At 60.5% G+C, this 115,343-nt stretch carries 99 protein-coding genes and 7 pseudogenes (1 of these 106 running past the window's edge); 62 read left to right on the plus strand and 44 right to left on the minus strand.

The window, feature by feature from the left end; genetic code table 11:
- Nucleotides 1–22 precede the first annotated feature (22 nt).
- Nucleotides 23–1,333, plus strand: a pseudogene (locus C484_RS08990) (lysine N(6)-hydroxylase/L-ornithine N(5)-oxygenase family protein); the annotation flags it as partial.
- A gap of 23 nt (nt 1,334–1,356) precedes the next feature.
- Nucleotides 1,357–3,189 (plus strand): IucA/IucC family protein, encoded by a 1,833-nt coding sequence (locus C484_RS08995; protein WP_006825620.1) that lies wholly within the window; start codon nt 1,357–1,359, stop codon nt 3,187–3,189.
- Between the two features lie 874 nt (nt 3,190–4,063).
- Here the strand turns inward: C484_RS08995 and C484_RS09005 are convergent.
- The 7 genes from C484_RS09005 to C484_RS09035 all read right to left on the minus strand — a co-directional run bounded on the left by C484_RS09005 (nt 4,064) and on the right by C484_RS09035 (nt 13,862).
- Nucleotides 4,064–5,002 (minus strand): dihydrodipicolinate synthase family protein, encoded by a 939-nt coding sequence (locus tag C484_RS09005; protein WP_049915208.1) that lies wholly within the window; start codon nt 5,000–5,002, stop codon nt 4,064–4,066.
- A gap of 205 nt (nt 5,003–5,207) precedes the next feature.
- On the minus strand, nt 5,208–7,526 hold the full coding sequence (locus C484_RS09010; protein WP_006825623.1) for an ABC transporter ATP-binding protein: 2,319 nt from the start codon (nt 7,524–7,526) through the stop codon (nt 5,208–5,210).
- Between the two features lies 1 nt (nt 7,527).
- A complete protein-coding gene (locus C484_RS09015; protein ID WP_006825624.1) occupies nt 7,528–8,670 on the minus strand; it encodes an ABC transporter permease in 1,143 nt (380 codons plus the stop codon).
- Nucleotides 8,667–9,659, minus strand: coding sequence for an ABC transporter permease (locus tag C484_RS09020; RefSeq protein ID WP_193364808.1), 993 nt, complete (start codon nt 9,657–9,659; stop codon nt 8,667–8,669). The genes C484_RS09015 and C484_RS09020 overlap by 4 nt, the downstream gene beginning before the upstream one ends.
- A gap of 138 nt (nt 9,660–9,797) precedes the next feature.
- Nucleotides 9,798–9,992 carry a hypothetical protein gene (locus tag C484_RS09025; RefSeq protein ID WP_006825626.1) on the minus strand — a complete coding sequence of 65 codons (195 nt, stop codon included), beginning with the start codon at nt 9,990–9,992 and terminating at the stop codon, nt 9,798–9,800.
- 89 nt (nt 9,993–10,081) lie between these two features.
- Nucleotides 10,082–11,896: an ABC transporter substrate-binding protein gene (locus tag C484_RS09030; RefSeq protein WP_049915213.1), complete on the minus strand. Its 1,815-nt coding sequence runs from the start codon at nt 11,894–11,896 to the stop codon at nt 10,082–10,084.
- A gap of 157 nt (nt 11,897–12,053) precedes the next feature.
- Entirely contained in the window at nt 12,054–13,862 is a 1,809-nt protein-coding gene (locus C484_RS09035; protein ID WP_006825628.1) for an ABC transporter substrate-binding protein, read from the minus strand.
- Nucleotides 13,863–14,091: 229 nt separating this feature from the next.
- On the opposite strand from C484_RS09035, the pseudogene C484_RS24615 reads away from it, so the two are divergent.
- Nucleotides 14,092–14,265, plus strand: a pseudogene (locus C484_RS24615) (SDR family NAD(P)-dependent oxidoreductase); the annotation flags it as partial.
- A 47-nt stretch (nt 14,266–14,312) separates the two neighbouring features.
- Here the strand turns inward: C484_RS24615 and C484_RS09040 are convergent.
- A complete protein-coding gene (locus C484_RS09040) occupies nt 14,313–15,251 on the minus strand; it encodes an LLM class flavin-dependent oxidoreductase (RefSeq protein WP_006825630.1) in 939 nt (312 codons plus the stop codon).
- 130 nt (nt 15,252–15,381) lie between these two features.
- Nucleotides 15,382–15,744, minus strand: coding sequence for a DUF4147 domain-containing protein (locus C484_RS09045; RefSeq protein WP_239640950.1), 363 nt, complete (start codon nt 15,742–15,744; stop codon nt 15,382–15,384).
- A gap of 140 nt (nt 15,745–15,884) precedes the next feature.
- Here C484_RS09045 and dgoD point away from each other — a divergent pair, with 140 nt between their 5' ends.
- On the plus strand, nt 15,885–17,063 hold the full coding sequence (gene dgoD / locus C484_RS09050) for a galactonate dehydratase (protein WP_049915214.1): 1,179 nt from the start codon (nt 15,885–15,887) through the stop codon (nt 17,061–17,063).
- Nucleotides 17,064–17,172: 109 nt separating this feature from the next.
- On the opposite strand, the gene C484_RS09055 is transcribed toward dgoD, so the two are convergent.
- The 4 genes from C484_RS09055 to C484_RS09070 all read right to left on the minus strand — a co-directional run bounded on the left by C484_RS09055 (nt 17,173) and on the right by C484_RS09070 (nt 22,086).
- The gene (locus C484_RS09055; protein WP_006825633.1) at nt 17,173–18,822 is read right to left on the minus strand and encodes an RICIN domain-containing protein; all 1,650 of its coding nucleotides are present in this window, start codon (nt 18,820–18,822) and stop codon (nt 17,173–17,175) included.
- A gap of 216 nt (nt 18,823–19,038) precedes the next feature.
- Nucleotides 19,039–19,761, minus strand: coding sequence for a ThuA domain-containing protein (locus C484_RS09060; protein WP_006825634.1), 723 nt, complete (start codon nt 19,759–19,761; stop codon nt 19,039–19,041).
- 54 nt (nt 19,762–19,815) lie between these two features.
- A complete protein-coding gene (locus tag C484_RS09065) occupies nt 19,816–20,937 on the minus strand; it encodes a pectinesterase family protein (RefSeq protein ID WP_006825635.1) in 1,122 nt (373 codons plus the stop codon).
- Between the two features lie 213 nt (nt 20,938–21,150).
- Nucleotides 21,151–22,086, minus strand: a complete 936-nt coding sequence (locus tag C484_RS09070; RefSeq protein ID WP_006825636.1) for a dihydrodipicolinate synthase family protein — start codon at nt 22,084–22,086, stop codon at nt 21,151–21,153.
- Nucleotides 22,087–22,702: 616 nt separating this feature from the next.
- On the opposite strand from C484_RS09070, the gene C484_RS09075 reads away from it, so the two are divergent.
- The 4 genes from C484_RS09075 (at nt 22,703) to C484_RS09090 (ending at nt 26,802) form a co-directional block, all read left to right on the plus strand.
- Nucleotides 22,703–23,953 carry a mandelate racemase/muconate lactonizing enzyme family protein gene (locus C484_RS09075; RefSeq protein ID WP_006825637.1) on the plus strand — a complete coding sequence of 417 codons (1,251 nt, stop codon included), beginning with the start codon at nt 22,703–22,705 and terminating at the stop codon, nt 23,951–23,953.
- 84 nt (nt 23,954–24,037) lie between these two features.
- Entirely contained in the window at nt 24,038–25,171 is a 1,134-nt protein-coding gene (locus C484_RS09080; RefSeq protein ID WP_006825638.1) for a mandelate racemase/muconate lactonizing enzyme family protein, read from the plus strand.
- A 215-nt stretch (nt 25,172–25,386) separates the two neighbouring features.
- Entirely contained in the window at nt 25,387–25,857 is a 471-nt protein-coding gene (locus tag C484_RS09085) for a universal stress protein (RefSeq protein WP_049915242.1), read from the plus strand.
- A gap of 84 nt (nt 25,858–25,941) precedes the next feature.
- Nucleotides 25,942–26,802 carry an NAD-dependent epimerase/dehydratase family protein gene (locus C484_RS09090; protein ID WP_006825640.1) on the plus strand — a complete coding sequence of 287 codons (861 nt, stop codon included), beginning with the start codon at nt 25,942–25,944 and terminating at the stop codon, nt 26,800–26,802.
- Here the strand turns inward: C484_RS09090 and xacF are convergent.
- Nucleotides 26,796–28,247: a 2,5-dioxovalerate dehydrogenase gene (gene xacF, locus C484_RS09095; protein WP_006825641.1), complete on the minus strand. Its 1,452-nt coding sequence runs from the start codon at nt 28,245–28,247 to the stop codon at nt 26,796–26,798. The two genes, C484_RS09090 and xacF, sit on opposite strands and share 7 nt — an antisense overlap.
- A 192-nt stretch (nt 28,248–28,439) precedes the next feature.
- Between xacF and C484_RS09100 the strand changes: the two genes are divergently transcribed.
- A complete protein-coding gene (locus C484_RS09100; protein WP_006825642.1) occupies nt 28,440–28,676 on the plus strand; it encodes a hypothetical protein in 237 nt (78 codons plus the stop codon).
- Between the two features lie 39 nt (nt 28,677–28,715).
- Here C484_RS09100 and C484_RS09105 read toward each other — a convergent pair whose 3' ends face one another.
- The 5 genes and pseudogenes from C484_RS09105 to C484_RS09125 all read right to left on the minus strand — a co-directional run bounded on the left by C484_RS09105 (nt 28,716) and on the right by C484_RS09125 (nt 34,624).
- A complete protein-coding gene (locus C484_RS09105; RefSeq protein WP_006825643.1) occupies nt 28,716–29,150 on the minus strand; it encodes a PPC domain-containing DNA-binding protein in 435 nt (144 codons plus the stop codon).
- A 95-nt stretch (nt 29,151–29,245) separates the two neighbouring features.
- Nucleotides 29,246–30,317 (minus strand): annotated as a pseudogene (locus C484_RS09110) (lactonase family protein).
- Between the two features lie 12 nt (nt 30,318–30,329).
- Nucleotides 30,330–31,397: a Gfo/Idh/MocA family protein gene (locus C484_RS09115; protein ID WP_006825646.1), complete on the minus strand. Its 1,068-nt coding sequence runs from the start codon at nt 31,395–31,397 to the stop codon at nt 30,330–30,332.
- A gap of 144 nt (nt 31,398–31,541) precedes the next feature.
- The gene (locus tag C484_RS09120; RefSeq protein WP_006825647.1) at nt 31,542–33,110 is read right to left on the minus strand and encodes a glycoside hydrolase family 28 protein; all 1,569 of its coding nucleotides are present in this window, start codon (nt 33,108–33,110) and stop codon (nt 31,542–31,544) included.
- Between the two features lie 92 nt (nt 33,111–33,202).
- Nucleotides 33,203–34,624, minus strand: a complete 1,422-nt coding sequence (locus C484_RS09125) for a family 4 glycosyl hydrolase (RefSeq protein WP_006825648.1) — start codon at nt 34,622–34,624, stop codon at nt 33,203–33,205.
- Between the two features lie 755 nt (nt 34,625–35,379).
- On the opposite strand from C484_RS09125, the gene C484_RS09130 reads away from it, so the two are divergent.
- The 5 genes from C484_RS09130 (at nt 35,380) to C484_RS09150 (ending at nt 39,649) form a co-directional block, all read left to right on the plus strand.
- Complete coding sequence (locus tag C484_RS09130) at nt 35,380–36,153, plus strand: IclR family transcriptional regulator (RefSeq protein ID WP_006825650.1); 774 nt, start codon at nt 35,380–35,382, stop codon at nt 36,151–36,153.
- 127 nt (nt 36,154–36,280) lie between these two features.
- Nucleotides 36,281–36,508 carry a hypothetical protein gene (locus C484_RS24295; protein ID WP_049915217.1) on the plus strand — a complete coding sequence of 76 codons (228 nt, stop codon included), beginning with the start codon at nt 36,281–36,283 and terminating at the stop codon, nt 36,506–36,508.
- Entirely contained in the window at nt 36,475–37,035 is a 561-nt protein-coding gene (locus C484_RS24300; protein WP_049915220.1) for a hypothetical protein, read from the plus strand. Before C484_RS24295 ends, C484_RS24300 begins: the two co-directional genes overlap by 34 nt.
- 237 nt (nt 37,036–37,272) lie before the next feature.
- The gene (locus tag C484_RS09145; protein ID WP_006825651.1) at nt 37,273–37,635 is read left to right on the plus strand and encodes a hypothetical protein; all 363 of its coding nucleotides are present in this window, start codon (nt 37,273–37,275) and stop codon (nt 37,633–37,635) included.
- Nucleotides 37,636–37,720: 85 nt separating this feature from the next.
- On the plus strand, nt 37,721–39,649 hold the full coding sequence (locus tag C484_RS09150; protein ID WP_006825652.1) for a hypothetical protein: 1,929 nt from the start codon (nt 37,721–37,723) through the stop codon (nt 39,647–39,649).
- A gap of 275 nt (nt 39,650–39,924) precedes the next feature.
- On the opposite strand, the gene C484_RS09155 is transcribed toward C484_RS09150, so the two are convergent.
- On the minus strand, nt 39,925–41,421 hold the full coding sequence (locus tag C484_RS09155; RefSeq protein ID WP_006825653.1) for an MATE family efflux transporter: 1,497 nt from the start codon (nt 41,419–41,421) through the stop codon (nt 39,925–39,927).
- Nucleotides 41,421–42,017, minus strand: a complete 597-nt coding sequence (locus C484_RS09160) for a TetR/AcrR family transcriptional regulator (RefSeq protein ID WP_006825654.1) — start codon at nt 42,015–42,017, stop codon at nt 41,421–41,423. Before C484_RS09160 ends, C484_RS09155 begins: the two co-directional genes overlap by 1 nt.
- Nucleotides 42,018–42,252: 235 nt before the next feature.
- On the opposite strand from C484_RS09160, the gene C484_RS09165 reads away from it, so the two are divergent.
- From C484_RS09165 to C484_RS09200, 8 genes are all read left to right on the plus strand, one after another.
- Complete coding sequence (locus C484_RS09165; RefSeq protein ID WP_006825655.1) at nt 42,253–44,685, plus strand: heavy metal translocating P-type ATPase; 2,433 nt, start codon at nt 42,253–42,255, stop codon at nt 44,683–44,685.
- A 111-nt stretch (nt 44,686–44,796) separates the two neighbouring features.
- Nucleotides 44,797–45,951: an MBL fold metallo-hydrolase gene (locus tag C484_RS09170; RefSeq protein WP_006825656.1), complete on the plus strand. Its 1,155-nt coding sequence runs from the start codon at nt 44,797–44,799 to the stop codon at nt 45,949–45,951.
- Nucleotides 45,952–46,227: 276 nt separating this feature from the next.
- Entirely contained in the window at nt 46,228–47,019 is a 792-nt protein-coding gene (locus tag C484_RS09175; RefSeq protein WP_006825657.1) for a class I SAM-dependent methyltransferase, read from the plus strand.
- 128 nt (nt 47,020–47,147) lie between these two features.
- A complete protein-coding gene (locus tag C484_RS09180; RefSeq protein WP_006825658.1) occupies nt 47,148–48,017 on the plus strand; it encodes a universal stress protein in 870 nt (289 codons plus the stop codon).
- 302 nt (nt 48,018–48,319) lie between these two features.
- The gene (locus C484_RS09185; RefSeq protein ID WP_006825659.1) at nt 48,320–49,333 is read left to right on the plus strand and encodes a thiamine pyrophosphate-dependent dehydrogenase E1 component subunit alpha; all 1,014 of its coding nucleotides are present in this window, start codon (nt 48,320–48,322) and stop codon (nt 49,331–49,333) included.
- On the plus strand, nt 49,333–50,367 hold the full coding sequence (locus tag C484_RS09190) for an alpha-ketoacid dehydrogenase subunit beta (RefSeq protein WP_006825660.1): 1,035 nt from the start codon (nt 49,333–49,335) through the stop codon (nt 50,365–50,367). The genes C484_RS09185 and C484_RS09190 overlap by 1 nt, the downstream gene beginning before the upstream one ends.
- Nucleotides 50,364–50,627 (plus strand): lipoyl domain-containing protein, encoded by a 264-nt coding sequence (locus tag C484_RS09195; protein ID WP_006825661.1) that lies wholly within the window; start codon nt 50,364–50,366, stop codon nt 50,625–50,627. Before C484_RS09190 ends, C484_RS09195 begins: the two co-directional genes overlap by 4 nt.
- A 35-nt stretch (nt 50,628–50,662) precedes the next feature.
- Nucleotides 50,663–51,499, plus strand: a complete 837-nt coding sequence (locus tag C484_RS09200; RefSeq protein WP_006825662.1) for a dihydrolipoamide acetyltransferase family protein — start codon at nt 50,663–50,665, stop codon at nt 51,497–51,499.
- Between the two features lie 79 nt (nt 51,500–51,578).
- Here C484_RS09200 and C484_RS09205 read toward each other — a convergent pair whose 3' ends face one another.
- Both C484_RS09205 and C484_RS09210 read right to left on the minus strand, forming a co-directional pair.
- On the minus strand, nt 51,579–52,040 hold the full coding sequence (locus C484_RS09205; protein ID WP_006825663.1) for a YqaA family protein: 462 nt from the start codon (nt 52,038–52,040) through the stop codon (nt 51,579–51,581).
- A 282-nt stretch (nt 52,041–52,322) separates the two neighbouring features.
- Nucleotides 52,323–52,661, minus strand: a complete 339-nt coding sequence (locus C484_RS09210; RefSeq protein ID WP_006825664.1) for a hypothetical protein — start codon at nt 52,659–52,661, stop codon at nt 52,323–52,325.
- Between the two features lie 419 nt (nt 52,662–53,080).
- Here C484_RS09210 and C484_RS09215 point away from each other — a divergent pair, with 419 nt between their 5' ends.
- From C484_RS09215 to C484_RS09230, 4 genes are all read left to right on the plus strand, one after another.
- Nucleotides 53,081–54,181 carry an MFS transporter gene (locus C484_RS09215; protein WP_006825665.1) on the plus strand — a complete coding sequence of 367 codons (1,101 nt, stop codon included), beginning with the start codon at nt 53,081–53,083 and terminating at the stop codon, nt 54,179–54,181.
- Between the two features lie 103 nt (nt 54,182–54,284).
- Complete coding sequence (locus tag C484_RS09220) at nt 54,285–55,763, plus strand: amidohydrolase family protein (protein WP_006825666.1); 1,479 nt, start codon at nt 54,285–54,287, stop codon at nt 55,761–55,763.
- A gap of 146 nt (nt 55,764–55,909) precedes the next feature.
- On the plus strand, nt 55,910–56,302 hold the full coding sequence (locus tag C484_RS09225) for a hypothetical protein (RefSeq protein WP_006825667.1): 393 nt from the start codon (nt 55,910–55,912) through the stop codon (nt 56,300–56,302).
- Between the two features lie 146 nt (nt 56,303–56,448).
- Nucleotides 56,449–57,411: a winged helix-turn-helix domain-containing protein gene (locus tag C484_RS09230; RefSeq protein ID WP_006825668.1), complete on the plus strand. Its 963-nt coding sequence runs from the start codon at nt 56,449–56,451 to the stop codon at nt 57,409–57,411.
- A 94-nt stretch (nt 57,412–57,505) separates the two neighbouring features.
- Here C484_RS09230 and sod read toward each other — a convergent pair whose 3' ends face one another.
- From sod to C484_RS09250, 4 genes are all read right to left on the minus strand, one after another.
- Nucleotides 57,506–58,108, minus strand: a complete 603-nt coding sequence (gene sod, locus C484_RS09235; protein ID WP_006825669.1) for a superoxide dismutase — start codon at nt 58,106–58,108, stop codon at nt 57,506–57,508.
- Nucleotides 58,109–58,451: 343 nt separating this feature from the next.
- Complete coding sequence (locus tag C484_RS09240) at nt 58,452–59,153, minus strand: DUF2270 domain-containing protein (protein ID WP_006825670.1); 702 nt, start codon at nt 59,151–59,153, stop codon at nt 58,452–58,454.
- Between the two features lie 24 nt (nt 59,154–59,177).
- On the minus strand, nt 59,178–59,825 hold the full coding sequence (locus tag C484_RS09245; protein ID WP_006825671.1) for a DsrE/DsrF/DrsH-like family protein: 648 nt from the start codon (nt 59,823–59,825) through the stop codon (nt 59,178–59,180).
- Between the two features lie 4 nt (nt 59,826–59,829).
- Nucleotides 59,830–60,072 carry a sulfurtransferase TusA family protein gene (locus C484_RS09250; protein ID WP_006825672.1) on the minus strand — a complete coding sequence of 81 codons (243 nt, stop codon included), beginning with the start codon at nt 60,070–60,072 and terminating at the stop codon, nt 59,830–59,832.
- Between the two features lie 291 nt (nt 60,073–60,363).
- On the opposite strand from C484_RS09250, the gene C484_RS09255 reads away from it, so the two are divergent.
- Together C484_RS09255 and C484_RS09260 are read left to right on the plus strand one after the other, a co-directional pair.
- Nucleotides 60,364–60,858, plus strand: coding sequence for a YeeE/YedE family protein (locus C484_RS09255; protein WP_006825673.1), 495 nt, complete (start codon nt 60,364–60,366; stop codon nt 60,856–60,858).
- A gap of 83 nt (nt 60,859–60,941) precedes the next feature.
- Nucleotides 60,942–61,388 carry a DUF6691 family protein gene (locus C484_RS09260; RefSeq protein ID WP_049915247.1) on the plus strand — a complete coding sequence of 149 codons (447 nt, stop codon included), beginning with the start codon at nt 60,942–60,944 and terminating at the stop codon, nt 61,386–61,388.
- Nucleotides 61,389–61,496: 108 nt separating this feature from the next.
- Here C484_RS09260 and C484_RS09265 read toward each other — a convergent pair whose 3' ends face one another.
- Nucleotides 61,497–62,303 carry a DUF1801 domain-containing protein gene (locus C484_RS09265; RefSeq protein ID WP_006825675.1) on the minus strand — a complete coding sequence of 269 codons (807 nt, stop codon included), beginning with the start codon at nt 62,301–62,303 and terminating at the stop codon, nt 61,497–61,499.
- A gap of 324 nt (nt 62,304–62,627) precedes the next feature.
- Between C484_RS09265 and C484_RS09270 the strand changes: the two genes are divergently transcribed.
- Nucleotides 62,628–63,080 carry a helix-turn-helix domain-containing protein gene (locus C484_RS09270; protein ID WP_049915223.1) on the plus strand — a complete coding sequence of 151 codons (453 nt, stop codon included), beginning with the start codon at nt 62,628–62,630 and terminating at the stop codon, nt 63,078–63,080.
- Nucleotides 63,081–63,238: 158 nt separating this feature from the next.
- Here the strand turns inward: C484_RS09270 and C484_RS09275 are convergent, their stop codons facing one another.
- Nucleotides 63,239–64,123 (minus strand): DNA adenine methylase, encoded by an 885-nt coding sequence (locus C484_RS09275; protein ID WP_006825677.1) that lies wholly within the window; start codon nt 64,121–64,123, stop codon nt 63,239–63,241.
- A 279-nt stretch (nt 64,124–64,402) separates the two neighbouring features.
- Between C484_RS09275 and C484_RS09280 the strand changes: the two genes are divergently transcribed.
- The 14 genes and pseudogenes from C484_RS09280 to C484_RS24305 form a co-directional block, all read left to right on the plus strand.
- The gene (locus C484_RS09280) at nt 64,403–65,683 is read left to right on the plus strand and encodes a cation:proton antiporter domain-containing protein (RefSeq protein WP_006825678.1); all 1,281 of its coding nucleotides are present in this window, start codon (nt 64,403–64,405) and stop codon (nt 65,681–65,683) included.
- Between the two features lie 19 nt (nt 65,684–65,702).
- Nucleotides 65,703–66,080: a hypothetical protein gene (locus tag C484_RS09285; protein WP_006825679.1), complete on the plus strand. Its 378-nt coding sequence runs from the start codon at nt 65,703–65,705 to the stop codon at nt 66,078–66,080.
- 208 nt (nt 66,081–66,288) lie between these two features.
- Complete coding sequence (locus tag C484_RS09290; RefSeq protein ID WP_338041832.1) at nt 66,289–66,747, plus strand: potassium transporter TrkG; 459 nt, start codon at nt 66,289–66,291, stop codon at nt 66,745–66,747.
- Nucleotides 66,720–67,181 carry a potassium transporter TrkG gene (locus C484_RS09295; protein ID WP_152422677.1) on the plus strand — a complete coding sequence of 154 codons (462 nt, stop codon included), beginning with the start codon at nt 66,720–66,722 and terminating at the stop codon, nt 67,179–67,181. Before C484_RS09290 ends, C484_RS09295 begins: the two co-directional genes overlap by 28 nt.
- Before the next feature lie 553 nt (nt 67,182–67,734).
- Nucleotides 67,735–69,042 (plus strand): M14-type cytosolic carboxypeptidase, encoded by a 1,308-nt coding sequence (locus C484_RS09300; RefSeq protein ID WP_239640952.1) that lies wholly within the window; start codon nt 67,735–67,737, stop codon nt 69,040–69,042.
- A 218-nt stretch (nt 69,043–69,260) separates the two neighbouring features.
- Nucleotides 69,261–70,634: an aspartate aminotransferase family protein gene (locus C484_RS09305; protein WP_006825683.1), complete on the plus strand. Its 1,374-nt coding sequence runs from the start codon at nt 69,261–69,263 to the stop codon at nt 70,632–70,634.
- Nucleotides 70,635–70,693: 59 nt separating this feature from the next.
- Entirely contained in the window at nt 70,694–71,452 is a 759-nt protein-coding gene (locus tag C484_RS09310; RefSeq protein ID WP_083867318.1) for an SDR family NAD(P)-dependent oxidoreductase, read from the plus strand.
- Between the two features lie 300 nt (nt 71,453–71,752).
- Nucleotides 71,753–76,807: a S8 family serine peptidase gene (locus C484_RS09315; RefSeq protein WP_239640953.1), complete on the plus strand. Its 5,055-nt coding sequence runs from the start codon at nt 71,753–71,755 to the stop codon at nt 76,805–76,807.
- Nucleotides 76,808–77,337: 530 nt separating this feature from the next.
- On the plus strand, nt 77,338–78,492 hold the full coding sequence (locus tag C484_RS09320) for a poly-gamma-glutamate biosynthesis protein PgsC/CapC (RefSeq protein WP_049915249.1): 1,155 nt from the start codon (nt 77,338–77,340) through the stop codon (nt 78,490–78,492).
- On the plus strand, nt 78,489–79,697 hold the full coding sequence (locus tag C484_RS09325; protein WP_006825687.1) for a Mur ligase family protein: 1,209 nt from the start codon (nt 78,489–78,491) through the stop codon (nt 79,695–79,697). The genes C484_RS09320 and C484_RS09325 overlap by 4 nt, the downstream gene beginning before the upstream one ends.
- Nucleotides 79,698–79,847: 150 nt before the next feature.
- Nucleotides 79,848–80,918 carry a poly-gamma-glutamate hydrolase family protein gene (locus C484_RS22240; RefSeq protein WP_006825688.1) on the plus strand — a complete coding sequence of 357 codons (1,071 nt, stop codon included), beginning with the start codon at nt 79,848–79,850 and terminating at the stop codon, nt 80,916–80,918.
- Nucleotides 80,919–81,197: 279 nt separating this feature from the next.
- Nucleotides 81,198–81,558: pseudogene (locus C484_RS22245) on the plus strand (IS4 family transposase); the annotation flags it as partial.
- Between the two features lie 254 nt (nt 81,559–81,812).
- Complete coding sequence (locus C484_RS09345; RefSeq protein WP_006825690.1) at nt 81,813–82,088, plus strand: muconolactone Delta-isomerase family protein; 276 nt, start codon at nt 81,813–81,815, stop codon at nt 82,086–82,088.
- Between the two features lie 128 nt (nt 82,089–82,216).
- Nucleotides 82,217–82,566 (plus strand): annotated as a pseudogene (locus C484_RS24305) (IS5/IS1182 family transposase); the annotation flags it as partial.
- Between the two features lie 62 nt (nt 82,567–82,628).
- Here the strand turns inward: C484_RS24305 and C484_RS23395 are convergent.
- On the minus strand, nt 82,629–83,288 hold the full coding sequence (locus C484_RS23395; RefSeq protein WP_006825691.1) for a hypothetical protein: 660 nt from the start codon (nt 83,286–83,288) through the stop codon (nt 82,629–82,631).
- Between the two features lie 70 nt (nt 83,289–83,358).
- On the opposite strand from C484_RS23395, the gene C484_RS09355 reads away from it, so the two are divergent.
- Both C484_RS09355 and C484_RS09360 read left to right on the plus strand, forming a co-directional pair.
- Nucleotides 83,359–84,579, plus strand: coding sequence for an MFS transporter (locus C484_RS09355; RefSeq protein ID WP_006825692.1), 1,221 nt, complete (start codon nt 83,359–83,361; stop codon nt 84,577–84,579).
- 605 nt (nt 84,580–85,184) lie between these two features.
- The gene (locus tag C484_RS09360; protein WP_239640954.1) at nt 85,185–85,496 is read left to right on the plus strand and encodes a winged helix-turn-helix transcriptional regulator; all 312 of its coding nucleotides are present in this window, start codon (nt 85,185–85,187) and stop codon (nt 85,494–85,496) included.
- A 77-nt stretch (nt 85,497–85,573) separates the two neighbouring features.
- Here C484_RS09360 and C484_RS09365 read toward each other — a convergent pair whose 3' ends face one another.
- Complete coding sequence (locus C484_RS09365; RefSeq protein ID WP_049915237.1) at nt 85,574–86,527, minus strand: aldo/keto reductase; 954 nt, start codon at nt 86,525–86,527, stop codon at nt 85,574–85,576.
- Between the two features lie 195 nt (nt 86,528–86,722).
- On the opposite strand from C484_RS09365, the gene C484_RS09370 reads away from it, so the two are divergent.
- The 5 genes and pseudogenes from C484_RS09370 (at nt 86,723) to C484_RS09390 (ending at nt 91,532) form a co-directional block, all read left to right on the plus strand.
- Nucleotides 86,723–86,968 (plus strand): hypothetical protein, encoded by a 246-nt coding sequence (locus C484_RS09370; RefSeq protein ID WP_049915239.1) that lies wholly within the window; start codon nt 86,723–86,725, stop codon nt 86,966–86,968.
- Nucleotides 86,969–87,275: 307 nt separating this feature from the next.
- Entirely contained in the window at nt 87,276–88,031 is a 756-nt protein-coding gene (locus tag C484_RS22255) for a recombinase family protein (RefSeq protein ID WP_006825696.1), read from the plus strand.
- A 303-nt stretch (nt 88,032–88,334) separates the two neighbouring features.
- A pseudogene (locus C484_RS09380) lies at nt 88,335–90,229 on the plus strand (transposase).
- Between the two features lie 188 nt (nt 90,230–90,417).
- Nucleotides 90,418–90,801: pseudogene (locus C484_RS09385) on the plus strand (transposase); the annotation flags it as partial.
- A gap of 116 nt (nt 90,802–90,917) precedes the next feature.
- Complete coding sequence (locus tag C484_RS09390; RefSeq protein WP_006825697.1) at nt 90,918–91,532, plus strand: methyltransferase domain-containing protein; 615 nt, start codon at nt 90,918–90,920, stop codon at nt 91,530–91,532.
- 1,088 nt (nt 91,533–92,620) lie between these two features.
- Here C484_RS09390 and C484_RS09395 read toward each other — a convergent pair.
- On the minus strand, nt 92,621–93,406 hold the full coding sequence (locus C484_RS09395) for an ABC transporter permease subunit (RefSeq protein WP_006825698.1): 786 nt from the start codon (nt 93,404–93,406) through the stop codon (nt 92,621–92,623).
- Nucleotides 93,399–94,316 (minus strand): ABC transporter ATP-binding protein, encoded by a 918-nt coding sequence (locus tag C484_RS09400; protein WP_006825699.1) that lies wholly within the window; start codon nt 94,314–94,316, stop codon nt 93,399–93,401. Before C484_RS09400 ends, C484_RS09395 begins: the two co-directional genes overlap by 8 nt.
- Before the next feature lie 97 nt (nt 94,317–94,413).
- On the opposite strand from C484_RS09400, the gene C484_RS09405 reads away from it, so the two are divergent.
- A complete protein-coding gene (locus C484_RS09405; protein ID WP_006825700.1) occupies nt 94,414–95,052 on the plus strand; it encodes a TetR/AcrR family transcriptional regulator in 639 nt (212 codons plus the stop codon).
- Nucleotides 95,053–95,131: 79 nt separating this feature from the next.
- On the opposite strand, the gene C484_RS09410 is transcribed toward C484_RS09405, so the two are convergent.
- Nucleotides 95,132–95,512 (minus strand): DUF5518 domain-containing protein, encoded by a 381-nt coding sequence (locus C484_RS09410; protein WP_006825701.1) that lies wholly within the window; start codon nt 95,510–95,512, stop codon nt 95,132–95,134.
- Between the two features lie 82 nt (nt 95,513–95,594).
- Nucleotides 95,595–96,224 carry a hypothetical protein gene (locus C484_RS09415; RefSeq protein ID WP_006825702.1) on the minus strand — a complete coding sequence of 210 codons (630 nt, stop codon included), beginning with the start codon at nt 96,222–96,224 and terminating at the stop codon, nt 95,595–95,597.
- Nucleotides 96,225–96,674: 450 nt separating this feature from the next.
- On the opposite strand from C484_RS09415, the gene C484_RS09420 reads away from it, so the two are divergent.
- Nucleotides 96,675–97,499, plus strand: a complete 825-nt coding sequence (locus C484_RS09420) for an IS5 family transposase (protein WP_006825703.1) — start codon at nt 96,675–96,677, stop codon at nt 97,497–97,499.
- A 205-nt stretch (nt 97,500–97,704) separates the two neighbouring features.
- Nucleotides 97,705–98,691 carry a medium chain dehydrogenase/reductase family protein gene (locus tag C484_RS09425; protein ID WP_006825704.1) on the plus strand — a complete coding sequence of 329 codons (987 nt, stop codon included), beginning with the start codon at nt 97,705–97,707 and terminating at the stop codon, nt 98,689–98,691.
- Nucleotides 98,692–98,732: 41 nt separating this feature from the next.
- On the opposite strand, the gene C484_RS09430 is transcribed toward C484_RS09425, so the two are convergent.
- Both C484_RS09430 and pdhA read right to left on the minus strand, forming a co-directional pair.
- Complete coding sequence (locus C484_RS09430) at nt 98,733–99,701, minus strand: alpha-ketoacid dehydrogenase subunit beta (RefSeq protein ID WP_006825705.1); 969 nt, start codon at nt 99,699–99,701, stop codon at nt 98,733–98,735.
- On the minus strand, nt 99,694–100,773 hold the full coding sequence (pdhA, locus tag C484_RS09435; protein ID WP_006825706.1) for a pyruvate dehydrogenase (acetyl-transferring) E1 component subunit alpha: 1,080 nt from the start codon (nt 100,771–100,773) through the stop codon (nt 99,694–99,696). The genes C484_RS09430 and pdhA overlap by 8 nt, the downstream gene beginning before the upstream one ends.
- Nucleotides 100,774–100,911: 138 nt before the next feature.
- Here pdhA and C484_RS09440 point away from each other — a divergent pair, with 138 nt between their 5' ends.
- On the plus strand, nt 100,912–101,361 hold the full coding sequence (locus tag C484_RS09440) for a DoxX family protein (RefSeq protein WP_006825707.1): 450 nt from the start codon (nt 100,912–100,914) through the stop codon (nt 101,359–101,361).
- On the opposite strand, the gene C484_RS09445 is transcribed toward C484_RS09440, so the two are convergent.
- From C484_RS09445 to C484_RS09475, 7 genes are all read right to left on the minus strand, one after another.
- Nucleotides 101,351–102,112 (minus strand): urease accessory protein UreF, encoded by a 762-nt coding sequence (locus C484_RS09445; RefSeq protein WP_006825708.1) that lies wholly within the window; start codon nt 102,110–102,112, stop codon nt 101,351–101,353. The two genes, C484_RS09440 and C484_RS09445, sit on opposite strands and share 11 nt — an antisense overlap.
- A 5-nt stretch (nt 102,113–102,117) precedes the next feature.
- A complete protein-coding gene (gene ureE / locus C484_RS09450; RefSeq protein WP_006825709.1) occupies nt 102,118–102,822 on the minus strand; it encodes an urease accessory protein UreE in 705 nt (234 codons plus the stop codon).
- Nucleotides 102,822–103,790 (minus strand): urease accessory protein UreD, encoded by a 969-nt coding sequence (locus C484_RS09455; RefSeq protein ID WP_006825710.1) that lies wholly within the window; start codon nt 103,788–103,790, stop codon nt 102,822–102,824. Before C484_RS09455 ends, ureE begins: the two co-directional genes overlap by 1 nt.
- A gap of 17 nt (nt 103,791–103,807) precedes the next feature.
- Entirely contained in the window at nt 103,808–104,428 is a 621-nt protein-coding gene (ureG, locus tag C484_RS09460; RefSeq protein ID WP_006107204.1) for an urease accessory protein UreG, read from the minus strand.
- The gene (locus tag C484_RS09465) at nt 104,428–104,862 is read right to left on the minus strand and encodes an urease subunit gamma (RefSeq protein WP_006825711.1); all 435 of its coding nucleotides are present in this window, start codon (nt 104,860–104,862) and stop codon (nt 104,428–104,430) included. The genes ureG and C484_RS09465 overlap by 1 nt, the downstream gene beginning before the upstream one ends.
- A gap of 174 nt (nt 104,863–105,036) precedes the next feature.
- Nucleotides 105,037–106,743, minus strand: coding sequence for an urease subunit alpha (gene ureC / locus C484_RS09470; RefSeq protein ID WP_006825712.1), 1,707 nt, complete (start codon nt 106,741–106,743; stop codon nt 105,037–105,039).
- Nucleotides 106,740–107,129 carry an urease subunit beta gene (locus C484_RS09475; protein WP_006825713.1) on the minus strand — a complete coding sequence of 130 codons (390 nt, stop codon included), beginning with the start codon at nt 107,127–107,129 and terminating at the stop codon, nt 106,740–106,742. The genes ureC and C484_RS09475 overlap by 4 nt, the downstream gene beginning before the upstream one ends.
- A gap of 543 nt (nt 107,130–107,672) precedes the next feature.
- Here C484_RS09475 and C484_RS09480 point away from each other — a divergent pair.
- The 8 genes from C484_RS09480 to C484_RS09510 all read left to right on the plus strand — a co-directional run.
- Nucleotides 107,673–108,938 carry an urea ABC transporter substrate-binding protein gene (locus C484_RS09480; protein ID WP_006825714.1) on the plus strand — a complete coding sequence of 422 codons (1,266 nt, stop codon included), beginning with the start codon at nt 107,673–107,675 and terminating at the stop codon, nt 108,936–108,938.
- A gap of 1 nt (nt 108,939) precedes the next feature.
- Nucleotides 108,940–109,830, plus strand: coding sequence for an urea ABC transporter, permease protein UrtB (gene urtB / locus C484_RS09485; protein ID WP_006825715.1), 891 nt, complete (start codon nt 108,940–108,942; stop codon nt 109,828–109,830).
- Nucleotides 109,827–110,921 (plus strand): ABC transporter permease subunit, encoded by a 1,095-nt coding sequence (locus C484_RS09490; protein ID WP_006825716.1) that lies wholly within the window; start codon nt 109,827–109,829, stop codon nt 110,919–110,921. Before urtB ends, C484_RS09490 begins: the two co-directional genes overlap by 4 nt.
- Nucleotides 110,921–111,700: an ABC transporter ATP-binding protein gene (locus C484_RS09495; RefSeq protein ID WP_006825717.1), complete on the plus strand. Its 780-nt coding sequence runs from the start codon at nt 110,921–110,923 to the stop codon at nt 111,698–111,700. Before C484_RS09490 ends, C484_RS09495 begins: the two co-directional genes overlap by 1 nt.
- Entirely contained in the window at nt 111,700–112,398 is a 699-nt protein-coding gene (locus tag C484_RS09500; RefSeq protein ID WP_006825718.1) for an ABC transporter ATP-binding protein, read from the plus strand. Before C484_RS09495 ends, C484_RS09500 begins: the two co-directional genes overlap by 1 nt.
- A 626-nt stretch (nt 112,399–113,024) precedes the next feature.
- Nucleotides 113,025–114,299, plus strand: a complete 1,275-nt coding sequence (locus C484_RS09505; protein ID WP_006825719.1) for a M24 family metallopeptidase — start codon at nt 113,025–113,027, stop codon at nt 114,297–114,299.
- Between the two features lie 184 nt (nt 114,300–114,483).
- Nucleotides 114,484–114,645, plus strand: a complete 162-nt coding sequence (locus tag C484_RS23400) for a hypothetical protein (RefSeq protein WP_160164231.1) — start codon at nt 114,484–114,486, stop codon at nt 114,643–114,645.
- Nucleotide 114,646: 1 nt separating this feature from the next.
- Nucleotides 114,647–115,343: the start of a glycosyl hydrolase family 28-related protein gene (locus C484_RS09510; protein ID WP_006825720.1), read on the plus strand. The gene runs 809 nt beyond the window's last position; only the first 697 of its 1,506 coding nucleotides appear in the window; it begins with the start codon at nt 114,647–114,649; its stop codon lies off the right edge, out of view.

The following is a 115,343-nucleotide window of genomic DNA, read 5'->3' on the forward strand; positions in this document are numbered from 1 at the left end:
TCTTCCGATCTGAGCAATCGTCTTTCTCGAGCGCGAGGCCGAGTTCAACTGGCATGAAGGGATGTTGCTCGAGGGGGCGACCCTCGAGGTGCCGTTCCTCGCGGACCTCGTCACGCTCGCGGACCCGACGAGCCCCTACAGTTACCTCAACTACCTGCGGGAGACGGGCCGACTCTACGAGTTCTACTTCTACGAGACGTTCCAGGTGCCCCGGCGGGAGTACAACGAGTACCTGCGCTGGGTCGTCGCTGAACTCGAGAGCTGTCGATTCGGACGCGATGTGACGGCGGTTCGGTGGGACGACGAGCACGGGCACTACGTCGTTACGGCGACGCATCCGGAGACGGGCGAGCGCTTCGAGTACCGGGGGGAGAACCTCGCGCTCGGCGTCGGGTCTCGACCGCAGATTCCGGACCATTTGCAGGGCCATCCCGAGCGCGACGTGTTCCACACGGCGACCTATCGCGGCAACCGAGAGCGGGTCTTGGAGGCCGACTCGGTCACCGTCGTCGGTTCCGGGCAGAGCGCCGCCGAGGTGTTCCAGGATCTGCTGGAGCGCCAGGCGGATCCCGACAACGACTACCGTCTCGACTGGCTGACCCGGTCGGATGGCTTTTTCCCGATGGAGTACTCGAAGCTCGGGCTGCAACACTTCACGCCCGAGTACGACCGCTACGTCTACGACCTTCCGCAGGACGTCAAAGACGAGTTCATCCCGGAGCAGGAACTGCTCTACAAGGGGATCGATCCGGGGACGAGCGCCGAGATATACGATCTGCTCTACCGGCGGTCGATCGGCGACCGGGACCCCGACGTCGGTCTCTTCGCGATGACCGAGGTTCGGGATATCGAGGCCGTCGGAGACGGGGCCCAGTACGCGCTCGACTGCCACCAGTGGCAGGCCGAGGAGTCGTTCGTTCACGAGAGCGAGGTGGTCGTCCTCGGTACGGGCTACGAACGGCCGATTCCGGACTTTCTCGATCCGCTCGCGGACGTTATTGGCTGGGACGAGCAGGGCCGATTCGAGGTGACGGCGGATCATCGCCTCGAGATCGACGCGGCGGGGGATATCTTCCTGCAGAACGCCGAGATGCACACCCACGGCGTCGGCGTGCCTGATCTCGGCCTCGGCTGTTATCGCAACACGCGGTTCGTCAATCGGCTGGTCGGTCGCGAGGCCTACCCCGAGGATGCGGACACCGTCTACCAGGATTTCGCCGTCGAACAGTTCGTCGAACGAGCACCGAATGCCTCCCGCCGGCACGGAAACGGGAGCGAATCGAGTTCAGGAGCGGACCCGAGTCGTCCGTCTCCGCCGACGCAGAACGACTAATGCGAGGTAATTGACACGACACTATGAATCCGAACGATCCGACGCTACAGCACGCACTCGAGCAGGATGTCTGGGAAACCGCCGAACGGCGGCTGCTGACGAAGATGCTCGCGGAGTTCGCGTACGAGGAGATCATCGCGCCGCGGGTGGTGGCGAGCGGCGACGACCGCAACACCTACCGATTCGACCTCGGCGACGCGGCGTATCGCTTCGAGGGAACCGAACGCCTGATGGACAGCCTTCACGTCGACGGCGAGACCGTCGAACGACGTGCGGACGACGAGTGGACACCCCTTTCGGACCCGCTTCGATTGCTTCGCGACCTCGGTGAGACGACGTCGCTGGACGGGCTGACGGAGGGAAATCTCGTCCGCGAGTACAAGCGGACGCTGCTCGCCGACGCCCACGTCGAGGCACGTCAACGGGAGCGAGACGAGTTCGATCCTCTCGAACTCGACTACGCTCACCTCGAAGGCGAGATGGACGGCCACCCCTGGATCACCTACAACAAGGGCCGCCTCGGCTGGGGGTACGACGACTACCGCCAGTACGCGCCCGAGCGCCAGACCCCGGTCACGCTCTCGTGGGTCGCCGTGCGCCGGGAGAAAGCGACCTTCGTCGCCACCGACGCGGTCGATCACGATTCGCTCGTCCGCACCGAACTGGGTGCTCGCTACGACGAGTTCCGCGATCGACTCGCCGCACAGGGGCTCGATCCGGACGCCTACTACTTCCTGCCGGTCCACGACTGGCAGTGGGACAACAGCATCGTGCCGCTGTTCCCCGACGACATCGCCGCCGACGATATCGTGCCACTCGGCGAGGGGCCTGACGCGTACCTCCCCCAGCAGTCCGTCCGGACCTTCGTCAACATCGACGACGCCGAGAAACACCACGTCAAGGTCCCGATGCGCATCCTCAACACGCTCGTCTGGCGCGGCCTCCCCGGCGAGCGAACCGAACTCGCGCCGACCGTCACCGAGTACATCAAGGGAATCTACGAAGACGACGCGTTCCTTCAGGAGCAGGGACTCATCCTGCCGGGCGAAATCGCCGGCATCAACTACGACCACGGCGACTTTACCGACATCGAGAACTCGCCGTACCAGTACCACGAACTGCTGGGTGCCGTCTGGCGCGAGTCCATCTACACCTTCCTCGAGGACGATGAGCGTGCAATCACGCTCTCGGCGCTGATGCACGTCGACGGCGACGGCGAACCCTACATCGCCCGCCTCGTCGAACAGTCCGGACTCACGACGGACGAGTGGCTCGAGACGTTCTTTGACACGGTCCTCCCGCCGCTGTTGCACTTCCTCTATCGCTACGGGACGGTGTTCTCCCCGCACGGTCAGAACACCATCCTCGTCGTCAAGGACGGCGTTCCGACCCGGCTGGCGGTCAAGGACTTCGTCGACGACGTGAACGTGAGCGACCAGCCGCTGCCGGAACTGGAGGCGCTCCCGGACGAGATGCACGAGGTCCTCCGGAAGGAACCGCCGGAGGGGCTCTGCCAGTTCATCTTCTCCGGCCTGTTCGTCTGCGTCCTCCGGTACGTCGCCGACATCCTCGAAACCCACGAGGACTACCCCGAGGAAGCGTTCTGGACCCACGCGAGAACGGCCATCCTCGACTACCAGGCGCAGTTCCCCGAACTCGAGGACCGATTCGAGCTGTTCGACCTACTGCAGCCGGAGTTCACGAAACTCACCCTCAACCGGAATCGCATCTTCGACTACGGCTACGACGACGCACCCGGGCGTCCCCACGCCTCAGAGCACGGAACCGTCACGAACGCGCTTTACGAGGTGGCTGCGGACGATTCCGTGCACGCCGTCGCCAAGTCCGACGACTGAGAACGCGCCACCCGTCGTCCCATAGCATTTCGGGCGGTCACTTTTCCGTGCTCTGCTCCAGCCACACCGCTCGGTAGCGCGACCCGTTTTACAACCGTATGGGTGTAATCGTTTGCTGGGTACGAGCGATCTATTCCCATCTCGGGAACGATACTGGCGCTTCACACGAGTTCAGATCGCTCGACTGACGAGGACGCTCTCATCTATATGCTTCCGGTACCGAACGCCGTCCGACTCCACCAATTGTCACCCGGAACCGCCCTGTCAACCACACTGTGCGCTTTTCGAGGCGGTCCGCGGATCGTGCGCTCGTCACTTGCTATTCGCCGCGCGGTCCGAACTCGTCGCGCCTTTCGACTGTTCCCGTACCGGGAACAGCTCGGCTACGTGGCCGTTGGCAACCACGACTCGCGGCTCCTCCGAACATCTCCTTCTCCACTCGAGTTCAGCGTTGCCAAATCCGCCGTTCCGACTCGGCTCGGCGCTTCGAGGGAGTCGTTCTGGTCTTGATCGTTCCCGACGACCGAATCGCTCTTTTTCTGCCCTCGGAGCCCCGATCCGTGATCCGATCACAAATCGGGGCCATCGATAGCTGGCGACGCGTGAGCGACCGAGCACGACAGCCTCTCAGGTCGCCGTATCGCCTAGAATCACGGAACGGTCGCTGTTCCCCGTCCGGGAACGTCCCGTCAGTATTCGTGAACTCGTCGGTGGGGCCGTCGTAGCTGAGCGACTCACGAGGTCGTTTCGTTCTCGCGGCATCGCAGGCGACCGCAACCGTTTCCACTGACTCGGTTGAGTCACCGTTCCAGAACCGTAGCTGGGCTGGAGCTATTGCACCGCTTTGTGGCGCTATCCGGTCGCGGCTGGCTGCTTACTGAACGAGCGATTCGATGTCGTCGTCGAGTTGGGCGTACAGTTGCTCGGCTTTGTCCGCTTCCTCGGGGGCGAGCGGTCGGATCGGTTCGCGAACGGTGCCGCCGTGGAGGCCAGCGAGGTCGAGTCCCTTTTTGACCGCGGAGACGCTGATCGCGCCGGGAATGGCGTTTTGCTGTCCGGTTTCGCTCCGGAAGTTCTGGTAGGGCAGGCAGACGTTTCGCAGTTGGCAGGCCCGTTCCCAGTCGCCGTCGGAGAGCGCTTCGAAGAGTTCGAGGCCGATTTCCGGGCGGAAGTTACTGACGCCGGCGGAAAAGCCCTCCGCGCCCTCCGCCCAGAAGGAGACCGCAAACGGCTCCGCGAGGCCGTCGACCCAGACGACATCGTCAGCACCGGCGGCGATGCCCGCGCCGAGTTTGACGGGGTCTTCGAGGGCGTATTTGATGCCGATGACGCCCTCGACGCGAGTGAGGGCGGCGAGGTATTCGACCGAGGGATCGAAGCCGCGGACGTACGGGACGAGCGGTGTTTCCGTGACTGACGCGAGGTCGCGGTAGTACTCGAGTAGTCCCTGTTCGTGAAGGTACGTGTGATCCGGCGGCATAACCATCAACGCGTCGACACCGACCCCGTCGTAGGCCCGGATCAGGTCCTGTGCCGCCGCCGTGCTGCCGCCGACGCCGGCGAGCACGCAGGCATCGGACGGAAGCGCGTCGACGCTCGTCTCGGCGACCGAGACGCGTTCGCTCTCCGAGAGCGAATGGTACTCGCTGATGTTCGCAACCGAGAGAAAGGTCCGAATCCCCTCTTGATAGAGATTCTGGGCGTTCTCTGCAAGTTTTTCGTGTTCGATTTCGAGATCGTCGTCGAACGGCGTCAGGAGTCCAACGGCGACGCCACGGAGGTGGCTCCGCACCTGCTGCGCTGACAATGACATAGCGTGTCGATGTATCGCGGATAGTATAAATCCATCGCCCGGCCGCCACGAGACGGTCGTTTCGGTTGTGTGATCTGGCAAACCAGAACGATGATGCCACGCCCTGCTGTACGACCGCCTCTGCAGACGTTTTTCGCGATCACGTGCGTCGGGTCCTTCATCTGATCGAGAGCAGCGGTATCCGAAACCGACCCCCGATCATCCCTCAGTCGTCCTTCGTGAGCGACTCAGACGCGCCACCGTTCGTGTCGTCACCGCCGTCCGTCGCTGCCGGTTCTTCGGCAGCCGCCGCTTTCCCGTTGCTTTCGTCGTCGGTGATCGACGCACTGGACCAGTATTCGTGGTCGTCCGTAACCCGGAAACACGCGGCGTTGTGGACATCCTCGTCCGGGACGCTGAACGACTCCGGTCGCTGCGTTTTGCAGACTTCGCGGGCGTTTGCACACCGGGTGTGATAGCGACAGCCGCTCGGTGGATCGGTGGGGTCCGGAATGTCGATCTTTCGAATCGGCGAGTCGGCTGCATCCGTGTCGACGCCGAGTTCAGGCGTGGCCCAGCAAAGGGCTTGCGTGTAGGGGTGTTGTGGGTTGTGGATGATCTGTTCCGGCGGACCGATTTCAACGAGTTCGCCGAGGTAGACGACGCCGATTCGGCCGCCGGTTTTCTCGGCGATGTACCGGGCGTTCGAGAGGTCGTGCGAGACGAACAGGTACGACGTGTCGAACGTCTGTTGGAGCTGGATCATGAGATCCATCATTTCGACGCGCAGCGAGACGTCGAGGGCGCTGACCGGCTCATCGGCCATGATGAGGTCGGGATTCATCAGCATTGCCCGAATGAGCGCGATGCGCTGTTGTTCGCCGCCACTGAGCTGGTGCGGGTAGCGCTCGATGTAGTCTTCGGGGGGCGTCATGCCGACGTGTTCGAGCAGGCTTAGAATCCGTTGTTTGCGGTCGTTGCCGTCGAGGTCGTCGTGCCACCGTTTGAGGGGGGCTTCGAGGCTCGCCTTGACGCGTCGGTGGGGGTTCAGTGCGCTGCCGGGGTCCTGATGGACGATCTGGAGCGATTGGCGGATCTCGCCCCAGGAGATGCCGTTCTCGTTGCCTTCCTTGACGTCCCAGATACTGTGCCCCCGGTACGTAATCTCTCCGCCGGTAGGCTCTTGCAGGCCGACCGTCGTTTTGCCGAGCGTCGTCTTGCCACAGCCCGACTCGCCGACGAGGACGACGACGTCCTGTTCGTAGATATCCAGCGAGACGCCATCGACGGCCTCGACCACGTCGGGTTCGGAGAAGATGTCGAGAAAGCCCTGCTCTTTCTCGAAGTGAACTTCGATGTTATCGAGCGAGACGACCGGCTCAGCCGACGTTGATGCGGGAGTGCCGGTCGACGGTGACATTGACGGTGACGTTGTTGAGGCAGTTTGGGCGATCGTCTCGGGCGTCTCCCTCGCCGTTTGTCCGTCGTCGAGTTCTGCGTCGTCGATCTCGTAACTCATCGGAATGTCTTTGCGCGCGTCTTCCCAGTGGTGACAGTGAACGTGATGGCTCGAATGGACCTCGTACGCCACGGGGTCCTCGGCGCGGCAGTGCTGGTCGGCGAGCGGACAGCGGGTGTGGAACGAGCAGCCGGCGGGGACGTTTACCGGGTCCGGCGCGCTGCCCTCGACCGGTTGCATCGTCTCGATCGGCGCGTTGAGATTCGGTGTCGACTTCAGGAGCAATCGCGTGTAGGGATGGGCCGCGTCTTCGAGGATTTCGTCGGTCGGCCCGAGTTCGACGAACTCGAAGGCGTACAACACGCCGATGCGGTCCGCGATGTCCGCGACGAGCGGGAGGTCGTGGGTGATGAAGACGATCGTCAGATCGTACTCCGCCTTGATCTCCTGGATGAGCGAGATGATCGATCGCTGCATCAGCAGGTCGAGCGCGGCGGTGGGCTCGTCCATCACCAGGACTTCCGGTTCGAGGACCAGACTGAGCGCGATCAGCGCGCGTTGTTTCATGCCGCCGGAGAGTTCATGCGGATAGGAATCGAGGACGCGCTCGGGGTCGAGATACAGGTCCTCGAGAATGGTCCACGTTCGTTCCATACCCTCGTCGATGTCGTAGTCGTGGGCGTCGAGGGTTTCGACGAAGTGGGTGCGGAGCTTGCGGATGGGGTTGAACGAGCTCATTGCGCCCTGGAACACCATCGAAATCTCCTCCCAGCGGAGTTCTTTGAGTCCCTGTTTGTCGAGGTCGAGGACGTTGACCGGCCCTCCGTCTGCGGGGTAGTACGTGATGTCGCCGTAGAGAACGCCGGGATCGACGATGGCATCGAGGAGCGCGGAGGCGAGCATCGATTTGCCGCTGCCGCTCTCGCCGACGACGCCGAGGATTTCGTTTCGCTGGATGTCCAGGTCGACGTCGTCGAGGACGCGGGATTCTCCGCGGTCCATGTCGAAGGTGACGGACGCGTTCCGGATTTCCAGGATCGAATCGGTTTGGTCCAGACCGTGGTGTGCGGTTTCTGAGACAGTCATGTTAGATACCTCCCATCATGTCGTTCGTGTTCGTCGTGTCGTCGGAGTCGCCCTCAGGGTCGGCCGGGGAAGTCGTCTTTTCGTGTCGGGCGCGAACGCGGGGGTTGAACACGCGGTCGAGCGACTGCCCGAGGAGGGTGAGTCCGATCGAAATGAAGACGATCGCGACCATGGGAACGAGGAACCAGTGCAGTGCGCCGGGCCGTGCGTGGGCGTTCGCTTCGTAGGCGAGGTTCAGGGTGCTCCCCCAGTTCAGGTTCTCGAACGGCAGGATGCCCAGGTAGTACAGGGCGACGGCCTCGAAGATAACCCGTCGACCGGCGTTGGTGAGGTTGATCACGACGTAGGGCATCAGGTGGGGGATGATCTCCTTGAAGACGATCGTGTGGGTACGCATTCCCATCGCCTGCGATGCTTCGACGAACGATTCTTCTCGGAGCGTGAGCATCTGGGATCTGATGGCGCGAGCGAGTCCGCCCCACGCCGCGACGCTCAACAGCACGCCGACTGCGTACGGATTCCCGAGAATGGCATCGGAGAACATGAGTCCGAGGACCATCACGAGCGGGAAGCCGGGGATGTTGATGAAGACGTCCGTAATCGAACTCAGGACCGTATCGACCATGCCGCCTTTGTACCCGGCGATAGCGCCGACGGTGGTCCCGATGCCGACGGTACAGACCGCTCCCGAGACGACCATCTTGAGGATCGTTGCTGTCGAGTGAACCGTCTGCGAGAGCAGGTCGCGACCCTGTGCATCCGTGCCGAGGATGTACTCTGCGTTCTCGAACGGATTGACGAGGGCGGGTCCTTCGGTGACGTTCGTCGGTTCGACGAGCATCGTTCCGACGGTTCCCGTCAACAGGTACAGAAGGACGATCGTCAATCCGATCCGCGCCCGCCAGTCGCGCCAGATGATCGAAACTGGCGCGTAGACGTAGGCATCGTACAGCTTTCGATAGCGATCGCGGCGCGTTTCTTCGAACTCCGAGACGACTTCGAACGGCGAGTTCACGTTGCCGCCGTCGGTTGCGACGGGCCTGTCGGTTGTCCCGTTGCGTTCGGTTTTGAGCGTCGATTTGGTGTCGGTATTCGTTTCGTGGTCGTCCGCTGATTCGGTTGAACTGGGTGATTCTCGAGTCATTGAGTCCTCCGTGCACGCGGGTCGACGTAGCCGTAGGTCAGGTCGGCCAGCAGCAGTGCGGTAACGATTGCCAGCGTGATGATCATAAAGCCACCCATCATGAGCGGGTAGTCGCGCTGATGGGTGGCAGATAGCATGTACCAGCCGAGGCCGCGATACTGGAACACCTGTTCGAGGACGATCGAACCGCCGAACATCTCGCCGATGCTGATCAGCAGCGTCGTGTACATCGGTAGTACGGCGTTACGAGCAACGTACTGGGTCGAGATGGTGATGTCGGAGAGGCCGCGGAGACGGGCGACGCGAAGGTAGTCCTCGCCGAGCACGCGGATGCTGTTTCCGCGCATGCCGAGGGAGGCGACGCCGGAGGCGACTAACATCGAGATGATCGGTAAGGCTGCGTGGTGGATGATCCCGCTAATATATACCAGATTGAATCCCGGGTCGGCTCCAATCGGCTGGCGGCCGCCGTTTGGAAACAGTCCGTACCGGTACGACAGGAAGATCAACAGGAGGATCGCGAGCACGTAAAACGGGATCGACCCCATCAAGACGGCATACGAGGTGAGTCCAACGTCCAACTTTCCGCCCTCCCAGTAGGCCATCAGCGCGCCGACGGTGATGCCGATGAAGAAACTGATGAAGACGGCCCAGCTCAGGACGAACAACGTCCACGGCAGTGCTCCCGCGAGCACATCCGTCACCGGCTCGCCGTAGTAGACGGACTGTCCAAGATTACCCTGCAGCGTGTCCACAACATAGTTTCCGTAGGCCGTGAGAAGCGGTTCGTCCGGATCGATCGTCATGCGAAGCTCGACGAGTTCACGCGCGCGACCCGGATTGATACCTTGTTGAGTCATCCGCGTAATCATCGCGCCCATAATGTTCCCGGGCATCATCCGGATCAACACGAACGATAGTGTGAGAACGGCCCACACGGTGAAGACCGCTTGCCCTAATCGCCTGACACGCCAGTCCACTGTTAGCATGGATGTATAGCTGTTCAAAACAATTCGTAATCAAGGTTTGCAATCGTATAACATATATTATTATTTTTATGGCCGACCCCGTTCCCTAGTGTCTCCTCTATTCCACTTTCGGGTAGCGGTGGTCGGTATCGGCCGGCGTTAGAACGGCTCCCAGCCGGTATAGAGTACGGCGATGCTTCCCGCGAGCGAGAGGATGACGGGGATGAGCGCGAGTTGCGCGACGACGTACGGCCCCGTTCCCGGGTCGCCAAAGACGAGAGAGAACCCCAACAGGAGGAGGAAGACGAAGTTGACGCCGAGGACGATCTGTGAAATAGCCTGCAGGAATCCCATGCGAAGACGTTTGTACCGATGCTAATAAACGTTCGTCTGAGCGCCTGAACGAACTCGGGGTCGGTAGCAGCGTTCGACGGTCGTCGGTATCACCCGTTGTACTCGATGGTCGCTCCCTCCATCTTCGGAATGAGATACAACGCGTCTTCGGTGCCATCAATGATACCCTCGGGCGCGTCGAGCGTCCAGTTGGCGGCGTTGTACGCGCCGGCATCGGGTTGGAACATCGCCTCCATCTGGGGGACCGTCTGGTTCCACCACCACATCAGTTCCTGGTGGTACTGGTCGTCACCGGTGACCTGCCACTGACGGATGTGCTCCTCGACGTTGATCGACTTCGTCCCATCCGATCCGTCCGGGTCACCAATCGGCATCGGAATTTCCGCGTCGGGATCGAAGTGCGAGATCGACTGGACCCAGGTCGGGACGAGATCGAGCGCCCAGAGCGCCCTGATCCCGTTCGCCGACGAGCCATCCGGCATGATGTCGTACTCGCCCGCCTGCCGACGTTCGTCGAACGTCGCGTCGTCGACCTGTTCCTGGTTCGTCTCGATGCCGAAGTTCTCCAGGTTCTCTTTGAGGACGCCCAGGTCCTTCCGCTCGGTCCCGTTCATGATGTCAACTTCGAACCGGTCTCCATCGGATGTATACCACTCACCGTCGTCGCGCTGGAATCCTTCTTCCTCGAGGAGTTCGGTGGCGCGGTCGGTGTCGTTCTGGCCGTACAGGGTGAAGTCTTCGACCCAGTCGGCGGCGTCGTGCGAGCCGTTATCGAGGACGTTCCCGGGAACGCGACAGGGGGGCCACTCGAACATGCGGTTGACGCCCTCGAGCAGTTGGACGACCTGTTGACGGTCGAAGACGTGACAGATCGCCTTGCGGACGTTCGCGCTTTCGAGAGGGGTGTCGTAGCTGACATCGTACCCGCAGTTGAACGTGAACAGTTTGTTCGTCGAGAACCCCTCCTTGATGAGCGTATGCTCTTCCGGTAACTGGGATTTGACGTCGTCTTCGACCGGGAACTGCGTGTGGGCGGCGTCGATCTCGCCGTTCGCATACGGCTGCGTCGGGTTGTTGTTATTGTAGAGGTGTACCGAGTACTCGCTGAAGTTGAGTTCGCCGGCGTTCGGATGGTCGTCGTACCGTTCGAAGACCATGACGTTGTCCCCGATATCGGCGACCTGAAACGGCCCGTTCCCGACCGCATCCTCGAGCGACGGATACGATGTCGTCGTAATCTCCTCTAAGACGCCCTCCATCTCTCCGTCGTCGCTATTCCGGAGCTGTTCGTGCCAGTCGATCCACTGATCGTCGGTGTGTTTGGTGAATATTCCGCGACTCTCGTCGCCCACGAGGTCGGCGACGACGTTCTGAACCGCAGCCGTCGTCGACAGCGGATCGTGGAACGTAATCTGGGCCGTCTGTTCGTCGACCGCTTCCGCCGACTCGAGGAACTGGTGGGGCCGCTCGCCGTCTTCCGCCTGGTAGTCCAGAATCTCCAGTGACATCTGCAGTTGCATCACCCAGTCGTCGGCGACGACCTGATCCCCGTCGTGCCAGGTCCACTCGTCGCTGAAGGTGAACTCGAGTGTCGTGTCGTCGACCATCTCCCAGTCGGTTGCGATCAACGAGTACACCTCGTCCTCCGACGGGCTGTAGACGACGGGCCGGTCGTAGATGAGCGCCCCCGGATGCCACGTCCCGCGTTGCGTCGGATTCCACGGGTTACAGTGACGCTGGGACGGTAGCGTCCCACTGGTTTCTGCGTCGAACACACGGAATCGATCGGTGCTACTCGAACCACCGAGACACCCCGCCATCAACGCCGTTCCACCCGCAGCACCGTATTTGAGTACATCTCGCCGGTTCAATCCACTGCTCCGCCAGCTGTTACCCTCTGGCATACTCCCTAATGTTGGAAGGTGGTACATATAGTTAACTATAAAAAGTACAATATTCGTCCCACCGCCGGCGACCGACGACGCCACCGCCGACGGTGAACTCGCTTTTGATCTCCGGCTGTCCGTCGCTTCCAGCTTGCTGTCGAGCAGTCAGCGTCCGTTATTGCCCGGTGTATTCCATCGTGGCGTCTTCCATCTTCGGAATCAGGTACAGCGCGTCCTCGGTACCATCGATGATGCCCTCGGGCGCGTCGAGCGTCCAGTCGGCGGCGTTGTACGCGCCGGCGTCGGGCTGGAACATCGCTTCCATCTGGGGAACCGTCTGGTTCCACCACCACATCAGCTCCCGGTGATACTCGCTCTCATCGGTGACCTGCCACTGATTGATGTGTTCCTCGACGTTGATCGTCTTCGTTCCGTCCGCGCCGTCGGGATCACCAACCGGCATCGGAATCTCCGTCTCGAGTTCGAAGTGAGCGATCGACTGGAGCCATCGGGGGACGAGGTCGAGTCCCCAGAGGGGAACGACGCCGTTTGCGGAGGATCTGTCGGGCATCATGTCGTACTCGCCGGCGTGCCGACGCTCGTCGAACGTCGCGTCATCGACCTGTTCCTGGTTCGTCCCGATGCCGAAGTTCTCCAGGTTCTCTCTGAGGACGCCGATATCCTTCCGGTCTGCTCCGTTCATAATGTCGATCTCGAATCGGTCGCCGTCGGGCGTGAACCACTTGCCGTCGTCGCGCTGATACCCCTCCGCTTCGAGGAGTTCGGCGGCGCGATCGGTGTCGTTCCGGCCGTACAGGGTGAAGTCTTCGACCCAGTCGGCGGCGTCGTGCGAGCCCTCGTCCAGAACGCTTCCCGGGACGCGACAGGGTGGCCACTCGAACATGCGGTTGACGCCCTCGAGCAGTTGGACGACCTGTTGGCGGTCGAAGACGTGACAGACCGCCTTGCGGACGTTCGCGCTCTCGAATGGAGTGTCGTAGCTGACGTCGTTCCCGCAGTTGAACGTAAACAGCAGGTTGATCGATAAGTTCTCCCTGACGAGCGTGTGTTCCTCGGGCAGTTGGGATTTGACGTCGTCTTCGACCGGAAACTGGATGTGGGCGGCGTCGACTTCTCCGCTCGTGTACGGCTGCGTCGGATCGTCGTTCTCGAAGACGTGTACCGAACACGACTCGAAGTTGAGATTGTCGGCGTTCGGATGGTCATCGTAGCGCTCGAAAACAACGGCGTTGTCACCGACATCCGCGACTTCGAATGGGCCGTTGCCGACGACCTCCTCGAGCAACGGATAGTTCGTCGTCGTGATCTCCTCGACGACGGTTTCCGCCTCGTCGCCCTCGTGGAGCCGCTGATGCCAGTCGGCCCACTGGTCGTCAGTGTGTTGCGTGAAGATCCCCCGGCTCTCGTCTCCCACGAGATCCGCAACTGCGGTTCGCACCGCATAGGTCGACAACAACGGGTCGTACAACGACACGCGGGCCGTCCGCTCGTCGACCGCTTCCGCCGACTCGATGAACTGGTGGGGTCGCTCGCTGTCTTCCGCCTGATACTCCATGATGCCAAGCGCTAGCTGCAGTTGCATCACCCAGTCGTCGGCGACGACCTGCTCGCCGTCGTGCCAGGTCCACTCGTCGCTAAAGGTGAACTCGAGCGTCGTGTCGTCGACCATCTCCCAGTCGGTTGCGATCAACGAGTACACCTCGTCCGCAGCGGGGCTATAGACGACGGGCCGATCGTGAACGAGCGCCCCGGGGTGCCACGCCCCGCGCTGTGCGAAGTTCCAGGGATTGCAGTGGCGCTGGGACGGCAGTGCGCCGCTGGTCTCCGCATCGAACATGCGAAATCGATCGGTACTATTCGAACCGCCGAGGCACCCGGCGAGGATGGAAACCCCGCCCGCAGTTCCGTACTTGAGCACGTCGCGCCGACTCGGCTGTTGCCACTGTTTGTCACCGTCTGGCATAGTCTCTACTGCCAGACAGTCGTACTTAACTTTACCCCGCACTCGGACCGCTGTCTCCCTCTCGACGGACTCGTCGCTCGGCTAATGCCGAAACGTTTTCCCACCGGTCCGTCCACTCCTCCATCGATGGACGAGCGAACAGTCGTCGTTACCGGTTCGAACAACGGCATCGCCACAGGGGTTCGTCTGTCCGGAGATCACCGACCGAACCCAGGAAGCCGCCGGCTACACCGATGCGGATGTCCGCGATCGGACGCCGCTCGATCGATTCGACACGATGGACGAAATCACAAACTGCGTCAGCTTTCTCGCTGCCGGCGATCACTACATGACCGGCGAGGTCATCCGCGCCGACGGCGGCTGGCTCGCCGACGCCTGGGGTCCCGACGCGGAACTCGATTGACCGACGAGGCTCTCGAACGGTGTCGCAACGGTGTCGCAGTCGCTCGATCACTCGAACGCAGGGATAACCTCCTCGCCGAACAACCGAATCTGCTTCTCGACGAGTTCTTTCGGCATCCCGGAGTGGTGGAATCGGAGCGTGAGGTGATCGAGCGGGAAGCGCTCGCGGATCGATTCGATCTGCTCGACGATCTGTTCGGGCGTGCCGTAGATGAACCGGTCGTCGGCGAGTTCGTCGAAGTTTTCGACGGCGTCGGCGTTCATCAGCGGGTGGGAGAACTCGCATTGCTCAGATCGGAAGAGCNTGCTGAACCGCTCTTCCGATCTGAGCAATTCGATCTCGTCCCACTTCTGGTCGCTGTCTGCGATGTGCTCGCGCTGGGCTTCCTTGCGGTCCTCGACGATCCCCAGGTCGGCGACGACGCCGGGTACCCAGGCGTCGCTGAACCGCACCGAGCGGGCGATCTGCTTGTCGCCCCAGCCGCCGACCCAGAGGTCGGGTCGGGGCTCCTGGACGGTCTCGGGCAGCGGCTGCCAGTCCTCGACCTCGAAGAACGGACACTCGAAGGAAATCGGCTCGTCCGAGGAGAGGAACTCGTCGAGGAATCGCAGTCCCTCGATCATGCGCCCCGCCCGTTCGTCCATCGGGACGTCGAACGCCTCGAACTCTTCCTCGACGTAGCCGAGGCCGACGCCGAGCGTGAGCCGTCCGTTCGAGATGTTATCGAGCATCGCCGCCCGCTGTGCGACGTGCAACGGGTGGTAGAGCGGGAGGATCAACACCGACGTGACGAGTTCGAGTTCCTCGGTTCCGGTGCCGATGCTGGTCAGTCGCGTCAGCGGCGAGGGCCAGTAGTTGTCGCCCTCGGTCGCCTGGTGGTCGTTGACCCAGCAGGACGAGAAGCCGACCCGTTCGGCCAGTTGACACTGTTCGACGACGCCGTCCCACGATTGTCCGCCTTCGACTGGGAAAATCCCGAATTTCATACGCTACGATGTGACAGTGCGAGCAGCACGTATTTACATTTTCTGTTGGCGGGGTGACGCTGCGTCGTGGAATCGGTGTCCGCGTGACCGCGTACAGCCTCGTCTCCGTCACCTGCGTATCGCTACTCCGCTACTCGGCGTCATAGCCGTCCGGTTCGTCCAGGACGAGAATCCGAAGGTCGTTAACGTTCGTCCCTGTCGCACCGGTTCGAACGAGTTCGTCGCCGAGGATCGATTCGAGCGCCGCGGCGACGTACCCAGCGGCGTTGCCGCCGCCCGCGACAAGCACGTCGTCGATGGCCGCGAGATCGATCCGGGTGTCGTCGACGACGAGCGTCCGGCCCCGGTCTTCGAGCGTCACCGTTTCTTCAACGACGCGGCGGGGATGGGCGGCGTCGATTCCCGCAATCAGACGGTCGACCGCCGTGGTTCGCCGGTCGGCGATATCGTGGTTGTGCGTTCCCATGTGCTCGTAGCCGGTAGTTCGCAGCACATCGGTTTCAAGGTGTGGGACGGCTGTCCACCGTTTCTCCGTCGTTCTTCGTTCGAAGCGAACTCGCCGGCAACCCGGGACTCGTCGCAGTCTTCTCGCCGTCGGAACGTTCAATACCTGCCCGCTCGCATCGCCACTGCATGCGCGTTACCGATTACGAACTCTACGCAGTGCCACCGCGGTGGCAGTTTCTCAAACTCGAGACCAGCGACGGCCGGGTCGGCTGGGGCGAGGTCTACACGAAGTGGCACTTCGCGGGCGACAGCGAACCGGCGACGAAGAACGCGGTCGATCAATTGCTCCACCAGTACGTCCTCGGGGAGGATCCCAGTCGCATCGAGTACCTCTGGCAGGCGATGTACCGAAGCAGCTTCTACCGCGGCGGCCCGGTGCACATGAGCGCCATCGCCGGCATCGACGAGGCCCTCTGGGATCTGAAGGGAAAGGCCGCCGGCATGTCTGTCGCCGAGTTGCTGGGCGGCCCAGCCCGCGACCGCATCCGGACCTATCGACACGTCAGGGCCCACGGGGAAGACGGCGTTTCGGACCCGGCGGCCGCTGCCGCCGCGGAGGCACGCGACGCCGTCGAGGCCGGGTACACCGCCGTGAAGCTGATCCCGACGGGCGGACTCGAACCCATCGACACGCCGGCGACCGTCGAGCGTGCGCGTGAACTCGTCGGCGCGGTCCGCGAGGCGATCGGCCCGTCCGTCGACCTCGCGCTCGACTTCCATGGCCGCACCTCGAAAGCGATGGCCCGCCGGCTTGCGAGTTCACTCGAGGCGTTCGACCCGCTGTTCATCGAGGAGCCGGTAACGCCGGAACACGACCGCGAACTCGCTCGGCTCGCCGAGGGGACGACGGCCCCAATCGCGACGGGAGAGCGGCTCTACTCCCGCTGGGAGTTCCGGCCGATTCTCGAGGCGGACGCGGTCGATGTCGTCCAGCCGGACGTTTCGAGCGCGGGCGGCATCACCGAGACGAAGAAGATTGCGGACATGGCCGAAACCTACGATGCCTCGATCGCGCCCCACTGTCCGATCGGGCCGCTGGCGCTTGCGGCGTCGCTCCAGACCGACGCGATCGCACCGAACGCCCTGATTCAGGAGCAGGTCATCCTTGACGATGCGGAGGCGATTCGATACGTCGAAAACGACGACGACGTGTTCGACCTGACCGACGGCTTCCTCGACGTTCCAGACGGCCCCGGACTTGGCATCGAAATCGACGAGGATCGCGTTCGTGAACTCGCGGGAACGGATCTGGGTTTCGACCGGTCGCCGGGACATCGCGCCGACGGCAGTATTGGCGAGCGGTGAGTAGCGAGCGATGAGTAGCGAACAGTGAGGTGAGGGGTGAGAGATGAGGCTTGCTGGTGAGCAGTGCGCGGTGAGTGACGCGACCGATCGGGATTACCCGACCACGTAGTTATACCGACTCGAACGTCCAGCGCTGGTTCGCCCCGCCGGTGTCCGGCCACTGGATAACGTTTGCGCCGTCGCTCGTCGATGCGCCCTCAACATCCGCAAGTTTCCCGCTGTGGACGGCCTCGAGCGTGTACTCTCCGTTTCCGTCGTCATTGATGTACCACCGCTGGCAGTCACAATCAGTCGCCGCGTACTGTTGGACGGCTGCGCCGTCGACGGTTTCGCCGTTTGCGACTTCGAGGCGCTTGCCGCTATTTTCGTTCTCCAGTCGATACTCCCCGTTACCGACCGCTTCGACGTACCACTGCTGCGTCGGATGCTCAGTCACTCCCCACTGCTGGACGTTCGCGCCGTCTGTGGTATCGCCGTCTGCGACCTCGAGGAGTTTGCCGCTGTTGACGTTCGCGATTTCGTAGGTCCCCGTCGGAATCGGGCCGCTGTCGCCGCCGTTACCGTCGTCAGGTGGTGATTGCCCTCCTTCGACGGATTGCGCCCAGCCCGCAATCCACTCGCGCAGCCCGCTGTCGGGTACGCTGAGCGAGTGCGTGTTGACCGCGAGTTCGGGATAGCCGCCGACCTCGTCCTGGTGGCCGACCCAGTATTCGTAGGGCGAATCGAGGCGGTCGTTTCCGGCGCGGTTCTGAATTTCCTGGACGATCCGATCGTCGTTGCCCGTTCGGTCGGCCGGTCGCGCACCAGCGTTGGCGAGGTTGTGGCTTTCGACGTCTCCGGCGGCCAACTCGTCGAGGCCGCTCGGCCATAGCGGCGGTGAACTCTCGCTGTCGGTGCCGGCGAAGTCGGTGTCGTCGTCCTGGGGCGGATCGGCGGTGTAGTTGTCCGCGTAGTAGGCCGTTGGACTGCCCTCGAGAATCTGGTCGCCGGTGTCCGTCAGTCCCGTGTAAGCGTTGCCGACGAAGCTCGTGACGGCCGAGCTGTCGGCGTTCGCCGATTCGTCGAAGAAGTACGCGAAGTTGTTGACGATGACCGTTTCGGTGTCGTTCTTGAGTCTGGGAATCCGGGCGCGAGTTTTCGACCAGACGTTCCCCGCGAACGTGACCTCCGACGCGCCGTCGCCGATGAGCGTCGAGTAGTTGTGGTCCGCCTCGTCGCCGTAGGGGTCCCACAGCCCCTCGTAGATGAGGCAGTTGGTGACCGTCGTCGCCTGCGTATCGTAGCCGACCGAGAGACACTCGTCGACGCCCCACGAGGCGGTCACGTGGTCGAGGACGTTGTTCTGGGTATCGTCCTGGGTGTTGATCGCGTCGTTGCCCTGAATCGAGCCGTCGCCGGGGCCGATCCGCGACCGGACGTGCTGGACGACGCAGTTACTGGCGTCGACCTGCACCATGCCCTTGATGAACGTGATGCCAGGCGAGGGGGCCGTCTGCCCCGCGACCCAGCAGTTGTCTTCCGTAATCTGTAAGGTTTCGCCGCCGAGGTCGATCGTCCCGCTGGTTTCGAAGACCACCAGCCGCGGGCCGCTGGCGTGAAACGCCGCTTCGACGGCCGCGCGGGTCGGCTCGGTAATCGTGTAGACGTCGACATCGTCGTCGAACCACGACGTATCCGCGAAGCCGTCGTCGAGGCCGAAGTGTGAACTCCCGCCGGACTGGGCCGTTACCGACCCCGTGAGTCCGCCGAGCGCTCCCATACTGAGGAGTGCCGATGCTGCCGTGCCTTTCAGATAGGTTCGTCTCGTCTGTCTCATGGTACCGCACCCCGAGAAACAACACTGCCCCATAAATAATTTTTCCTGAAAATAACCAATACCTACCAACTCTCGGATTCAGTTTACGCCGTTGCTTCGGTATCGAAGGGGGCCCAGCTAGAAGGGTGGACCTGAACGGCAATCTGCGGCGGCGAACGATCAGTCTTCGAGCGGTTCGGCCGGTTCAACTTCGCCCCACACCGCCTCACTTCCGTCGGTCGGGACGGCCCACTCGACGGCGTTATCGAGGACCGTTCGGACCTCGTCCTGGTGGAAGATGGGATACTCCTCGTGGCCAGGCCGAAACGCGAAGATACGTCCGCGGCCGCGGCGATAGCAGACGCCCGAGCGGAACACTTCCCCGCCTTCGAACCAGGAGATGAAGACGGTCCGGTCCGGTTCCGGAACGTCGTAGGGTTCGCCGTACATCTCCGTCGCGGGAATCTCGAACGACTCCGGGAGGCCGTCGACGATCGGGTGGCCCGGATCCGCGACCCAGAGCTGTTCTGTCTCGCCGCCGTGTCGGTACTTGATGTTACAGGTGGTCCCCATCAAGCGCGTAAACGGCTTCGAGTTCTTCCCGGAGTGAATCGGGACGAAGCCCATGCCCTCGTGGACGCGGTCGACGACGCGGTCCGCGACCTCGTCGGCGACCTCGCTGTTCGCGCAGTGAGACCACCACAGGAGGACGTCGGTGTCAGCGAGGACGGATTCGGTCAGTCCGTGATCCGGCTCTTGGAGCGTGGCCGTTCGGACGGTTCGCTCGTCGTCGGCGACCGCATCTGCAATCGCGCCGTGAATCCCCTCCGGGTAGCGGTCGGCGACTGCTGGCTCTTCCTGTTCGTGGACGTTCTCGTTCCAGACGGTGACCTGTACTGGCATGTCCACGGTGTTTCCGTCGATTCGGGATAAGTCCTCTGTCCTCGGCTGTCCGGATTAGCGCTGTTTCGTCCCGCTCTGGGGGTCCCACCCGTTCAGTACGTTTTCTACCGTATATGCTGCAGCCTCGTCCTCGCAGAGCTGATGGCTCCAGTCTGCGCGCTGTTCGGGCGTGTACCCCGGACCGTCGTTGTCGTATTCTGCGAAGTAGGCCGTCTCCCGTTTATCGCCGTGCTCCGGTTCGTCCCACGGCTCCCACCCCACCGGGCGAATGTGATCGCCGAGTTCACAATCGATGTAGACAGTTTGTCCGTACGGTTCCCACGGCCGCCCGAGGTAGACGGACTGGCTCGGCGCGTCACCGAGGATGTCGCAGTCCTTGAACACGAACCCGTGTGCGACATCGTCCGGCTGGGCGGGCGCTGCGATGAATCCCTCGTCCGTACAGACGATGGTGCAGTCGTCGAAGAACGCCGTCGCGCGGCCGAAGATGAAGTCCACGTCGCCCTCGATGTAGCAGTCCGTAAAGTACTGGCGCGTCCTGCGCCCGAAGTTGTAGAGGGTGTCTTGATTGCCAAGGAACCGGCAGTTATCGAAGGACACCCGATCTGCGTCGATGCGGATCGCAACTGCCTGTGCGACTGGCTCGGCGTCGTTCTCGAAGGTGACGTTCCTCGCGCTGAACTCGTCTCCCCAGACGAAGAAACTTGAGGAACCGCTCGTGCCGATTTCCTCGCCGTTTTCGTCGCGTTTGTCGGCGTGATCGTCGTACGTAAGTACCGTGTCTTCGACGCGCTCGCCGACGAACGTCACGTTGATCCGATCCTCGGGGAGCTCCAGTTTCTCCTTGTAGCGACCCGTTTTGATGTACACCCGCGTCTCCTCGGACGAGTTCGGTTGCACCGCATTGATCGCGGCCTGTACGGTTTCGTAGTCGCCGCTGCCGTCCTGTGCGACGACGATATCGTAGTCATCATCACTGGGGCGTCCGTTCGATTCGATATCGTTCGCGGCAGCGATATCGCGGCCCCCGTCGGTGGCGGCCGTCGCGTTCGTCCCGGGAGCCGATCCACTGGTGCTGCTGTAGCCGGGCATCGCGCCGAGTACGCCGGTACCCGCGACGGCCAGTAGTCGTCTCCGTAGCACACTCCGCTCACTATGGCTGTCGGTATCTGCCATGGCACCGACCTCCACACAACTTGTATTAAATCTATTCATCTGACGAGAAAGATACGTTTCGTTCGAATTCATGGCCGTTAGACGGCGGACAGGAACCGCCGACACGACGCATTCGAGCGGGTCACCGTGGCGTTCGGTCCCGCTCGAAGCCCGTTCGGTCGAATCCACCGTGCTCTCCGTTCTCGAAACGACGAGAAACCGACCAAACGGCGGTTACAGCCGGTCGAGGTCGTCGAGAATCCGTCGGAGGTCCTCGCGTTCCTCGTGATCGATCTGTTCTTGCGGGGGCAAGACGGTATCGTGCTCGAAGACGCCCTGCATCTGGAGGGCGGCTTTCGTGCGGGCGCGGTAGCGCCCCTCCGGCTCCCCGAAGATGTGGTTGGTCAGCGGCAACAGCCGCTTGCGGATCTCGCGGGCGCGCTCGATGTCGCCGTCGTGGACGGCCCGGATCTTCTCCACGTGGAGATCGGGCACGAGGTTCGCGTACCCGATGAGCCCGGTTTCGGCACCCAGCTCGTAGGCGTGCATGAGGAACGTATCGTTGCCCGTCATGATCGTGCAGTCGTCCCGAAGGTGATCGACCGCACGGATCGTCCGGTCGTACCGAATCGGGTCGAACGAGGCCTCCTTGAACGCGATCACGTGCGGCAGCTTGCAGATTTCGACGTGGGCGCTGATCGGGAGCCCCGGACTCCCCCAGGTCGGGAACTGGAAGTTGATCAACGGCATATCGACCGCGTCGGCGACGTACTCGAAGTGATTGATCGCTTCCTGGGGAATCTGGTGGGCGTAGACGTCGAGGGGCAACAACATGACGCCGTCCGCACCGGCATCCTTGGCCGTCTGGGCCAGTTTCGCCGCCTCGATCGAACTCTCGCCGTAGACGCCGGCGAACACGGGCGTGTCGCCCGCCGCCTCGACGTGCGTCTCGATGACCCGCCGGTAGGTCTCTTCGTCTTGCATCTTCGTCTCGCCGGTGTGGGCGTTCGCGATGACCGCCTCAATCCCGTCGACAGACACGAGCGAATCGACGTGGCCCTTGAGATCGGCTTCCACCAGTTCGTACTCCGGCGTCCATGGATTCGCCGTCGCGGGAATGATACCACCGGCTATCTGCTCTTTGAGCTCTCTGAACTCGTCTTTCAGCATACTCCTTCGGAGAGAGACCAGCATTCTGTAAAAGTGTTCGGTTCGCCAGTCCCCGCTTGCCGAACCCGCCTCACCGTCCGCGCAACGGTTGTCTGTTCCCTCCTGGGGAACATTACAGGAGTACAAACGTAATTGTCGCTGTGAGTCGCTGGAACGCCTCGCGAACGGACGAGGTTACGTCCGTCCGTTTTTGGAGCTACCGACCGCCACTCCCACTTTTCTTCCCTCTAGCCGATCATACCGCCCTGAAACGACCGATTTGGAGCAGCAGAATCTGATTCGCGGTCGCGTTCGATTGTCGCCGTTGAAATTTTCGCTTCTGAACTCGCGAAACGCTATGAAACGAACTGTTAGCCGCTGTTATGCCGTGGTACTGTCTCACAGCAATCTCGTTATCGTATTACATATTGTTCCCCTCTCGAGAACAGTTTCTGTACGAAGAATGGAATGAACGCGGATCAATAGTAGTGCTGTCTGCCTCGTCGCCAGCACCGGACGAGTTCTTTTCGAGCGTCTCGTCACGCGACCGTGCTCTCGCAGCCGTTCTCGGCGCGGGAACGCGACGAGAGGGGAGCCACGCGGATGATTTATAGGTCAGGCGGTGGATGCGGTGTGTATGCACATCACTACGGTGAGCGGGTACGCCCTTTCGTCGCCGATCGAACCGGTGCAGGAACGACCGTTCTTCGGTGGAACGCGCCGCCTTCGCAAACGAGATGTCGTCCTCGTCGTCGTCGAAACGAAAGCCGGGCACCAGGGGGTTGCGACGGCCGGGGCCAGTAGCTCCGCTATGCGCGAGTACTTCGAGGGCGACTCCCAGGGGACGTTCGCCGATGTCATCGAGACCGATGTCGCACCCGCACTCGAGGGCGAATCGATCGACGACATCCGTTCCGCCCGCGACCTGCTCGCGGCGACCAGCCTCCCGGCACACCTTCGTACCGAGGCGATTTCGGCGATCGATGTTGCTCTCTACGATATTCGCGGCAAGGAACTCGGCGCGCCGGTCTACGACCTCCTGGCCGAGGAGTACGAGACCGATCCAACGACGGAGATCCCCCTGTACGCCAGCGCGGGGATGTACATGGAACCCGAGGGATACGCCGAACAGGCCGCCGCGATCGAATCGCTCGGCTTCTTTGGCTACAAGTACCGCCCCGGAATCGGCCCCGACGCCGACCGCCGCACGATCGACCTGCTCGCCGACGCGCTCGACGAAACCGAGTTCATGCTCGACACCCACACCTGGTGGAAACTCGAGAACGGGTACGGTCGGGATACCGTTCGTGAACTCGTCGACCACGCGGCCGAGCAGGGGGCCTACTGGATCGAGGAGCCGGTCGAACCCGCCGATCACGACGGCTACGTTGACTTAGCTGAAACCGGTGCGTCGCTAGCTGGCGGTGAGAGCGAGTCCTCGCCCGCCGCGCTCGCCGACCTCGGACGGACCGGCGGCGTCGAGTTCTTGCAGGGAGACGTTCGCCACCACGAGGGCTTTACCGGCTGCCGAGATGCCATCGAGTTCTGTGCCGGCCGGGAGGTCGAGTTCGTTCCGCACAACTTCGGCACCTGGCTCGGGTTGCAGGCCAATGCCCATCTCGTGGCCGCGGCCCCGGAGGTTCGGCTGCTCGAGTATCCCGTCTTCGAGGACGATCCGGCGCTCGGCGAGGCGGCGGTCGATCCGGGTATGTATCCGTTCGAGTTGGCGTTCGACATCATCGAGGGGCGGCCGACCATCGAGGACGGTCGCCTGTCCGTCTCGGATGCGCCGGGGCTCGGCGTCGAGGTCGATCTCGACGTACTTGAGGAGTATCCGTTCGTCGAGGGGCCGTGGACGGAGTTCCACTACGAAGGCGAGACGGCGTAATCGTGCCGATTCGGGCTGCCGTCGAGTACGTCTGGCGTTCCCGTCAACGCAAGCTATATTGTGTGGTAGTCTCTCGTACACGCCATGGAGATTACGGATATTCGCGCGATTCCGCTCGCGCATTCGCTCCCCGAGGGTCACGGCCTCGGCGATTCGCGGGGATTCGGAACCGATCGCGGAACGACGGTGGTGCGACTGGAGACCGACGACGGAACCGTCGGCTGGGGCGAGGCGTTCGCCCCCGGACCGATCGCGACGGCGACCATCGAGGAACTGTTCGCCGACGACGTGCTCGGGATGGACCCGTTCGCTGTCGAGTCGCTCGCCGACCTCTCCTACACCGATCCCTACCACTTCGGCGGTGACGTCTTCGTCCAGAGCGCGGTCAGCGCGATCGATGTCGCTTGCTGGGACATCATCGGAAAATCCGTCGGCCGACCGATTCACCGCCTGCTCGGCGGAACGCAGTGCTCGCAGTTGACGCCGTATGCGTCGACGATGTACTTCACCGAGGCGGATCGTCCGATCGAAGATCCGATCCGCGAGGCCGTCGTGGAAGGATTTACCGCCGCAAAAATCAAAATCGGGTCCGGACTCGCGGACGATATCGAACGCGTCAGGACGGCGCGGGAGATCCTCGGCCCCGACGCCGACTTGATGGTCGACATGAACGGTAACTACCGCCCCCATCAGGCGCTCGAATCCGCGCGGGCCATCGCGGAGTACGACGTGACCTGGATCGAGGAACCGGTGCCCCCGGAGAACCGGTCGGGCTACCGCGAGCTCCGATCCAAAATCGATACCCCCATCGCGGCCGGTGAAGCCCACTACGGCCGGTTCGCGTTCAAGGAGCTGATCGACGACCGAACGGTCGATATCGTCCAGCCGAACCTCGGTCGCTGCGGCGGGCTTTCCGAGGCGCGGTTGATCGCCGGCATGGCGTCGACCGAGAACGTCGCTGTCAGACCCCATATCTGGAACAGCGCCGTCGGCATGGCCGCCGCGATCCAGTTCGCCGCCAGCGTCTCGTCGTACCCCCACACGCGCCACGTGCCCGAACCGATGCTGATCGAGTTCGACCGCAGCGAGAACCCGCTGCGAAGCGACTTGCTCGAGACGCCGTTCGATCCGGCCGGTGGGACGATCACCGTCCCGCAGTCGCCGGGACTCGGGATCGATATCGACGAGGCGGCGCTCGAGCGGTATCGCGCCGACTGAGACGGACTGCTGTCAGGTCCGGCACACCCGCGACCGTCTGCGGTTGCGCCGAGAACCGGTACGACAGACCGTCTGACCGGTCCGGATCGAGTGCTGCATCCTACAGATTCGAGACTGGCACCGACCGCCGGCTCACCCTCCGTTCAACGCCGGTCCAGTCCGTCGAGCCTCGACTCGGAGGTACTTTTATCAGACCGCCCGCCCAGATGACGTGTATGCAACGTGCACTTGTCGTTATCGACGACACTGACGCGCACCGACGACTGCTCACCGAAGCCAGCCAGTTCGCTCGCAATGGGGCCGCTGAACTCATCGTCTTCGCGTGGACGACCCCTGAGGCGGCCGAAGATGGCAACGACGCGATCGAGTGGGTCGAGGAGATGGAGGGGACCACGTTCGAGGATACCGACGCGACTGCCATGACGCGGCAGTTCGCCCGCGAGTTCAGCGAGGACGTGTTGTCGGAGGTCGACGCCGACATCGATGTCGATGTCGAGGCCGAGGTCGTCATCACGCCGGACGACGAGCGCGACGATGCGATCCTCGCGGCGGCCGACCGCCTGGAGTGTGATCACGTCTTCCTCGTCGGGCAAAAGCGCTCGCCGACGGGCAAGGCGATTTTCGGGAACATCGCCCAGCGCGTGCTGTTGAACTTCGACGGGCCGGTGACCGTCATGATGGAGTGAGTATTCGGCTGGACTGGTACCGTGATGGAGTGAGTGTTTGGTTGGATCGGTATTTTGATGGTGTCCCCGCGTGGGACTAGAGGCATGGACGTACTAGTGACCGGTTCGTACGGCCGCTGTGGAACCGCGATCATCGATCACCTGCACGACGACGATCGGTACGAGTTCACCTACTACAACCGATCCGGACGAGACGAAGACGATCCCTACGGCGGCTACGAGACCGTTATCGGCGATATTGCGGACTACGAGACGCTTCGGGAGGCCTGTACCGGCCAGGACGCGATCGTCCACCTCGCCGCCTATCCCTACACCGACGGCGACTGGAGCGACATCTTCGAACCGAACGTCATCGGGATGTACAACGTGCTCGAGGCCGCTCGCGAGGCCGAAGTCGACTCGGTCATTTTCGGCTCGACCAATCACGTGATGGGACAGTACGAACAGGAGTTCGCCCCCGACATCTACGACCGACAGCACGAACTCGTGCTCGACCACACGGACCCCGTGCGTCCGGATTCCTACTACGGAGCCTCCAAGAGTTTCGGCGAGGATCTGGGACGGTACTACGTCGAGGACTGTGCGTATCCGAACCGATTCTACGCGCTTCGGATCTGTAGCGTCCGGATGCCGGAGTACGACCATCCCTACGGCGACGCCGAGGCGGGCGTCGAAAACGGCGAGTGGGAGCGCGGCAGTCCCGAGTACGAACGGGAGGTCGCACGGATGAAAGCGACTTGGCAGTCGCGCCGGGACTTCGCCCACCAGATTGAGTGCTGTCTGGCGGACGAGCGCGTCGAGTTCGATATTTTCAGCGGCGTGAGCGACAACCGGCGGCGGTGGTTCGATCTCGAACACGCGCGATCGGTCCTCGGCTACGACCCGCAGGACGACGGCGAGGAATGGGACGCACCGCCGGAATCCGTCGAGCAGCTGTCTCAGTAGTTCATGTAGACCGTCTTCGTCGATGTGAAAAAGTCGAGGCCGGCGTCGCCCTGCTCGCGGTAGGTATCCGTCGAGGACTGTTTGTAGCCGCCGAAGGGAACGTGCAGTTCGAGGCCGGTCGTCTTCTCGTTGACCTTCGCGACGCCCGATTCGATCTCCTCGGTGAATCGGTGGGCCTCCGAAAGATCCTGCGTGACGATACTCGCTGAGAGGCCATACTCCACGTCGTTCGCCGCGTCGACGCCCGCCTCGAAACTGTCGACCTTTAACACCGCGAGCACTGGCCCGAACCCCTCCTCCTGAGCGATCCGCATGTCGCTCGTTACGTCCGACACGACGGCCGGTTCGACGTAGTGGCCGTCCTCGTAGGCCCTCCCTTCGGGCTGGCGGCCGCCGGTCTCGAGGTTCGCGCCGTCTTCGGTCGCGATATCGACGTACTCGAGCGTCGACTCGAGTTCACTCTGCGTCACGTGGGGGCCCATATCGGAATTCTCGAGACCGGGACCGATCTCGATCGACGCGGCGTAGTCGGCGATGCCCGCGACGAACTCGTCGTAGACGTCCTCGTGGACGATCGCTCGGGAGCAGGCGGTGCAGGCCTGTCCGGTGACGCCGAACGCGCCGGCTCCGACGATGTCGACCGCCTCGGCCACGTCGGCGCTCGGCATGACGACGGTGGGGTTCTTGCCGCCCATCTCGCACTGCACGCGGGTCAGATCGTCGGCGGCGGCCTGCGCGACGCCCGTTCCGACCGCCGTGCTGCCGGTGAACGAGACGCCGTCGATGTCCTCGTGTGACGCGAGCGTTCCCCCGACTTCGCTGCCCGAGCCGGTGACGTAGTTGGCGACGCCGTCGGGAAGCCCGGCTTCGTCGAGCGCCTCGAGGAGCTTCCGGGCGACCGTCGGCGCGGCGGAGGCCGGCTTTAGCACCGCTGTATTCCCGGCTGCGAGCGCCGGCGCGAGTTTCCAGGCCGGAATCGCGATGGGGTAGTTCCAGGGGGTGATCAGCGCGACGGTTCCGAGCGGCTCGCGTTTGGTGTACAGTTCCGTGTCCGTGCCGCTCGGCGATTTGACGGTGCCGCCGAGATCGCGGGCCTTCTCGGCGTAGTAGCTGAAGATATCGATCGCGCGCTGGACCTCGCCGCCGGCTTCGTCGAGCGTCTTGCCCTCCTCGCGCGTGAGCGTCTCGGTTAGTTCGTCCCGCTGCTCTTCGAGAATCCGGGCCGTCTCCGCGAGCACGTCGCCCCGTTCCGGCCCCGGCGTCGTCGCCCATTCCATCTGTGCATCGACCGCAGCTTCGACCGCCGCGTCGGTATCTGCACTCGTCGAAGCCTGGAACTCTCCGACGATATCGTTCGTGTCGGCTGGATTCCGGACCTCGAAGGTCTCGCCCGAACGCGATTCGATCCACTCGCCGTCGACGTAGTTACGGTATGCTGTCGGCATTCGGACTAGTGATTTCGCGTTTCCCAACACGAACGTTGGTCTTCCGGCAAAACTCTCCTCCCGCGCGACAATCTGCTGTGCTCTCTCTTTTTCTCTCGTCCGTCTCCGCGATGCTGACGGTGACGCAGTATCGCCGTCGGGTCGCCGACGAACCCGGATTACTTTATACGAGTATGCGTACCATTCGTGGTAATGGAGGTCACACAACAGACGGACGACTCGGAGTCGGTCGCACATCCCCACGGAGTGCGACGCGGATCGCTTCGGAACTCGATCCTGTTGAAACTCGCGCTGCTGGGCGGGCTGTTGATCGCACTCGGCGCGCTCATAAACGAAGGCGTCTGGGCCGCCGTTATCACCGTCTGGGGCGCTGGACTGGTACTTGCCGGCCTCGGCTTCTACGGGTTCATCTGGTGGCGACGGCGGTAATCGGTCCGCCCGAGTTCAGCACGCGTCGGCAGTCGTTTCTTAGCGACGCTCGAGCTGTGAGATCTGCCGGTCGTTCGGCCGCCGCTCCAGTTCGAGGCCCGGTAGTTTTCTGATCGTTATCTCGCCGAGAACGTTGATCTCACAGCCTTGTTCCAGGTGCCCGCCGACGGTTCGGTCGCCGTCGAACGCGGTCACGTGGTGGTGGGGCTCGCCGTTCGCGATGACGCCGTTGATGTCGGTGACTTCCCAGGAACCCGTCAACTCCCGATCGACGTTTCGATCGGCCTGCTCGTCGGGGAGGTCGGTCCGATCCACGTAATGGATATTCAGGGTGCTGAACGTGCCGATCCCGGTGACGACAGCACCGGTATCGACCTCGTGTGTCGTACAGGCGCGCTCGATCGATTCGAGCGCCAGATCGCCGCGGTCGAGACGAACGATGACGTGCCCGTCGTCGGATTCGAACGAGTTCATCGTCTCACTGTGGATCGGCCGGGAGAATAAAGCTTGACGCCGCGGCAGCCGACGATCCGTCGGGACGGCGATTCGCGTTCGACGCCGGGTGCTCTCTACCGCGGATCGAGAACCGTCACGCAGACCGGCTTCGGCACCGCGAGTTCAGCGCGCGCGTCGAGGCGGCCGTCGCCGTCGATCGCGAAGACGACGAGCGAGTCGCCGTGCTGATTGGCCGCAAGCAGGAACTCGCCACCGGGCGAGAGCGTGATGTCTCGAGGCGTTTCCCCGCACGTCGACTTGTGGCCGACGCGTTCCAGACTCCCGCTCGCCCGGTCGACCGCGAAGACGGCGATACTGTCGTGGCCTCGATTCGAGACGTACACCCACCGGTCCGACGGGTGGACGCGGACGGCTGCGGGCGCGTTGTCTCCGCCGAACTGCGGGGGACGGGTACTCGTCCGACCGACCGCCGTGAGTGCCCCGGACTCGCGGTCGCGCCTGAACTCGCTCACCGTCGCGTCGAGTTCGTCGACGGCGTAACAGACGGGGGCAGTCGGATGAAATGCGATCTGACGCGGTCTTGCTCCCGCACGGGCCGTTGCGGGCTCCGTTTCGGCCGCTCGCAGTTCGCCGGTGTCGGCGTCCGGGCGATAGATCGCGATGCGATCCGCTCCGAGGTCGGGCGCGTAGCAGAACCGGTTCCGCGGACCCGGTTCGATCGCGTGGGGATGCGGGGCTGACTGCCGGTCCTGATCCGGATCGGTTCCCTCGTGGTGGACGATATCGCTGGCTTCGCCCACCCGCCCGTTGGAGTCGATCGGAAACACGGCGACGGTTCCGCCTTCGTAGTTCGCCACAAACGCGTAGCGACCGGTCGCATCGACGCTAACATAACAGGCCAGCCCCCTCGCTCGAACGGTCGTTGAGCCGCGCCAGATCGCCGCAGCCGCCGTTCAGTCGGTAGGAAGCCACCCGTCCGCCCGCCGCTCGCTCGACCGTGTAGAGACTCTTCCCGTCGGGGTGGACCGAAAGAAACGCCGGATTCGCCGCGGGAACTCGTGCGCGCTCCGTTACCGTTCCGTCGGCCGCCAACTCGATATCGACGATGCCGTCGCCGTTGCTCCCGGCCGAACAGACGAGTATGCGGATCGTCTCTCGTGTCCGTATCCGTGTCTGTCCGCTCATCACAACGCGGTGTTAGCCCAGCAGCGCGTCGTCTCCGAACGCGTACCGATCGGCGAGTTCGATGCGGTCGCCGGTGCGGCCGGACTCGTACGCCGCCATCGTCACGACCAACGTTCGAAACGCGTCTCGAACCGAAATCGGCGGTTCCGTTCCTTCAAGCACCGATTCGGTGAACGCTTCGGCCTTGGTCCGTCGACCGTGGTAGTCGAGATACGGATCGTGCTCCGTTCCCTCCGCGTCGATCGTATAGCCGGTGCGTTCGTCCCACTCGCGGCCCTCGAGATACACCGCGCCGTCGTCGTCCCAGATGTGGATGTGTTCCCGAGTGCACGCGACGATCCCCGTGTCCGAGACGGTGGCGAGCGCGCCGTTTGCGAACTCGATGGTGATCGACGACTGCGTGTCGAAGTACTGGTCGTCGTCGTGGAACTCTACGGTGGCGTCGACGCTAGTCGGTGTGAGGCCGGTTACCCAGAGAATAGCGTCGAGAACGTGTGAGCCGACGTTCAGGAGGTGACCGCCGCCGCTCAGTTCGGGGTCCATTCGCCAGTCGTCCATGGTCTCGTAGTACGAGCGCCAGTCGTGGGTGATCTCGGCCGTGATCGATGTCGGGTCGTTGTCGCCCGTCGCCCACCGTTCGCGGGCCATGATGAACGCGGGGTTGAGGTGGCGCTGATAGCCGAGCATCATCACTCGATCGGTCTCCTGCTCGCGTCGATAGAGTTCAGCCGCGTCGTCGACGGCCGTCGCCAGCGGCTTTTCACAGAGGACGTGCAGGTCGCGGTCGAGCGCGGCCAGGATCTGTTCGTAGTGCAGGCCGTTCGGGGTGGCGATTGCCGCCGCATCGAGGGTGGCCTCGTCGAGCATCGTTTCGTAGTCCGCGTATTGGGCCGAGCGCGGAACGTCTAATTCGCGGCCCGCATCGGTGAGGTTCGATTCGTTGACGTCGGCCAAGGCGACCAGTTCGGCGTTCGGGACGGTTTCGAACTGCCGGCCGAGTCGGACGCCGAGGCTGCCGAGTCCGACGAGTCCGACGCGAAGCGGCGATCCGGATGAGTCAACCATGTCGTAGTCACGCATACAGGTAAATAGCGTATAATTGTTTTGTTCGGTGGGTGTTTGCCGTCTCTCGTGGCTCGGTCTTGCCCTGCAGTCCTGCAGCCGGTTCGTCGTGGTCGGTGATCGCGGTGACCGGTGATGCCGGACCAGGGAAGCACTTAGCGGTCAGTCCAGATCGAGCCGCACATCGCTCTCATCGTCGAGTTCGATCGAGTCGGCCAGCGAACCGTGGTTGCCCGCCAGCGCGATCGTGTCGGTCTTCGGACCGCTTGCGCGCAGGAACTGTCCGTCCGCCGGCGGGGTACAGCCGCGAACTTGCGTGCGCTCGACGTTCGAAAGGGAGAGAGCGGGCTCGTCGGATGCAGGGTCTGCGCCGACGACGGGTTGCACGTCGAGTTCGTCGATGGTGACGTCGTCCGTTTCCTCGACGCGCAGTGCAGGGCTGTCGGGCGTTCGGAGTTCGACGTTCCGAAACGAGATGTCGGCGATGGACTTGCAGAACAGGCCGTGGGTCTGCTCGTAGCCGTCGGCCATCGCGGGATCGAGGTCCGTCGCATCGAGCGATCTGGTTGCGTCGATCCGCACGTCGCGAAACGAGATGCCCTCGAAGTACCGCTCGGGGAGCCCGGCGAAGAAGCCGGCGGTCTCGACGTTGCGGGCGGTAATATTGCTGAACGAGACGTTGCGGACCAGCGGCGTCCCCTCGCCGGTCGGTTCGGGATCGCTGTCCAACGGGGTGAAGTAGTAGCCGTTGATGACGAACGGACACGCGATGCGGCGCATGACGATCTGGTCGAATCGCAGATCCTCGACGACGCCGCCGCGGCCTCGCTGGGTCTTGATCCGAATCCCGCGGTCCGTGTCGGTGAACGTGCAGTTTGACACCGTCACGTCCCGGACGTCGCCAGACATCTCGCTTCCGATCACGACGCCGCCGTGACCGGCCTCGACGGTGCAGTTCGCGACCGTGATCTGCGAGGCCGGCTCGCCGACCTCACGCCCCTCCGCGTCCTTCCCGGATTTGATGCAGATCGCATCGTCGCCCGCGTTGATGTACGCATCGCTGATCCGGACGTACCGCGAGGAGTCGATGTCGATCCCGTCGCCGTTCGGCGCGCCGGCCGGGTTTTCGATGTTCACGTCGGTGATCGTCACGTTCTCCGAGTAGACGACGTGCGTGTTCCAGAACGGCGAGTTCCGCAGCGTCACGCCCGAGACGGTGACGTTCTCGGCATCGAAAATCTGGAGCAGCGGCGGCCGGTGCGTGAAACTGCTCACGTCGTCTTGCTTGTCGTTTTGCGCCTCGAACTCGGCCAGTCGGTCCTGCAGTCCGTCGGGAAGCATCGGTTCCGGCTCGCCGTAGAACTGCCACCAGTACTCGCCGTTCCCGTCGATCGCTCCCTGACCGGTGATCGAAACGGTGTCGGTTCCGTCGACCAGCAGGCACGGGTGGAAGCCGATCTGATCCCACCCTTCCCAGCGGCTCTGTACCGTCGGGAACGCCTCGTAGTCGCCGACGAATCGCAGTGTCGCTCCCGCCTCCAGATGAAGCGTCGTCCGATCACCAACGCGAAGCGGGCCCGTCACGTACGTTCCCGGGGGAACGGACACCGTTCCACCGGTTCCGGCACACTCGTCGAGCGCCGTCTGAATCGCCTCGGTATTGGAATCGTCGGACCCACTCTGTGCGCCGAACTCGCGGATGTCGTATCGACCCGTGTCAGGGACTGCCATCGTCTGCCTATTTCGCAGTACGAAAATAAACGTTGCGTCGTCGGCGATTCGTGACCGAGGTTCCGTCGCTCCCCTTACGGACGCCGATCCAGTCACGTCTCGAGAATCGTCGCGTTCTCTCCGTCCCACGCATCAAGGAACTCGCGTTCGCGCTCGACGAGTTCAATGAAGAGGGATTCGGCCGCCTCCCGCTCGAGAGTCACGACGGGGTCGGAGAGGAATACCCGGAACGCCCGGTCGAGGTCGCCGTCGAAGCCGGCCTTAACGAGCGTTTCCTGGTTGTGGACGTGCGTGAGGACGAGCGACCGGATCGACCGGGGAAGCGAGCCCGCGGTCAGCGGCGTGACGGCGTCGCCGGTGAGCAACGCGTTCGTCTCGACGATGGCACCGTCCGGGAGGTTAGCGACCTGCCCTTGGTTGGGATAGTTCAGGTGCGTTTCCAGCGGTTCGAGCCCGAGTAACGCCCGGATGATGTCGACGGCTTCCTCGCCGGATTCGGTGAGTTCGAACGTCTCCGCCCCCGAGAGATACCGCTCCGTCGGCGTCGGTCCGTCAGCCGGCAGCCGCGCCTCGCTTGGCGTAAACCGAATCCCCCATCGGTGGAGTTCTTCGAGATCGTCGAGTTCGAGATACCACGGGATGAACTCGACGAGGTGGCGGTCGCCGGCCGCGGGGAAGCAGCCGAACCGGTCGTAGAGGTCGAACGCGACGCGATAGTTGTTGGTCCAGTAGGATGCGTCGGCCATCGAACCGGGATCGAAGTCGGCCAGCGGTTTTCGGGCCGCGAGTTCGGCGTCGAGGAACCGATAGAGGTCGCGGCCGCGCCAGCGCGCCTCGTCGATCCACGTGAAGTGATTGATTCCCTTGACGGTGACGTGAATCTCGTCCGAATCGACGGCGTCGACGCCGTCGAGATGCGTCGTCGCGAGGTCGGCGAACAACTCCTGCGTTTGGAACACTTCGTGACAGAGGCCGATGGCCTTGATCTCGGGGAACTCTTCGTAGAGGGTGCGGGTGCAGACGGTCATCGGGTTCGTGTAGTTGAGCACCCACGCGTCGGGGCACTGTTCGCGGATCGTCGCCGCGATTTCTCGGTACTGGGGAATCGCCCGCATCGAGCGCAGGATGCCGCCGGGGCCGACGGTATCGGCGACCGGCTGGTGGATGCCGTACTGCTTCGGCAGGTCGATGTCGTGGACGAACGTCTCCGCCGGCGGGTCCTGGATCGAGCAGATGACGATATCCGCGCCCGAGAGCGCGGCGGACAGGTCCCGAACCGCGTCGAACGTCCAGTCACCGTCGGCGTCCGCGCGGCTCGTTACCTGCGTTCCGAGTTCAGCGTTCTTCCTCGCAGCCTCGTAGTCGACATCGTACAGCGCGACGGTGCCGGCGATCTCCGTACACTGCGCGAGGTCGTTGATGAGGGTGTGCGCCCAGCCCTGGCTGCCGCCACCGATGTAGCCGATTCGGATCTCCGGAATTGCGTCGCTCGAACGTCTGCCAAGGTGATGCATACGTCTCTCCCGAACGAAACGCCCAAAAGCGTTGGTGGTCGGGGTCGAAACTGCCGGCTCTCTTGCTGGACAGCGGCGTTTGCAAGCCGCGTTCCCTGCCGACATCACGCGCATCGGCAGCGACTGCAACGCCGGACTCCGGATCGACCACGTCGGCGAAAAGCGGCGTCTCCGTGTCGCCGTATCAATCACGACCGGCCGCAACAACCGTCTCGACGTGTTGCTGAACGGTGTCGATCAACTCCGCTGCTCTTGCGTTCACCACACTCGGTTTCCAGTCCAGCGGTCGGTACTCGTTCGTCCGGATGAAATCTCTCCTGCTGGTCTCCGTTCCGGCTATTACCATCGGTCTCCTCTCTCGTTTCTCCCCCCGAGTTCAGTGAGTTCCCGCTCGCCGAATATTGACATACGTACTGTTGTAATGAATTTGTGGAAACATTACAATCGTACAATTGTAAATGGTCTCGGCCGACCGTCACTCAGTAGTGGCGAATAGTAGCGTAGTAGCGCTTCTACGTGCTAAATACGCCGTTTTATCGGTGACAATCCTCGTTCGCGAGACGGGAATGACGGCCGGTTCAGCAATACTGTGTCGGACGACGTTGTGGGTGCCGACCTGCCGATGGCGGTCCGCTAACAGGGACGGACGAACGCACCCAGCGAGTAGTCAGTGCTGGACCGATCGCTCCCGACGACCCGTTTCAGTTCCCTTCTGGAGAACAGACTTATAATCCTGAACTATGATACCACTTTGTATGGCAAGCACCCCCGATGAACGCACTGGACGGCGCATTCGGTCGGTCGAAATCGCATTTACGATTCTCGACGCCATCCGTGCGAACGAGGCGACGAGCGTTACCGAACTGGCCGACGAGCTCGGTCACTCCAAAAGCACCATCCACAGCCACCTTCGAACCCTCGAGAGCCAGGAGATCATCGTTCGACAGGACGATGGCTACCGACTCAGTCTGCAACTCCTCGATATGGCAAACGACGTTCGAGAGCAGGTTGCAAACTACGAGGTCATCGTCGACGAAGTCGATAAACTGGCGTCCGAAACGGGCGAAATCGCCCACTTCGGGCTCGAAGAACACGGCAAAGTGGCCTACCTCTACAAGGCGATGGGGACGCAGGCCGTCGAAACGGTCTCGCGACCCGGCGGCAAACAGCCGATGTACTCGACATCCCTCGGCAAGGCCATCCTCGCTTTCCTCCCGGCCGACCGACGCCGAGAGATCCTCGACCACGTCTCGTTCGCCCCGAAAACGCCGAAAACGATCACCGACCCCGAGCGCTTCGCTGATGAACTCGATGTCATCACCGACCAGGGGTACGCGATCGACGACGAGGAGAACATCGAGGGACTCCGATGTGTTGCCGCCCCTGTGAAAAACGGGAACACGGTCCTCGGTGCCGTCAGCGTCTCCGGCCCAGTGAGTCGCAGCACGGACGAGGTCCTCCACGGTGAACTCGCCGAAAGCGTGCAACGAACCGCCAACGTGATCGAACTCAATACGAAATTCTCCTGACTCCACGGTTCGTTCGCCGTCTCAGAATCGGTTCGACTGTCGTCGAACGCGTCCTCTCGGATACCTGCACATTCGTTCAAGAAACACTTACCATTTTTCGACTTGATTCCCTGATTGGTGTAGGCTAATGACACACGACAGACGGACGTTTCTGCAGACGGTCGGTGCAGGGAGTCTCGGCCTCGCGACACTACCGCTGTTCAGCGACGCGGTTGCTGCAGCGACGCTCATCACGATCCGCGGCGGTGGCGCGGACATCTGGAATACGGAAGACGCGTTTCACTACTCCCACGACGAGTTCAGCGGGACATCGACGTTCGAGTGCGCAATACCGCGCTGGAACACACCGATCTGAACGCGAAGACCGGAATCATGATTCGGGAGTCGCTGGCTCCCGACGCGGCGAACGTGATGCTTCGCCGGACGCCGAACGGGGCGGTATCACTGCAGTGGCGTCCCGAGTCTGGAGCCGAGACGGTGAGTACGACCTCCGGCGGCGAGGACGAGAGCGAGGTCGACGGCGGCAGTCTCGAGGCCGAGTGGCTGCGATTGTGCAGGCGCGGCGATACCTTCGAAGCGTACGGGTCGTCCGACGGGGACGACTGGACGCTCCTCGCCGACATCGATACGGAGCAGGTCGCGATACGCGACGAGGCGTCCGTCGTCGATCACAACCGCGACAACGCCGGCGCGCGACCGGCCGACCGCACTGCCATCGACGAGCGACTCATCGCCCAACTCGACGCCGGCGAGGGAACCTACATCGACAGCCAGTCGGAAGTCGGCGGCTATCCCGACCTTCCAGTCCGGACGTGTCCGATCTCCGTTCCCCAGAGCGGGACACGCGCCTGGCTTCGGGCGAAAGCCCGTACCGTCGAATAGTCACTACTCGACTCCGAAAAACCGAAGAGCCGAGGAATCGACCACCGACGGCAGACGGCCGCCGGCGCTGAACTCGGAACCCGCTTGCCGACGCTCTGACAGCTCGTTGAGCTGGTTCACCGTCCCGCAATCGTGCGGTTCGCGGCCTCGAAACCTCCTAACCTCGCAACCTTGCGGGTCCGCGCCGGAGAGCACACCATTTATACGATCCTCGGCCGTGTCCCAACGTATCACACAATGACGGCCCAACCGCGATACGAACCCCGGATCGAGGACGAAACGCTCTATCTGGACCACGATGGGGATCGCCTGGAAGTCGGTCCGATGGAGCACATCGTCGATCGAATCGGCGAGACGTACACGCTCGAGTACACCGAAGAGCAAAGCGCCGCCGCGTGGCTCCAGACCGACAGCGACAACACGATCACGTTCGACGTTCGCGAGGTCGTCGGCAAGATGACCCACACCCAAGAGTTCGTCGCGAACCTCGAAAACTGTCCCCTCGACCAGACGACGCCGGACGGAGAGCCGAAACGAACGGCGTTGTTCGTCGATCTCATCACCGAAATCTGGGATTCGAAGGGGAATCTCGACGGGTAGCGACGGGTTCGAGCCTACGGACTCCCGCGACTCGCCTCTCTCCTCGACCCAAATATTAATCACCCCGACCGACGCCACACGAGGTATGTTCGAGCTAGCGGCGCAGCACTCGATCGGTCGGCCGCCCGAGTGGGCGCTCTTGCAACGAGAACTGTTCGAGACGATGGCGGACGCCGTCGATCGCTTCGTCGACGAATACGTCGACGAGAACGGCGAACCGTACTGGCCACCCAGGGGCTACACCGGCGTCGATGGGTTCGACGACGTGATCGAGGGATTCTACAACTGGCCGCTCGTCTACGCACTGGGCGGCGACGAGCGATTTCTCGAACACGCCCAGGATGTCTATGCGGGCGCGCTTCGACGCGGGAGGAACACTGACACCCCGTTCGGTCATCCGATGGTCGTCGACGAGTTCGAGCAGTGTCGCGACTGGTTTCACCTGGGCGAGGGGAATCTCTTTACGTACAACATGGGCCTTGCTGCGCCGACCGACGAGGCCGTCGTCGACCGCGCGGAACGGTTCGCCCGGTTGTACTTCGATACCGACGACGAGGCGGATGCGGGGAACTACGACGGCGACCGGCGCCTCGTCCACGGGCCGATGAACGGCAGTATGGGGCCGGATCACTGCGATTTTTCCGCGTACGAACACCACCCCTACGGGGCCGAGTACCGCTGGGCGAGTCACGGTCTGCCGTGGCGTGATCTCGAGTTCGCCGAGGCGGCCGAGCTGTGTGACCCCGACAACGAGGAGCGACTGTTCGAAGTGCTCGACGAGCGGTGTTCGAAGGGGGATATTCCGCTCAATCTCAACGTGACGAGTCTGATGACGAACGCTTACCTCCACACCGGCGAGGACCGGTATCGCGAGTGGGCCCTCGAGTATCTCGCGGCGTGGCGCGAGCGAACGGCCGAGAACGGCGGCATCATTCCGGACAACGTCGGTCGGTCGGGCGAGATCGGGGAGTACACCGACGGCTCGTGGTACGGCGGCTATTACGGCTGGTCGTGGGGCGGGTGGCACTACGTCGGTATCGGGCCGACGGTCGCCGCGGAGAACGCCGTGTTGCTCACCGGAGATCGGGAGCATTTGGCGTTTCCGCGGTCGCAACTCGACGTGTTGATCGAGAACGGGATCGAGGTCGACGAGGATTCGATCCACTCGACGCTGTACGTTCCGCACAAGTACGGCGGTCCCGGCGATTACCACTACGACGCCTCGGGAGTCCTGACCGAGGACGACGGGGAGGTGCTGTGGCGCGACGGCTGGTACGAGTTCAAGCCGCATCGAGACGATCCGTACGTGTTCCACCTCTGGTATCTGTCACTGTCGGAAGCGGATCGGGAGCGGGTCGATCGACTTCGCGACTGGGGGTCACGGGACTGGACGCAGGTCGACTACCGGCCGTCGAACAAGCACGGGGCGGGCCAGGAGTACGCCTGGTTGGCGTACCTCGATGGGGAGTTTCCGGACTATCCCCAGCGGCGGCTGGAAGCGAGCCACGCCCACGTACAGGACCGCCTCGCGCTCATGCGCGAGGAGGGCGGGGTCCCGGACGATGTCGATGAAGATTACCTCCGCGATCGGAATCCGATCGTTCACCGCGGACTGCTCCAGTTGACGATGGGTGCCCCACAGCCGGTCTATTACGGCGGACTCGTGATGGCGCAGCTTCGCCACTTCGACCCCGAGCGGGAGCGGCCGGGACTACCGCCCGGCGTCGCCGCGCTGGTCGAGGACATGACCCGGGAGGGCGTGACGCTGACGCTGGTCAACGTCGGTGGACGGGATCGCGACGTGATCGTCCAGGCCGGTGCATACGGCGAACACGAGTTCACGGCGATAGAACTCGACGATGAACTGGTACGTCCTGAGTCGACGTGCATTCGGGTGTCGCTCCCGAGCGGAACGCGGTTCACGGTCGCAGCGTCACTCGATCGATTCGTCACTGAGCCGTCCTATGCGCTGCCGTGGACCGGGTCATGTCGGTCGCGAGTTCGGGATGAGTGACCGTCGGTACTGCGATCGTCGCAGTACTCGAATATGTGTCAGATACTAGTTTAGTATCTGGTTTGGATTCACTCATACTAGCTCGCCATCACTGAACCCAGATTCAAACTCCCAATTATGATTTGAATAATTCTATTCGAGCACTAATAGTGTTCTGTCTGGAAATAGTACCCGTGAGAAGACAACGTTTTGTATTATAGATCCGGATTCCGATCTGTATGCTCTGTCTCGTTACCTGTCTGACTCCGTCAACAAAAGCAGTTTGGTTACTGGTACTAGTCGTCGGATGGCGTCTCCGAGCCGGGAACGTCTGCGCCGATATCGGATCCGGTGAGCGACGCCTCCCGCCAGGTACCGCGCTTGAACCAGAAGTACGCGATGACGCCGCCGATGACGTTCGATATCGGGAACGCGATCCAGAGGCCGGTAGCGCCGATCGCTTCTGCGCCGATCCAGGCGATGGGCAAGCGGACGAGTCCGAGCGTCACGACCGAGATCACGGCGGCAAACAGCGTCTTCCCGGCACCGCGGAAGCCGCCCGTGTAGGCTCGCATGACCCCGATAAAGCCGAACGTGAGCGCGGTATATCGGAGGAACGATGCGCTCTCCGCGGCGACCGTCGGGTTGTCCGTGAAGATGGACGAGATCGGCCGTGCAGCCAGGATGGTGATGATTCCGAGACCGGTTAGTATGGCCAGCATCGCGCGAGCGCCGAAGTGGTTCGTCTCAGCGGCCCGATCGGGTTTCTCCGCGCCGATATTCTGTCCGGTTATCGTTTCGATCCCCTGGGAGACCGCAAGCGCCGGAAGGAAGATGACCGAGAAGATTCGCGTCCCGATCCCGTAGGCGGCGCTGATTTCCTCGGGGAACATCGCCAGGACGAACAACAGGAGGGTGATCGACAGCGAGCGGGCCGTTCCCTCGATCGACGCCGGCAGACCGATGTCGATGACTTTCCGTCCGAACGAGAGATCGGGAACCATCTGTCCGAGTCGGATTCGGACGCCGCGGTTCCCGCGGAACATGATCGCCAGTCCGACGATGAATGCGAGCGCCCGCGAGAATACCGTCGCGATTGCGGCACCGGCGACTCCCGTCCCAGTATAGCCCGTCAGTTCGAACAGCGACGCTTCGAGGCCCGTGGCCCCGAGGTAGCCGAACAGGGGATTGTTCTGGAAGCCGAAGATCATCACCGGATCGAGCACGACGTTGAGGACGACCGAGCCGCCCATCACGTACATCGGTGTGATCGTGTCGCCGTAGCCGCGCATGAGCGCCATGAACACGGCGAAGCCGAACACCCCGACGAGGCCGACCGAGTAGACCCGCATGTAGTCCGCGACCAGCGACGAAATCTCGGGGCCCGTCCCGAGGATCACGAGGAAATCGTCGACGAAGATGAACCCGATCGCACCGAGTACGATGGACGCCACGGCGGCGTACGCCATCGTCTGAGAGGCCGCGTACTCGGCTTTCCGGTCGTTTCCGGCACCGATATGTTGGGCAACGAGGACGCTGCCGGCAACCGAGAGGCCGAGCGCGAGCGAGATCATCAGAAAGACCATCGGGAACGCGAACGTGATCGCCGACAGTGACGCCGTACTATGTCTCCCTAGCCAGAACGTGTCCGCGAGGTTGTACGTGACCTGGAACAGGTTCTGCACGATGATCGGCAGGGAGAGGTAGAACAACGGCTTGCCGATCCCGCCCTCGGTGAGGTCGAACTCGTCGGGGCCCTTGAAGAACTTACTGACGAACTGCCGGACTCCCATCAGTGAGTCACCTCCAGGGGTTCGGGCGAGAGATGTTGCTCAACGTACGCTCGCACCGTCTCGTGGAGTCGATCCATCGAGTAGTCGACGGCGACGCGGCGCGTGTGCGCGCCGCTGATCATCGTCGTCAGAAACTCGGCCGCGAGATCGGGGTCGACGTGCTCGTTGAACTCCTCGCGCTCGATTCCCGCTTCGATGATCGAGTGCAGTTCCTCGTACAGGAACTCGTCGAATTTGGTGAGTTGTTCCTGTATCCCGTCGTTGTACGGGCCTTGCGCTCGTATCTCCAACATCGCGGTCCGAAACTCCGTATCCGGACCGTCTTCTCCGTCTGCAAGCAAGACATCGAGCAACGACAACAACCGCGCTTGCGGGGACGCTCCGGTGACCCCCGTTACCTTGTCGGTGTAGCGGCCGTACAGGAACTCCAGAAAGGCCGTAAAGAGGTCCTCTTTCGTGTCGTAGTAGTAGTGAATCGACGCCTTGCTCTTGTCCGTCTCATCGGCGATATCCTGCAGTGTAAGCTCTGCATAACCGTGTTTACAAAGGGCACGATATGTCCCATCTAGTATTTCATTTGCTGTATCGTCATCCATGTCGGTTGGTATAGGACTTACTAACTGGTCAGTCAAAAGGGTTCGGAAACCGGTACCGCAATGTCGTGTAACCCCATGACGAGGGCACGTGGCTGTGTCTCAGGGGAAACGAGTTCTTCTCGTTTACTCGTCGTCTCGTTCGTCGTCCGCTCGCAGCGAAACCGATTGCACTGTGGCCAGCGCAAGCCGGAAACTTTCACCTGCGAGCGTGTAGCCGTACCGGTGAGGCTGTCGTATGGACGATCACAGCGATCAACCGGGTGACGGTGGCACTACTGACTCCGGTCCTCATTCGGATCCGGATCGTGCAGTTCGCGACGCTCGCGACGAGCGAGACACTCATGACCGGACCGACGAACGCGCGATACCCGACGCCGAGCGCGAGGAATCGGGCGTCGAACAGTCGATACTCGAATCCGAGGCCGATGACGCCAGTAAGGGCCACCGGACCGTCGACGAGCAGTACAACGGGCGATCAGCCGGCGGTCACGGAGGCCGCGACGCTCACGACGAGCACACCGGTCACAGTGGTGAATCCGGGATGCATGCGGGCCACGAACAACTCTTTCGGCGACGCTTTTTCGTCTCGACGCTGCTCTCGATCCCGGTGTTGCTCTACAGCGAGACGCTACAGGCGTGGCTCGGCTTCTCCGTCCCCGCGTTCCCCGGCAGCCAGTGGCTCACACCCGTCTTCGCGGTGATCGTCTTCGCCTACGGCGGGGTGCCGTTCCTTCGAATGGCCGTCCCTGAACTCGCGGACCGAACGCCGGGGATGATGACGCTCATCTCGATGGCGATCACCGTCGCGTTCGTCTACAGCCTCGCGAGCGTCGTCTTCCCGTCCGCGTCGACGTTCTTCTGGGAACTCGTAACACTCATCGATATCATGTTGCTCGGTCACTGGATCGAGATGCGCTCCATTCGCAGAGCCTCCAGTGCGCTCGACGAACTGGCGAAACTGCTGCCGGATACGGCAGAACGGCTCACCGACGACGGCGATACTGAGGAAGTCCCCGTGAGCGATCTATCTGCGGACGACCTCGTTCTCGTACGACCCGGAGCGAGCGTGCCGGCCGACGGCGTTGTCGAAGAGGGGGATTCCGACGTGAACGAGTCGATGATCACTGGCGAGTCAAAGCCGGTGTCGAAGGAACCGGGTGACGAAGTAATCGGCGGCACGTTAAACGGCGACGGCAGCCTTCGCGTTCGGATCAGCGCGACAGGCGACGAGACGACGCTTGCAGGGATCATGCGCCTGATCGAGGAGGCCCAGGAGAGCGAATCTCGAACACAGCAACTCGCCGACCGCGCAGCGGGATGGCTGTTCTACGTCGCCCTGGCTGCGGCAATCGTCACTGCTATCGCGTGGACCGTCGCGATTTCGTTCGACGCCGCCGTTATCGAACGAGTCGTCACCGTCCTGGTAATCGCCTGTCCGCACGCGCTCGGGCTCGCCATCCCCCTCGTCGTCGCGATCAACACGTCACTCGCCGCACGAAACGGCATGCTGATTCGAGATCGGGTCGCCATGGAGCGAGCCCGCAACCTGGATACGATCGTCTTCGACAAGACGGGCACCCTCACGAGGGGCGAACAGGGTGTCGTTGGTATCGAAACCGTCGAGGGCGTCACCGAAGACGATGCCCTTGCGCTCGCTGCTGCTGTCGAGAGCGATTCGGAACACATGATCGCTCAGGCGATCCGCGAGGCCGCCGACGAACGGGCTGTCGCGGCGGGAACGGCGACGAACTTCGAGGCGCTCAAAGGTCGCGGTGTGCGGGCAACTGTCGGCAGTGACACGGTCTCTGTCGGCGGTCCGAACCTCCTCTCTGCACTCGATGTCGAAGCGCCGTCCGAGTTAACCGCGTTCGCGGAACGCGCCGGCGATAACGCACAGACCGTGGTCTATCTCGTGCGCGAGGGCGCTCCCGGTCGTTCCTCGGACCAACCGAACGCGACACAACAGGCGACCGACGAGGAGGAGCGCAGCGAACCCGCGGCTCGAACGAGCGGCGACGTCGAAAGTACTGAAGCAACAGTGATCGCTGCGTTCGCACTCGCGGATGTTATTCGCGAAGAGAGCTATCAGGTCGTCGACGCGCTTCACGAACTCGGGATCGAAGTCGCGATGCTCACCGGCGACAGCGAGGACGTTGCCACCGCGGTGGCCGACGACCTCGGTATCGACACGGTTTTCGCCGAAGTACTGCCGGAGGACAAAGACGAGAATATCGCCGCGCTTCAAGAACGGGGCCGGTCCGTCGCGATGGTCGGCGACGGCGTCAACGACGCGCCCGCGCTGACGCGGGCTGACATCGGCATCGCTATCGGCTCCGGGACGGACGTGGCAGTCCAGTCAGCGGATATTATTCTTGTCCAGAATAATCCGATGGATGTCGTTCGCCTCGTCAAATTGAGCAAGGCAAGCTATCGAAAGATGCAGGAGAACCTCGTGTGGGCCGCCGGCTACAACGTGTTCGCACTCCCGCTCGCGGCGGGTATCCTCGCCCCGATCGGCATCCTCCTCTCGCCTGCAGTCGGCGCGTTGCTCATGTCATTCAGTACGGTCATCGTCGCGATCAACGCGCAGTTCCTTCGACGAACCGATCTGGACCGCCCGAGTCTCCCCGGCGTCTCCAGTTCTCGGTCCCCGCAACCGGCAGACTGATTCGCGTCTCTTCCGCCGCTGTCGTCGCCAGCCAATGCCGAGTAGTATTGTATAATATGTGGTTTTCTATACAAACCCTTATCTGTGTGCTGTCTGTAGTGTGGGACGACGATGACAGCTACTGGTGTCACCGACTCGATCGAATCGACCACGCCGACAGAACTGCATGCGCGGATCGACAGCGACGAGGACGTCTTCCTCCTCGATGTCCGCTCGGCAGCGGATTTCGACGCGTGGCACATCGACGGTCCCACTGTCGAGGTCGTTCACTACCCCTACTTCCAACTCTTGGAGGGCATTCCGGACACACTCCACGCGAAACTTCCTGACGACCAGCCTATCACGGTCGTCTGTGCGAAAGGCGACTCCAGCGAACTCGTCGCTGAACGCCTCGAAGAGGCGGGATATGACAGCACTCATCTCGAACACGGGATGCGAGGCTGGGCGCGCGTCTACGAGTTCACGACGCTCGACACCGACAGTAATGCAACGATAGCACAGTATCGACGCCCCTCGAGCGGCTGTCTGGCGTCTCTCGTCGTTTCGGACGGCGAAGCCGCGGTTATCGATCCGCTACGGGCGTTTACCGACGAGTACCTGCGGGATGTGCGGGCCTTCGATGCCGAACTGAGGTACGCGCTCGATACCCACATCCACGCGGATCACGTCTCCGGCGTTCGTGAACTCGCCGGTCGGACTGGGGCGACGGCAGTCGTACCCGAGGCTGCTGCGGCCCGCGGCGTCGATTACGATGTGGCCTTCGATACCGTCGCAAACGGCGACACGCTCTCGGTCGGCACCGTCGACATCGACGTCATTCACGCGCCCGGGCATACGGCGGGAATGACCGCATACGAGGTCGAGAACGTGCTGTTCACTGGCGACGGACTCTTCACGGATAGCGTTGCCCGCCCCGACCTCGAAGACCCTGCGGCGGCCAGAAACGCAGCCCGGACTCTGTACGGGTCGCTGACCCGGACAGTATCGGCACGGCCGGCCGAGACGATCGTGGCCCCCGCACACAGTAGCGATTCCGCAGTACCGACCGACGGTGGGGCGGTCACTGCGACACTCGGCGAACTGACGGAAACGCTGGCTGCACTGTCGATGGACGAGACCGAGTTCGTCGAGTTCGTCGCCGCGGATCTGCCCCCGCGACCGGCCAACTACGAGACGATCATCGCCGCCAATCTCGGCGCGGAGTCACTCGATGACGCGACGGCATTTGAACTCGAACTCGGCCCGAACAACTGCGCGGCCAACTAGGCGGGTATCGAAGTCTTCCCGCGGTGTTGATTACAGCCACTTCGACGGTGCATTGGCCGATAAGTAGGTATGCGACTGTATCAATCGGTGTTCTATCAATACTGGTGCTGATTCACAGCGCCGTGACTGATGCGCGCTATATACCGGTCACACGACAATCACTGTGTTACGTGTCTAGAAGCGCTCCGTAACACGTGTATGGCCGAGATTGGTGGAACAGGAAGCAACACCTATTATTTCAACAGGTAGAAGTATATGTATAGAGTAGCGATCTGTATGGGCAAACCGGACGAGAAGCCCGCGAACAAGTGGAATTCCGATAGCTATGATGAGGGACACTCCTTCGTCTTTGAGTACGGTGAAGGGGTAGTCGATCTACTGGAGCCAGAGCACGGGGAGCGGATACTTGATCTCGGGTGTGGGACTGGCCACCTTACAGATCGAATTGCCGAGCCAGGAGCAACTGTCGTCGGCCTCGACGCCTCTGAAGAGATGGTTGAGACGGCCCACGAAACCTATCCCGAGTATACATTCGTCAACGAGGACGCCCGGGACTTCTCGTTCGACGATCCGTTCGATGCCGTGTTCTCCAACGCAGCCCTCCACTGGATTCCTGAACAGGATGCCGTTCTTGAGTCGGTCGCCGACGCACTCGTTCCCGGTGGTCGGTTCGTCGCGGAACTTGGTGGGACAGGAAACGTCGCTGCCATTGTGAACGCAGTTCGTGACGAAGCGGCTGCACGCGGCTACGATGTCGAGAGTCCATGGTACTTCCCGAGTGTCGGCGAATACACCTCGAAACTGGAATCACACGGTTTCGAAACGCGCTACGCGACACTCTTCGACCGACCGACTGAACTCGATAACGGGACCGATGGACTCGCAGACTGGCTCGGCATGTTTGGTGACAGTCTATTGTCTACGATCCCCGATGATGAACAGTCAACGGTCATCGCCGCCGTTGAGGATCGCCTTCGAGAGGCCCAGTTCCAGGACGGGACGTGGATCGCGGACTATCGGCGGCTTCGCGTCGTTGCTCGGAAGACCCAGAGTAGTGACGACCGGTAAAACTATACACTGTTCTTATCGAATCAAAGCGCCCATAGTCTGTGAGAGACCTCATGTAATTTAATCAACTAGTCGACCATTTTGGTGCAAAGTTTGTAGCGATGGCAGTCGTATCCCCTCTCGTGAGCATGTACGAAGATATCCTCCTTCCGTTCGATGGCAGCGACGGGGCTGCAGAGGCGATTCATCACGCCGCCGAGGTCGCACACTGGGCCGATGCCACGCTCCACGTGTTGTTCGTTGCCGACACGACTCGGGATAGCGTCACCGTCGTCGACGGCCAGGTCGTCGACGCACTCGTTCGGAAAGGTGACGAGATCGTCGATGAAGCGGCGAAAACCTTGGATAGTCTCGGCGTTCCGTACGACACCGATGTCGTCCAGGGAAATCCAGCCCAGACGATCGTCGAGTACGCCGACCGCTACGAGCACGACCTGATCGTCCTGCCAACCCACGGTCGCGACGGGATTTCGAGATATCTGGCCGGGAGCGTCTCCGAGAAGGTCGTTCGTCTCGCTTCGCTTCCGGTGCTTACAGTACGGATGCAACCCGACGAGCAGTTGACGTTCCCCTACGAGACTATCCTCCTTCCAACGGACGGGAGCGCCGCCGCAGCGCACGCCGCCAACTACGGGCTCTCGATCGCGGAGTCACTCGATGCAACCGTCCACGTCCTGTCCGTCGTCGATGAGACGCTCCTTGAACTGGGTCTCGGATCGATAGTCTCCGGGCTGGATAGCGAACAGGCCGCAACCGATGCAATCAACGACATCGTGTCGGAGGCGGAGGCACGCGGCATTTCCAACGTTGTCACGCACATCGAACGCGGCACGCCGATCGATGGGATTCTCGACACCATCGAGTCGACCGCTATCCACGCCGTCGTCATGGGAACGACGGGACAACGCGGCACTGAACGAATACTGCTCGGAAGCGTCGCCGAAAAGACAGTCCGCTCTGCTCCAGTGCCAGTCATGACTGTCGCCCACCCGGACTGACCGCCTCCCTACCGGGAGCGTCGAATCGCGACGGCTCGGACAACAGCGGCCGCCCCTCTCAGCGCCCTGCCAGCGTTCTGAACTCGTTCCGATCCCGACTCCGTGGCGCAATATCACCTCCGTCCCGCGTATCCACTTTCGAGTTCTTTCTCTCAGTTGAATCGAGTATCGGAATTGGTGGGAGGTCCTGCTGTTGCAGAGAATCTGTTTTGTGAATTTGAACGACTATTTGGCATAGCTATTTGGCGAATCACGTCCTCAGTTGTAGCGGGACCATGTTGGGTGTTACCGAATTACAAGACATGTACGAAACGATGGTGATGGCGCGCTACTACGAAGAACGGCTTCAGGAGGAGTACCTCGAGGGAAAACAGCCCGCCTTCGATATTTCCGCTGGTCCGATTCCGGGTGAACTGCATCTCGCGGCAGGTCACGAAGCATCCGGCGTTGGCGTCTGTCATCACTTGCGAGCCGAGGATACGGTTACAGCGCCCCATCGCCCGCACCACATCGCGATTGCAAAGGGCATCGATTTGAAAGCCATGACCGCCGAAATATTTGGGCGAGAGACCGGTCTCAGCGGCGGCAAAGGCGGCCACATGCACCTTTTCGATCCCAACGTCAACTTCGCGTGTAGCGGGATCATTGCCGAGGGCTGTCCGCCGGCGGTCGGTGCCGGATTGGCCGCGAAAAAACGAAATACTGACAGCGTCGCAGTCGCCTTCCTCGGCGAAGGTGCGATCGACCAGGGCGCGTTTCTGGAATCGCTCAACCTGGCGAGTGTCCAGAACCTGCCCGTCGTGTTCGTCATCGAGGACAACGACTGGGCAATCAGTATGCCGAAAGAACGCGTCACCGATGTCACGAACGGGGTGCAACGGGCCGCCGGATTCGATCTTCCAGGCACTCGCGTCGACGCCGACGACGTGGTCGCAATCTCTGACGCCGCTACTGACGCCATCGGACGCGCTCGCGACGGAAACGGCCCGTCGCTACTTGAGGTCCAAGTCCATCGGCGCATGGGTCACTTCATGGGAGACGCAGAAGGGTATCGCCCGGATGCGGACAAGGATGCGGCTACCCGGCGAGACTCGATCGAACGTCTCGAAACGAAACTGCGAGCCAACGATATCGATGACGAGACGCTCGATGAACTCCGCTCTCGCGCCCGCGAGCGCGTCGACGACGCCATCGAGTGGGCGAAAGAACAACCCGAACCCGAGCCATCGGCGGCCTACGAGGACGTGTTCTCGTCGCCACCGTCCGAGGACCCGGAACGCGCTCCGTCCGTCGCGGACACGGGAGGTGAGGACTGATGGCCCAGCAAGAGGAGCACCGACAGACGGATCGCTCGCTGACGATGAGCCGGGCAATGGTCGAAGCGATCGCCCACGAAATGCGCGAGGACGATGCCGTCTTCTACATGGGCGAGGACGTCGCGGACTACGGCGGCATCTTCGATAGCACCGAGGGACTTCTCGATGAGTTCGGCCCCGACCGTATCATGGACGTGCCCATCAGCGAGACGGCGTACATCGGTGCTGCGGTCGGTGCCGCACAGGAGGGGATGCGGCCGATTGCCGAACTCATGTTTGTCGACTTCTTCGGCGTCGGCATGGACCAGATCTACAACCAGATGGCGAAGAATACCTATATGAGTGGGGGAGCCGTTTCCGTTCCGATGGTTCTTACCGCCGCCGTTGGCGGGACGTATAACGACGCTGCACAGCACTCCCAGACGCTCTACGGAACGTTCGCTCACCTGCCGGGAATGAAGGTTGTGGTCCCATCGACGGCCTACGATGCAAAGGGACTGCTACACACTGCGATCCGTGACGATGATCCGGTCGTCTACATGTTTCACAAGCGGTTGATGGGTATCGGGTGGCTCCCCGCACCGGACGGCCCGAAAACGGGCGTCCCCGAGGAGGCGTACACGATCCCGTTCGGCCGTGCCGACATCAAACGTGAGGGTGCTGACGTGACCGTCGTCACACTCGGATTGCACGTCCACCGTGCGCTTGCGGCCGCCGACTCGCTTGCCGATGACGGGATCGATACCGAAGTCATCGATCTTCGGACGCTGGTTCCGCTCGATATCGAAACGATCTGTGAATCGGTAGCGAAGACAGGTCGACTCGTCGTCGTCGACGAAGATTACCGTTCGTACGGTCTCACCGGCGAAATCATCGCAGGGGTGGCTGAAGCTGAACTCGCCGCTCTCGACGCCGTCGAACGGGTTGCACTTCCGGACGTCCCGATACCCTACGCGCGCCCGATGGAGGACGAAGTCGTCCCGGACACCGACGATATCACGGCGGCGATTCGACGCGTTCGATCGGACGAATGAGTTCGAACACTCCCCGCGTCGCCGTCGAGACGGTCGACGTCTGGCCCGCGGATACCGACGAGGACGAGGGCGTCGTCGTCAACTGGTTCACGAGCGAGGGGACCCGCGTCGACGAGGGCGATCCCCTCTGTGAATTCCAGGTCGAAAAGGTAAGCGTCGACGTGCCGGCACCGGCGTCCGGCATCCTCGACGAGATCGCCCTCGACGAAGACGACGAGTTCGAAAAGGGCGAGACGATCGCCTGGATTCGCCGTGACTAGCCCCGTCGCTCGTCTAGAACCCGTTTCCAGAGAGTATGACTGACACTGATCCAGACACCGACACTGATACCGGCCCAGATCCCGATTCAGACGAAGACCCGGGCCCGCATCCGGACCCAGATTCAACCCGGCCCGACGATGCACCAGCGACGAACGCCTCCGAATCCCATCTCGGCCGGACCGTCTCCGAGGAGCGGCCACTGTCTCGAATGCGACAGACGATTGCGAACCGTCTCCAGGAGAGTTCTCGGAACGCGGTTCACGTGACTGTAAGCCGGGAGATAGACGCCGAACCACTCCTGCAGGCAACCGAGAGTGCAGCGACGACCCTCGATGTGGACATCTCCGTGTTCGACCTCGTACTCCGTGCAGTTTCTGCGACCCTTGCCGAACATCCGACCTTTAACGCGACGTTCGAAGACGAGATGCACGTCCTGTACGAAGAGCATAATATCGGTATCGCCGTCGATATCGAGGCCGGGTTGGTGACCCCCGTCCTCCGTCATCTCGATTCGAAATCCCTCATTGCTCAGATCGGAAGAGCGNCATCAGAGATGTGTATAAGAGACAGTCAGGAAGGCGAGTACTCGATGCGCGATCTTCGCGGTGGCACGTTCACCGTCTCGAATCTCGGCGTCTTTGGCGTTGACTCGTTCACGCCGATCATTAATCCGCCGGAGATTGCGATTCTCGGCGTCAACCGGATCCGCGAGCGCGCACAGCGTGGGTCTGACGGCGTCGTGTTCCGCAATCAGTTGCCCGTCGACCTGAGTTTCGACCACCGGCTCGTCGACGGCGCAGACGCGGCTCGATTCCTCGAAACGTTTGCGGAGCACGTGGAAAACTCGGATCGATTCGTGCCTGCGGGCTGATCGTCGGGTGACCGTGTTCTTTCGAACGATGTTTGGGACGACCCACGATGCTTAGGATGGCCGAGGTGAGAGGAGTGCCTTAAAATACCGTAATGAGCCACCCAACGAAGCCAGCCGTGACGAGCAGCCGCCCGAGGCTTCCCAGAAATGTCGCGATAGCGAACCGCACGTAGTTCGTTTCGAGCGCGGCGAACGCGTATATCGATATCGTATCGGGAAATAAAGGCACGGACAGCGCAATCGCGAGCCCGGCGTACCCGTACTGTTGTGCGAGTTGTACTGAGCGTTTCTCTGACCACTCTAGTATGTTCCATCTGGATCGGCGTAACCACCGAATAAGCGGCCCGGCTTGTTTGGCTTCCTGTCCGATATGGAACGCGAAAATGCTTCCTGCAGCCTTTCCGGTCGCACTTACGATCATAATACTCCCGAGCTGTCCCCACGCGGGGAGACCGAGATCAAGTGGGACGCCGAGAACGACCTCGCTGGGGCCTGGGAGGGCAAATGCGATGAGAAACGAGTAGATGAAGATAATCCCCATTCCTGGCCAGCCTGTCACCGATTCAACGAACGCCTCGATACCACCACCGCTAAGAAAGAGGACCAATGGGGCGGATACTGCCATTGCGAAATTCTTCAGTAGCAATCACTATGATCATTTTCATCTAGCGAGTATCCGCATATCGTCTCGTCTTCGTCGATCTACCGCAGCTTTCCTTCCACGAGAACGAGGCTGCTACCAGCACTCTCGGGCTTCTACGGGGCTGATCCGAGCTGGTTTCCAGACAAGCGGTGGCTCCGCAAGCAAGCATAGATAATCGCGTTAGAAATCCTGTCGTTCGATCTCTACTGATCGAGGCTCGTTCGAGAGCGATAGCCGCGTCCAGACGACACGTCCGCTAATCGCGCCGATCGAGGTGATAATCAGCAGCGAACAGAAGTACCACGGCTTGGCCTGAACCACCGTAAGCCCTCTCGTCGAAGCGGGAACGATACCCAGCGCCAGCAAATAGAACAGGGTGAGGAGACAAATCGAGGACTGGCGGTACCCGTGCCAATAGAGCACGCCGACGAGGACACCCGCGAGCAATCCGAGTTGGCCCGAATGAAGTTCGGGAATAGTGCTGAAAAGTGACGAGAGGACCGTTTCAACGGTTGCCATGAGTACGTTGCTCTAGTCGGGACCCGTTCTATGCGTTGACCTGCAATTCGACAGGCCATATAACGAGTCACGCTGGGCCGATATCAGCGGCCACCTGAAGTGCAGGAGACCGCAGTCAGCGGCTCGCTGACAGAACCCGGCTCTCGCTCTCTACGCGAGTGCTCGCCAGAGCCGAACTCGTGCCCATAGCGGGTACCGGTCGTTGTTCCCCGATAACCGTGGAGTTAGTTCGTTGAGAAGAGGAAAGATGGGCGGCGGAAACCAGCTACTATGGCCTCTTGGGCGAGACTTCGCGTATACGCTCTTCAATGAATGTTCGGACTATCTTTAAACGAGAAGTGACGGCATTGTGGGGTAACGGAAAAGGAATCTCGCTTGCCGGAGTTGCTGTCGGCTGGGGGCTCTTAAATGGGACGCGGATGGTCTACCCTATTATTATTCCTGATCTCGAGATCGCATACGGGCTGAGCCTCGCGGTTTCCGGCCTGTTGGTGAGTGTTCTGTGGTTCTTTGCGGCGATCGGCCAGTTACCCGGGGGAATGCTCGCCGATAGATACAACGAGCGCGCACTCATGGCGACGAGTACGGTTATCGTCGCAGCGGCGCTCGGTCTCGTGATTACGTCCTCCTCAGCAGTGGTACTGTTTCTCGCCACTGCAATCTGGGGACTCGGTCACTCGCTGTACCCGATCGCCAGGATCACGTTTCTCTCGAACCTGTACTCCGGGCGGCTCGGAAGCGCCCTCGGTGTGACGATGGCGACCGGTGATATTGGACAAACGGTACTTCCACCGATTGCAAGCACGCTCGCTGCAGCGGTTGCCTGGCAGGCCGGGATCGGGTTTGTGACACCGTTTCTTCTTCTGGCTGGCATCGTTATCGCTGCGACGTCTGCTCCACAGTCGACACGGGCGAGGGCATCCACATCGCAATCGATCAGTGACACACTCGGGGTGTTCACAGAGCTTCGAACGCCGTCGATAGGGCTTATGACCGGAATTTTGTTCCTCTATATGTTCATTTGGCAGTCGTTCACGGCGTTCTACCCAACGTATCTCATTCGGGTCAAGGGACTTTCTTCGTCGACCGCGAGCGTCCTCTTCGGGTTCTTTTTCGCCGTCGGTGTGCTCGTCAAGCCAGCAGCAGGCGCAGCGTACGATCGCATCGGAATGCGAAAATCGCTCGTCGGAATCCTGTTGCCGGCAGTTGCGGGGTTCTTCCTCCTTCCGCTCCTCGATACCGTCTGGTTCCTCGTCGGAATCACCGCGCTCATCAGCACGATGCTCGGGACCGGCGCGGTGACCCAATCGTTTCTCGCAGATTCGTTCTCCGACGAAATGCAGGGGGCAGGACTCGGCGTCGTCCGAACGGTGTCAGCGTCGCTCGCTGCTAGCGGCCCGGTCATTTTTGGGATAATCGCCGATCACGGATACTTCGATCAGGGATATCTCGCCTTAGCCGTGATCATGGCGGTCGTCATCGGTCTGACGGTTTGGATGCCGGACGTAGCGCACTCATAGGGCCTAGTTTTCTCTTCGTAATCTATCGTGTTTTCGAGTTCATTTGAGATATCCCAACTGAACTACTATTCTGTCCGCGCCTAAACTCGAGTTCTGCAAGCCCATGAACAAGCAGAACGACACTGAACGCCACGGTATCTCGCGCCGAAACTACCTCAAATTCGGGAGTGCAACGGCACTTTCGATCGGCGCTATCGACAGCGCAACTGCGACAGCACGGCCGGAGAGTTCCGATCAGCACCGGGGGAACCCCGACCGGATCGTGATCAAAAACGGGACGCTCGTTACGGTTGATCCCGACCTCGGTATTCTCCGCGATACGGACCTGCTTATCGCGGACGGAGCGATCGAACGGATCGACGAGTCGATCGACGAGCCGAGCGCTGCCCACCTCGACGCCGAGGATGCGATCGTCCTTCCCGGATTCGTCAATTCGCACCTGCACACGTGGCAAGCCGGCGTTCGCGGAATCGCGGGGAACTGGTCGTTCTCCGAGTATCTCGAAACGATGCTCGGAGAGATCAGTCGTCACTACCGACCCGCCGATGCGTACCTCGGGAACCTCTTCGGTGCCGTCGACCAACTCAACGCCGGAACGACGACGATTCTCGACTGGTTTCATATCGCGAACTCGCCGTCACACACCGATCGTGCGATAGACGGTCTCGAAGACGCCGGCATCCGCGCAGTCTTCGCTCACGGACCGCCCGGGGACGACAGCGCGACGTGGTGGGAAGACAGTACGGAACCGCATCCGGACGATATCCGCCGGCTTCACCGCGAGCGCTTTCCCTCGCCCGACGGACGACTCACGCTGGCGATGGGGATCCGTGGCCCGGATTACTCGACTGACGAAATCGTCACGCACGACATCGAACTCGCCCGGGAACTCGGAATTCCCGCCTCGATGCACATCGGCTCGCTCGGTCCCGGCGGCGTCGCGACGCTAGACGAACTCGGACTCCTTGGCGACGACCTCAACTACGTTCACGCGAATCGGCTGACGCAAGCGGAGTTCGATCGTATCGGCGACTCCGGCGGTTCGGTATCGACGACTCCCGAGGTCGAAATGCAGATGGGCATGGGAATGCCGGCACTCCGGGAAACTATCGATGGAGGCGCGACACCTGCCGTCGGCGTCGACATCGTCTCGAACGTCAGCAGCGACCTGTTCACGCAGACGCGAACGGCGCTGCAGGTCCAGCGCGCCCTCGATGCCCAGCCGACCGTCGAGCAAAACGAACAGATCGAAACGGTCTCGCTATCCGCCAGACGCGCGCTCGAACTCGCGACGATCGACGGCGCTCGAGCACTCGGACTCGACGACACGATCGGCTCGCTGACGCCCGGCAAGCGAGCGGATATCACGTTCGTTCGGACGACCGATATCAATACGACGCCGGTCCACGATCCGGTCGAAACGGTCGTCTTTCAGGCGGGCGTTGCGAATATCGATACGGTCCTGGTCGACGGACGGATCGTCAAGAAAGACGGCGTCCTGTACAACGATCCCGCGAGCAAACACCGCGATCAGCTCGTGCAGTCGGGACGGCGGATCCTTCGAGAAAGCGATCTCCACTGAGGGCTTTCGACCTGCCGAACTCGTCGGTAGGTGCCGACCCAGAGCGTCCATCGCTTCTCGCAGGGAATATTTCCTGTTAACCGGAGTAGCGGCAGTGGCTTCGGTAAGAGGGGAAGTTAACCCGGTAGCCTTCCTGAAGTCCGATAATGTCCGAGACCGACGCGACAGACAATGGGACACCGTCTCGATTCGGCCGACTCCTCTTTGCGGGTGGGCTCGCAATACTCGCGATTCGAAACCTGACCGATCTGGAGGGGCGTATCGCCTATGCGGATGCCAAGGGGGTCCCGTCTGCGGACAGGCTTGTTCCGGCGGCGAGCGGGCTCCTCCTCGGTGGCAGTCTGGGTATCGGCACCTGGAAATTCCCGAAACTTTCCGCAGGAAGCGTTGCGGCGTTCCTTGCGGGAGTGACACCGGTTATGCACGACTTTTGGGCCGTCGATTCGGAATCACGCGATGAGGAACTCACGTCCTTCCTCCAAAATCTAACGCTGCTCGGTGCCGCTATCGTCTTCTTCAGACGAGCGAGCGAGAACTAACGGAACTCCCCATCACCACTCCGACGACCGGCTTCTCTCCGAGTAACGGGACGAGTTCATGCACACGTTCTCTCCGCACACCGGAACTCGTCTTTCTCTTCAGTATCTCCGACAGGTTTTATCGTTGGGTCACTAATGAGACGCGTATGAGCCACTCCGACCGGACTGTCGATTCCAGTGCGGAATCAGGGACGGACGCTGACCGGAATCGGACACTCGAGTCAGCGTCCAGCGCCCGAACTGAATCCCAGCTGCTCCCTGCGGAAGTATTCTCGATTCTCGGCAATGATACACGAGTTGCCATCCTCCGGGCGCTCCTCGAACTCGGCGCGGACGACGCTCCCGTCAGCTTCACGGCTCTCTTCGAAGAAGTCGATATGCAGGACAGTGCGAACTTCAGCTACCATCTCAACCAACTCACCGGCCATTTCATCACGCAGAGCGACGGCGGATACGAGTTCCGCCATCCGGGACGGAAAGTCGTCAGTTCGATCTTCAGCGGCACACTCACCGATCGTGCGAAGCTGGGCTTTTTCCCCGTTGATGGGTCGTGTTATGCTTGTGATGGGTCACTTCACGGCTGGTATGTCGATGATACGCTTACCATCGGCTGTACCGACTGCGGGACGATTCAGGTGCAGTATCCGTTCCCGACCGGCGGCCTCGACGACCGATCGCCCGACGAGTTCCTCCAGGCGTTTCACCACTACGTCCGCCACCACTACTGCCTCGCCGCCGACGGGGTCTGTCCCGAATGCACCGGCGCGGTCGAGACCAGTCTCGTTCGCGATCCGGAATCCGATGACCGCGAGGTCGCCGTCACCCACGTCTGTCAACGCTGTGGCTACCAACTCCAATCGACCGTCGGGCTCACCCTGCTCGACAACGCCGAGGTGCTCGTTTTCCATTCCAAGCGCGGCGTCGACCTGAACACCGACCCGTTCTGGCAATTCGACTGGTGCGTAAGCGACACGCAGACGACGATCGTTTCGGACGACCCGCTTCGCGTTCAACTGACGCTTCCCTGCGCGGGAGACGAACTCGTGGTACGGCTCGACGAGACGGTTTCGGTAATCGAAACGACTGTTGGTGAACAGGCCTCCCAGTGATGGCTCTGCCTATCGAGTAGCGTGTTGCAACGTAATTGCTGCTGAAAACTGAAAAACGAAGAAATAACGACCGGAACGATGCCCACGTACCGGTTTACTCGAAGTGTTCGACGGCCTGCTCGTAGCGGGTCGATGGCTCGTCCCAGTCGACGACCTCGAAGAAGTTATCGACGAAGTCGCCGCGGTCGGGGCCGTAATCGTGGTAGTAGGAGTGCTCCCAGACGTCGAGGGCCAGAATCGGGTGGCTGCCCCAGAGAGCGCCCTGGTCGTGCTTGTCGACGACGATATTGCGAAGCTGGTTGCTAAAGGAGTCGTAGACGAGGAGCGCCCAGCCGCCCGCAGCGGAGGCAGCGGCCTCGAACTCTCCCTTCCAGGCGTCGTAGGAGCCAAAGTCTTCCTCGATGCGAGCCGCGAGGTCGCCCGTCGGCTCTGCGCCGCCTTCCGGGCTCATCGACTGCCAGAAGAGGTCGTGGAGGACGTGGCCGGAGCCGTTGTGCGTTACGTTCCGGATTGCTCCCGCTGACGAGGAGAAGTCGCCTTCTTCGCGGTTTGCTTCGAGGGTTTCTTCGGCGCTGTTCCAGCCGTTGACGTAGCCCTGATGGTGCGTATCGTGGTGCCAGTTCAGAACCTGTTCGCTGATGTGTGGTTCGAGTGCGTCGTAGTCGTACGGAAGCGGTGGTAGTTCGTAATTGCTCATGTTTCTCGCATACTCGACTATACGCGGAACGGATATGAATGTTCGCTGTACTGCATTCAAGTAACCTTAATGTCATATCTACCTGGGGCGGAAACACGATCATCTGCTCCGAAATCGGGAATAGATGCGATATATATCAGTAATGTGGGGTCTGCTGTGTTTTGGATGCTTTCTATTGCCCTCAGTTATCTCTCTGCGGCGGGGCACGGCTGCTATACTTTTGAAGTCAATCATTGCTGGAGGGCTCCGTCGATTGCGAGTAATGGGCTTGCGAGAATAGCGTGCGATAGCCGGCATCTCACCAGCAATGACCGAGTATCCACTGTGCTTGTCCTGAGTGGTCTCATCGCTTGCGAAGGTCTTTCGATCGGAGTTCACCTCTCGCGTGCCACGTTCGAGGGCGAAGTGCGATGACCGCCGCCCCGAGATAGAACACTGCAACGACCGCGATGACGACTCCGCCGGGTATCATCCCGATCGCTGCGCTGGTCGTCCACGACCCGGAAGCGAATGCGGTAATTCGGACGAGCCAGGCAGCGAGCAACACGGTGAAAAGCGGCAGATACACCCGTCTGAGACGGTGCGCCATCGCTTCTTCCATCGTAATCTTGAGCGTTGGCGTCCGGTAGTCCCGGCTCAACTGTCGCCGCCAGGTCGGGTTTGGCACTTCAGCGGACGGATCCAGTCCGTAGGCAAAGACGTTCTTCTGGAGCGTTCTGACCCTGCTCCGCCAGATATCGTATCCTCGGTACCGTCGCGCCTCGATCACCAGAAACACCGTCAGTGTCGCAACACCGATGAGGAGTATGTACTGCGGGGTATCCGGTCTGGAAAACGCCCACGTGAGAATTGCCGAAATCACGAGTACCGCCCAGTTGGTCGTCCGATCGAGGCGCTCCCGCCAGAATTTCATGCGATGGATCTCACCGCGATAGAGGTGGGCCATCGCTGAACTCGGGCCCATGTCCCCCTCCAGTAGCCCGGCTCCCACCTCACTGTGCGCTTCGTCGATCGGGTCTTTCTCTTTGGCTGATGAATCTGTCATTGTTCTGGCTGTCATTCGGTCCGATCAGACCAACAGTTGAACGTCGGCGTCCGCCATGTCTTGAACCGCCGACGCGGCACCGACGCCCACAGTGACACCTTCGTAGAAATCCGCTTCGTCGTAACCCATGAGGTCCATCGTCATCTGACAGGCCTGGAACTCGACGTTCATCTCCAGGGCCGTCTCGATGAGTTCGTCGATGGTGGCAGTGTCGTTGTCCTCGATTCGTTTTTTCATCATTTTCGTCGTCATGCGATCCATTCCTGGAAGCGTAGCGATCGCATTCGGTACCGGCATGGTGGGATTCCCAACCGAACTTAGCCCCAACGTCTTGGAGTTCTCTTCGTGGAGGATATCGAGCCCCCAGAAGGTGTGAAACACCGTAACATCGTACCCGAAGGCTGCAGCGGTGCTGGCGAGGATCAGCGGCGGGTAAGCCATATCGAGCGTGCCCTTGGTTGCGATGATGGACAGTTTTGGTGGTCCCTCGTCGTCGAGTTCAGCCTCCATCTCGGCGACTCGGGCTTCGAGTTCAGCGACGTGAGTCCGGGGTTCGCTGTAACTCGGTGACTCGTCGGTGTCGGCGCTGCGTTCGTTCCCGTCGGCCGCGTCGATTTCGCTGGCAGCCCTGTCGTTGTCGACGGCAGCTGGTTGTGTGGGTTCCGTACACATCGTATTACTCCGTTTTGCGGACGTAGTGAGTGAAGACCGTCTCTCCGTCCTCTTGAGCGACGAGTTCGACGCCGTCGGTCGTCTCGGCCCAACCGGCGATGTCGTTCATGCTTCCGGGATCCGTTGCAAGAACCTCGAGAACGTCGCCGTCGTCGAGTCGGTCGACGGTTTGTTTCGTCTTCACGACCGGCATCGGGCAGTTCTGTCCCGTTACGTCGAGCGTTTCGGTGCTATCGTGGTCAGTCATGATAGTGATTTCACTGCACAATACTCCAGCCACTACTAAAAGCGTGTCGACAGTAGTGCAAACTATATACATGGCGGCATCTATATTTTATCTATTCGGTTAGCTACCGGTCCTTATGCCCTCTAAATGGATATCCATATTGTGCTATCGAGGGAATACTATGAAAATCCTTATTGGCGCGCCGACTAGAGCTGGTCGTACTGATGATGCTCACTCCGTCGTTGCTCTCGAGACCACAGTCGAGGTCAGTTCGGATGACCGGCTACCTGCCGCGAACGCGACCGAACTGAAATGACCGACTTCGTCCCGCTCTTCGCACTCGGTGAACTCTTTCCGCGGGGAATCATACCGTATCTCCTCGGCGGCGTCCTCGTCGGGCTCGGTGCCGCAGTTATCTACCTCGCGACTGGGATCATCGCGGGCGCGAGCACGTTCCTCGAGTCGACGCTGTCGTACGTCTCGGACGTCCCGCGATTCAATCGCCTTACGTACGTCCAATCACGGGACTGGCGGCTCGTATTCACGGCGGGGATCGTCAGCGGCGCTGCCGCGTACGCAGTCTTATTCCAGGGCGATCTTTGGACGACGGAAGTACAGTGGTGGCGACTGCTCGGCGGGGGCTTCCTCGTCGGCGTTGGAACACGCCTCGGAAAGGGCTGTACGTCGGGCCACGGCGTTTGCGGAATCGGCTCGCTGTCGAATACGTCGGTCGTGAACGTGGCGACGTTTCTCGCGTTTGCGATCGGGACCGCCCAACTGGTGCAGGCACTGGGGGTGACGCCGTGAGCACCGAACTTGCTCGGCGGGACCCTGCGGAGCGCGCGAGCGATGACCGTTCTGGCAGTGACACTGCCGATAATCGCAGTCCGCTGGTCGTCCCGGTTATCTACATCGGTGGATTGCTCTTCGGGTTCGGACTGGCGATCAGTGGCATGGCCCGTCCGGAGGTCGTACTCGACTTTCTGCAGTTCGAGGACTTCGGGCTGTTGTTCGTCATGGGCGGGGCTGCCGTCGTGACCGGCATCACGTTCACCGTCGCAACGCGATTCCTCCACCGTGCGCCGTTGACCGCCACCGGGTACACGCGCCGACTGAAATCGTTCGACCGGAACGTCGTTATCGGTGGCACGATCTTCGGCATCGGGTGGGGAATCTCCGGCATCTGTCCGGGCGCTGCCTACGCGAGTGTCGGCATCGGCAACTATCCGATCCTGTGGGCGGTCGCCGGAATGTTCCTCGGCGCGTACGCACAGGGCTACTGGCGAACTCGTCGTTCACTCGGTACCGAGAGCACTCCCGAGACAGCGTCTAGCTAACTCCGTCGATCGATCGGCTCCGTTCAACCCGTGAGGAGCTACAAGTTCGGTCAGTAGTGGAACCGAATGCAGACTCCCGAAATCACGGTTGCTTCGATTCGTAGAGACTCACCAACCCATCCCCGGGTCATCGGCGGCCTGCCGGACCCAGGAAGCGACCTGCTCCTCGTCCAGTGTGTCCGCTTCCTTCAGGTCCAGAGCCTGTCTATCCGGACCCGTCCCGCTGGGTGGCTCCGGCTCAAGGTACGTTTCACACACGAATGTCAGTTTCACGTGTTTCGAGAACGCACTGAATGACGCGAACCATCCTCGGTCCTCGACGCCATAGAACGGCTGGTGATACTTCACGGCGCGACGCACATGGGGCACTTCCTGTTGAATGATCTCGTCGAATTGTGCCGCAACTTCACGCTTCCAACCCGGCAGCGCTGCAATGTACGCCTTCACCGCTGCCGATCCATCGGTATCATCCTTCCGCCGCGCCGCCTGGTATTGTTTCCGTTTCTCCTCCCATTCTTCCTCCGTCGGAACCTTGTCTGACAGTTCGATTTCCCCGATGTCCTCGTCCACGATGGTTTTCTCTCCCTCTCGACCTGATATCGCGGTCACGACCAAGATTTCGTCTGGCTCTTCGGGAGCAGAAAACAGGTCGAAGTCCAGCCGCAACGTCCCTCCTCGCCAGTGGCGAGCGAAGCCCACCCAACCGTCGGGGTGGTCGTCCCGGGCGTCTTGTTCGACCCGGAAAAGGCCCATCAAGGCTGGAATGGCGTCGGCACCCCACTGAAGCCCCCGTTCCAGATCCGTGAAACGAACCCCCTCGTCGTGGTCGGCGCGGTAGTTGGGTGCTCTGATTGCCCGATTCGCCATCACGAGTTCGGAGACCCGCTGGGTCGTAAGTGAGTCAGACACACTCATGGTCACTCACCTACATGTGGTAGTGGCTTATCAATATTCCCCGGTTCTGGGGGAGCGGAGAGTCGTATTCCTCCTGGTGGGACAGAAAAGCGGACTTCACGGGAGTACAATCTCCAAGCGATCCTTGCCACCGGGGCCGTAGATCGTCACGACTCGCCTTATAAGGAGGAGGATTTCAACAGAACCGATCGATTCTGTCCCTGCCATAGCACAACGGGCGAGTGAACCTGGCCCGCTATCTCGCCTGCTCTCGTCGCTCTACTGCCAGTATTGTGCTCTTTATGCGAATACTTTTGAGCGCCGCGATCCTAGTACGGATAACAGATGGCTGACTCAATGAGTGAAATGCTCCGTCAGGACATGCAGTGTGAGGGGCTGCTGGAGTGTTTCCACGACCTCAAGGAGATTGACAAAGAGGTATTCCAATTGCTCAGCGACGAACCGGAGCCGCTGACGGTCGACGAAATCGGTGACCACATCGATCGTGAGCGCTCGACAGCCTATCGCTCCGTCAACCGCTTGCTGCAGGCTGGTTTCCTCCAGAAAGAGCAGATCAACTACGACCAGGGCGGATACTATCATGTCTATCACCCGCGAGATGCCGAGGACATCTCTCAGGAGATGCAACGGCTGCTCAACGACTGGTACGCGAAAATGGGCCAGTTGATCGCCGAGTTCAGCGAGACGTACGCCGTTGAACCGGAACCGGAACCGGAACCGGAACCGGAGTCAGAGTCGGACTCGGAATCTGAACCGGTTGCGTCTCCCGACCAGTAGCTGTCGTGCTCGCTGTCCTCACTACTATCACCCGGTACTCCCCATCTCCGGGATATCCGCACGGCGGTCTCCGAATGCTGTCCTCTCCGTGGATGATCGCCTGTGAAGTCGAGACGGTCCCCGTTAGCCGCCATGAGTAACACTACTCACGGTCGACGCTACTCGCCCTGATCGGATCGGTCGGACGTATCGGACTGGCCGAGTCCGCCGCCAGTCCCCGGTAACGTCGTCTGCGTACCTCGCTGGAAGCGTCCCGTCTCCTCGATCTCGTAATTCATCACCAGTCGCTCCGTCGCCGCCGTCGACCGACTCGCGTCGTCGTGTTGCTTGTTCATAAACTGCGGGCGGTCCTGTTCGACGACCGTATACTCCTCCAGACGCTCCGGCAACCGCTGATACGACACTGCCCACCGCCCTTCGAGTTCACGGAGCGTCTCGACGAATCGCTCGTGATCGAACTCGCCGTGGCGATACAGGATATCGCCCTCGTCGACGTACGGCGGATCGGCGTAGAAGAACGTCTGCTCCCCGTCGTACTGGGTCATGAAATCGGCGTAATCGAGGTTCTCGATCTGCACGTTCTGAAAGCGCTCGGCGAACTCGTGGAGGTGCTCGGTCGCGTTGCGGAACTTGCGGGCCTTGTTTCGCTGGTTGGCGGCGGCGAAGCCGGACGCGGTTCGGTACTTGGCGGCGTACTGGGAGTATCGGAGATAGAAGAAGCGCCCGGCGCGCTCGATGGGGTCGTCAGGTCGCTCGCCGTCGTAAAACGCCCGTTTCCACGCTTCGTGTTGTTCGCGGGCGTAGGGCGTTTGCTGGAGCCACTCGACGAGTTCGTCCTCGCGCTCGCGGAGGGTGGTAAAGAACTGGACCAGATCGCCGTCACGGTCGTTGTAGACTTCGATGTGGCTCTCGTCTTTGGTGACGAGAACGGCTGCGCTGCCGCCGAAGACCTCGACGTAGCACCTGTGGGACGGAATGTGGTCGATAATCCACGGGGCGAGGTAGGATTTGCCGCCGGGATACGGGAATACCGACGTAGTCACAGCGGTTTGTTTCGGCCCTGCCGTTATAATCCCTCTCTTCGACTCTTCGCACGTCTTCGGTAACGTCTCCCGATGCGCCTCGTGTTCGATGTCGTGTTCGGGACTCTTGTTCGATGTCGTATTCGAGGGACTCTCGTTCGGATCCGGGACGACGACCGGAAGACGCGGTTTGACGCTTGCAGGGAATACTACTATCCCGAGAGGGAGAATACGTTTCCGTACGTGTCCGTCTTCTGGACGGACCCATCTTCGACGCCGCTTGATGTGAGATTTGCTCGCATGCAAGACCTCAACATCGCGCTCGTCACGATCGGTGGACTCACGTTGCTACTGAGCCTCGTCGCCGGGCTGATGCGAAACAAGATTTACGTTCTCTCGGAACCGATGGTGGCGGTGATTCTGGGGGTCGTGATCGGTCCCTTCGGAGCGGATCTACTCGCGCTTGCGGAGTGGGGCGACCCGTTTCTGATTGTAGAACAGTTCGCCCGCCTCACGGTCGGGTTGGCCGTTATGGCCGCGGCGCTTCGGCTTCCCCAGCGATACTTCAGAGAGCGCGTCCGTTCGATGGCGATTGTCCTCCTCCCCGGAATGATCGTGATGTGGCTCGTGAGCGGACTCCTCGTCTTTTTCTTTCTGGGGGTTTCACTCTGGACTGCACTGCTTATCGGGGCGATCATTACGCCGACGGATCCGGTCCTCGCCGGAACGATCGTGATTGGATCCCTCGCGGAGCGGGATATCCCGGCGTCGGTCCGAAATCTCCTCAGCGGCGAAGCGGGCGCGAACGACGGGCTCGCGTATCCGATCGTCTTTCTCCCGCTTCTCGTCCTCCAGCATTCTTCCGAGCGAGCGATTACCGAGTGGCTGCTCTCGACGGTACTCTGGGAAATCGGGACGGCCGTGGTGATCGGGGCTGCCGTCGGGGCGGCCGCCGGCTGGATCGAACGCAAATCCCACGAACACGATTTTCTCGAGGAGACCTCGTTGCTCAGCGTGACCGTTGCCTTCACGTTTGCCGTGTTAGGCGGGGTCAAACTCCTCGGAAGCGACGGCATCCTCGCGGCGTTCGTGGCCGGATTGCTGTTCAACCGGTTCGCAGACGCCAGTGACGAGGCTGACGAGCAGAAAGTTCAGGAGACGGTGCTTCGGCTGTTCACGTTCCCAGTTTTCGTCTTCTTCGGCATGGCGATCCCGATATCCGAGTGGTTCGCGCTGGGGTGGGCCGGGATCACCCTCGCGGCGAGCGTCTTGCTCCTGCGCCGACTGCCGATGATGCTCCTGTTCCACCGGTTCATCCGGCCGATCAACGACGGTCGAGATGCGCTTTTTGCGGGCTGGTTCGGCCCGATCGGCATCGCGGCGCTCTTTTACGCCACGGTGGCCCACCGAATCCTCGGTATTGAACTCGTCTGGAGCGCGTCCACTCTCATTATCGCGAGTTCGGTGCTGGTTCACGGCGTTACGGCGACGCCGTTTACGAAATTGTACGGGCAGGTGATCGACCGCGATCATCCGCAGGCGGCCGACGACGACCAATCGTCGGCGTTCGTGGAGGGATAATGCACTTGGGAGAACGGATATGGATATCGACGATTCTCAGAGACGGTGGTACGATCCGATCGTGCGAACTCTTGATGTGGTTCTAACCAGGTTCGCCGCCGTCGTTTTGAGTCTCGTTGTGGTCTCAGTCATCAGGGACGAGTACTACGCGATTCCGGCCGAGTTGCTCTCAGCGACGGTCGTCTTCGGCGTCGGTAGGGTACTCCGCTACGGTACGTCAGGCACTGAGGAGACGTCCTCTGCGCAAGCGTTTGCGTCCACGGCACTCGTCTGGTGCCGTGGGGTTGCTCAGTGCACTCCCGTTCGCGCTTATCGCCCTCACCATCGCTCTCGACCCGGGTGGCGTCACACCGCCCCCGATGAATCCGACGATGCGCGCGTTTCTCTCTCCGACTAACCGTTGTTCGAGGGTTTCAACGGGATCACGGGACCGGGACTGTCGGTGACGCGGAGTGCGACCGACTGCCGGCAACGCTGCAGTGGTGGCGGTCGCTCACTGAATGGCTCGGCGGAATTGGCGTCACCGTCCTGATCCTCACGGTCGTTCGACGGTCCGACGGCGGGGTGCTTGACCAGTACTACGAGGAGCGCTTACCGCTGGGCCGATCCGGGGACGAAATCCCCGATCCGACGGCGATGGTGGGGCGTTTACCGTCTTCACGCTACTCGCAATTATTCTTCTCCGGGTAGCCGGAATGCCGCCGTGGGACGCCATCAACCACGGAATGACCGGCCTATCGACCGGCGGGTTCGCCGTCACCGATAACAGTATCGCGACGTATGGGAGCCGCAGAATTCAGGTCGCTCTTTTACCGATCTACTACCTCTTGCTTCGGGGTCGCCTCGAAGGATTCGCGAGGGACCGGCAGACGCAGTGGCTGCTGCTCGTTATCGCGTGCGGGACGACGCTGGCCCCTCTCATTATGTTTACGACGGATTCTCTTCGCTCGACGGCTCACGACGCGATTACGGTGACGTTCCAATTCGTTTCCGCGATCACCTGCACCGACTTCTCGACGACGAATCTGGGTTCGATGTGGTCCCGGGGGCGGTGCTGTTGCTAACTGTCGAGATGATCGTGGGCGGTTCGGAGGGATCGACCGTCAGCGGCGTCAAGATCGTCCGCGTCGTGAGTCTCGAAGCGGGAGTAATCGAACGCATCGGGGAACCGTTTCCGGGGATCGATTCGTCCAGAGATATCGAGATCAGTGGCGAACATGTCTCGGCAAATTTCTACAACGTGTCGGTCGTTCTGGTGCTCTGGTTGCTATTCCTGCTTGGTGGGATGATTGCTCTGTTCGTGTTGCTTCCGCCCGAAAACGAATCATTTCAGCACGTCGTCTTCGAGGTTGCAAGCGCACAGAGGAACGTCGGTCTCTCGAGCGGTCTTACTTCCCCGGGTCGATCTCGGGCCGTGAAATTAGTTCTCAGCGGGAATATGTGGGTCGAACGGCTGACGATCCTTCCCGTTCTCGTACTGCTCCGGGGTTCGGTATGATTTGAAACCACTTGTGTTCGGGTACGGACCGAAACCGCATGACAGAGGGCTAACCTAGGGTGTTCTTTCGGACGGTTGAGTGAGAATGAGTGAACGAACCTCTCTCCGGATACAGCCAGTACTCTGTTGACTTCGCCGTTTCCCCCGAGATAATTGACGTCCTTACCCGCAAGTGCGAAGTCGTCAAGCGTGATCGGAGAATCGATCTTCGAATGCTGATCTGGACGCGTAGGCTATACCGAAGAGCAAGGCGACGACCACACGCTCTCGAAAGAACGGTGGAAGAGACGCCCTTCCGGTCGTACGCCCAGTTGGTTCTCATGAAACTGGCTGAACTCTACGAGTATTCTCCGTCAAATATCCTTGAATTTCTGAATAAAGACACTATGCAACCTCTCCGGCGGGAATGGCATTCTTAGAGGTGGTGTGCCGATCTCTATTGCTGTTCTGAAGCTTAACCGGTGGTAGATCGCCATTATTTGATGGAGATAATTTACATCAATTTGTAATGGTGGTGTTTACTAACTATGTCGCCGCGGTTGACTTTCGCGGAATGGCAGATACAATCAGTACTGAACTCGACCGACGAAGATTTCTTCGTGGGACGGCTGTGGCGGGTCTCACGGGTGCAGTAGGGGTGAGTGGTATCACAAGCGGAGCCGAGGATGGAACTTCGATAACTGCGACCACGGACTTCGATTCAGGCGGTGGCGTCGAGATCGATCAAGAAAACGGTCGCATAGAATTAACCAATATCGACGACGCGGGGTATAGTTTCCTCGGGTATATGCATTTCAGGCTCGAGGGAGCAGCGAATACGGATGTTTCGTTTAACATCACAAATCTCGACGAGTCGAGAATGCCTGCGAACTACAGGCTTCTGTATACATCGAGCCTCGAATCCGGAGACTGGACCCGGATGGACGATGAGGTCAAGGACGACTTTTCCCAGACATTCGACTCCGATGAGGTGTATATCTCGGGCTACAGAGCCTATCCGTATCAGCAGACGGTGCAGCGAGTGACCGAACTCGAGCGTAGATATCCGAAATTTGTGGAAACGGAAGTGATCGGCCAGAGTGCGAATGGACGGGATATGCACGCGGTTCGTATCACTAATCCGGATGTCCCCGACGAAGAGAAGGAGGATATCATTTCTATCACGAGACAACACCCCGGAGAAGTGGAGGGCTCGTGGCATATGGATGCCGCGATCGACTACGTGCTCGAAACCCTCTGTGATGCAGAGGCTGCATTCGAAGACGAGTTCTGCTTCCACTTCATTCCGAATGCGAATCCAGACGGGATGTACGAGGGACATCACAGACACACTCCACAAGGATCCGATTTGAACCGTGAGTGGAATACGGAGTCACCGGTTGAAATCGAGAACATGATGTCTTACATGCGGGAGAATCTGGACGATGTCTATTGGGGATTCGACTTCCATTCGACAACGAACTCCGACTGGGACGCCGTAGTCTACGGTGAGGATGCTGTCGATGGCGACGATCTCGATACGATCGACGCGATTGCGTCTCATTCACTCTCGTATCCAGATACGACACGGTCGAGCACCACAGATGGTACCGCGTACGCGTTCATCAACGACGAGTTTGATGCTGTGATGGTCGTGACCGAAGCGTGGACGTACCGCGAGTACGCGGCCGCAGAATTAGCAGCGGAAGGACGAAACTTCTTCAGCGAGGTCGCTCCACGGGAGGACTCCCCATCGGGTGGTCGTCGATCGCCGAAAAACACCTGTCCATCAGGTTCCTATGGTGAGCATCCGTATCCGGTTGAACTGCCCAGTAGTCTTCCTTGGGGAAAGAATTTCGACCCGATGGAGTATCTCCTCTGATATAAGAACTCGTGAAAACGCTACGCACTACGGATCAGGTGGGTAACAGAGTAATGTGTCCTGATTGGTCGTTCAATGCGGACCATTCAACCCAATCTCTCGGCTGAACGTGCGGGGATGACCGGTTCGCTCCCGAATTCTGTTGGATGATGTCTCACTATATCTATATATATGGAACAAGAGTCAACTATATGTGGGATGCGTGAGATAGTTTTGATATGCCTATCGGTCCAGCAATCGACGACCTACACTTCAGTGACGAACCCACTGTCGACGACGTTCCCGGTCCTCGATCAACCGACCTGTTGGAGCGCCAGCGCGAGGTCGATAGCAATGCCGTTGCGTATCCGCGCCGGATCCCCATCGCACTGGATGAAGCACGCGGTGCGACGGTCCGTGACGCCGACGGGAATACGTTCCTCGACTTCTTCGCCGGCATCGGCGTATTGAACGTCGGCCACTCCAACCCCTACGTTCTCGATGGCGTCAAAGACCAGTTGGACGCCGTCACCCACACGATCGACTTTCCGACGGAAGCGCGGGTTGACCTCATCGATAAACTGCGCGAAATCGCCCCCGGTGGACTTCAGGGGTCGAGCAACGTCGTCTTCGGCGGCCCGAGCGGGAGCGACGCCATCGAGGGCTCGATCAAACTCGCAAAACAGCACACCGGTCGCCACGGCTTGCTGGCGTTCGAAGGGGCCTACCACGGGACGACTGCCGGCGCGCTCAGCCTCACCGCCGCCAGGAAGTACAAGACCGACTACAGCCCGTTGCTCGCCGATGCCGTTCACGTGCCCTACCCGGACACGGCTACCGGGACGGACGGCGATAGCGAGGCCGTCTCCTGTTCCCGGGCACTCGACGCCGTCAAACGGAAATTCGAGGACCCGTACGGCGGTCACGAATCCCCCGCCGGCATCTGGGTCGAACCGATCCAGGGCGAGGGCGGTATCAACGTCCCCCCGGCCGAGTTCTTGGGCGGCCTCCGGGACATCGCCGACGACAACGATGCGCTGTTGATCGTCGACGAAATCCAGACCGGGCTCGGGCGCACCGGCGAGTGGTTCGCGTCCGACCATTTCGACGTCACCCCCGACGCGATCACGATGGCCAAGGCCCTCGGTGGCTCCGGACTCCCGATCGGTGCGATGCTCTATCACGAAGACTTCGACACGTGGGGCCCCGGCGGCCACGTCGGTACCTTCCGCGGTAACGCGCCCGCGATGGTCGGCGGTATTCGCGCCATCGAATACATTCAGGAACACGATCTCCTCTCGCACGCGACCGATCTCGGCGAGTTCATCCGCGGCCGATTCGCGGAACTCGCCGAGACGACGCCCGAAATTGCCGCCGTTCGCGGGAAGGGTCTGTTCATCGGCGTCGAACTCGTCGACGACGATGGCAGTCCCGCCGATGAACTCGTCAAAGCGGTCCAGACGAACTGTTACGAGAACGGCGTACTGGTGTGGAGTGCGGGGCGTCACGGGAACGTTTTGCGATTGATTCCGCCGCTGGTGCTCACCCGGCGACAGGCCGAGGTCGGAACGGAGATCATCTGTGAGGCGATCGAGGAATGCACCCGAGGATAGCGTACATTCATCACCACCGGTAGAATAGTTATCCCGGACGCGAAACGGACGGGATACAATTGTCTGAGAGTAATAGAGTCGTTGTCGTTACCGGTGCGAACGAGGGTATTGGCTATCACATGCTCACGTCGCTGGTCGCCGACGGCTACCGGGTCGCTGGGCTGGACAGTACCGTTGCAAATCTCGAATCGCTCCAGGAAACCGAACCGAAGCGCGTCCGGTACTACGAATGTGACGTGACGAACCTGGACGACGTACAGGACGCCGTTTCCGGCGTCATCGAGACGTGGGATCGAATCGATATTCTCGTAAACAACGCCGGGATCTCCAACTTTGCTCCGTTTGGCGAGCTGGCGATGGAGCAGACGCGCCGTGAATTCGAGGTGAACTTCTTCGGATACATGCGGATGATTCGGGCGGTACTCCCACATATGCGGGATCGCGGTGACGGTATCATCCACAACATGGGGTCCGGGACGGGCGATGTCGGTCATCCCGGGCTGTCCGGATATGCCGCCACGAAGGGAGCGATCAAGGCGTTCGTTCGTTCACTACGGCTTGAACTGCACCACACCGGCGTCTCGTGTACCCTGATGGTGCCACCGACGACGAATACGCAGATGGTGGCCGGGCTTGAATACCCGTTGTGGATGACGTCCGAACCCGAGGCGGTCGGTCGCAAGTTGGCCAGTCACGTCGAATCGACGCAACCGGTGATCACGCCCGACCGAAAAACAAGGCTCGGCCTCACACTCATCGACTGGTTCCCATCACTCTGGCGAAAGATCACGGACCGATTCGTTGAGTCCCCTGACTAGCTATTTTTCTGTCTCTTTCGGCCTGGTTTCCACGCCAGGGGTGTGACTCCGCTCTTCTCCTGCGTTGTGGGGTGTGTGATTTCACCCTCCATCCGATCACGGAACGTCGACGATTGGATACCAATGGGCATATCTAGACAAAATTGGTAATTCAAATATCCGTTAATTATATCACTCCGTTCGTGATTCCCTCCGAGTGTGATCACGCAGTGTGAAATAACACCAAGAAATCAATAAAATCCGGAGAGACGTGAGATCCGCGTTGTGTGGCAATTACTGGGGTTCAAGAGACACATCTACATGACAGACATACGAGAACGGTTCATGGCTGTGCTGCTCTCCGTGCTGCTGGTGCTTTCGCTCGTCGCGATCGCCGGTGCCGGACTGGCAGGCAGTGCAGTCGCAACAGAGGGAATCGAAACGCAATCAACCGATACATCGGCCGCCCCTGCAACGGTCGATCCCGCACTCGACAATGCAGAGGGGACCGAGGAAGTCTACATCATCCTCGATCAGTACGACGGTGAACTCGGCGACGACCGCGAGCAGGCGATCGCCCGCCTCAAGGAGTTCGCGGCGGAGTCACAGGCCACCGTGACGGCGGATTTAGACACTCTGTCCGGCGTCGAGGTGATAAACACCTACTGGATCACGAACGCCGTCCGCGCCGAAGTCGATACGACCGCCGTCGACACGGCTGAACTCGCGTCGATCGAGGGCGTGCGGACGATTCAGCTCAAGCCGGAATACCAGGTGACGGAGCCGGTTAACCAGTCCGCCGCCGACGCAACTCCCGACGCGGACGAGTTCACCTACGGCCTCGAGCAGGTCAATGCGTCCGAGACGTGGAACGACTTCGGCACGCAGGGCGAGGATGTCAAGGTCGCAGTGCTCGACACTGGCTTCGATGTCAGTCACCCGGACCTCGACCTCTATACCGAGGATGCGGACGATCCGACGTATCCGGGCGGCTGGGTCGAGATCGGCCCGGACGGTGAGCCGGTCGAGGGCTCCGAGCCGCATGATACGCACTATCACGGAACGCACGTCGGCGGTACGGTCGGTGCCGATGCGCCGACCGACGGCGAGACGCCCGCGTACGGCGTCGCTCCGAACGTCGACTTGCAGCACGCACTCGTGTTGCCCGGCGGGTCGGGAGCCGACTCGGACACGCTCGCCGGCTTCGAGTACGTCATCGAAGACATGGACACCGACGTCGTCAGCATGAGCTTCGGCGCGGGCTGTGGCCTCTTCGGTCCGGTCTACGACGACGCCTGGATTCCGGCGATTCAGAACGCTAACGACGCCGGCGTCGTGGCGGTTACCTCGGCCGGCAACTCCGGCGAGGGCTGTGTCGGTTCGCCAGCGAACATCTACGACTCGTTCGGTATTGGTGCCTCCGACGAGGACGGCAACATCGCCGACTTCTCGAGCGGCGACACGATCGCGGGCGACAACTGGGACGAACCGGATCCGGAGTGGCCCGACGAGTGGATCAAACCGGACGTCTCCGCACCCGGTGCGGACGTGCTGAGCGCCGCACCCGGCGGCGAGTACGACACGCTCTCGGGCACGTCGATGGCCGCCCCGCACACGTCGGGCGTCATCGCGCTCATGCTCGGGGCAAACGACGATCTCACCGCCGAGGAGGTTCAGTCGACGCTCGAAGAAACCGCCTGGAAACCCGACGACGCACCCGACGAGAAAGACGTTCGCTACGGCCACGGCATCATCGACGCCCATGCGGCCGTCGACGAGGTCGCCGCAGGCGCGCTCGAGTACGAACTCGGCGACGTCGACCAGGACGAGTCACTCACCGTGCAGGACGTGCAGCTGACACAGCAGTACCTGCAGGATATGGAGCCCGAGCCGTTCGCCCAGGGACTCGCTGATTTGGACCGTGACGGCGAGGTCACCACGACCGACCTGAACCTGCTCCAGCAGAAGGTTCAGGGCACTCTCACAGAGGGTGAGATCACGATTTCCGGCCTCGACGTTCCCGACGAGGTCGACCAGGGCGAGACACTCGAGGTCACCGTCGACCTCGAAAACCCCGGCGACGAAGGGGCAGTACAGGAACTCAACCTCTCCCTGAACGACACGAGTGATGAACCGGTCGCAACCGAAGTCGTCGACATGGCCGCACCCGGCGTCGACGATCCGATCGACCACCCGGCCGAGACGACGATCACGGTCGAACTCGACACCGCGGCCATGGACGGCGATACATACACCCTTACGGTCACGAGCGAGGACGACGACGCGTCCGCCGAGTTCACCGTCCGGGCCTCGAACTTCGAGGTCACGTCCCTCGACGCGCCGGCCGAAGCCGACCGCGGCGAGGAGATTACCGTCAACGCGACGGTCGAAAACACGGGGAACGTCGATGATACCCAATCCGTCGAGTACCGGTTCGACGACCTGGACGACGCGCTCCTCGCACAGAACGTCACGCTCGCGCCCGGCGACGACGCGACGGTCTCCTTCGAAGCCGACACGGCGAACGTTTCGGCGGGGACCTACGAGCACGGCGTCTTCACCGAGGATGACGCGGCGACGGACACGATCGATATCCACGAAGCGTTCTTCAGCGTCGACATCACCGACGCGCCGGCCGAACTCGCGCCCGGCGAGTCCTACAACGTCAGCGCCGTCGTCGAGAACACCGGCGGCGCACCGGGCGACCAGGAGGTCGTCTACGAACTCGGCGAGGGCGACGTCGCTGTCGTCGACGTTGCTGCGGATACCTCGCAGGGCGAGGCTGTCGCTAGCGTGTTAGACGACCGGCTCAACAACGACACCTACACGGTCGATGTCGTCACTGCGGATACGCTGCTCGACGCGATGGACGACTACGATACGTTCGTCATCCAGCGCTTCGGCAGCGACACGATCGCGTCGGACTTCCTCGACGAACTCGAGGAGACCCAGAGCGCGGTCTACCTCGACTCGCACCAGGGCGGCACGGCGGAGACCTACGCTGACGGCGTCTTCCGTCTCAACAACGTCCGCGAAGATCCCGCGGAGCGCGACTCCGAGGGACTCGGCACGTCGAGCGATCCCGTCACGATCGACATCGACCAGGATCACGCCGTCTTCGCCGGCGTCGGCGAGCCCGGTGACACCGTCGAGATGTACACCGGGACCACGACCTGGGGAAGCTGGTTCGACAACTACAGCGGCACGACGCTCGCGACCGCCGACTATGGCGGCGACTACGCCGGTCCGTCTGTCGCCGTCAGCGACGACGGCAGCGAAGTCTTGCTCACCGCCACCGGTCGCGACTACTTCACCAACGAACCGGACTTCACCGACGAGGCGAACCAGTTGCTGACAAACGCCGTCGAGTTCGCCACGACCGGCGGCGTGACGGCCGAGGCCGAGACGGTCGACAATACGACCCTCGTCTCCCTGGAGCCGGGAGAGAGCGAGCAGGTACCGTTCTCGGATACCGTGCCCGCTGACGCCGAGGCGGGCGATGCGAGCCACATCGTGGCCAGCGCGGACGAACAGGACTTCGTCTCGGTCACGATCGACGACGGCCCGAACTGGGCCGTCAAGGGAACGGTCGCCGACGCTGCGACCGACGAGCCGATCGCAAACGCCAGCGTCGAACTCGAAGCTGGAAACGAGACCTACACGAACGTGACCGACGCCGACGGACAGTACGGGCTCGCAAACGTCCCCGCGGGCGAACACGAGCTCACGGTCACGGCCGAGAACTACACAGATCGGACCGTCTCCGTCGACGTACCGGAAAACGAGACGGTCACGAAAGACATCGCCCTCGACACGCTGTCGGGAACGATCAGCGGCGAGGTCACGGCGAGTGACGACGGCAAACCCGTCGAAAACGTCACGGTCGTCGCCGAGAACGGCGACGGCGAGGTCTATGAGACGACGACCGACGAGAACGGCACGTACGAACTCGACGGCGTCTCGGCCGGCACGTACGTCGTCGATGTCGCCGACACGCCGCCGGGCTTCGAACCTGAGGAGGTCATCACCGTTGCGCCTGGCGAGCACGTCGACGGCGTCGACTTCGAGATCGACCGCACCGCCGGCTCGATCGAGGGCTACGTCACGAACGCCGCCGGTATTCCGATCGCAGAAGCGAACGTCGTCGACGCCGACAACGGCGCGTTCAACGCGACCACGAACGAGAGCGGCTACTACGAAATCACGAACGTCACGCCCGGCACGAACGCGCTCCGAGCGACCGCCGACGGCTACGACGACTCGAACGTCGAGTTCGTCGAGGTCGAGACCGGCGAGACGACGATCGCCAACCTCACCCTCGGCACCTACTTCGAGGTCGGCGACCTCGCAGCACCCGACACCGCCGCGCCTGGTGAAAATATCACCGTCAACGCGACGGTCACCAACACCGGCGACCAGACGGACACCCGTACGGTGTTCTACTTCCCGCCGGGCACCGACTTCGGTCCCGACGTGATCGACACCCAGAACGGACTGTCCGAGACGGTCACGCTCAACGGCGGCGAATCGACGACGGTCGAGTTCACCTACGAGATTCCTGCCGGCGACGAGCCGGGCGAGTACGAACACGGCATCTCGGCCGACGAGGTCGAGTCGACGACGATTACGATCGACGGCGACGACGGCGGCGACGCAACCTTCGACGTGAGTGAACTCGACGCGCCCGCGACGGCCGGTCCGGGCGAGACCGTGTCGGCCAATGCCACGGTCGAGAACACGGGCGACGCCGCCGGTACGCAGAACGTGACGTACGCATTCGACAACGAAACCGTCGCCGAGACGACCGTCTCGCTCGACGCGAACGAGACGGCGATGCTCGAGTTCACCGCCGACCTTCCAGACGCCGAGGGAACGTACGAGCACGTCGTCGCCTCGGCAAACGCGTCGGCGACCGCACAGACGACCGTCGAGAACGACAGCGAGCCGGACCCGGCGTACTTCGAAGTCACCGAACTCGCCGGGCCGGATGTCGTCGACTCCGGCGACGAACTGACGATCAACGCGACGATCACCAACACCGGCGACGAACTCGACGAACAGGACGTGTTCCTGTTCTGGGACACCACGGCGGCCGAGATCGATCTCGAAGACGGCGATCGATCGGCCGACGAACGCCGCGAGGCCGGCGTCGACTCGATGGCGACGATTGAACTCGACGGCGGCGAATCGGAAACGGTGTCGCTCACCTACGCGGTCGAGAACGACACCGAACCGGGTACCTACCAGTACACGGTCTCAACGCTGCAGGAGATGGTCGACGGCGAGGTTACTGTGGAAGCGTCCGATGATGTCTCGATCCTGCCGGTCCGCGGCGGGCACGGAATGCAGTCCGTTGGAACCGCGCTGCTCGGCTGAGCGGTTCTGATACACCACTCACGACGCCGATTTTTTCGAGGGGTATGGCGGATCGGTAGCTCCATCCGGCTGTGAAACACCGTTCGTATGGGCGATTCCGTTCAAAATCTGCATACTGCAGCCGTGCATTCGTCTTTAGCTACGAGAAGAACCGCAGTACAGCAGTAGCTCATCGCGTATTCTTCTCGAGAGAAATGGGGTGGGAATAGATGTGTCCAACAGTGACTCCATTTATGAATAATTAATAATGTGTTGTGGGTAGTGTGAAACGGGTGCATGCTGTGCCCAATCCTCTTGAGATATCTTCTTCACCGTGACTGTATGGATTTCTTGTTAATTGTATAATTGGAGACATTCACTATATATAGTAATTAACTACTAGATGATAGTCGATATTTTTGTTATTTCACTATTTTAGGAGTATAATAATGCATTTTGTTATAAAGATTTAAGTCTCATAGCAGTTGACCTATTCTTGGAATGAATCTCCGCCGATGCAGCAAATGCAGATTTTGGAAGGTGACCGAGTTATGATTGCTGCCGCATTAGTCATGATCGTTGGTCTCGCCATCGGGGCTGTCGTAACTCATATGACTGGACTTCGGTTAGGTGGTGTGATTGTAGCACCGCTACTCGCAGTCTACTCTCTTTACTCCTTTGTTGCACTCCCGATGTTTCTCATTAGCGGGGCCATCGCGTACTGTCTCGTTGGGATCATACGAGCACGCACGCTTATCTACGGGCGGCAGTTGCTACTCACAAGTCTTGTCGTTGGAGCAATCACGCCAATCACTGCCCACGTGATCATTAGCTCGTGGTCTCTCGGAATTTCAGAGATGGCGTTCTTCGGCGCGGTTCTCCCCGGTATCACGGCCTACAACTACCACAAACTCGAGCCGGAAGACCGCTGGTCTGACCTGGCATTGAGCGGTGGATTGGTTGCCGGTCTCATCGTCTTCGGTGCGGCGATTGTGAATCCTACGGTCGCCACGCAATTGGGGTCGGGATTAACCTCTGTGCTGTTCACTCCTGGATCAGACATTGCAGCGTTCCGCAACGCTATCCAGGGAGTTCCGTCGTCAGGGGGCGTTGTCGGCCAGATATGGCTGATCGTTCTACTCGGGTTTGGCCTACTGATCTCCGAGGCAGCGCACTCTCGGTGGGGCGTTCGGCTGGGTGGGTTAGTTGCTGTCCCACTCCTCGCCACCATGGCACTCACGAACGCGTGGACCGTCGGAGTGTACGTAATTGTGCTGTCAGCCACCTTTACAGCCATCACGGCCATCAACAGACTCACACTCATCTACGGCCGGGCGCTGTTGAACCTCGGACTTATCGTTTCGATGATGTCCGGGATACTCATCGCGTCAGCCACAACTACGGTTTCAGGATTCACGTTATTCTTCGTGGTTCTGCTCTCCGGGGTTGGGGCCTATAATTTTCACCGAGTCGCACCTGCCGAACGATTCGAATCGCTCAGTCTGTCGGCAGGACTATTCGCGAGTCTACTGGTCGGTGTTAGACTATTCATCGACCCGACAGCTGATGGCCTCTTAGCTGATCCATCAGTACCTGAAATCTCAGTAATCGTCAGCGTACTCGTGCTCGCAGCCTATTGCGTATGGACGCTTGAACAGCGCCGTATGACCGTTGCGAAACACCACGCTAGGGGGGTATCTGCATGAGCGGAAAACAATACTCAACCCAAGACATCACTAACGGTGTCAGCAACTCTATCAAACACACCGCTCGAGCGCTCTTCCGTGGGATAACTCATAAACGTCGGCTCGACGGTATCGATGCCAAGATCGTTATCTCCGGCACCCGGGGGAAGTCGTCTCTCACGAAGTGGACACACGATATTCTCTATGACCGGGAGTACGACGTCATGGCGAAGATTACTGGCAATAACCCGATTACGGTCCACAACACTGTCAAGAAGCCTATCTTACGCGGATCCCGAGTCCGGTTATACGAAAACGCGAGAGAACTCTCGCAGCACACGCCGAAGGACGTGATGATCCTCGAGAATCAAGCGATTAGTCCCTACACCACGCGGATGTTCAACAGTGTGTTTTCCCATCCCGACGTGGTCGTCTTGAGTAACATCCGCGAAGACCATCTATCAACGTTGGGTGCTGACAGATACAAAGTAGCTCGAGGATTGGTCAGAGCAATTCCAGAGGGGACCCATGTCGTCAACGCGGAACAGGATCCGAACTTACAGGAGTACATCGAGACTGAGGTAGAGCGGCGTGGCGCGACCGTAAGTCACGTCTCTGTCCCTGATAAGTACGCCAACATCCCCGGTATCGAATCAGTTTATGCACTCAATGAGATACTTCGGGCGATCGGGCTGAATCCGCTATCAGACGACAAACTCGCAGTATACCGGAAGAAGATGTCCGTTGAGTGGACTCGTCTCTCCAACGGAAGGATCCACAATGCGGCCGAGGTCAACGACGTCCAAAGTACCGAGATGATCCGACAGGCACTGGTCTCAAAGGACCCCTCCATCGGTAAGATTACACCGTTTGTCTATCTTCGAGGTGATCGACGTGGACGGACAGTGTCCTTCTTACACTATCTTACAGAACTCTATGAGGATGGTGCCATCGACGACGTCCACATCGCCGGTGAGACGACGAAAGCGTTCAGTCAAAAGGCTGATTTCCCAGTCATTATCCACGACGATACGAAGGATCCTGCGGACGAGGTACTTGGCTCGCTGCTCGCTGAGGAACGCCCTGTGATCATTATGGGCAACACAGTTGCTGACTGGATGCGCGACCTTGAGCGTGCGATCGACGCTCGAACGGTCGATACTGACCAATTGGTCGGCCTCACTCGTGGGGAAAAATCCGAGCAACAGCCGGTTGTGACCAGATAGCACACCCCCTCGAACCGCCGTCTTCCCCCTTTGTATATAGATATTTCTATACTAATATTTTTAGGACAGAAACGGTATTTTTAATAGGTATCGGTAATATGTAATACCATGGCTGAAAAACAGTCTGGTAATACAACACGGCGCGCATTGATGGGCGGACTAGTAAGTACCCCTCTTCTGGTCGGTGGGGCCGTTGCTGGATACGAGGCAACCTCACGAAGGAACACCATCGAATCTGTTAACCAGAAGGCAGTTGACCGAGACGGCGAACTCACGCAAACGACGCTTGGAAAGACCGACTCCGGATCAACGGGTGATGGTGACGCTTTCACGTATCTGAGCGCAACGTCTGACCTACTGAACAACGTTGGTCGAACGGTCGGCGAACAGGTCCGCGTCCAACGGAATGATGATGAGGTCGCCGTCTACACGATCCAGGGTGAACTCTCCGGAGACGGGCCGGGGGTTGCTGGTAACGCTCTCTCGCGGGCGCGCCTTGACCTCAACAATAGTAACTGGGAAGTCAACAATAGCGACCAGGAAAATCTCGGAGACTGCCGCCTGGCCTGTCCACGACCAGAGGCGTCTGTCCCGATCAACGATGACGACGAAGTCGATGTCGATGTTAATCCAATGGTCGTCAACCCGGACCTGAGCGTCGAGGAAGCTCAGGAATCGGACGATTACGTTGAGGTGAGCAAGCAAACAGACTCGGATGTTATCGTGCTCTCGCCCCACGGCGGAGACGTGCAGCCACATACTGGCGAGCAAGCTGAGACAGTTGTCGATGAACTGAATGGCGACGTCGATCACTGGGGCACCCGTGGATATCGTAACGGCAGTGGTGCGTTCGTCAGATGGTACGTCCCGTCCTACAATATGTCCGAGGCATCGTATCCCGAACTTGCGGAGGTTAGCGAGAATGAATACGAGTACGCAATTGCGTTCCACGGTACCTGCGACCCCACGATCCAGATTGGGGGTCAGGCACCCCAGTCGTTCCGCGAAGAGGTTCGTGATGCAATTAACGATGCGCTCGAGGGAACGGACCTGAACGCAGTGCTGGGAACTGACGAGTACCGTGTCGATGGAGACAATACGCTAGTGAACCGTCTCGCCATGCGCTGTGCGATCTGGATCGGCCAAGACGAAGAGTCGCGAGAGCAGTACGGTATGGAGATTGCTGAAGCCGTCGCTGGCGTCCTTGAATCGCGCGTATAACTGAAGTACTGAATAGAAGAACAGACTCGCTCCTCGGTGACCGTCCAACAGAAACAGTACGCGGTCGCCGAATCGTGGGCGAACTCTACCACGTACTCTCTTCTATTGTGAGGCGCTGTCTAGTTACTTGACTTCGTACGTTATGCTGCTGGAGTGTGTAGAGAGCGTGTGAACCGAAGATGTTGCCGATTACGTCTTTCTTGTCGTGTACTGAGCCAATCGATCAGTTAGTGTGTTTCTCGAAGAGGCAGACATATCACGCGAAAACGTGCGTCACGAGAAGTAGCTGGAGCGAAGTTCCACCTACTCCACACCGTCACCGACCAGACGGTCGAACACTTCAGCGTCACAGACGAGAAAACGCACGACAGTACAGAGTTTGAGACAGGATTGTGGCTGGAAGGACGGTTAGCGATCTTCGATCTCGCCTCCTTCAAGTATCGGCGGTTCGCGCCTTCCCTTGGAAGGCAAGATAATCTTCGACATCGTAGACGAACTCTCCCGCAAGTACATCGACGTGGAAGTCGAGGTTGAACTCGACCGGAGAGAGTACGCGGGACGCAGTCACGAGAAACGGTTTCGCGTCGTCGGCGTTATCGTTACGGACGCCGATGACTACCATCTGTACATCACTGAAGTCGGCTAGCTTGATTTGTCATGCATAGTCCCATGTGAAATTTATATCCGATTGATTCCAATGTCCATCGTGCATGAGAACAGCATCTGCCTGACTTCAGCTCTGAAGAGTTCAGATGAGAGTTCACGACTCAACAAATAGAGCGCTTTAGTGGACCCCAAAAATCAATTAGAAGCTTTAAACAAGCAATGGCAATACCCCATCGGTTCTTCCGCAGACAGAACACCTAAACGAGAAAATGCCGAAACTAGGCTGTAATGGAGTTCTTAGTCCGTGTCGATGGGGCTGACGTCTACGACCTCCCAGACGATGAGGCAACCGCATTAATCGAAAAAGAGCGCGAGCGCGGCCGCGAGTTGATGGAAGATGGGATAATACAGGATTTTTGGCGCATACCAGGTAAACCAGTCAATATTGGCATTTGGTCTGCTTCAGACGTGGACGCTTTGGAAGAAGCTCTGACGAGCCTACCAGTCTGGTCCTACGCAGATATTGACGTCACTCCACTCGCAAGTCATCCGATGACCGAATAAGCCTCCCACCTCCCTGAAGTCGGGCAGGTAGATTGCTCATGTACGACTGGTCTCGAAATCGATACCGGTAGTCTAAATTTCGCAGATAGCTGTGCATGATGAACCGACCTACTTGACTTCTGGTTGAGTGGAAGCACGATACGGGACTCGGGCCGCAGGTCGTTCGGCGGAACGACGACAACCTGCTCTCAGTCGCCACTGACAAGGGATTTCAGGGGTAAATGAGCAAGTTCGAGTTCTATACGCTTGACGTCGATCCGCTCGCTCTCGAACGCGGACATCACCAGAAACAGTCGGTCACAACGCCCTGATCCGGGATTGTGGCTACTCTCAGTGGTGGATGGCTGGAACGTCGTATTCCTCGACCAAGCGCTCGCTCGGCTCCGCCGTGCGAGCACGATTCTGATATCGTGAGTTCCGTGAGATCGTCCTGATGTTCACTATCTTGAACATTGAATATCTCTGTAAGTCATTATGATCTCCGTGCCATCCTGCGATTCAACACGGCAGGGTGTAACTATGCAGGCCAGTTAATCGTCATCACTTAGAGGAATCATCATCGGTGTAATCGGTCCGAACCGTTTCTGATCTGCCTTCAATCGAGTTCAGGAGATCGTCACCTCCAATGAGGTCATGTTTGAACAGATGGACGAGTTCATCGTTGGTGAGTGATTCACCTGTCTCAAACATATCGAGCAACTCGTCATCCGAGACATCCCGCTGAGTTTCGATTGTGAGGTCGAACTCGTCCAAGAGACAGTTTTGGTTCTCGATGACTTGCCGGATGCCTCCTTCGACCAGCGAGGCGAACACTTCTTGCCCCAACAGCGGTGGTTCTTCGACTCCGCTGTAGATTAACGCAAGCCAGCCTTCGAGTGCTTTTTTCATCCGCGACCATTCCTCTTCGGTGTATTCGTCCGCATACGCCATGCCCCTGCTCACGCTTTCGTCGTCTTCGTCTTCGACCAGTCGCGGTTGATGGCGAGGGTCGAAAATTTGCCAGCAGTCCCTACTATCTAGCGCGGTGAACAAGTAGTGGCCGTCGAGGAGCGAGTGATAGATACGCTCACGAATCCGCCGCCGAGCGTTGATCTCGCTCTGACTGTACTCATAGTCGGTTTCTCCGGCAAGATAGGCGCGGTCCTCGGGCGTGAGAACTCCCCGTGGACGGTCGCCATTACCGGCAGTTTTTTCTCCCATGTTTCGGATACCGACTTGTAGATAAGCTATCGCTGAAACTTATAACTGTCGGGCCCAACATCCAATCCAGATGGTGAAGACCGACCATAGCGAGTGGAATCAGACAAGCATTGTTGCTCGACTAATTTCGAGGGAAGCACTCCTCCTTGTGGGTATCGTTCTTGTCGGGTTGAATCTACGTCTAGCGGTCACGTCGGTTTCACCTGTGCTTGGACAGATACGGACGAGTCTGGGATTGAGTTACGCTACTGTAAGTCTTCTAACGACGATTCCAACGCTCTGCATAGGTATTTTTGCATTCGCTGCTCCTCGGATCGCTCGCCGACTCGGCCGTGAGCGCGCTATCCTCTGGGCGACAATTCTCACGGGCGGAGCGACAGTCGGCCGACTGTTAGGTGGATATGTCTTTGTGCTGTTCGGGACGACCATAGCGATTGGCGTCGGTATCGGAATCATCCAAACACTGCTTCCAGAACTCGTGAGTGAGTATTTCCCCGACCGCGCTGCCTTCGCAACCGGGCTGTACACTGCGAGTTTGGTCGGTGGCGCGGGTCTCGCATCTGGACTCACCGTCCCAATCGAAACCCTCACCGGGTCGTGGCAGGCTGCGCTCGCCATGTGGGCGGTTCCTGCGGCGGCCGCAGTTCTCGTTTGGCTTCCAGTGACACACGAGACGCAATCGTTCTCCGATCATGAGAGAGAGAACTCCTCACATGGGATACCGTGGCGACAGCCGTGGGCGTGGGCTCTAACACTCCTCGTGATGGTGATTGTCTTCATGTATTTCGTGGAATTGACGTGGATCGTACCCTACTATACGGGACTTGGCTGGAGTGCCAAACGCGCTGGATACTTGTTGACGGTCTCCATCGGGGGGCAAGTCGTCGGTGCCCTCGTGATTAGTGGGCTGGCCGACCGACTGCATGACCGCCGCCCTGCACTCGTCGTACTTTCCGGGTTGAGTATCGTTGGGTTAGCCGCTGTCGCGCTGGTTCCGCGTCTGAGCCCGTGGCTCTGGGTGGTGATAATGGGATTGGGGGTTGGCGGAGCGTCGGTGTTGTCGCTAACATTGCCAATCGATTACGCGCCGAATGCGGACGCGGCGGGACGATTGAGCGCAATGGTGATTGGAATCGGGTATTCCATCGGTGCATTCGGGCCATTCATCACGGGGTGGCTGCGAGGCCTCTTCGGTGGGTATCGACTGACATTTCTGGGATTTGCAGGACTCGGTGTTCTCATGCTTGTGCTTTCGGTGATGTTGAAACCAGGTAGAACGATTGAAGCGTAATGTCCTTCCAAAATCGCGTGAATGGCCCCATGACGAGAGTCGCGGTCTGGTGTCAGGGTTAGTGGAAACTACGACACGTTCACTTCACTCGGTCGTATCTCAGTCCCTTCCCCGCCGATTCTCGCAAGAGGTCGGGTAGCACTACTTCTGGGGTTTAACACCGATTTCGGCTTGGTTTGCGTCCAAGGGTTAAATTACGGTGAGGTTACAGTGAATCCATACTGTCATTCAGTTTCCTGACCTTCTTCGATTTGTAGCTGGTGATACATACTTTCGGTCGTGATTTCCTCGATTATTTCCGTCTGTAATTCGGTGGATTGGGAGGCACAACTCCCGATCAGCGCGGAAATGTTGAGGTAAGCACGTCCGGTAGTGTCAGAGGTCGGCTAGGTCGATTCGTCATGCACAGCTATCTGCGAAATGTAGATTGCCGAGATTTGTTTCGGTGTCATCGAGAATGAAAAATCCACCTAGCCCCCTTCAGGAATGGTTGAATTATATTCCGACACCCACAATAGTACATGTCTCGTCTCTTTGCTCAGCGTATGTCTCACTCGAATACGTCGACCGATGGTTCAGAACGAACTCGCCCAGTACGTCGTGACATGCAATGTACGGATATGGCAACTAAAAGTACATTATTCGAACTTATGGGAAAAGCACACACGATTGCCATTCTTCATGAGTTCGCGGTTGAACCTGAGCCATGGCGATTCAACGAACTCAAAGACCGGTTGAATATTTCTCCGAATACGCTCTCCGAGCGACTGAGTGAACTTGTTGATGCCGAGTTGGTTGCTCGCCACCCGTACAATGAAATCCCGCCACGGGTGGAATACGAAGCCACTCCCAAAGCGCGAGAACTCGAGTCCGTCTTCGAGGATTTCCACGACTGGATGCTGCGTCACGAACACTGAGGGCTTCGTCCGTACCATCCGAGGGATCCGGCTGTGGAAGGCCAAGCGTTCATCATCAGTCAGCCTGGAAAACCAGCCTACGAATCCGCGACGGCTCCATACGGAAGGACATCCTCAATTCGGTCGAGAGTTGTTTCGTCGAGTTCGATATCCGCAGCCGCGAGGTTACTCTTCAGATGGTCAGCGCTCCTTGTTCCTGGAATCGGAACAACATGGTCGCCCTGATGGAGCAGCCAGGACAATGCCAGCTGGGGCAGGCTCACACCGACATCCGTTGCGACTTCTTTTGCCTGTGCTGCGAGTTCGAGATTGCGCTCTAGGTTTTCATCTTGGAATCGGGGGAGTGACTGGCGGAAACCATCGGTCACTTCGAGATCCAAGTTCCCTGTGAGGAGTCCACGACCGAGCGGCGAAAACGGGACGAAGCCAACGCCAAGTTCGCGGCATACAGGAAGGATATCCCGTTCGGGGTCACGGTGAAACAGCGAATATTCACTTTGAACCGCCGTGATAGGATGGATATCGTTGGCACGTCTGAGTTCGTCGCCACTGACTTCTGAGAGAGCGATGTGCTTAACCTTCCCCTCGTCGACGAGCTCCGCCATTGCCTGAACTGTCTCTTCGAGAGGCGTTGCCGGGTCAACCCGGTGGAGATAGTAGAGGTCAATCTGATCAACACCGAGTCTATCGAGACTCGCATCGATGGACTCACGAACGTACTCAGGAGTGCCGTTGCGGCTCATCTGAACGTCGCCAGCGGCTTCGCCTTCAAGCACCATCCCGAATTTCGTCGCAACAACGAGATCGTCCCGGTGGTCTTGAAGGACTTGGCTGAGAAGGCGCTCGTTATGACCGTCACCGTAAATATCGGCAGTATCGAGAAATGTGAGCCCGCTCTCGATTCCGGCTTGAAGCGTTCGACGTGACTGAGCATCATCGACCTCATCGTAAACACCTGGCGAGAGCACCATTCCTCCGAACCCGATCGCTGAGACTGTCGGTCCTCCTTCGCCCAAGTTTCTGTACTGCATGTTGCAGATACCAATTCGTCAGGGAGATGGTTAAACCATCAAGTTAGTGATGGCTAACCGAGTTCGTTCTATAGGACTTAGTTCAAGATTCGTACTAAAGGGAGCGTCCGCAACACAATAGAGCAGATTACCACGGGGTCGCTCGATGAACTCTCTGAGGAAACCGGCTACGCGAAAGCCACGGTGAGCACCGCGATGAGTTCCTTAGAACGGCTGCACTTCGTCCACCAACGGTCGATGCCGAGCAATGGGAAGAAGGTCTGCTTCGAGGTCGAAATCGACTGTTGGTACGTCATTCAGGAAGTCCTGGATCGGGAAGCCATGCAAGAATTCCGGATCATGAACCGGGCACTCGATTCGGTAGCCGAGATGTTCGAGAACGCCGAATCAGCGAGATCTGAGCGCAACTTTGAAAGTTCAAAAACTCCAGCGGGTGTTTGACCGAAGCAAGCAGTTGGTTGACCTGCTGACTGGCTAGTCAATAACCGACTCGTCTCGGTGTTGAAGCGGGTGCGCGCGACCGACGCCAACTGACAGTGTAGGGAGCACCGCTTCAGCTTCGGTCACACGACTTTCGGCAATGACTGACTCTCCCGACGCTGCCCGGTTGGATCTCGGTAGCGACGTTACTGTTCTGGCGAAGGACTGTGTTTAGCCAGTACAGAAAACACCAGTTTTTCGTATCGATACGAAAACTCCCGTTCTTTATATGCTGATTTCCGGTACGATTAGGGTATCCGAACACCCCATGCACATCGCCGCCTACGTCCGCGTCTCGACCGGCGATCAGAACGAACAGCGACAGATGCGCGTGATCCGACAGAAGTACAGCGGGGGGGAGAACCAGATCGAGTGGTTCTGCGACCTCGGCGAGAGCGGGGCCTCGACCTCGCGGCGCGAGTATCAGCGCCTCCGCGAACATGTCGACGAGTACAACGTGGTGGTTGCCCACGAACTCGATCGACTCGGACGGCCGTTCGCCGACCTCGCCGGGTTCGTCGAGGACCTCCGCGAGAAAAGCGTCGGCATCGACCTCGTGAACCAACCCATCGGCACGGTCGGCGAGGACGACTGGATGGCTGAGATGATGTTGAACATGATGATGGTCTTCGCTGATGCCGAGCGCAAGATGATTCATTCGCGCGTCCAGGAGGGGATCGACGCCGCCATCGCCGACGGTAAGCGAGTTGGTCGACCACCGTTCGGCTACACCGTCGAGGACGGCTTCCTCCAACAGATACCCGCCGAGTACGTCCGCGCCCAGACCTTCATCCGCGAGGTGCGCAAGGGCCGTGAGAAACACGCCACCGCCACGTTCTTCGAGATTCCCGACTCCGCGATCCAGAGCATCCTCGCACGGGCCGAGGCGAACTACGACGTCCCGTTCGATAACGACCAATGGCGTCTCGAACGCGCAAAGGTCGACGCCGGCGAGAAAGACCTCCCACCGCTCGATGCTCAGAGCGGACACCCACTCGCACCGACGAGAGGCACAGAGCAGTAGCAATTCGCCGTGAAGCGAGCGTTCGGAGCCATCGGTGCGCTTGAGCGAACCGACGTGACCATGACCCGGTGACAAGACGACCGTCATACTCGACAGAAACCGATGGGACAACACTCACCGCAGTACGGCAGCCGCGTGTAAGCAGCAAGCCCTCCGCTCAGTGTTCGTCTGCCGGACGACGTGTGGTACGGTTAGATATACGATATGGGGACGAAGCCAACACCAGAGTCGGACTCACCCGACACCGATTCACGTATCAACGCGAAATCACCCGCCACGACCCCGCTGAACGACACTGTGGAGATGGTGGCAGCGGCTCTCGTCGCCGACACCACCGGCCATCACGGCCGGTCTCGGTTTTTCGAGGACGATTCCGACGGGGGTGGTGACGTTCTCGACGGATTCGTTGGGGATGTCACGACCATCGCGCAGTCACAGTGCGAGCGGTGGGAGAGCTACGCCGACATCGAGACGCTGATCTCCCATCTCCCGATCGATCATCTCACGTTCGCCGCACACGATGCGTCTGCTCCGTACACGGGACCGTACCCGATGGCGATCCACGTTCGAGCCAGCTTGCTCAAGAAGATCAACGGTTGGGACGAAACCGCGCTCCACGACCACCTGCAAGCCCGTCCGTCGCTCCGTCTGAATCTCGGCTTCGAGACGCTCCCGAATCAATCGACGTTCTGGCGCGCATGGAACGAACGCTTCAGCGAGAAACTCCGCGATGCCGTACAGGAGTGTGCTGACGCGATTGTGATGGCCGCGCATGCCTGCGAGGTTCCGCTTCCCGATCGGATCAGCACCGGCGAAGCAGATGAGTCGGACGCCAATGACACTCCCGAACACCAGCTCGTCGCCGAGAAAACCGATGAGGTGTGGCAGCAGGCCAAGCCGTTCGTGACCGATGCGTTCGCGCTCGATCGCGGATCGAACTGGCAGATCCACGAGAACGCCTTCTTCGAGCACCACGCCTACATGGGGATGCGCGAGGACATGTACGCGCGGAGTGGCCCGGCATCGTTCTCGCTCGATACCACGCGGAAGCGAATCCCAACTGGATCGACCCACCGCTACCAGATCGGCAAGCTCTCGGTTGCCGACATCCGCTCGATGCTTCGCACTACGACGCGAATGATCATCGCACGTGCTCGTCAGCACGGCGAACTCACCGGGAAACTCTGGGCCGCTATCGACGTAACCAAGGGATTCCCGTTTACCGGCGACACTGAAGACCACGAGGACGACATCCTCGGGTACAAGGACGGCAACGAGTACTACCAGTGGGCAGTGCTCAAGATTGTCGGGATGGACGTGCCGCTCGTTCTCGATGCTATCCCGCGCGTGCGCGGACAGTCGAAAGACGAGATCGTTGAGAAGCTCCTGTCGCAAGCGACCGAGATGGTCGACATCGATCTCGTGATGACGGACCGCGAGTTCGATAGCGAGCCGGTGAAGGACACCTGTGAGAAGCACGGCGTTCACTACCTCAACCCGACGCGGATCTTCGAGCGCAGCGACGAGACTGAGACCATCGCGTGGATGTACCGCAACGGCAAACGCTTCCACGTCACCGAAGAGGAGACCGACGACAGCACGCCCACGCGCAAGCCGCTCTATCTGCCGAAGCAGTCGAACACGGACGACGATGATGACGACGAGAGTCTCTCGGAAGCGTGGACGGAGATGTGCGGCGAGTGGGACTTCGCTGACGAGGACACCAAGCCGAGCGAGGGGCTGTCGTTCTCACGACTCATCGCGGATATCCAGCGCGAGGAAGCCGTCGAAGAGCGCAAACAAAAAGCACAGAACGGAGAGGCGGACACCGCTGAAACGGTCGTGTTCGAGACCAACCATCCGTACGTGACCGCCAATGACGCCGACGGAGAACAGATGGACGCGAAGACATTCATCCACATGATCGAGCGGATGATTCGGTGGTATCGTCACAGGTGGGTATCGAGAATGGCTTCAAGAAGCAAAAGCACTTCATGGTCCGAACGACCTCGACCGAGCGTGACTATCGGTTCTTCAACTTCGCGTTCGCGTGCGTGCTGTATAACGTCTGGCGGCTGGTCGATCTGCTGGTGAAGCTCGCCATCGACGGCGAGAATCGGTCGTACGCACCGCGAGTGGACGCGAACCAGTTTCTGACCGTCGCCAAGCAGTTCTACGGTCTCGATCCGCCTGACTGAGACCCGACAGCCCTGTGACCGCCCGTTCGTGAGCGGCAGTGCTGTCAGATAGCTGTTTATCTCATGCGCTGCAAGCCCGATTCTGAGACCACGACCCAATACTATCGCTGGCTTCTTCGGTACATCGAAAAAGTAATCGGAATGAATAGGCAGTCCGCGCATTGGCTGGTCACCTAGTCGACTTCAGGTACATCACGACCCTCTCTCGGGAGGAGTTTCACCCGGCTAATCTAGCGACGATCTACCGGTGCCGGTGGGGTGGAGTTGCTGTTCCGGGAACTCAAAATGCAGTACAAGCTGGATGAGTTCGATACGACAAAGAAGCACATTGTAGAGATTCTGCTGTACGCAGTGTTGTTATCTTTGGTCGTGAGTCGTGATTTACTCGGTCTGGTCATAGAACATGCTGATGATGGTGTCGTGTTGCGCCGGAACGCTGGGCAGCAACTTCCGGTTGCACGCCAAGCTCATCCTCCGCGAACTGAGGGAATATTTCGCCACCGCCACTGCTAGAGCGACTGATCGAAGACGCTCAGAAGATCCACAAGCAACGACCGATCCTTCAAGAATAGCTCGCTACTACCATCCAACCGACTGCTGAGGCTTATCTAAAGACCAATGCTGTAGCCGTGTCGTGTGGAGTTGTGCACCGGCCAATTTTATCTTCGCTCCCGCGAAAACTGCCCTCATGAACTTCGAAGACAGAGAGCGAGTTTACGGGCGAGAAGAGTATTATTGGGGCACTGAAGCGAACGAGATGGCGGCACAAACGCTCGAGTTCGCTCCGGAAACGGCCGATTCGATAACGGCGATCGATCTCGGTGCCGGCGAAGGACGGGATGCCGTGTTCTTCGCCGAACAGGGCTGGGACGTCTGTGCGGTGGACGTTTCCCCGAACGGCCTCCGGAAGGCTCAGCGACTCGCCGACCGGCGGGGCGTGACGGTTCAGCCGATCCAGGCCGATGCGAACGACGTTTCGATCTCGGGTCCGGTCGACGTGATCTATTCGGCGGGTGCGATCCAGTATATCGTCCCGGAAAATCGTCCCCAACAGTTCGCTCATCTCAAACGGAACACGGCCGAAAACGGAATCCACGCGATGTTCGCGTTCGTCGACCACCCCGACGTGCCGACGCCGCCGGACTGGACCGACAACGAGTTCTTCTACGCACCGGGCGAGTTGGTGGAGTACTACGACGGGTGGATCGTCCTCGAGACGGACCGTCTCATCTTCGACGATGATTCCGGGGCTGAACCCCACCAACACGCGGCTGAACTCGTGTTTGCACGGAACTCGAACTGACCGACCCTGTTGAACCTCTTGGAGAGTTACAAGTTAGACCAGTCGGTTAACTGAATACAGTCCCGGCCGGCAGATGCGTTATCTACGTCTGATTTTGAGGAGATACCGATAGGGCGTGAACAATACAGACTGGAGGCGGCCGCGGAGTCCTGTTTCACTGGCATACACAAGTACCGGGAAATCAACGTGAGACGACTGTTGAACGACCCGGTCAGCGTTGCTTCCGAAGACGAATCGACGAAATACTCGGTTTCGAGACGCACCAACGAGCAATGGCCCGCCAACGTTGGTCGCCACGTCAATTAATGCGTCGGCGATAGTCTCCCCGTCAACTGTATGCACCTCGATTTGATCACCAGGGTGTCATAGAACAGTTCCCATATCCTCTCTCTGTGACTATCCGACAAACGGTAAGTACAGTGGATTCATTGAACAGCCAATATTAGTATTATCTCGTATCTTTCTCCCCCAAATATTTATCACCAGTCATATTTTATCGGTAATCAATGGGTCAAATATGGTCTTCGTTTCAGCGGTTCTGGAAAACACTTAACGAACCCCCACTGACAGTAGACTCCGTCTGGATAAGGGGGATTATCGGTGGACTCTCTGCCTTTTTGGGGGTATTGGTAGCGAATGCAGTTACTCAATCGTTCACTCTTCAACTAGCCATTGTAGTTTTCTTTACCTTTATATATTCAGTAACGCTTTCATATCTAACCAACTACATTATACATAACTAACCATCTCTGAATTGTCCAAACTATTTGGAACACTAAACGCTCAGTTAGCAAGTGTAGTGAACGGATAGTTCGCTCCAGATAGGGTGAAAAGAGCGCCATGCGGGTCGTTCTATGACNCTATTTGGAACACTAAACGCTCAGTTAGCAAGTGTAGTGAACGGATAGTTCGCTCCAGATAGGGTGAAAAGAGCGCCATGCGGGTCGTTCTATGACACCCTCGATACTGACTAGTAGTACATTCGAAATGACGAGGCCTGCCACGGGTTCAGAGGGGATCTGGATGCGCTGCTCACACTACAAAAACGGGGAGCGTGTCTCTGGGGTTGGCCCCGAGGCAGTTTACCGCTAGATGTCTCGTCGTTGGAACAATACCTGGCCGACGAGCAGTAACACGACGAATGCCACGAGCAACACGCCGGTATCAAGCAGTTCGTACGACCCATCGATGAGGATCGGCGTCGGATCGTAGTAATACGTCGGGCTCACGTACTGAATCCACTCGAACTCGCTCGCCCCGCCGACGACCGATTCGACGAGGAAGAGCACGAATATGAGTCCGATGGCGGCCCGCTCTGCGATCGCCGCCCGATCGACGAGGACCGAGAGGACGACGCCGATCGCGATACAGACGAGTAGATACGGGATCGATAGTGCGTGAGCCAACACGAGGTACATCGGGTCGATCGACTCGCCGATCGCCTGCACCAGCACGTAGATGACGGCTCCAACGACGACGTTGAGTGTGACGAGCGGGAGCAGCAACGAGAGAGTCTTCTCGACGAGTAGCCGCGATCGAGATACCGGAAACGAGAGCAACAGGTCCATGCGCTCGTGTTCGATATCACCCGCGATGAGCCCTCCTGCCGCGTACGCGAAGTACAGTCCTAGCCCGAGCAACCACACGAAGTTGTATATTTGCGTCCCGAGGAAGCCGCCGATCGTCGCTAGGGCCTCGATTCCAAACGCCTCGATCATCGCCGGCGGCATCGACTCGAACACCGCCTCGTAATCGACGCCCTCCAGAATAGTGAAATACCAGACGATAAAGGCAGCATAGAGGCTGATCGCGATCGTGAGTATCGCCGTTCCTCGCACCCGCCGACTCGCCTCGTACCGAGTGGTTTCAAACATTGGATTCCACCTCTTGATTGGCCCGTGTCGATTCATCGTCGCCGTAGTAGTGCATGAACACGTCCTCGAGCGGCGGTTCACTGATCTCGATCTCGCGGATATCGTGGGATGCGAGTTCACGAAGGAGTGTGTTGTACTCACCAGTGTAGATGAACTGCACGCCGTCGGCGAACGAGTTCACGTCGACGACGCCGTCGAGAGCCGGTAGCGACGACTCAAGGTCGTCGGTCGTCTCGACCTGGACCCGCTTGCCGCCCTGGTCGAGTAACGTCTCGATATCCTCCAGTCCGACGAGTTCGCCGTTGCGGAGGATGCCGACGCGATCGCAGACGCGTCGCACTTCGCTCAGGACGTGCGATGAGAAGAAAATCGTCGTCCCGCGCTCGCGTTCGCCGCGAACGAACTCGTTGAACTCTTCTTGTTTGAGGGGGTCGAGCCCGGCGGTCGGCTCGTCCATGATCACGAGTTCGGGATCGTGCATGAACGCCTGGACGATGCCGAGCATTCGCTCGTTCCCGGTCGAGAACTCTCGAATTGGACGCTCGACGGGCGGTGTGAATATCTCGAGGAGTTCCTCGCGGCGACGATCGCCTTTGACCGACGCGTGGTAGTCGAGAACCTGCTCGCCGGTCACCTCCTCGTTGAATCCCAGCTGTGCCGGGAGGTACCCGATTCGTCGTTTTGCGTCGATGAACTCGCCGTCATCGCGAACGTCTGCGCCGAGTACCGTCGCGGTTCCGTCGGTCGGCGCGAGCAAGCCCAGAAGCGTTCGAATCGTTGTCGTCTTTCCCGCCCCGTTTGGCCCGAGAAAGCCGAATATCTCCCCCTGTTCGACGCTGAACGAGACGGAGTCGACGCCGAGAACGCTTCCGTAATTCTTGGTCAGATCCGTCACTTCAATCGTCGCCATACGTGTTCAGACGGGCTATAACTAAATACTGTTTTCGGTTATAGAGTAATAACTGAAAACCGATTTGGTTATGAGTTTGTAGCGCGGTTGTATAGACATGCGTACATTCAGTGACGAAGAGCGAGAGCAAATACGGGAGCAACTCATCCAGACCGGTCGGGACCTGTTGCTTACGTACGGTCCGACGAAGACGACCGTCAAGGACATCACTGAGCCGGTCGGAATAGCCAAACCGACGTTCTACCAGTTCTTCGATGCCAAAGCGGACCTCTATCTCGTCATCCTCGAGCGAGAGAGCCGCGCATTTCTCGACAACGTGCGCACGGCGCTTGCCGACGTCGAAGACCCGCAGGAGGGGCTCGAGCGATTGTTCTGGTGCTACGTCGAGTTCGGCGAGGAGAATCCGTTCATTCAGCAGGTCGTCATCGAGGGAAACTACCAGGATATCATCGGCGACGGTTCGTGGGGCAAACTCGAGGAGATTCAACGGGAGATGTGGTCGGAGTTAATCCCGCTGATCGAAGACCTACAAGAACAGTGTGACGGCCCGCTTGCCGAGATGGACCTGCTCACGATCACCGGGCTCATGTCCGCCGCGCTCGGCTGGTTGATGGTCCACAAAGCGGAGTACGAGCAGTACGAGGCTGAACTCGAAATGATAGACGAGGGCTATTACGAACACATTCAGGAGACGATGATTTCCGTTCTGGCAAACGGGCTTACATCCCCCGCGTAGCGATCGGTGTTCGGCCGCGATCAAACGCCCGCTCCAGGGGAGCGCCACAGCGAAAAGAATGCTTTCGGCCGATCCGTGCTCAGGCGGCCCGCCTGGTCCTCCGTCCGCTTTCACGACGGTCTTTCACCGCGGCACCGATGACGCCACCGATCGCGCCGGGGATGGCGTAGATCGCCAGGAACAGGACGCCGAGTACGAGAACCGCCGCGGAGGCGACAATTCCTGAGAATAGGGTGCCTAACACGACGACGATTCCGAGGACGACGAGCCTGCCGAAGACGCTCGCAAGACCGCCGGTGAACGCGCCGGTCCTGGCGGAGCTACCGGATATGAACCCGGCGACGAAGCCGCCAAGCAGCCCCGCGAGTACGTATCCGCTGCTGTCCAGGAGCAACAGTTCGCCGACGGCCGTCCCCCCGCCGAGCGCGGCGATAACGATCCCGACACCGAACCCGATCAAAACAGCTCTCCCGTCTACTACGCTTACAGTGGACTTCTTTGAACTTTCGTACGAAATCTGTGCGGAAATTATAAAGACACGATTACTCTGGCAGATCCACGGTAAACCCAAAGCCGGGAGAATCTGGATCTTCAATAAACACGTGGACCGGCTTTCCCGTTCTTAGGACTGCGTCTGTATCACCGGGGTCAACAGTACCTTTAAATGTACCACCGGTAATAGAATCTTGACCATGGTCAAAAAATCTATCATGAGGTTTTACATCCCCATCGACGATATCAATGATGTAATCATATCCGGGAAAATCCGGATTCTCGTCTCTTTGTAATGCAACTGCTTCGTAGAAATCTGTTGGTGTTGCGATATCGATATCTATGTATCCGTAATCTTCATAGGTAACTTTAATTTCAGTAACCGAATCGTCAGAATCCATCCAGTAGCTGTCTACTCCGTCACTAATCTGCCCATCCGCAATATCTCCACCCGCGATAATGGAGTCCTCTTCGTCAGCCTCACTACCCTTTTCTAACTTGTCGAAGGCTGGGCGAGTGATTATCTGATACTCCCAGTGATTACCATCAGCATATACCCGTATTTCGTCCGTGTTATCTGCCGCTGCTGTCCCATTCGCGGCGATTCCACCAGTAACACCGATTCCAACAGTCGCAGTTGATCGTAGGAACCGTCGTCGTCCAAGTTTATTCTCGTTCATCGTCTCTTGGGTCTAAGAGAGATATTATATTATAATTTTTGGAATAGGATAATATAACATTCTTCTTCCTACGTATCTAGACTCTTGATAGATCATCTCCTAATTTTGAGTAGAAACATTTGCTGGATGAATGGTGAAACATTATTTCTTCTAATATTATAATATGAACTTATGTCAGTAATAATCTAATTTACACAGAGAATCTGGTCGAAGGACTGGCAGGATAGGGATGAACCGCGCCGCGACTACACCGATCATACTGGCCCATGCACCCGCTGCGAGCTGGCGAATAGATCCCAGATCGAACCGCACGCTTCTATACGAACTCGAAATTAGGGATTTTATTGAAATATGGGAAAATATCTATGGTGGAAATAGGGATGCGTGGAATCACTATAATGAGGCAGAATATATGAGTTAGAGAAATTATATTGAGAAATTTGTTCTCCCATGACCAAAATCTCCCACTTCACCGAGCGTTGTGTCTTGATTACACAAAGAGTTACGGGTGGACGTGGCGAATCCGCTACCCCGAGAGGTTGCGGTGGATTCGCCGATTACGCCGTCGTTTCACTACACTGCCTGCGGATTTACTTGGAGAAATCTTACCGGGAAGCGCTTGATCTCCTGAGCGAGATGCCACAAATACTGGCGGAGATCAGCCTTGGGAAGGCCAATCCCCCTGACCACTCGACGCTCGTGAAGGCGTTTGACAGGATCAAGATGGCGGTCTGGCGAGTGCTGCTGCGCCTGTTGGCGCAGCTGCACGAGTCATCTGGCCATCCAGCGATGGACGCGACGTTTTTCAACCGAGAAAACGCCAGCAAACACTACTGCCGACGGACAAATTACCGCGTGCAGACGCTCAAAACAACCGCTTTCGTCGATACAGCGCCACAGGCTGTCCTCGACGTTCACTGTACGACTGGGAAACGTCACGACACCCAGCTTGGCTGGCAACTCGCCCGCCGCAACGCAGGCGAGTTACACAGCCTCACCACCGACAAAGGCTACGATTGGCAGCAATTACGCGATAAGCTGAGGGGAGATGGCGTGAGGCCGCTAATCAAGCATCGTGAGTTCCGTCTCCTCGATCACGCGCATAACGCGCGGATCGATGGAACTCTCTACGGCCAGAGAGCGTTATCTGAGACCGTCTTCTCGGTGATCAAGCGCATGCTCGGCGACGCCGTGCGTGCGCGAAGCTGGTATCGAGAATTCCGTGAAATCGTTCTGATGTGTGACGTTTACAACATCAAGCGTGCTGTGAGCTAGGCAAATTCAACGCCGTATGGCGATTCACCACGGCCCTGTTAACATATTCGCGGACGAGGTTATGCGGTAGGCGCGATTCAGACTCGGTGATGACAGAGTTGACATTTGATCACAGGTGTACCCGATGAATACCCGTCTCTTCTTGAGAGAAAAGACAACGCCGCCGGTACAGTCGAATAACACCCACCAAACAACCGAAATCGTAATGCCGCATACAGGCGGCCCAAACATACTGCAAAAACGCAAGCGAGACCTGCCTCCGGCGAAAGCCGACGAGGTACGCGTTCGCGTCGAGGCGGCCGGCTTCTCCTTCGCCGAAGTGCAAATGCTTCGCGGCCGGTACTTCAACCAGCCGCGATTCCCGTTCGTTCCCGGGTACGATCTCGTGGGCACCGTCACCGACGTCGGACCGGGCGTCAGTGACCTCGCTGTCGGGAAGCGGGTCGCCGCACTCACCGAAACCGGTAGTTGGGCCGAAAACGTCGTCCTTCCTGCCGAGAAACTCGTCCCGGTTCCCGACAATCTCGATCCCGCCGACACGGTCGCCGTCGTGACGAACGGCGTGACCGCACGGCAGATGCTCCATCGCGTTGCACGAGTTCAGCCGGGTCAAACAGTTCTCGTCCACGGTGCGTCGGGCGGCGTCGGAACGCTTCTCATGCAGCTCGCTCGAATCGCTCGCGTCGACGTGATCGGGACGGCGTCCGCGTCGAAACACGATCTCGTGCGTTCGCTCGGCGCGACGCCGCTCGATTACCGCACCGACGACGTTCCGGCTCGCGTTCGTGAACTCGAACCGAACGGCGTCGACGCTGTGTTCGACCACGTTGGCGGGCCGGGACTGGCAGATTCGTGGCGGCTGCTCGCACCGGGTGGGACACTCGTCTCGTACGGGGTCGCGTCCGCACTTGAGGCCAAGGGGCATCGACTGCTCCCCTTCGTCCCGCTTCTCGCCCGACTGCTGTTGTGGAAGGCGATACCGAACGGTCGACAAGCGACGTTCTACTACGTCCAGCGCTGGCCACAGCACTTCGAAGATGATCTCACGGCAGTGCTGGCGCTGCTCGCCAAGGGGCAGATCGACACGGCGATCGATCGTCGAGTTCCGTTATCCGAAGCGAGCGACGCGCTTCGATTGCTTGATTCCAGGCGAGCGAGCGGGAAGGTCGTCTTGGTGTCGGAGGATTCCTGAGAGTCGTCGCTGTCCGCACGCGTCCGGGTTACCCGCGAGGATCAACCGTTCTCGAGCACCCGTCGGATTCCACCCTCGATCTGATCCGCGTCGGGGAGGTACGCGTCCTCGCGAGCGAACAGCGGGACGGGAACGTCGTAGCCGGTGATTCGTTCGACCGGTGCTTCGAGGTAGTAAAACGCGCCCTCGGTGATGCGCGAGATGATCTCGCCGGCCATTCCGGACGTTCGCGGGGCTTCGTGGACGACGACGCAGCGGCCGGTTTTTCGCACGGACTCGACGATCGTTTCGGTGTCCAACGGAGAGATCGTCCGCGGATCGATCACTTCGATATCGACGTCGAGTTCAGCGGTGGCTGCGAGCGTTTCGCGAAGCATCGATCCCCAGGCGACGATGGTGAGATCCTCGCCGGAGTCGACGATCCGCGCCTCGCCCAGCGGGAGTTCGTGATCGGCCGGTACTTCCTCGCGGAACGATCGGTACAGTCGCGTCGGTTCCAGGAAGAGAACCGGATCGGGGGAGCGAACGCTGGCGGTGAGTAAACCGGCGGTTTCGGCCGGCGAGGCGGGCACGACGACCGTGAGGCCGGGCACGTGCGCGAATCCGGCCTCGAAGCTCTCGGAGTGCAGTTCCAGGGCGTGAATGCCACCGCCGTAGGGCGTCCGGATCGTCATCGGACAGGTGACCGTGCCCCGCGTTCGGCTTCGGATTCGGGCGACGTGCTGGGCGAGCTGGTGAAACCCCTGATAGAGAAAGCTTTGGAACTGAATTTCGGCGACCGGCCGGAGTCCCGTGGCGGCGAGTCCGACGCCGACGCCGACGATGCCCGCCTCCGCGACGGGCGAGTCGAAGACGCGGTCCGGGTACGCTTCCAGCAGTCCCTCGGTCGCTCGGAAGACGCCGCCGGCGCGACCGACATCCTCGCCGTAGACGACGACGCTGTCGTCGCGTTCGAGTTCGGCGCGGAGGGTTTCGCGAACTGCCTCGACCATCCGGAGCCGGTCAGCCATCGCTATCACCCTTCCTCTCGAACGCCGCGGCCTGTCGCTCGAGTTCGGGCGGTTGTTCGGCGTAGACGTGCCGGAACATGTCCGCGGGATCGAGTTCGTCGCGGGCCGCGTTCGCCCGGTCGATAGCGTCGGCGATTTCGGAGTCCACCCGCTCGTCGATCGTCGCCTTGGTTTCCTCGTCGAGCAGCCCTCGGTTCTCTAAGTACACCTGAAAGCGCACGATCGGGTCACGGGCCTCCCACTCGTCCTCCTCGGCAGCCTCGCGGTAGACGGACGGGTCGTCGGAAGTCGTGTGCATCGACCGGCGGTAGGTCAGCGCCTCGACGAGGGTCGGGTCGCCGTCTCGCGCCCGTTCGATCGCCTCGGAGACGATGCGATAGACGCCCAGAACGTCGTTGCCGTCGACTCGAACGCCGTCGATACCCGCTGCGATCGCCTTCTGGGCGAGGGTCTCCGCCGCGGTCTGATCCTCGAGTCTGGTCGAGATCGCGTACCGGTTGTTCTGACAGAGAAAGACCGTCTGCGCGCCGTACACGCCGGCGAAGTTGAGCGCCTCGTAGACGTCTCCCTCGCTGGTCGCGCCGTCGCCGAAGTACGTGAGTGCGACGTTCGGGCTCTCCTGGATCGCTTCGCCCCAGCCGACGCCGGCGGCGTGAAGCGGCTGGGTTCCGACGGGAATCGCCGGCGGAAGCGCGTGCTCGTCGGCCGGAATATCGGCCCCTTCCTCCATTCCCATCGCGTACTCGAGGATCCGCTGCGGTGGCGTTTCGCGAACCATGAGCGCCGATTGCTCGCGAAACGAGGGGACGATCCAGTCGTCTTCGTCCATCGCGAACGCGCTGCCAACCTGCGCCGCTTCCTGGCCGATCGCGGGGGCGTACGTCCCGAGTTCACCGCGGCGTTGCAACGAAATCGCGCGCTCGTCGAGTCGGCGGGCGCGTTTCATCGCTTCGTAACAGTCGAGCAGTTCGTCGTCGGAGAGCGACGGGGCCAGGTCCTCGTCGACCGTCCCGTCCTCGGCGAGCACCTGCACGGACCGGATCGTAAACTGTGCGATGTCCTCGCGTGGCATAGTCCGGATACGCCACCGAGCGAGTTAATGCGACACCCGGTGCACGACGGCCTCGTCGTTCCATCAACAAGGACCATCACTGTTGGCAATACAGTCCGCTGTCCCGACATTGAATAGTGGGGACGGGGTACGGCGGATATGAACGACTCACTCACACCTCCTCCAGAAGCGTACGAACAACCGGTCTACGCCGTCTTTCGCGTTCTCGTCGGACTCCTCTTTTTCCAGCACGGCGCACAGAAACTGCTCGGACTGTTCGGCGGTGTCGACGGCAGCGGCGCTACTGCCTCGCTAACCAGCATGTACGGTGTCGCCGGCGTCGTCGAACTGCTCGGCGGCCTGCTCATCGCTCTCGGTGTCCTCACTCGAGTCGTCGCCATCGTGACGGCCGGACAGATGGCTGTCGCTCAGTATCTCCAACATCTCCCCGAGGGTCTCGTTCCAATCCAGAACGGCGGTGAACTCGGCTTGCTCTACATCGCAGCGTTTCTCGCCCTCATCGCGTACGGCAGCGGGCGGTACAGTCTCGACGCTCTCCTGTTCGATCGCGACTCCGCGACCGAGAGCAGGGTTTCCGTTAGCTCATAAACAACCGTCTGCCGGCTCGTTCGTGTCGCATACCCATGATCTCGGCCATCGGTGCGAACGCGGCCATCGCCGTTACGTCCTCGTCGACGTGGCGTTCGCACACGTCGGTAATCACCGGTTCGAGCGATTCGAGCACCGACTGTATCTCGGTGTGGCTGAACCGGCCGAGTCGCTGTGCCGCCCCGAGCAGTCCGGTAACGAACGAATACGCGTGCGCGAGGCAGGCCGACAGTTGCGAGAGATCGCGGGCCGCGGCGACAACGCCGAAGACGACCGGATAGTGCCCCGGCGTCGCGTCGCTGTCGATTGCGTCGGCGAACGGAGCCACGAGATCGCCGCCATCGGCGACCGACGACCCCGTTTCGGCTGACGGATCCTCGCGCCCATCTGCAGTTGAACTAGTCGCGGTCGCCGGCCCGAAGAGTTCACAGAGCTTCGCCCCCGCCTTCGTCGAACTCTCGCGGAACTCGCGCGGCATCGTCACCGCGTGCAGGCGCTCGTCGACCGCGAACAGCCGCTCGATATCGCCCGCAGCAGCCGCAGCGTGGGCGTTCGCCAGCGCGACGGTTTCGCAGGGTCCGACCACGCGCCGGAGGTAGGCTGCGAGCAACGCTTGGAGGTCCTCGCCGTCTTCGAGCCGATCCTCGTTGAGATACTGCTCTACCCCGTAGGAGGCCGTGTACCCGCCGACCGGAAGAAACGAGTCCGAGAGCCGGAGTGCAGTCAGAAACGAACTGGGATCAGGCGTCATTCGTGTCAGTGTTCCCGTCGTGAACTCGTGTCGTGTCCGTAGTCATGGTCGTGGTCGTTCCCGGTGCCGTGCTGGTGGTCTCCAGTATGACTGTGCTGGTGATCGGTCTCGTGATCGTGACTGGTGTGGCCAAGCCCGCGCGTATGCTGGTGGCCTCCATCGTGAGTATGCTCGTGCTCATGCTTGCGTTCGCCGCCGTGAGCGTGACCGTCGTTTCCTTCTTCGCGGTCCGTCACGAACAGGTCGGCGTCGACCGTCGTCTTCCGGATGTCCGCATCGGAAGCAACATCGGTGATGACGCGCTCGATGATGTGCTGATCCGCCTCCAGCGGGACGTAGACTACTCCGTCTGTGACGGCAAGATCCCAGTGGTGGTTTCCGAGCCGATGCCCGAGTTCGATCGCCGTCGGTAGCGCCTCCGGAGTGGCTTCGGGAAGCGAAATCGCGATCGCCTCGCGGGGCTCGAACGCGACGACGATCATTCGGTCGTCTTCGATGAGCAGCACGTCTCCAGCCGACACTGCCGGAGCGTCGACGATGACGCCGAGTTCGGTCCCGTCGTCAGTCGTTGCCCGGAACCGCGATCGACGGCGATTCTCGGCGTCGATGACGACCCGTTCGAGGGTCCCGTTCTCCTCGTGGGTTGCACGAAGCGCCGCGAGTTCGTCGTCGGCGTGGACGTTGCCGACGATGGTGTCGATGCGCTCCATCAGTATCGCCGGTCGGCGGGTGCGCCGACGCCGAGTGTCCGGTGTCTGATTTCGTCCCACGCCTCGCGGAGGAGTTCGGTGACGTCCGCTTCCCGGTGGCCGAGGAGGCGAACAATTGCGCCGGCGTCCGCTGGCAGCCGCGACACGCCGGCCCGAACGCGCTCGTCGTCTCCAATCCGTTCGTGAAGGGCGTCGACGAGCGGTTCGAGGGCCGGCTGATGCGTATCGGCAACCGTTTCGGCGGCCTGCTCGGTCGCAGTCCCGTCTTCGCTCGGCGCGAAAACGTACAGCGACCCGACGACGCTGAACTCGCCGATACTGGCCGGATCCCGCGGGTCGCGCTCGGCCGGCCGAAGATCGACGGCGTCAGCGCAGACTAGGCGGCCGTCGTATTCGGCCTCGACGCGCGCGTGGTAGTGATCGAAGCCGAACGGTTCGTGATCGGTTAAGCCGTCCGGAACGAGCACGTCCGCAACGACGACCACCGCCTCGTCGGCGAGATCGATCGTCACCGTCTGGAGACAGCGGGCGTCTTCGTTGACAATCGTCGGTCCCGGGATGTACTCGAGGTAACCTCCCTCCGCCGCTCGGAGTGAGGCGTCGAGGTGGGCGTAGTTTGCCGCCATGCTGTGGACTTTCGTCGCACTCTGGGTCGTCACGTGCACACGAGCACCGGGGTGTGCGTCGATAGCCATTCGGTGGCGGTCCCCCTGTGCGACGCCGCCGGTTGGCTCCTGCGCGACCAGCGTTGTGAGCCCCGGTGCCGGATCGGTGTCGAGGGTGCCGGTCAGATGATACGGCACCGTCACGCGGTCCCGAATTAGCCGCGTCGGCCCGTCGCCAGCGCGGGCGACCGTCGCCTCGAGCAGGCCGTTCTTTCCCGGCCCGCCGGCGGGTGCCTGCGCGAGGGATTCGTCGGCATAGTCCTCGAACGCCGGGGGGAGCCGCGCCGAGTCGACCGTCCCCACGCTCGACCCGCCTACGCTCACGCGAACAACACCTCCCGCTCGACGTGCTCGAGCACCGCATCGACCCCCTCCCCGTCCTTGCAGTTCGTGAAGACGAACGGGTCCTCACCCCGGACCGCTGCGGCGTCCTCGTCGATCACGTCCAGATCGGCATCGACGTGGGGCGCAAGATCCGTCTTATTGACGACCAGCAGATCGGCCTGCGTGACGCCCGGTCCACGCTTTCGCGGAATGTCCTCTCCCTCTGCAACCGAGATAACGAACAGGAAGTAATCGGCCAGTTCCGGATTGAAGGTCGCAGCCAGGTTGTCGCCGCCGCTCTCGATCAGCACCACGTCCAACTCCGGATGGCGCTCGGTGAACTCGTCGATCGTCGCGAGGTTCATCGACGGGTCCTCGCGGATACCCGTGTGCGGGCAGGCGCCGGTTTCGACGCCCTCGACGAGTTCGTCCGGGATCAGTCCGTCGAAGGACTCCCGGAACACGTCGGCGTCCTCCTGGGTCATGATGTCGTTGGCGATGACGCCGACCTCGTAGTCGCGCTCGACGAGTTCAGGGACGAGCCGGCGAACCATCGCAGTTTTACCCGAGCCGACGGGGCCACCGAGTCCGACTTTTGCGACATCGCGGTAGCCCATCAGCGTACCTCCCGTGGCGTGTCAGTGCCACCGGTTTCTGGCGTCTCTCGGTCACTTGCACTGCGCTCATCGGCTGGCTCCCGTTTTTCGCCCGGTCGCGGACTGTCCATCTCGAGTTGCTCCGGACTATCGGCCCGAATCGGATCGTGAACGGTGACGAGCTTGGTGCCGTCCGGGAAGACCGGTTCGACCTGAATCATATCGATCAGCTCGGGAACGCCGTCCATGACGTCCTCGCGTGTGAGCAGTCGGGCCGCCTCAGTGCGAATCTGTGAGACGGACTTGCCGTCGCGGGCGGCCTCGCAGGCCCAGTCCGAAATGTAGGCGACCGACTCCGGATGGTTGAGCTTCACGCCGCGGTCCTTGCGCCGCCGGGCGAGTTCGGCAGCCATGAAGACCGTCAGACGCTCCATCTCCTTCGGCGAGAGGTTCATCGGCGACGACGCACCTCCGCCTGGGTCGGCGACTGAACTCGTCGAGTCGCGGGCTCCGATCGTGTTGCGGGTTCCGGTCGTGTCGCGGGGACTGGTTGCGTCGTCGATGCGGTCGTGATCGTCGTCGGTGCCGGTGTAATCGTCGGTGTCAGTGTGTGGGTGGCAATCATTGATTCAGAGAAGGTACCGCTGTGCGAGGGGAATTTCCTCGGCGGGGTCGCAGGTGACGTGTTCGCCGTCGACCGCTACTTCGAAGGTCTGGGCGTCGATGTCGATGTCGTCGGGGCAGCGGTCGTTGTGAAGCATGTCCGATTTCTCGACGGAACGTGTACCGCTAACGGGCCGGACCGGCGTTTTGAGATCATACGTGTCGCCGACGTCGTTCTCGTATGCAGCCTCGCTCACGAAGGTGAGTGAGAGGCCGTGTTTCGCTCGCCCCTGTGCGCCGGCGCGTTCGCGGCCCACGACGGGTTCGCAGGTCATCAACGAGCCGTTGGCTTCGCCCATCTGGGACCAGACCGGGAAGCCGCCCTTGATCACGGTCTCGGGTTTGATGCCGAAGAAGGCCGGATCCCACAGGGTAATGTCCGCCAGTTTGCCCGGTTCGAGCGAGCCGACGTAGTCGTTGATCCCCGCGGTAATCGCGGGATTGATCGTGTACTTGGCGACGTACCGTTTGATGCGAGCGTTGTCGGCGTCGGTCCCTTCGTCCGCCTCGAGCGCACCCCGCTGTGCCTTCATCTTATGAGCGGTCTGCCAGGTACGACAGATCAGTTCGCCCATCCGACCCATCGCCTGGGAGTCCGTCGTCATCATCGAAATCGCGCCGGTGTCGTGGAGCACGTCCTCCGCGCCGATCGTCTCCGCGCGAATGCGCGATTCGGCGAAGGCGACGTCTTCGGGAACGTCGGGATTGAGGTGATGACAGACCATCACCATGTCCAGGTGTTCGTCGAACGTGTTCTCGGTGTAGGGCATCGAGGGGTTCGTCGACGACGGGAGCATGTGCTCGTGGCCGATCAATTCGAGCACGTCGGGCGCGTGGCCGCCGCCAGCCCCCTCGATGTGGAACGTATGAATCGCGCGGCCGTCGATCGCTGCGAAGGTATCTTCGACGAACCCCGACTCGTTTAACGTGTCCGTGTGGATACAGACCTGCACGTCTTCCTCGTCGGCGACCTCGAGACAGGTGTCAATCGCGGCGGGGGTCGACCCCCAATCCTCGTGGAGTTTGAGCCCGGCCGCACCGGCCTCGATCTGTTCGAAGAGTGCCTCGGGCTCGCTACTGTTCCCTTTTCCGTAGAAGCCGACGTTGACCGGCCAGTCCTCGGCGGCCTGCAGAAACCGCTGCACGTTTTGCGGCCCGGGCGTACAGGTCGTCGCGCCGCCGCCGAAGCCTCCGCCGAGCATGGTCGTAATTCCCGACGCGAGCGCGTGCTCGACCAGTTGCGGGCTGTTGAAGTGAACGTGGATGTCGAGTGCCCCCGGCGTCGCAATCAACCCGTCCGCCGGGATCGTGTCCGTGCTCGGACCGATCACCATGTCGACGCCGTCCATCGTATCGGGGTTGCCGGCCTTCCCGACGCCGGCGATTTCCCCGTTTCGGACGCCGATGTCGCCCTTTCGAACGCCCAGTACGGGATCGATGATCACGACGTTCGTAAACGCCCAGTCGAGGGCCCCCTCGGCTTGCGTCGTACCCGATTGCATCCCCATCCCGTCGCGCATCGTCTTCCCGCCGCCGAAGACCGCCTCCTCGCCGGGGACGGCGTGATCGGTTTCGATCTCCGCCAACAGGTTCGTATCGCCAAGCCGAACTCGATCGCCTTCGGTCGGTCCGAACAGTTCCGTGTACTCCGCCCGCGGGAGTTCTCGACTCATGGTGTATCCTTCACGGACAGATATCCCCGTTTTCGGGCGCGCTCGAGCGCCGTTGCTTTCACGTCCTCGTCGTCGAGTTCACCGTCGACCAGGCCGCCCATGCCGCGGACGATTCGACCACCGCCGATGTCGACGAGGTCGACGTCGCGTTCGCAGCCCGGTTCGAATCTGATGGCCGTACCCGCCGGGATGTCGAGTCGCATTCCGTAGGCGGTCTCGCGGTCGAACGCGAGACCTGGGTTGACCTCGAAGAAGTGAAAGTGCGAGCCGACCTGGACGGGTCGGTCGCCGGTATTTTCGACCGTAACGGTCGCCGTCGGCCGCCCGTCGTTTATCAGTACCGGCTCGTCGGCCGGAAGTATCTCGCCCGGGACGAACGCGGTCATTCGCTGATCACTCCGGTCCCGTGTTCCCACCGGATGACGAGCCGTCGTTTAGTATCGACCATTATAGCGCGTAGTATCGGGACAATCAACGTAAGTATTCCTGTGATCGACAATACTTGCGCAGTAAACCGTTGATTTGGATGAATAATAGGGACCGTCGCTCCGGCGTCGGACAACCGCGTGTCGATCCACGGCTCTCACTTCGCTTTCACAACACGGTCTACTAGCGACTACCGTGATAGCGTGCCCTTTTCGAGCCACACCGTGAGCGCGCAACGCGACCTGATCGAGAATATGCCTATCGTTATCTATTAGACGGTATAGTAGACATTCACCGATTATACTAGGAGGGGAAATGAGACACTGTCTGGTTAGTCACCCCTCTGATGCAGGATAGAATTTGTAGTATCTGTAGGGAATCCTTTTATATTAGGCCGGGATTCGCAGCGTGTAGACGATGTTTGGACGTTCATTGCCAGTTTCCGTGGTAGCGTTCCCTGCTGTACAACTATTGGGTGGCGGAACCGGCAGGGGTGACCGCGAGTGACTCGGCGCTCGATCTCCCGGCGCTCAGCACTCGCTGGCGGTGTCGCCAGCGGACTGGCCGCGATCGGCGGCTGCCTTTCCGAGGGTGGGATTCTCAACGGCTCGGGCGGCTCCGACGGGCCGATGATCGGCGTTCTCGAGGACCGCTCGGGCGAGTTCGCGCTCAACGGGACGGCCAAGTGGCAGGCGTCGCTTCTCGCCGTCGAAGAACTCAACGCAGACGGTGGTGTCCTCGGCGAAGAACTCGACGTGTACGATCCCGATCCGCAGTCGGATAACCAGCGCTATCAGGAACTCACACGTGAAGCCCTCAATCGCGAGGGCGTCGACGCGCTCTGGGCGGGCTACTCGAGCGCGACCCGCGAAGCGATCCGCCCGATCATCAACGAGGAAGAGCAACTGTACTTCTATACCACCCAGTACGAGGGCGGCGTCTGTGATCGGACCACCTTCGCGATGGGTGCCACCGCTCGCCAGCAACTCGGCGCGGTGATCCCGTACATGATCGAGGAGTACGGCCCCCGAATCTACACCATCGCCGCCGACTACAACTTCGGACAGATCTCGGGCGACTGGGTCCGACTGCTCGCCGACGAACACGACGCCGAGGTCGTCGGCGAAGAGTTCATCCCGCTCGGCGAGACGGATTTCGGGTCGACGATCAACGCAATCCAGGGCGAGGACCCCGACTTCATCGCCTCGATGCTCGTCGGCGACGGTCACGCCAATTTCTACGAACAGCGTGCCGACAACGAACTGGACGTTCCGATGGCCTCGTCGACGACGATGGCCCAGGGGTACGAACATCGACGGCTCGACCCGCCGGCACTCGAGGATATGTACGTCGGCGTCAATTACATGGAGGAACTCGAGACCGACCGCAACGCGGCGTTCGTCGACGCCTTCTACGAGCAATTCCCCGACGCCGACTACCTCAACCAGGAAGCGCAGAACAACTACTTCTCGATCCACATGTGGGCCGAGGCCGTCGAGGCAGCTGGCACCTTCGACCAGGAGGCCGTCATCGCCGAACTCGAGGACGGCATCGAAGTCGAAGCGCCGGAAGGCGATGTTGAACTCGATCCCGAAACACATCACATGACTCATCATATGCGGATCGGTCGCGCCGACGGGGAGCACGAGGTTACGTTCAGTGACGAACAGTACATCGAACCGTCGTTCCTCCACGAGGTGGGCTGTAATCTGCCCGATGACCCGGAACAGACCCAGTACGAACCGGACGAGTTCTACGACGAGATCTAGTATGAACGGCTACGAACTACTGAACGTCACGTTCCAGTTCCTCGAGAGTTTCGCGTTTATCGTTCTGGCGACCGTCGGGTTGGCCGTCATTTTCGGGATGATGGGCATCATCAATCTCGCTCACGGTGAGTTCATCCTCGTGGGTGCGTACGCGACGACGTTGTCCGCCCATCAGGGGCTCCCGCTCCCGGCCGCGATGCTCGTCGGGGTCGTGGCGACGACGATCTTCGGGATCGTTCTCGAGCGAACGATTATTCGCCGTCTCTACGGCCGGTTGCTCGACTCGATGGTTGCCACATTCGGGATTAGCCTCGTATTAGTGCAACTGACCCGGATACTGTTCGGGAACTCGATCGATCAGGTCTCGACGCCGTTCGGCGCGATCAGTTACGGTTCCTATTCGTACTCGCTCTACCGCGTGCTGTTAGCGGGGGCTGCGATCGCAACGCTGCTCGGGCTCTATCTCCTATTCACGCGAACGGCGTTCGGAATTCGCGCACGAGCGACGATTCAGGACGAAGAAACGGCACGGAGCATGGGCGTCGATACCGATCGGATGTACATGTCGACGTTTGCGATCGGCTCTGCGCTGGCCGGGCTGACGGGGGCGCTGTACGCCCCGGCGAGAGCGAGTCCGACACCGGAGTTCGGCTCGGAGTTCCTGGTCGATGCGTTCGTCGCGGTCGTCGTCGGCGGGCCCTCCGTACTGGTCGGTACGCCGCTTGCCGGCGGGTTTCTCGGCCTGATCGAGGCGTTTTTCACCTTTCAGTGGACGCAGTTCATCGGCACCGTTGCGATGCTCGTCGCCGCAATCGTCATGATTCGGTTGTTACCCGACGGATTTAGCGGACTCGTCGAGTCCGTTCGCACCTCATGGAGGGAGTCAGAATGAGTTCGGAGCCGAACTCGTCGCTGCTCGAGCGCGTTCGATCCCCGTTCGAGGGACCGAATACGCTCGGGAACTCGAACGGCTTCTGGCTGACCTTCGGCGTTGGCGTCGTCTCGCTAGCGCTGTATCCGGTTCTGTTCGGTACGTATGCAGCCGGGGAGCGGGCGGTGTTTCTCGTGTATGCACTCTTGGGCGTGAGTCTGTGTTTCGTCTGGGGGTTCTGCGGAATTCTCAGCTTCGGCCAGGTAGCGTTCTTCGGCGTCAGCGGGTACACCTTCGGTATCGTCGGACTCAACGTCTCCTCGTACACGGGCGTCACGCTCGGGATCGTCGCCGGCATCGCCGTCGCCACGCTGTTTGCGGCCGCACTGGGCTACTTCATGTTTTACGGCGGCGTTCGCGACGTCTACGTGACGATTATCACGCTCGTCGTCGCTCTCGTGTTGAAAACGTTCATGGACCAGACGGCCGGCGGCGAGTGGGCCGTCGGCGAGGCCGAACTCGGCGGGTTCAACGGGATGCGCAACATTCCGAACCTGGCCATCGGAGTCGGCGATATCGGAATCGAAGTCAGCAGAGCGATGCACTACTACGTCGCACTCGCCGCGTTAATCGGCGTCTATCTCGGCCTGCGCGTTCTCGTCAACGGTCGGTTCGGATACGCGATGGTCGCGACACTCGAGGACGAAACCCGAACCGAGATGTTCGGGTACAACACGACGTTCATCAAGCTCGTGACGTTTACGCTCGGCGGAGCACTTGCCGGACTCAGCGGTGTCCTGTACGTAACCTGGGGGAACTACATCAATCCACAACAGTTCGCGATTACAGCTGCCTCGATGCCGGTCATCTGGGCCAGTATCGGCGGTCGCGACTCGATCGCCGGCACGATCGCCGCAGCAATCGTCCTCCAGTGGATCGAACTCCAACTCAGTGGCGAGTGGGCGCTCGTCATCGTCGGTTCACTGCTGGTATTTGTCATCCTCGTCATGCCGGAGGGGATCGCACCGCGGCTTCGGACCTTCGTCCTCGACCGGCAATCGTCGTCCGAGCCAACGACGACGCCTGCGACAACTGAGGAGGTGACGGACTAATGGCTGCGAGCGATCCGACCGTCAAGACCACCCGGGCCGTCGACGAGACGGGCGAGCGATCCTCGCGAATCCTCCAGACTCGCGACCTCCACAAGGAGTTCGGCGGCCTCACCGCGACCGACACGGTCGATTTCGCCGTCGAGGAAGGCGAATTGCGCTGTCTGATCGGCCCGAACGGGGCCGGCAAGAGCACCGTTCTCAACCTGATTACCGGCCAACTCGAACCGACCGCGGGATCGATCTACTATGACGGGATCGACATCACATCGCTTCCCTCTCACGAACGCGTCGATCGCGGCATCAGCATGAAGTTCCAGGTTCCGACTCTCTACGAGGACCTGACCGCCCGCCAGAACCTGCGGATTCCACTCCAGCGCATCGTCGATGCCGCCGAGTTCGAAACGCGAACTCGCGAACTTCTGGCGCAGTTCGATCTGCTGGCCGAGATCGACGAGACGCCGGCGACCCTCTCGCACGGCCAGCAACAGCGCCTCGAGATCGCTATGGCGATGGCTCTCGAGCCGACCCTCATGTTGCTCGATGAGCCGGTTGCCGGGCTCTCGGTCGAGGAAACGGCCGAGGTTGCAGAGCTGTTACGAACGATTCGAGCCCAGGAGGGGGTCGCGTTCATCGTCATCGAACACGATATCGACTTCGTCGAGACGATCGCGGATCGCGTTACCGTGCTCGATCAGGGCAGTATCTTCACCGAAGGGACGATCGAAGAGGTCAAAACCGATCCGGCAGTCCGGCGGATCTATCTGGGGGAGGAGACGTAATGCTCGACCTCACCGACGTACACGTTTCGTACGGCACGACTCCGATCCTCCACGATATCGATATTACCGTCGATCCTGGCGAGATCATCGGCATCATGGGCAAGAATGGCGTCGGCAAGACGACGCTCATCAAAGCCGTCATGGGACTGCTCGAAGTCGATGCGGGAACGATTACGTTCGACGGCGACGATGTGACGTCGACCGGTGCGGCTGTCCGTGCTCGCCGCGGGATGGGGTACATTCCACAAGGAAGAGACGTCTTTCCCGAACTGACCGTCGAGGAGAATCTCAGAATGGGTGAGACGATACACGCTGCCGACGATCGTCTCCAGTATGAGGCCGTCTACGACTTCTTCCCGATTCTCGAGGAGCGACAGTCCCAGACTGCGGGGACGCTGAGCGGCGGCCAACAGCAACTGCTCGCGATCGGCCGCGCACTGATCGGGAACCCCAAACTGCTGGTCCTCGACGAACCGTCCGAAGGCGTTCAACCATCGATCGTTCAGGACATCACTCGCGATCTGCAGCGGGTCAACGAAGAACTCGAGACGACGATCATCTTCGTCGAACAAAACCTCCACGTCGTCCAACATCTCGCCGAACGCTGTTACGCCATCGACAAGGGTACGATCGTCGATGAACTCGGTTCCGATCGTCTCGAATCGCGTGAAGCCGTCACGGAGTATCTGGCGGTCTAGCAGGCGCAGCGATTGTCTGCCCTCCACGCCGACGTGGAAGCACCGATTCGCTCACGTTCGGTATTGCAACCGCGAATCGTGTTCATGACGGCTGCTCGAAGTCGATTCTGCGGTCAGTCGTTCGATGCGGTCCGATTGTGGTCGAAAACGTTGCGCAATCGTCCGGAGGCCGCTCCGATACCGAGGCCCGCGGCGAACGAGAGGAGACTCGGAAGGAGTACCCAGACGAGATTCGGGTGTTGTGAACCGGTATGCAGTACTGTATCGATCATCCAGATATATACTGTCGGATGATGGCCCTTAATGACTTGATGACGGCCATATTTACCCTGTCTCCAATAAAAATACAATACTCGTCCGATATCGTGCGTGATTAGCGACGGTTACGACAACAGTTCGAAGAGCGTTCGCTCGAACAGCGCGTTCAGCGGCTTTCGCCGCCGGGAAATCGGCGGTATTTCACCGGAAACCCGGTGTGAACCCCAACACCTTGTCGTCCGCGCCTCGCCGTGACTCGGTTTACCCCCTGGAGATCTCTCGCCGCCGTTTCAGCGCTACCCTCGGTATCGCGTCTCCGTCAGTAGCGTCAGGATTTATATCGCTCAAGAAGAATACGGTACTTATTCATGACGTTCTACGACCGGCAGTTTATGGAGGGTACCCGCGGCACGCAAGCCGTCGACTGGGAACAACGCATCGATACCCGGCGGCTCCGCGAGGAACGCAAAGCGAAGGCGCTCGATCGATTGCAGGACACTGAACTCGGCGCGATGTTGCTCGTCTCGGACCCGAACATTCGGTACGTCACGGGGCTCGCGATGACCGGCGGCAGTGGCGCGGACCATTACACGCTGCTGACCGAGAACGGCGATATCGTCCACTGGGACACCGCGGATCACGCGAGTAACCAGCGATTCAACTGTCCCTGGCTCCATGACATCCGCTATGCCTGCCCGGGCCTCGGGAACGTGCCGCGAGCCTCCGGGAGCGCCTCCGCCCGCGAGTTCTTGCGCTCGAAAATGGCCGAGACCGTCTCCGAGGCGATGGACGACTACGGCGTCGCCGACGAGACGCTCGGGATCGATATCGGCAACGGAAGCCTGGTTTCGGCGTTCGAGGACCGCGGTGTCTCCGTCGATGTCTCCACTGCGCAGGCGGTGATGGAAGACGCTCGGAAAACCAAGACCGACGACGAGATCGAGTGTTTGCGGATGGTCGCCGCGATCTGTGAGGCGGGCTTTCAGACGATTACGGACACTGCGAAGCCGGGGATGCGCGAGACGGAGGTCTGGGGCGAAGCCGTTCGTGAACTCTGGCGTCACGGCGCGTTCGTCGGCGGCGGCTACGTCACGTCAGGGCCGAACACGTGGCCCAAACATCAGGCGAACACCACCGACCGGATGATCCGCCCCGGTGACCTCGTCTATGCCGACTTCTACAACATCGGCTACCTCGGCTACCGGTCGTGTTACTATCGGACCTTCTCGATGGGCGAGCCGACGCAGGCCCAGCAGGAGGCCTACGAGAAAGCGCGGAACGATCTCTACGATGTGCTCGAGCGCATCGAACCCGGGGCAACGACCGACGAGATCTGCCAGGGATTCCCGGACGAGGAGGGCGAACACATGGATTGGTACGACGCCGACGAGTTCTGGCAGATGACGACGAATCACTGGGCGCACGGCCTCGGATTACAGCTCTACGAGGTGCCGTTGATCTGGCGTGGTCTCTCGCCCGACCATCCGATCGAGATCGAGGAAGGGATGACGATGGCTGTCGAGACGATGCAACCGGCCGACAGACAGGGTGTTCGGGTCGAGGAAATGGTTGTCGTCCGTGAGAACGGCGTCGAAATCCTGAGCCAGTGGCCCGTCGAGGAGATTACGGTGATCGATCACTGACGGGGCCGGCGAACGGCTCTTTGTAGCGGCGCTGACTGGTGGGTTCCATCGAGTTGCAGACGAGCGGCCATCCTCTCGCGTTCGGAACGCGTCTCTCGATCCACGACCTTGTATTGCAGTTTCCACCCGGTCGCTGAACCCATCAGATGATCATTCTTATGTATTACCGGACAAATTCGGATTTGTGAGTAATTCTGGAATCGGGCGGCGGACCGTCCTTATCGCCGTTTCCGGGGGATACGGTGCGCTCGCGGGATGTTCGAGCGGCGACGTATCGGAGTCTGCCGAAAGCGCCAGTCGGTCCGGATACGGAACGGCGTACGGACAGGGGTACGGCACTACATAATATGGGGGAGCAAACGCCGCGTCTCGGACTCGGGACGTACGAAGCGGGGGAATCGTGGGATCACACCGATACGGTCGAGGCGGTCGACGAGCAGGCGATCGTGCGCGGTCCGATCGCCGACCGCCCGGCGACGGGCGAGTACGACGACGAACTCTTCCACGCGACCGACCAGGGGATCACCTGGCGCTGGGACGCCGCGAGCGATGACTGGGTCTATTTCAGCGGCCAGGGGTGTTCGGAACAGCCAGTTCCGGGAACGAGTCACTTCGAGGCGGCGACCGTCGTTCACGCCCGGACCGAGGAAACCCCCGTGTGGAACGTCGAGGCACACGGGATCGAGGGGGACGGAACCACCGACGTCGGACAGGCCGTCCACGAACTCCTCGAGACGGTCGCCCGGGCCGGCGGCGGGATCGTGTACTTCCCGCCCGGTCGATATCTCTTCGAGCGGACGCCACTGATCGGCGACGATACGATCCTCCTCGGTGCGGGTCGCTCGACCGTCTTCGAGGGACCGCGTCCCGACGGTACCGAGGGTCGAGCGCTTCTCTCTAACCAGGGCTACGATGCAACTGGCTACAACGGTGCGTCGAACTGGGGCGTTTGCAACGTTCGCATCGACGCCCCGGAGTCGACCGGGATCATGCCCGCTCACGCGGCAAACGTCAGAGTGGAGAATATCTACGGCGACGCGATCT

It is taken from the genome of Natrialba taiwanensis DSM 12281, from assembly GCF_000337595.1.
GTDB lineage: Archaea > Halobacteriota > Halobacteria > Halobacteriales > Natrialbaceae > Natrialba > Natrialba taiwanensis.

What these genes read in the sequence shown, in the direction of transcription:
- C484_RS08995 (WP_006825620.1), top strand. Translation starts at nt 1,357, where the DNA reads ATGAATCCGAACGATCCGACGCTACAGCACGCACTCGAGCAGGATGTC.
- C484_RS09005 (WP_049915208.1), bottom strand. Translation starts at nt 5,002, where the DNA reads ATGTCATTGTCAGCGCAGCAGGTGCGGAGCCACCTCCGTGGCGTCGCC.
- C484_RS09010 (WP_006825623.1), bottom strand. Translation starts at nt 7,526, where the DNA reads ATGACTGTCTCAGAAACCGCACACCACGGTCTGGACCAAACCGATTCG.
- C484_RS09015 (WP_006825624.1), bottom strand. Translation starts at nt 8,670, where the DNA reads ATGACTCGAGAATCACCCAGTTCAACCGAATCAGCGGACGACCACGAA.
- C484_RS09020 (WP_193364808.1), bottom strand. Translation starts at nt 9,659, where the DNA reads ATGCTAACAGTGGACTGGCGTGTCAGGCGATTAGGGCAAGCGGTCTTC.
- C484_RS09025 (WP_006825626.1), bottom strand. Translation starts at nt 9,992, where the DNA reads ATGGGATTCCTGCAGGCTATTTCACAGATCGTCCTCGGCGTCAACTTC.
- C484_RS09030 (WP_049915213.1), bottom strand. Translation starts at nt 11,896, where the DNA reads ATGCCAGAGGGTAACAGCTGGCGGAGCAGTGGATTGAACCGGCGAGAT.
- C484_RS09035 (WP_006825628.1), bottom strand. Translation starts at nt 13,862, where the DNA reads ATGCCAGACGGTGACAAACAGTGGCAACAGCCGAGTCGGCGCGACGTG.
- dgoD (WP_049915214.1), top strand. Translation starts at nt 15,885, where the DNA reads ATGCGCGTTACCGATTACGAACTCTACGCAGTGCCACCGCGGTGGCAG.
- C484_RS09055 (WP_006825633.1), bottom strand. Translation starts at nt 18,822, where the DNA reads ATGGGAGCGCTCGGCGGACTCACGGGGTCGGTAACGGCCCAGTCCGGC.
- C484_RS09060 (WP_006825634.1), bottom strand. Translation starts at nt 19,761, where the DNA reads ATGCCAGTACAGGTCACCGTCTGGAACGAGAACGTCCACGAACAGGAA.
- C484_RS09065 (WP_006825635.1), bottom strand. Translation starts at nt 20,937, where the DNA reads ATGGCAGATACCGACAGCCATAGTGAGCGGAGTGTGCTACGGAGACGA.
- C484_RS09070 (WP_006825636.1), bottom strand. Translation starts at nt 22,086, where the DNA reads ATGCTGAAAGACGAGTTCAGAGAGCTCAAAGAGCAGATAGCCGGTGGT.
- C484_RS09075 (WP_006825637.1), top strand. Translation starts at nt 22,703, where the DNA reads ATGCACATCACTACGGTGAGCGGGTACGCCCTTTCGTCGCCGATCGAA.
- C484_RS09080 (WP_006825638.1), top strand. Translation starts at nt 24,038, where the DNA reads ATGGAGATTACGGATATTCGCGCGATTCCGCTCGCGCATTCGCTCCCC.
- C484_RS09085 (WP_049915242.1), top strand. Translation starts at nt 25,387, where the DNA reads ATGCAACGTGCACTTGTCGTTATCGACGACACTGACGCGCACCGACGA.
- C484_RS09090 (WP_006825640.1), top strand. Translation starts at nt 25,942, where the DNA reads ATGGACGTACTAGTGACCGGTTCGTACGGCCGCTGTGGAACCGCGATC.
- xacF (WP_006825641.1), bottom strand. Translation starts at nt 28,247, where the DNA reads ATGCCGACAGCATACCGTAACTACGTCGACGGCGAGTGGATCGAATCG.
- C484_RS09100 (WP_006825642.1), top strand. Translation starts at nt 28,440, where the DNA reads ATGGAGGTCACACAACAGACGGACGACTCGGAGTCGGTCGCACATCCC.
- C484_RS09105 (WP_006825643.1), bottom strand. Translation starts at nt 29,150, where the DNA reads ATGAACTCGTTCGAATCCGACGACGGGCACGTCATCGTTCGTCTCGAC.
- C484_RS09115 (WP_006825646.1), bottom strand. Translation starts at nt 31,397, where the DNA reads ATGCGTGACTACGACATGGTTGACTCATCCGGATCGCCGCTTCGCGTC.
- C484_RS09120 (WP_006825647.1), bottom strand. Translation starts at nt 33,110, where the DNA reads ATGGCAGTCCCTGACACGGGTCGATACGACATCCGCGAGTTCGGCGCA.
- C484_RS09125 (WP_006825648.1), bottom strand. Translation starts at nt 34,624, where the DNA reads ATGCATCACCTTGGCAGACGTTCGAGCGACGCAATTCCGGAGATCCGA.
- C484_RS09130 (WP_006825650.1), top strand. Translation starts at nt 35,380, where the DNA reads ATGGCAAGCACCCCCGATGAACGCACTGGACGGCGCATTCGGTCGGTC.
- C484_RS24295 (WP_049915217.1), top strand. Translation starts at nt 36,281, where the DNA reads ATGACACACGACAGACGGACGTTTCTGCAGACGGTCGGTGCAGGGAGT.
- C484_RS09145 (WP_006825651.1), top strand. Translation starts at nt 37,273, where the DNA reads ATGACGGCCCAACCGCGATACGAACCCCGGATCGAGGACGAAACGCTC.
- C484_RS09150 (WP_006825652.1), top strand. Translation starts at nt 37,721, where the DNA reads ATGTTCGAGCTAGCGGCGCAGCACTCGATCGGTCGGCCGCCCGAGTGG.
- C484_RS09155 (WP_006825653.1), bottom strand. Translation starts at nt 41,421, where the DNA reads ATGGGAGTCCGGCAGTTCGTCAGTAAGTTCTTCAAGGGCCCCGACGAG.
- C484_RS09160 (WP_006825654.1), bottom strand. Translation starts at nt 42,017, where the DNA reads ATGGATGACGATACAGCAAATGAAATACTAGATGGGACATATCGTGCC.
- C484_RS09165 (WP_006825655.1), top strand. Translation starts at nt 42,253, where the DNA reads ATGGACGATCACAGCGATCAACCGGGTGACGGTGGCACTACTGACTCC.
- C484_RS09170 (WP_006825656.1), top strand. Translation starts at nt 44,797, where the DNA reads ATGACAGCTACTGGTGTCACCGACTCGATCGAATCGACCACGCCGACA.
- C484_RS09175 (WP_006825657.1), top strand. Translation starts at nt 46,228, where the DNA reads ATGGGCAAACCGGACGAGAAGCCCGCGAACAAGTGGAATTCCGATAGC.
- C484_RS09180 (WP_006825658.1), top strand. Translation starts at nt 47,148, where the DNA reads ATGTACGAAGATATCCTCCTTCCGTTCGATGGCAGCGACGGGGCTGCA.
- C484_RS09185 (WP_006825659.1), top strand. Translation starts at nt 48,320, where the DNA reads ATGTACGAAACGATGGTGATGGCGCGCTACTACGAAGAACGGCTTCAG.
- C484_RS09190 (WP_006825660.1), top strand. Translation starts at nt 49,333, where the DNA reads ATGGCCCAGCAAGAGGAGCACCGACAGACGGATCGCTCGCTGACGATG.
- C484_RS09195 (WP_006825661.1), top strand. Translation starts at nt 50,364, where the DNA reads ATGAGTTCGAACACTCCCCGCGTCGCCGTCGAGACGGTCGACGTCTGG.
- C484_RS09205 (WP_006825663.1), bottom strand. Translation starts at nt 52,040, where the DNA reads ATGGGGATTATCTTCATCTACTCGTTTCTCATCGCATTTGCCCTCCCA.
- C484_RS09210 (WP_006825664.1), bottom strand. Translation starts at nt 52,661, where the DNA reads ATGGCAACCGTTGAAACGGTCCTCTCGTCACTTTTCAGCACTATTCCC.
- C484_RS09215 (WP_006825665.1), top strand. Translation starts at nt 53,081, where the DNA reads ATGGTCTACCCTATTATTATTCCTGATCTCGAGATCGCATACGGGCTG.
- C484_RS09220 (WP_006825666.1), top strand. Translation starts at nt 54,285, where the DNA reads ATGAACAAGCAGAACGACACTGAACGCCACGGTATCTCGCGCCGAAAC.
- C484_RS09225 (WP_006825667.1), top strand. Translation starts at nt 55,910, where the DNA reads ATGTCCGAGACCGACGCGACAGACAATGGGACACCGTCTCGATTCGGC.
- C484_RS09230 (WP_006825668.1), top strand. Translation starts at nt 56,449, where the DNA reads ATGAGCCACTCCGACCGGACTGTCGATTCCAGTGCGGAATCAGGGACG.
- sod (WP_006825669.1), bottom strand. Translation starts at nt 58,108, where the DNA reads ATGAGCAATTACGAACTACCACCGCTTCCGTACGACTACGACGCACTC.
- C484_RS09240 (WP_006825670.1), bottom strand. Translation starts at nt 59,153, where the DNA reads ATGACAGATTCATCAGCCAAAGAGAAAGACCCGATCGACGAAGCGCAC.
- C484_RS09245 (WP_006825671.1), bottom strand. Translation starts at nt 59,825, where the DNA reads ATGTGTACGGAACCCACACAACCAGCTGCCGTCGACAACGACAGGGCT.
- C484_RS09250 (WP_006825672.1), bottom strand. Translation starts at nt 60,072, where the DNA reads ATGACTGACCACGATAGCACCGAAACGCTCGACGTAACGGGACAGAAC.
- C484_RS09255 (WP_006825673.1), top strand. Translation starts at nt 60,364, where the DNA reads ATGACCGACTTCGTCCCGCTCTTCGCACTCGGTGAACTCTTTCCGCGG.
- C484_RS09265 (WP_006825675.1), bottom strand. Translation starts at nt 62,303, where the DNA reads ATGAGTGTGTCTGACTCACTTACGACCCAGCGGGTCTCCGAACTCGTG.
- C484_RS09270 (WP_049915223.1), top strand. Translation starts at nt 62,628, where the DNA reads ATGGCTGACTCAATGAGTGAAATGCTCCGTCAGGACATGCAGTGTGAG.
- C484_RS09280 (WP_006825678.1), top strand. Translation starts at nt 64,403, where the DNA reads ATGCAAGACCTCAACATCGCGCTCGTCACGATCGGTGGACTCACGTTG.
- C484_RS09285 (WP_006825679.1), top strand. Translation starts at nt 65,703, where the DNA reads ATGGATATCGACGATTCTCAGAGACGGTGGTACGATCCGATCGTGCGA.
- C484_RS09300 (WP_239640952.1), top strand. Translation starts at nt 67,735, where the DNA reads ATGGCAGATACAATCAGTACTGAACTCGACCGACGAAGATTTCTTCGT.
- C484_RS09305 (WP_006825683.1), top strand. Translation starts at nt 69,261, where the DNA reads ATGCCTATCGGTCCAGCAATCGACGACCTACACTTCAGTGACGAACCC.
- C484_RS09315 (WP_239640953.1), top strand. Translation starts at nt 71,753, where the DNA reads ATGACAGACATACGAGAACGGTTCATGGCTGTGCTGCTCTCCGTGCTG.
- C484_RS09320 (WP_049915249.1), top strand. Translation starts at nt 77,338, where the DNA reads ATGATTGCTGCCGCATTAGTCATGATCGTTGGTCTCGCCATCGGGGCT.
- C484_RS09325 (WP_006825687.1), top strand. Translation starts at nt 78,489, where the DNA reads ATGAGCGGAAAACAATACTCAACCCAAGACATCACTAACGGTGTCAGC.
- C484_RS22240 (WP_006825688.1), top strand. Translation starts at nt 79,848, where the DNA reads ATGGGCGGACTAGTAAGTACCCCTCTTCTGGTCGGTGGGGCCGTTGCT.
- C484_RS09345 (WP_006825690.1), top strand. Translation starts at nt 81,813, where the DNA reads ATGGAGTTCTTAGTCCGTGTCGATGGGGCTGACGTCTACGACCTCCCA.
- C484_RS23395 (WP_006825691.1), bottom strand. Translation starts at nt 83,288, where the DNA reads ATGGGAGAAAAAACTGCCGGTAATGGCGACCGTCCACGGGGAGTTCTC.
- C484_RS09355 (WP_006825692.1), top strand. Translation starts at nt 83,359, where the DNA reads ATGGTGAAGACCGACCATAGCGAGTGGAATCAGACAAGCATTGTTGCT.
- C484_RS09360 (WP_239640954.1), top strand. Translation starts at nt 85,185, where the DNA reads ATGCAATGTACGGATATGGCAACTAAAAGTACATTATTCGAACTTATG.
- C484_RS09365 (WP_049915237.1), bottom strand. Translation starts at nt 86,527, where the DNA reads ATGCAGTACAGAAACTTGGGCGAAGGAGGACCGACAGTCTCAGCGATC.
- C484_RS09370 (WP_049915239.1), top strand. Translation starts at nt 86,723, where the DNA reads ATGAGTTCCTTAGAACGGCTGCACTTCGTCCACCAACGGTCGATGCCG.
- C484_RS22255 (WP_006825696.1), top strand. Translation starts at nt 87,276, where the DNA reads ATGCACATCGCCGCCTACGTCCGCGTCTCGACCGGCGATCAGAACGAA.
- C484_RS09390 (WP_006825697.1), top strand. Translation starts at nt 90,918, where the DNA reads ATGAACTTCGAAGACAGAGAGCGAGTTTACGGGCGAGAAGAGTATTAT.
- C484_RS09395 (WP_006825698.1), bottom strand. Translation starts at nt 93,406, where the DNA reads ATGTTTGAAACCACTCGGTACGAGGCGAGTCGGCGGGTGCGAGGAACG.
- C484_RS09400 (WP_006825699.1), bottom strand. Translation starts at nt 94,316, where the DNA reads ATGGCGACGATTGAAGTGACGGATCTGACCAAGAATTACGGAAGCGTT.
- C484_RS09405 (WP_006825700.1), top strand. Translation starts at nt 94,414, where the DNA reads ATGCGTACATTCAGTGACGAAGAGCGAGAGCAAATACGGGAGCAACTC.
- C484_RS09415 (WP_006825702.1), bottom strand. Translation starts at nt 96,224, where the DNA reads ATGAACGAGAATAAACTTGGACGACGACGGTTCCTACGATCAACTGCG.
- C484_RS09420 (WP_006825703.1), top strand. Translation starts at nt 96,675, where the DNA reads ATGACCAAAATCTCCCACTTCACCGAGCGTTGTGTCTTGATTACACAA.
- C484_RS09425 (WP_006825704.1), top strand. Translation starts at nt 97,705, where the DNA reads ATGCCGCATACAGGCGGCCCAAACATACTGCAAAAACGCAAGCGAGAC.
- C484_RS09430 (WP_006825705.1), bottom strand. Translation starts at nt 99,701, where the DNA reads ATGGCTGACCGGCTCCGGATGGTCGAGGCAGTTCGCGAAACCCTCCGC.
- pdhA (WP_006825706.1), bottom strand. Translation starts at nt 100,773, where the DNA reads ATGCCACGCGAGGACATCGCACAGTTTACGATCCGGTCCGTGCAGGTG.
- C484_RS09440 (WP_006825707.1), top strand. Translation starts at nt 100,912, where the DNA reads ATGAACGACTCACTCACACCTCCTCCAGAAGCGTACGAACAACCGGTC.
- C484_RS09445 (WP_006825708.1), bottom strand. Translation starts at nt 102,112, where the DNA reads ATGACGCCTGATCCCAGTTCGTTTCTGACTGCACTCCGGCTCTCGGAC.
- ureE (WP_006825709.1), bottom strand. Translation starts at nt 102,822, where the DNA reads ATGGAGCGCATCGACACCATCGTCGGCAACGTCCACGCCGACGACGAA.
- ureG (WP_006107204.1), bottom strand. Translation starts at nt 104,428, where the DNA reads ATGGGCTACCGCGATGTCGCAAAAGTCGGACTCGGTGGCCCCGTCGGC.
- C484_RS09465 (WP_006825711.1), bottom strand. Translation starts at nt 104,862, where the DNA reads ATGAACCTCTCGCCGAAGGAGATGGAGCGTCTGACGGTCTTCATGGCT.
- ureC (WP_006825712.1), bottom strand. Translation starts at nt 106,743, where the DNA reads ATGAGTCGAGAACTCCCGCGGGCGGAGTACACGGAACTGTTCGGACCG.
- C484_RS09475 (WP_006825713.1), bottom strand. Translation starts at nt 107,129, where the DNA reads ATGACCGCGTTCGTCCCGGGCGAGATACTTCCGGCCGACGAGCCGGTA.
- urtB (WP_006825715.1), top strand. Translation starts at nt 108,940, where the DNA reads ATGAACGGCTACGAACTACTGAACGTCACGTTCCAGTTCCTCGAGAGT.
- C484_RS09490 (WP_006825716.1), top strand. Translation starts at nt 109,827, where the DNA reads ATGAGTTCGGAGCCGAACTCGTCGCTGCTCGAGCGCGTTCGATCCCCG.
- C484_RS09495 (WP_006825717.1), top strand. Translation starts at nt 110,921, where the DNA reads ATGGCTGCGAGCGATCCGACCGTCAAGACCACCCGGGCCGTCGACGAG.
- C484_RS09500 (WP_006825718.1), top strand. Translation starts at nt 111,700, where the DNA reads ATGCTCGACCTCACCGACGTACACGTTTCGTACGGCACGACTCCGATC.
- C484_RS09505 (WP_006825719.1), top strand. Translation starts at nt 113,025, where the DNA reads ATGACGTTCTACGACCGGCAGTTTATGGAGGGTACCCGCGGCACGCAA.